The 91,737-nt window shown below is 64.4% G+C and carries 83 protein-coding genes, 2 pseudogenes and 1 riboswitch; of the genes and pseudogenes, 59 read left to right on the top strand and 26 right to left on the bottom strand.

Going from position 1 to position 91,737, the window contains the following annotated elements; all coding sequences use genetic code 11:
- The 4 genes from F9K20_RS12845 to F9K20_RS12830 all read left to right on the top strand — a co-directional run.
- The coding region (locus F9K20_RS12845; protein WP_291002232.1) for an RsmB/NOP family class I SAM-dependent RNA methyltransferase at positions 1–873 on the top strand (873 nt) is incomplete at its 5' end.
- A gap of 183 nt (positions 874–1,056) precedes the next feature.
- Positions 1,057–2,994 carry a methyltransferase domain-containing protein gene (locus F9K20_RS12840; protein ID WP_291002230.1) on the top strand — a complete coding sequence of 646 codons (1,938 nt, stop codon included), beginning with the start codon at positions 1,057–1,059 and terminating at the stop codon, positions 2,992–2,994.
- Positions 2,991–3,443 carry a TspO/MBR family protein gene (locus F9K20_RS12835; protein ID WP_291002228.1) on the top strand — a complete coding sequence of 151 codons (453 nt, stop codon included), beginning with the start codon at positions 2,991–2,993 and terminating at the stop codon, positions 3,441–3,443. The genes F9K20_RS12840 and F9K20_RS12835 overlap by 4 nt, the downstream gene beginning before the upstream one ends.
- A gap of 65 nt (positions 3,444–3,508) precedes the next feature.
- Positions 3,509–4,330, top strand: coding sequence for a zinc ribbon domain-containing protein (locus tag F9K20_RS12830; protein ID WP_291002227.1), 822 nt, complete (start codon positions 3,509–3,511; stop codon positions 4,328–4,330).
- A gap of 15 nt (positions 4,331–4,345) precedes the next feature.
- Here the strand turns inward: F9K20_RS12830 and F9K20_RS12825 are convergent, their stop codons facing one another.
- The 5 genes from F9K20_RS12825 to F9K20_RS12805 all read right to left on the bottom strand — a co-directional run bounded on the left by F9K20_RS12825 (position 4,346) and on the right by F9K20_RS12805 (position 8,305).
- Positions 4,346–5,272, bottom strand: coding sequence for a leucyl/phenylalanyl-tRNA--protein transferase (locus tag F9K20_RS12825; RefSeq protein WP_291002224.1), 927 nt, complete (start codon positions 5,270–5,272; stop codon positions 4,346–4,348).
- A 120-nt stretch (positions 5,273–5,392) separates the two neighbouring features.
- Entirely contained in the window at positions 5,393–6,673 is a 1,281-nt protein-coding gene (locus F9K20_RS12820) for an RNA polymerase sigma factor (RefSeq protein WP_291002221.1), read from the bottom strand.
- A gap of 166 nt (positions 6,674–6,839) precedes the next feature.
- Complete coding sequence (locus F9K20_RS12815) at positions 6,840–7,232, bottom strand: YciI family protein (protein ID WP_291002241.1); 393 nt, start codon at positions 7,230–7,232, stop codon at positions 6,840–6,842.
- A gap of 115 nt (positions 7,233–7,347) precedes the next feature.
- The gene (locus tag F9K20_RS12810; RefSeq protein ID WP_291002218.1) at positions 7,348–7,758 is read right to left on the bottom strand and encodes a YciI family protein; all 411 of its coding nucleotides are present in this window, start codon (positions 7,756–7,758) and stop codon (positions 7,348–7,350) included.
- A gap of 115 nt (positions 7,759–7,873) precedes the next feature.
- Positions 7,874–8,305 (bottom strand): YciI family protein, encoded by a 432-nt coding sequence (locus tag F9K20_RS12805; protein WP_291002215.1) that lies wholly within the window; start codon positions 8,303–8,305, stop codon positions 7,874–7,876.
- A gap of 200 nt (positions 8,306–8,505) precedes the next feature.
- Between F9K20_RS12805 and guaA the strand changes: the two genes are divergently transcribed.
- Positions 8,506–10,071, top strand: coding sequence for a glutamine-hydrolyzing GMP synthase (gene guaA / locus F9K20_RS12800; protein WP_291002213.1), 1,566 nt, complete (start codon positions 8,506–8,508; stop codon positions 10,069–10,071).
- A 56-nt stretch (positions 10,072–10,127) separates the two neighbouring features.
- Here guaA and F9K20_RS12795 read toward each other — a convergent pair whose 3' ends face one another.
- Positions 10,128–10,610 carry a MarR family winged helix-turn-helix transcriptional regulator gene (locus F9K20_RS12795; RefSeq protein WP_291002210.1) on the bottom strand — a complete coding sequence of 161 codons (483 nt, stop codon included), beginning with the start codon at positions 10,608–10,610 and terminating at the stop codon, positions 10,128–10,130.
- A gap of 172 nt (positions 10,611–10,782) precedes the next feature.
- Here F9K20_RS12795 and F9K20_RS12790 point away from each other — a divergent pair, with 172 nt between their 5' ends.
- The 5 genes from F9K20_RS12790 (at position 10,783) to F9K20_RS12775 (ending at position 13,465) form a co-directional block, all read left to right on the top strand.
- The gene (locus F9K20_RS12790) at positions 10,783–11,379 is read left to right on the top strand and encodes a DUF2269 domain-containing protein (RefSeq protein WP_291002209.1); all 597 of its coding nucleotides are present in this window, start codon (positions 10,783–10,785) and stop codon (positions 11,377–11,379) included.
- Between the two features lie 36 nt (positions 11,380–11,415).
- Positions 11,416–11,484 carry a hypothetical protein gene (locus F9K20_RS21330; RefSeq protein ID WP_367115801.1) on the top strand — a complete coding sequence of 23 codons (69 nt, stop codon included), beginning with the start codon at positions 11,416–11,418 and terminating at the stop codon, positions 11,482–11,484.
- Between the two features lie 71 nt (positions 11,485–11,555).
- Positions 11,556–12,011, top strand: a complete 456-nt coding sequence (locus F9K20_RS12785; RefSeq protein WP_291002207.1) for a DoxX family protein — start codon at positions 11,556–11,558, stop codon at positions 12,009–12,011.
- Positions 12,012–12,128: 117 nt separating this feature from the next.
- On the top strand, positions 12,129–12,587 hold the full coding sequence (locus F9K20_RS12780; protein ID WP_291002205.1) for a carboxymuconolactone decarboxylase family protein: 459 nt from the start codon (positions 12,129–12,131) through the stop codon (positions 12,585–12,587).
- Positions 12,587–13,465 carry a sigma-70 family RNA polymerase sigma factor gene (locus F9K20_RS12775; protein ID WP_291002202.1) on the top strand — a complete coding sequence of 293 codons (879 nt, stop codon included), beginning with the start codon at positions 12,587–12,589 and terminating at the stop codon, positions 13,463–13,465. Before F9K20_RS12780 ends, F9K20_RS12775 begins: the two co-directional genes overlap by 1 nt.
- Here the strand turns inward: F9K20_RS12775 and F9K20_RS21325 are convergent.
- Complete coding sequence (locus F9K20_RS21325; protein WP_367115893.1) at positions 13,408–13,698, bottom strand: GNAT family N-acetyltransferase; 291 nt, start codon at positions 13,696–13,698, stop codon at positions 13,408–13,410. The genes F9K20_RS12775 and F9K20_RS21325 overlap by 58 nt on opposite strands.
- A gap of 485 nt (positions 13,699–14,183) precedes the next feature.
- Between F9K20_RS21325 and F9K20_RS12770 the strand changes: the two genes are divergently transcribed.
- The 7 genes from F9K20_RS12770 (at position 14,184) to F9K20_RS12740 (ending at position 23,263) form a co-directional block, all read left to right on the top strand.
- Positions 14,184–14,774, top strand: a complete 591-nt coding sequence (locus F9K20_RS12770; RefSeq protein ID WP_367115890.1) for an isoprenylcysteine carboxylmethyltransferase family protein — start codon at positions 14,184–14,186, stop codon at positions 14,772–14,774.
- A gap of 558 nt (positions 14,775–15,332) precedes the next feature.
- A complete protein-coding gene (locus F9K20_RS12765; protein ID WP_291002193.1) occupies positions 15,333–18,815 on the top strand; it encodes a molybdopterin-dependent oxidoreductase in 3,483 nt (1,160 codons plus the stop codon).
- Between the two features lie 30 nt (positions 18,816–18,845).
- Positions 18,846–19,973, top strand: a complete 1,128-nt coding sequence (locus F9K20_RS12760; RefSeq protein WP_291002191.1) for a 4Fe-4S dicluster domain-containing protein — start codon at positions 18,846–18,848, stop codon at positions 19,971–19,973.
- A gap of 17 nt (positions 19,974–19,990) precedes the next feature.
- Entirely contained in the window at positions 19,991–20,866 is an 876-nt protein-coding gene (locus tag F9K20_RS12755; RefSeq protein ID WP_291002188.1) for an ethylbenzene dehydrogenase-related protein, read from the top strand.
- Positions 20,867–20,889: 23 nt separating this feature from the next.
- Complete coding sequence (locus F9K20_RS12750) at positions 20,890–21,645, top strand: molecular chaperone TorD family protein (protein ID WP_291002185.1); 756 nt, start codon at positions 20,890–20,892, stop codon at positions 21,643–21,645.
- 22 nt (positions 21,646–21,667) lie between these two features.
- A complete protein-coding gene (locus F9K20_RS12745) occupies positions 21,668–22,228 on the top strand; it encodes a DUF2478 domain-containing protein (protein WP_291002183.1) in 561 nt (186 codons plus the stop codon).
- 312 nt (positions 22,229–22,540) lie between these two features.
- Positions 22,541–23,263, top strand: coding sequence for a Crp/Fnr family transcriptional regulator (locus F9K20_RS12740; RefSeq protein WP_291002180.1), 723 nt, complete (start codon positions 22,541–22,543; stop codon positions 23,261–23,263).
- Here the strand turns inward: F9K20_RS12740 and F9K20_RS21320 are convergent.
- The 4 genes and pseudogenes from F9K20_RS21320 to F9K20_RS21315 form a co-directional block, all read right to left on the bottom strand.
- Positions 23,232–23,504, bottom strand: a complete 273-nt coding sequence (locus tag F9K20_RS21320) for an EAL domain-containing protein (protein ID WP_367115891.1) — start codon at positions 23,502–23,504, stop codon at positions 23,232–23,234. The genes F9K20_RS12740 and F9K20_RS21320 overlap by 32 nt on opposite strands.
- Positions 23,505–24,864: 1,360 nt before the next feature.
- Positions 24,865–25,752, bottom strand: a complete 888-nt coding sequence (locus F9K20_RS12735) for a zinc ribbon domain-containing protein (protein ID WP_291002178.1) — start codon at positions 25,750–25,752, stop codon at positions 24,865–24,867.
- Positions 25,753–26,030: 278 nt separating this feature from the next.
- Positions 26,031–30,077, bottom strand: coding sequence for a hypothetical protein (locus F9K20_RS12730; protein WP_291002175.1), 4,047 nt, complete (start codon positions 30,075–30,077; stop codon positions 26,031–26,033).
- A gap of 84 nt (positions 30,078–30,161) precedes the next feature.
- Positions 30,162–30,248, bottom strand: a pseudogene (locus F9K20_RS21315) (zinc-ribbon domain-containing protein); the annotation flags it as partial.
- A gap of 99 nt (positions 30,249–30,347) precedes the next feature.
- Between F9K20_RS21315 and F9K20_RS21310 the strand changes: the two are divergent.
- A pseudogene (locus tag F9K20_RS21310) lies at positions 30,348–30,416 on the top strand (zinc ribbon domain-containing protein); the annotation flags it as partial.
- A gap of 66 nt (positions 30,417–30,482) precedes the next feature.
- A complete protein-coding gene (locus F9K20_RS12725; RefSeq protein WP_291002172.1) occupies positions 30,483–31,037 on the top strand; it encodes a hypothetical protein in 555 nt (184 codons plus the stop codon).
- A 191-nt stretch (positions 31,038–31,228) separates the two neighbouring features.
- Here F9K20_RS12725 and F9K20_RS12720 read toward each other — a convergent pair whose 3' ends face one another.
- Positions 31,229–32,113, bottom strand: a complete 885-nt coding sequence (locus F9K20_RS12720; RefSeq protein WP_291002169.1) for a ferritin family protein — start codon at positions 32,111–32,113, stop codon at positions 31,229–31,231.
- A 147-nt stretch (positions 32,114–32,260) separates the two neighbouring features.
- On the opposite strand from F9K20_RS12720, the gene F9K20_RS12715 reads away from it, so the two are divergent.
- The 8 genes from F9K20_RS12715 to F9K20_RS12680 all read left to right on the top strand — a co-directional run bounded on the left by F9K20_RS12715 (position 32,261) and on the right by F9K20_RS12680 (position 41,912).
- Positions 32,261–34,525: a NosR/NirI family protein gene (locus F9K20_RS12715; RefSeq protein ID WP_291002238.1), complete on the top strand. Its 2,265-nt coding sequence runs from the start codon at positions 32,261–32,263 to the stop codon at positions 34,523–34,525.
- Positions 34,522–36,465 (top strand): TAT-dependent nitrous-oxide reductase, encoded by a 1,944-nt coding sequence (gene nosZ / locus F9K20_RS12710; RefSeq protein WP_291002167.1) that lies wholly within the window; start codon positions 34,522–34,524, stop codon positions 36,463–36,465. The genes F9K20_RS12715 and nosZ overlap by 4 nt, the downstream gene beginning before the upstream one ends.
- Before the next feature lie 35 nt (positions 36,466–36,500).
- Entirely contained in the window at positions 36,501–37,850 is a 1,350-nt protein-coding gene (locus F9K20_RS12705; protein WP_291002165.1) for a nitrous oxide reductase family maturation protein NosD, read from the top strand.
- Entirely contained in the window at positions 37,847–38,764 is a 918-nt protein-coding gene (locus F9K20_RS12700; RefSeq protein WP_291002162.1) for an ABC transporter ATP-binding protein, read from the top strand. Before F9K20_RS12705 ends, F9K20_RS12700 begins: the two co-directional genes overlap by 4 nt.
- Entirely contained in the window at positions 38,761–39,591 is an 831-nt protein-coding gene (locus F9K20_RS12695) for an ABC transporter permease (RefSeq protein ID WP_291002159.1), read from the top strand. The genes F9K20_RS12700 and F9K20_RS12695 overlap by 4 nt, the downstream gene beginning before the upstream one ends.
- A complete protein-coding gene (locus tag F9K20_RS12690; RefSeq protein ID WP_291002156.1) occupies positions 39,588–40,115 on the top strand; it encodes a nitrous oxide reductase accessory protein NosL in 528 nt (175 codons plus the stop codon). The genes F9K20_RS12695 and F9K20_RS12690 overlap by 4 nt, the downstream gene beginning before the upstream one ends.
- 33 nt (positions 40,116–40,148) lie before the next feature.
- Entirely contained in the window at positions 40,149–41,153 is a 1,005-nt protein-coding gene (locus F9K20_RS12685; protein WP_291002153.1) for an FAD:protein FMN transferase, read from the top strand.
- A gap of 312 nt (positions 41,154–41,465) precedes the next feature.
- Positions 41,466–41,912, top strand: coding sequence for a pyridoxamine 5'-phosphate oxidase family protein (locus F9K20_RS12680; RefSeq protein WP_291002150.1), 447 nt, complete (start codon positions 41,466–41,468; stop codon positions 41,910–41,912).
- Between the two features lie 457 nt (positions 41,913–42,369).
- On the opposite strand, the gene F9K20_RS12675 is transcribed toward F9K20_RS12680, so the two are convergent.
- Positions 42,370–42,732 (bottom strand): putative zinc-binding protein, encoded by a 363-nt coding sequence (locus F9K20_RS12675; protein ID WP_291002148.1) that lies wholly within the window; start codon positions 42,730–42,732, stop codon positions 42,370–42,372.
- Between the two features lie 278 nt (positions 42,733–43,010).
- Positions 43,011–43,202, top strand: a riboswitch (cobalamin riboswitch).
- 41 nt (positions 43,203–43,243) lie between these two features.
- On the opposite strand from F9K20_RS12675, the gene bluB reads away from it, so the two are divergent.
- The 5 genes from bluB (at position 43,244) to F9K20_RS12650 (ending at position 47,415) form a co-directional block, all read left to right on the top strand.
- Complete coding sequence (gene bluB, locus F9K20_RS12670) at positions 43,244–43,999, top strand: 5,6-dimethylbenzimidazole synthase (RefSeq protein WP_291002146.1); 756 nt, start codon at positions 43,244–43,246, stop codon at positions 43,997–43,999.
- Between the two features lie 399 nt (positions 44,000–44,398).
- Entirely contained in the window at positions 44,399–45,793 is a 1,395-nt protein-coding gene (hutW, locus tag F9K20_RS12665) for a heme anaerobic degradation radical SAM methyltransferase ChuW/HutW (protein ID WP_291002143.1), read from the top strand.
- A 20-nt stretch (positions 45,794–45,813) separates the two neighbouring features.
- Entirely contained in the window at positions 45,814–46,344 is a 531-nt protein-coding gene (hutX, locus tag F9K20_RS12660; protein WP_291002140.1) for a heme utilization cystosolic carrier protein HutX, read from the top strand.
- Position 46,345: 1 nt separating this feature from the next.
- Complete coding sequence (locus F9K20_RS12655; RefSeq protein WP_291002137.1) at positions 46,346–47,035, top strand: SDR family oxidoreductase; 690 nt, start codon at positions 46,346–46,348, stop codon at positions 47,033–47,035.
- The gene (locus F9K20_RS12650; protein WP_291002134.1) at positions 47,032–47,415 is read left to right on the top strand and encodes a hypothetical protein; all 384 of its coding nucleotides are present in this window, start codon (positions 47,032–47,034) and stop codon (positions 47,413–47,415) included. The genes F9K20_RS12655 and F9K20_RS12650 overlap by 4 nt, the downstream gene beginning before the upstream one ends.
- On the opposite strand, the gene F9K20_RS12645 is transcribed toward F9K20_RS12650, so the two are convergent.
- A complete protein-coding gene (locus tag F9K20_RS12645; RefSeq protein ID WP_291002131.1) occupies positions 47,384–49,210 on the bottom strand; it encodes a methanol/ethanol family PQQ-dependent dehydrogenase in 1,827 nt (608 codons plus the stop codon). The two genes, F9K20_RS12650 and F9K20_RS12645, sit on opposite strands and share 32 nt — an antisense overlap.
- A gap of 382 nt (positions 49,211–49,592) precedes the next feature.
- On the opposite strand from F9K20_RS12645, the gene F9K20_RS12640 reads away from it, so the two are divergent.
- Positions 49,593–51,098 (top strand): PLP-dependent aminotransferase family protein, encoded by a 1,506-nt coding sequence (locus F9K20_RS12640; RefSeq protein WP_291002128.1) that lies wholly within the window; start codon positions 49,593–49,595, stop codon positions 51,096–51,098.
- Here the strand turns inward: F9K20_RS12640 and F9K20_RS12635 are convergent.
- Positions 51,095–52,525 (bottom strand): PLP-dependent aminotransferase family protein, encoded by a 1,431-nt coding sequence (locus tag F9K20_RS12635; protein ID WP_291002125.1) that lies wholly within the window; start codon positions 52,523–52,525, stop codon positions 51,095–51,097. The genes F9K20_RS12640 and F9K20_RS12635 overlap by 4 nt on opposite strands.
- Before the next feature lie 111 nt (positions 52,526–52,636).
- Between F9K20_RS12635 and F9K20_RS12630 the strand changes: the two genes are divergently transcribed.
- Both F9K20_RS12630 and F9K20_RS12625 read left to right on the top strand, forming a co-directional pair.
- Entirely contained in the window at positions 52,637–53,332 is a 696-nt protein-coding gene (locus tag F9K20_RS12630) for a glutamine amidotransferase (protein ID WP_291002122.1), read from the top strand.
- Positions 53,316–54,083, top strand: a complete 768-nt coding sequence (locus F9K20_RS12625; protein ID WP_291002119.1) for a YggS family pyridoxal phosphate-dependent enzyme — start codon at positions 53,316–53,318, stop codon at positions 54,081–54,083. The genes F9K20_RS12630 and F9K20_RS12625 overlap by 17 nt, the downstream gene beginning before the upstream one ends.
- A 197-nt stretch (positions 54,084–54,280) precedes the next feature.
- Here the strand turns inward: F9K20_RS12625 and F9K20_RS12620 are convergent, their stop codons facing one another.
- Complete coding sequence (locus F9K20_RS12620) at positions 54,281–54,643, bottom strand: DUF488 domain-containing protein (protein ID WP_291002115.1); 363 nt, start codon at positions 54,641–54,643, stop codon at positions 54,281–54,283.
- A 196-nt stretch (positions 54,644–54,839) separates the two neighbouring features.
- Here F9K20_RS12620 and metB point away from each other — a divergent pair, with 196 nt between their 5' ends.
- The 3 genes from metB to F9K20_RS12605 all read left to right on the top strand — a co-directional run bounded on the left by metB (position 54,840) and on the right by F9K20_RS12605 (position 57,510).
- A complete protein-coding gene (gene metB / locus F9K20_RS12615; protein WP_291002112.1) occupies positions 54,840–56,063 on the top strand; it encodes a cystathionine gamma-synthase in 1,224 nt (407 codons plus the stop codon).
- Positions 56,064–56,273: 210 nt separating this feature from the next.
- On the top strand, positions 56,274–56,618 hold the full coding sequence (locus F9K20_RS12610) for a hypothetical protein (RefSeq protein ID WP_291002110.1): 345 nt from the start codon (positions 56,274–56,276) through the stop codon (positions 56,616–56,618).
- 430 nt (positions 56,619–57,048) lie between these two features.
- Complete coding sequence (locus tag F9K20_RS12605; protein WP_291002108.1) at positions 57,049–57,510, top strand: hypothetical protein; 462 nt, start codon at positions 57,049–57,051, stop codon at positions 57,508–57,510.
- A gap of 452 nt (positions 57,511–57,962) precedes the next feature.
- Here the strand turns inward: F9K20_RS12605 and F9K20_RS12600 are convergent, their stop codons facing one another.
- The 7 genes from F9K20_RS12600 to F9K20_RS12570 all read right to left on the bottom strand — a co-directional run bounded on the left by F9K20_RS12600 (position 57,963) and on the right by F9K20_RS12570 (position 64,293).
- Entirely contained in the window at positions 57,963–58,190 is a 228-nt protein-coding gene (locus tag F9K20_RS12600; RefSeq protein ID WP_291002105.1) for a hypothetical protein, read from the bottom strand.
- Between the two features lie 161 nt (positions 58,191–58,351).
- On the bottom strand, positions 58,352–59,032 hold the full coding sequence (gene aat / locus F9K20_RS12595) for a leucyl/phenylalanyl-tRNA--protein transferase (RefSeq protein ID WP_291002102.1): 681 nt from the start codon (positions 59,030–59,032) through the stop codon (positions 58,352–58,354).
- Positions 59,033–59,127: 95 nt separating this feature from the next.
- The gene (accC, locus tag F9K20_RS12590) at positions 59,128–60,468 is read right to left on the bottom strand and encodes an acetyl-CoA carboxylase biotin carboxylase subunit (protein ID WP_291002099.1); all 1,341 of its coding nucleotides are present in this window, start codon (positions 60,466–60,468) and stop codon (positions 59,128–59,130) included.
- Positions 60,469–60,551: 83 nt separating this feature from the next.
- Complete coding sequence (accB, locus tag F9K20_RS12585; RefSeq protein ID WP_291002096.1) at positions 60,552–61,019, bottom strand: acetyl-CoA carboxylase biotin carboxyl carrier protein; 468 nt, start codon at positions 61,017–61,019, stop codon at positions 60,552–60,554.
- Positions 61,020–61,240: 221 nt separating this feature from the next.
- Positions 61,241–61,681 carry a type II 3-dehydroquinate dehydratase gene (gene aroQ / locus F9K20_RS12580; protein ID WP_291002093.1) on the bottom strand — a complete coding sequence of 147 codons (441 nt, stop codon included), beginning with the start codon at positions 61,679–61,681 and terminating at the stop codon, positions 61,241–61,243.
- Between the two features lie 187 nt (positions 61,682–61,868).
- Positions 61,869–62,864, bottom strand: a complete 996-nt coding sequence (locus F9K20_RS12575) for a DsbA family protein (protein WP_291002091.1) — start codon at positions 62,862–62,864, stop codon at positions 61,869–61,871.
- A gap of 55 nt (positions 62,865–62,919) precedes the next feature.
- Entirely contained in the window at positions 62,920–64,293 is a 1,374-nt protein-coding gene (locus tag F9K20_RS12570; RefSeq protein ID WP_291002088.1) for a M48 family metalloprotease, read from the bottom strand.
- Between the two features lie 253 nt (positions 64,294–64,546).
- Here F9K20_RS12570 and F9K20_RS12565 point away from each other — a divergent pair, with 253 nt between their 5' ends.
- Positions 64,547–65,767: a pyridoxal phosphate-dependent aminotransferase gene (locus F9K20_RS12565; RefSeq protein ID WP_367115865.1), complete on the top strand. Its 1,221-nt coding sequence runs from the start codon at positions 64,547–64,549 to the stop codon at positions 65,765–65,767.
- Positions 65,768–65,881: 114 nt separating this feature from the next.
- On the top strand, positions 65,882–66,523 hold the full coding sequence (locus F9K20_RS12560; protein WP_291002085.1) for a Spy/CpxP family protein refolding chaperone: 642 nt from the start codon (positions 65,882–65,884) through the stop codon (positions 66,521–66,523).
- Positions 66,524–66,602: 79 nt separating this feature from the next.
- Here F9K20_RS12560 and F9K20_RS12555 read toward each other — a convergent pair whose 3' ends face one another.
- Positions 66,603–69,458 carry a ribonuclease E/G gene (locus F9K20_RS12555; RefSeq protein WP_291002081.1) on the bottom strand — a complete coding sequence of 952 codons (2,856 nt, stop codon included), beginning with the start codon at positions 69,456–69,458 and terminating at the stop codon, positions 66,603–66,605.
- Between the two features lie 846 nt (positions 69,459–70,304).
- On the opposite strand from F9K20_RS12555, the gene F9K20_RS12550 reads away from it, so the two are divergent.
- The 6 genes from F9K20_RS12550 (at position 70,305) to F9K20_RS12525 (ending at position 78,463) form a co-directional block, all read left to right on the top strand.
- The gene (locus tag F9K20_RS12550; RefSeq protein ID WP_291002079.1) at positions 70,305–71,534 is read left to right on the top strand and encodes an N-acetylmuramoyl-L-alanine amidase; all 1,230 of its coding nucleotides are present in this window, start codon (positions 70,305–70,307) and stop codon (positions 71,532–71,534) included.
- A 171-nt stretch (positions 71,535–71,705) separates the two neighbouring features.
- Positions 71,706–74,294 carry a penicillin-binding protein 1A gene (locus F9K20_RS12545; RefSeq protein WP_291002076.1) on the top strand — a complete coding sequence of 863 codons (2,589 nt, stop codon included), beginning with the start codon at positions 71,706–71,708 and terminating at the stop codon, positions 74,292–74,294.
- Between the two features lie 115 nt (positions 74,295–74,409).
- A protein-coding gene (gene prfB, locus F9K20_RS12540) for a peptide chain release factor 2 (RefSeq protein WP_291002073.1) occupies positions 74,410–75,541 on the top strand; the annotation gives its coding sequence in 2 pieces (ribosomal slippage) (positions 74,410–74,478 and positions 74,480–75,541; 1,131 coding nt in all).
- Positions 75,542–75,781: 240 nt separating this feature from the next.
- On the top strand, positions 75,782–76,726 hold the full coding sequence (locus F9K20_RS12535) for a class I SAM-dependent methyltransferase (RefSeq protein WP_291002070.1): 945 nt from the start codon (positions 75,782–75,784) through the stop codon (positions 76,724–76,726).
- Positions 76,723–77,538 (top strand): RNA methyltransferase, encoded by an 816-nt coding sequence (locus F9K20_RS12530; RefSeq protein ID WP_291002067.1) that lies wholly within the window; start codon positions 76,723–76,725, stop codon positions 77,536–77,538. The genes F9K20_RS12535 and F9K20_RS12530 overlap by 4 nt, the downstream gene beginning before the upstream one ends.
- A gap of 4 nt (positions 77,539–77,542) precedes the next feature.
- Positions 77,543–78,463, top strand: a complete 921-nt coding sequence (locus F9K20_RS12525) for a 50S ribosomal protein L11 methyltransferase (RefSeq protein ID WP_291002063.1) — start codon at positions 77,543–77,545, stop codon at positions 78,461–78,463.
- A gap of 3 nt (positions 78,464–78,466) precedes the next feature.
- Here F9K20_RS12525 and F9K20_RS12520 read toward each other — a convergent pair whose 3' ends face one another.
- Entirely contained in the window at positions 78,467–78,886 is a 420-nt protein-coding gene (locus F9K20_RS12520) for a hypothetical protein (RefSeq protein WP_291002060.1), read from the bottom strand.
- 291 nt (positions 78,887–79,177) lie between these two features.
- Here F9K20_RS12520 and F9K20_RS12515 point away from each other — a divergent pair, with 291 nt between their 5' ends.
- Both F9K20_RS12515 and F9K20_RS12510 read left to right on the top strand, forming a co-directional pair.
- The gene (locus F9K20_RS12515; RefSeq protein ID WP_291002057.1) at positions 79,178–79,759 is read left to right on the top strand and encodes an NnrU family protein; all 582 of its coding nucleotides are present in this window, start codon (positions 79,178–79,180) and stop codon (positions 79,757–79,759) included.
- A 153-nt stretch (positions 79,760–79,912) separates the two neighbouring features.
- Positions 79,913–80,404 (top strand): MOSC domain-containing protein, encoded by a 492-nt coding sequence (locus tag F9K20_RS12510; RefSeq protein WP_291002054.1) that lies wholly within the window; start codon positions 79,913–79,915, stop codon positions 80,402–80,404.
- A gap of 68 nt (positions 80,405–80,472) precedes the next feature.
- On the opposite strand, the gene F9K20_RS12505 is transcribed toward F9K20_RS12510, so the two are convergent.
- Positions 80,473–82,215, bottom strand: coding sequence for a L,D-transpeptidase family protein (locus F9K20_RS12505; RefSeq protein ID WP_291002051.1), 1,743 nt, complete (start codon positions 82,213–82,215; stop codon positions 80,473–80,475).
- 207 nt (positions 82,216–82,422) lie between these two features.
- Between F9K20_RS12505 and panB the strand changes: the two genes are divergently transcribed.
- From panB to F9K20_RS12450, 11 genes are all read left to right on the top strand, one after another.
- Positions 82,423–83,337: a 3-methyl-2-oxobutanoate hydroxymethyltransferase gene (gene panB, locus F9K20_RS12500; RefSeq protein WP_291002048.1), complete on the top strand. Its 915-nt coding sequence runs from the start codon at positions 82,423–82,425 to the stop codon at positions 83,335–83,337.
- Between the two features lie 150 nt (positions 83,338–83,487).
- Positions 83,488–84,264, top strand: coding sequence for a tetratricopeptide repeat protein (locus F9K20_RS12495; RefSeq protein ID WP_291002045.1), 777 nt, complete (start codon positions 83,488–83,490; stop codon positions 84,262–84,264).
- Between the two features lie 36 nt (positions 84,265–84,300).
- Positions 84,301–85,647, top strand: a complete 1,347-nt coding sequence (locus tag F9K20_RS12490) for a PQQ-binding-like beta-propeller repeat protein (protein ID WP_291002042.1) — start codon at positions 84,301–84,303, stop codon at positions 85,645–85,647.
- Positions 85,648–85,743: 96 nt separating this feature from the next.
- Complete coding sequence (gene der / locus F9K20_RS12485) at positions 85,744–87,102, top strand: ribosome biogenesis GTPase Der (protein WP_291002039.1); 1,359 nt, start codon at positions 85,744–85,746, stop codon at positions 87,100–87,102.
- 210 nt (positions 87,103–87,312) lie between these two features.
- A complete protein-coding gene (locus F9K20_RS12480; protein WP_291002037.1) occupies positions 87,313–87,534 on the top strand; it encodes a hypothetical protein in 222 nt (73 codons plus the stop codon).
- Positions 87,535–87,769: 235 nt separating this feature from the next.
- Entirely contained in the window at positions 87,770–88,243 is a 474-nt protein-coding gene (locus F9K20_RS12475) for a DNA polymerase III subunit chi (RefSeq protein WP_291002035.1), read from the top strand.
- A gap of 261 nt (positions 88,244–88,504) precedes the next feature.
- Positions 88,505–89,380 (top strand): 23S rRNA (adenine(2030)-N(6))-methyltransferase RlmJ, encoded by an 876-nt coding sequence (locus F9K20_RS12470; RefSeq protein WP_291002032.1) that lies wholly within the window; start codon positions 88,505–88,507, stop codon positions 89,378–89,380.
- 216 nt (positions 89,381–89,596) lie between these two features.
- Complete coding sequence (locus tag F9K20_RS12465) at positions 89,597–89,809, top strand: cold-shock protein (RefSeq protein ID WP_291002029.1); 213 nt, start codon at positions 89,597–89,599, stop codon at positions 89,807–89,809.
- 154 nt (positions 89,810–89,963) lie between these two features.
- Complete coding sequence (locus F9K20_RS12460) at positions 89,964–90,263, top strand: hypothetical protein (RefSeq protein ID WP_291002026.1); 300 nt, start codon at positions 89,964–89,966, stop codon at positions 90,261–90,263.
- A 255-nt stretch (positions 90,264–90,518) separates the two neighbouring features.
- Complete coding sequence (locus tag F9K20_RS12455) at positions 90,519–90,848, top strand: hypothetical protein (protein ID WP_291002022.1); 330 nt, start codon at positions 90,519–90,521, stop codon at positions 90,846–90,848.
- A 129-nt stretch (positions 90,849–90,977) separates the two neighbouring features.
- On the top strand, positions 90,978–91,737 hold a 760-nt coding region (locus F9K20_RS12450; RefSeq protein ID WP_291002019.1), incomplete at its 3' end, for a hypothetical protein.

The following is a 91,737-nucleotide window of genomic DNA, read 5'->3' as shown; positions in this document are numbered from 1 at the left end:
GCCGAGGAGGGCGCGGCGCTGGCCGCTCGCGCCCCCATCGACCTCAGGGTGAACACGCTGAAGGGGACACGGGAGAAGGTCGTCAAAGCGCTCGAGCGCTACGGCGCGGCGCCGACCCCGCTCGCCCCGACCGGCGTGCGCGTCCCCGCGCCGGAGGGCGCCCGAAAGGCCCTGCATCTGGAAGCCGAGGCGGCGCACGGCAAGGGCTGGTTCGAGGTGCAGGACGAGGGCTCGCAGCTCGCCGCGCTGCTGGCCGGTGCCGCTCCGCGCATGCAGGTCCTCGATTTGTGCGCCGGTGCCGGCGGCAAGACGCTCGCGCTCGCCGCGACCATGCAGAACACGGGCCAGATCTACGCCTACGACGCCGACAGGAAGCAGCTGCGCCCCATATTCGAACGCCTGAAGCGCGCCGGCGTGCGCAACGTGCAGGTGCTGGAAGCGGGGAACGAGGAAGCGCTCGCGGCGCTGGGGCCGCGCTTCGACCTGGTGCTGGTCGATGCCCCATGTACGGGCTCGGGCACCTGGCGCCGCAAGCCGGATGCCAAGTGGCGCGTAAGGCCCGCCAACATTCCCGAGCGCCAGGCCGAGCAGGCCCGCGTCCTCGACCTCGGCGCCAGCCTGACCAAGCCGGGCGGCGCGCTGGCCTACGTGACCTGCTCGGTGCTCCCGGAGGAGAACCGCGACCAGGTCGAAGCCTTTCTCGGTCGCCACGGGGAGTTCGCGGTCGAGCCGTTTACCACGGCCTGGGCCGAGCGCATCGGCGCAGTGCCGCCACGTTCCGCCGACGGCCGCGACGACACTCTGCAGCTCACGCCGGCGCGGCACGGCACTGACGGATTCTTCATCGCGCTAATGCGCCGACACCGTCCTTGATCGACGAGCGACGCTGCGGAGGCGGAAAAAGCGAAGTTGCCTCTTGCAAAGTCGCAATTGGCAAATAAGTTCGCCGACTATCGAGGCCAGAGGGGCCTGTAGTTTTGTTCGGCCGATCGCCGGCTGATGGGGGCAGAAGCGGCCCTGAGCCAGAGCGCGGCCCTTTGAGGACGAACGTCCATCATGGCGTCAGTTGCCAAGGCGAAGCGCCCCAGGCGCCCTACGCCGCGCTCGTGCCTCGGCCCCGTTGCGGACCTTGAGGCGCATCTTCCCGCCGAGTGGTGGCGCAAGCTTTTCAACGCTCTCTACGTCAAGACCGACGGCGATGTCGTCGAGAACGTGGAGAACACGCGTCGCGATGTCGACTTCATTCTCGCCGCCGCGCCGGTGCAGCCGCACAGCCAGATCCTCGACCTCTGTTGCGGGCAGGGGCGGCACTGCCTCGAGCTGGCGCGCCGCGGCTTCAAGAACGTCACCGGCGTCGACCGCTCGCGCTACCTCGTGCGCCTGGCCAAGAAGCGCGCGCAATCGGAGCGGCTGCAGGTCGTCTTCAAGGAAGGCGATGCGCGCAATCCGCGCCTGCCCGAGACCAGCTTCGATTGCGTTGCCATCATGGGCAACTCGTTCGGCTACTTCTCCAACAAGCAGGACGACGAGAAGGTGCTGACCGCGGTCGGCAAGATTTTGCGCCCGTCCGGTCAGCTCGTGCTCGACATCACCGACGGCGCCTACATGGCCGATCACTTCGAGCGCCGCTCCTGGGAGTGGATCGACGAGCACCATTTCGTGTGCCGCGAGCGCTCGCTCTCGGGTGATCGCGAACGGCTCATCTCGCGCGAGGTGATCGTCCACGACGAGCTGGGCGTCATTGCCGATCAGTTCTATGCGGAGCGCCTTTACACGCGCGAGAGCATTGCCAGGCTGCTCGAGAAGACCGGCTTTCGTAATGTGCGCCACCACGGCAATGCCGAGGCGCTGTCGGATCGCGACCAGGATCTGGGCATGATGGCGCGGCGCCTGCTGTTGTCGGCCGATGCGCCGGCGCTGCTGCGCAAGCCGCGCGGCAAGGTGCAGCAGATCGACGTGACCGTCGTCATGGGCGATCCGCGCCTTCCCGATACGGTGAAGCGTGGGGGCGCCTTCAACCCCGAGGACCACGACACCATCCGACGCCTGAAGGACGCCCTGTCGGAGCTGCCGGCCTACAAGTTCCGCTACCTCGACAACCACGCAACGCTCGACCGCGATCTTTCCGAGCTGCGCACCGACCTCGTGTTCAATCTGTGCGACGAGGGCTTCAACAACGACCCGTTCAAGGAGCTGCACGTTCCGGCGATGCTCGAGTCGCTCGAGCTGCCGTACACGGGAGCCGGACCGTCGGCGCTCGCCGCCTGCTACGACAAGGGGCTGGTGCGTGCCGTCGCCCTGACGCTCGATGTGCCGGTGCCGCTCGAGACGCACGTTCGGCCCGGCGATCAGGGTGCGACGCTGCCGTCGGTGTTCCCGGCGCTGCTGAAGCCAAACTACGGCGACAGCTCGCAGGGCATCACCAAAGACGCTGTCGTCCGCAACGAGAAGGCGCTGCTCGACTACCTCGAGCGCTTGCGGGTGGCCTTCCCCAAGCGGCCGATCCTGGTGCAGGAGTATCTGACTGGCGCCGAGTACTCGGTGACGCTGGTCGGCAACCCCGACCAGGGCCTGCGCGCGTTGCCGATTCTCGAGGTCGACTTCTCCAAGCTCGATCCGAAGTTGCCGAAGATCCTCGGCTATGAATCGAAGTGGGAGCCCGACAGCCCCTACTGGACGCAGGTATCCTATCACGAGGCCGAGCTGTCCGAGCTGCAGCAGCAGCAGCTGGTCGAGCACTCGGCGCGCCTGTTCGAGCGGCTCGGCTGCCGCGACTATGCGCGCTTCGATTTCCGTGCCGACGCCAAGGGCGAGATCAAGCTGCTCGAGGTCAACCCCAATCCCGGCTGGTGCTGGGACGGCAAGGTCAACCTCATGGCGGGCTTTGCCGGCATGCGGTACTCGGAGCTGCTCGGGCAGATTCTCGGAGCGGCGGTGGAACGCCTGTCGATCGTCGGCAAGAGCGCCGCCCCGCAGGTCGAGGCGGCACAGTGACGAGATACTCGGGGCTGTTGGTATTTCTCGCGCTTGTCGCCGGCGCGGCGTACTTCGGCATGACCTACCTGCCGGGACCCTTCTACGCCGCGCTGCAGAAGCCGGATTGGACTCCCCCTGACACCGTGTTTCCACCCGTGTGGGCGGTGCTCTACGTGATGATCGCCATCGCGGGCTGGATCGCCTGGCGCGCGCAGGGCTTTGGACCGCTATTGTGGCTGTGGCTTCTGCAGCTCTGCCTCAACGGCGCCTGGTCGTACCTGATGTTCGGCGAGAAGCAGATCACCTCGGCGCTCATCGACATGGGCGCGCTGTGGCTGGCGATCCTCGCCTTCATCGTCCTCGCCTGGCCGGTCCGCCGCTCCGCTGCGCTGCTGTTCGTGCCGTATTTTCTGTGGGTTTCTTTCTCGGCGGCGCTGAATTTCGAGCTCTGGCGCCTCAACGGCTGACCCACCCGCGCTGTGCGCCTCGACCCGGCGCTGCTAGAGTTCGCCAGCAGCTTAGGGGGGCGCCTATGATTCTGCACACAGGGAGCTCAGCGTCGACCGGCGCCACGATGAGCGTGTGCGCCGATTGCGGTGCGCCGGCGGGCAGCAATTTCTGCTCTTCCTGCGGTGCCGACCTGCGCGCAAGCTCGCTTGGATTTCTCGGTCAGGCGGCGGCCCCCGTTCGGCGCAGCTTCCCGGCCGTCTATCTCAAGATCCTGCGCGCCCCCGTACGCCAGACGACCGACTTTGCCGAGGACCCAAGCTATCGCGGGTACCTCTCGTTCGCGCTCACCGGCATCGCGCTCTACTGCCTGCTGTTCGTGCCGGTCGTGATGCGCGTCGTCGTCCCCATGAACGGCACGCCGGTCAGCGAGAGCATGCAGACGCTGATGAAGGTGCTGTCGCAGGTCGGCATCTACGTCGGCATGGCTATCACCTTCGCGCTTGCCTACGCGCTGTTCCGCTATTTTGCCGCCGTGAAGCGGCCATTCCATGCCTACTTCAAGCTCTACTGCCTGGCTTTGGGCTTCGTCGCTCCCGTCTATGGCGCTTACGAGTTCCTCGTGCGCGTCATGCTCGGCGGCATCGGCATGTCCTCCTTCGGGGGGCCGATGACGGAAGCCGATTGGCTCACACCGTCGGCGCTCGCCTCGGTCGCGCTGGCGCTGCTGCTATGGGCCTACTTCGTAGCTATTCACCGCCGCTTCTGGAGCATGCCGATTTGGAAGGCGACGGCGCTCTATCTCCTCGCCTCGATCGTATCGAACAAGGTCGGCTTCTGGCTCATGTGGTGGGTCGGGTTCTATACGGCGCGCGTGCTCACCGCCGCGGGCATCGTGACGATCTGACCGCGACTACCGGCATCAGGCGGCGACGGTCGCCAGATCGTCCTCCACCACCCACGGGCGCGAATGCCCGCCCGCGGCGCCGTGCTCGGCAAGAATGGCCTCGAACTCGGCGCGTGGGATGGAACGGAAGCCCATGGCATCGATGGTCGCCGTGAAGTCTTTGCCGTCGTTGAGCACGAAGCCCCACTTGGCGAGATGATAGTTGAGGCAAGCAAAGCCCATCTTCGAGGTGTTGCTCTCGCGGCTGAACTGCGATTCGGTGTAGAATACGCGCCCGACGGCGATGCCGTACCCGCCGCCCACGAGACGCCCGTCGACGCTCCAGACTTCGAACGAGTGGGCGAACCCGAGGTCGTGCAGGGCGGCGTAAAGGCGCATGATCTGCGGCGTGATCCAGGTGAGCTGCGGTCGGCCCTTGCGCGGCTCGGCGCAGGCTTTGATCACCTCGTCGAAGGCTTCATCGAAGGTCACGCGAAGTTGCGTCTTGCGCATCTCGCGACGCAGGCGCTTGCCGATGTGGTGCTCGCCGAGGAACAGCACCATGCGCTCGCTGCGCGTCCACCATTTCAGCGGTCCCACGTGGCACCAGGGAAAGAAGCCGCGCCGTGCCGCGGTGATGATGCGCTCGGGCGTGATATCGCGCGCGACGCCGGCGAAAGTGTCCGGGCGCGCATGCGCGGTCGCGCTGCTGGGCAGCGGCGTCCCGCCGCGGGCCATGTCGACCGCCGTGTGCCAGATCAGGAACGGTAGGTCGGCGATGCGCTTGGGATGGCAGGCATAGGCGGTGCCCATCAGCCAGCGCAAGAGCTTGGCTTTCGGGCTCTCGCGGAACAAGCGCCGGCGGCGCGCGGCCGGGCTCTCCTCGTCTTCCTCGGCGATGATCTCCAGGAACGATGCGGCGACGTTGGCCAACGGCTTTCCTCCCAACAGCGGCCGACGCATTGCCATGCGCGCCGGGCCCGGAAACTGCCCGCCAGGGGCTTACCAAACTCCAAACAAGTCGCGTGCCATCGCCGGCGACGCCGAGGATGGTTGCTCGGTAGGGTTAATGGGGGCGGGGATTCAGCTCATGCAATCGGCGGCGCGCTTGAGCAAGAGGGCGCGCTCGCGCTCGTTTTGCGTCATCGCCGCCGCGCGCTCGAACTCGGCCCGCGCCTCCTCGGCGCGTCCGAGCTTGGCGAGAAGGTCGCCGCGCACGCTCGGCAACAGGTGGTAGTCCTTGAGCAGCGGCTCGGCGGTCAGCGCGTCGACCACCCGCAGCCCGGCGTCGGGGCCGAACAGCATGGCGAGCGCCACGGCGCGGTTGAGTTCCACGATCGGCGACGGCATGACCTCGCCCAGCTCCCCATAGAGCCCGACGATGCGCGCCCAGTCCGTCTCCTCGGCGGTGCGCGCGCGGGCGTGGCAAGCGGCGATAGCGGCCTGCAGTGCATAGGGACCGGGGGCGGAGTGCAGCGCCTGCGAGCGCTCGAGCGCGGCGAGGCCGCGGCGGATCAAGAGCTGGTCCCAGCGGGCGCGGTTCTGATCGAGCAGCAGCACCGGCTCGCCGTCCGGGCCGCGGCGCGCGGCAAGGCGTGAGGCCTGCAGCTCCATGAGCGCGACGAGGCCGTGCACCTCCGCTTCCGCACGCGCCAGCTCGGCGAGGATGCGGCCCAAGCGCAGCGCCTCCTCGCACAGCTGCGGGCGCATCCAATCACCGCCCGCCGTGGCCGCGTAGCCTTCGTTGAAGATAAGGTAGATCACGGACAGCACCGAGGCGAGGCGCTCGCCCAGCTCGGGGCGGCGCGGCACCTCGAATGGAATGCGCTTTTCGGCCAGCGTGCGCTTGGCGCGCACGATGCGCTGGGCGATGGTCGGCTCCGGGACCAGGAAGGCGCGCGCGATCTCCTCGGTCTTGAGGCCGGCGACCAGCCGCAGCGTCAACGCCACCTGCGCCTCCTTGCCGAGCACCGGATGGCAGGCGGTGAACATGAGGCGCAACAGGTCGTCGCCGATGTCGTCGTCCAACGCAGCATCGAGGTCCGGCATCCGACCCTCGCCGTCCGAGGTTAGCTCGTGCTCCAGCTCGGTATGCTTGCGGTCGATGAGCTTGGCGCGCCGGAAGCGGTCGATGGCGCGCCGCTTGGCGGCGGCCATGAGCCAGGCGCCGGGCTTGTCGGGGATGCCGGACCGCGGCCATTGCTCGAGCGCGGATACGAGCGCGTCCTGCGCCAGCTCCTCGGCGAGACCCACGTCATGCACCATGCGGGCGAGACCGGCTATGAGCCTCGCCTGCTCGATCCTGAAGACCGCGTCGATGGCGGATTGTGTATCGGTAGCCGTCACGGCTACCGATACCAGCATCTGCAATCCCTCGGTGCAAGCTAGGGCGAGCTAACGCAACGAGATCTGCATGCCAGCCGGACGCGCGGCTTTCGGCTAGGCCGCCCCTATGGTCTTGCAGCATCGTAGGCGCGTTGAAGCTCGCCAATGTCGTACCTCCTCATCTGAAGGAGGGCCTTGGTCGGTCCTAGCGCTGTGGCATGCAGGGCTGGGAATTCGGATCGCAACCGGCGCCGTCGAACATCTGGCGCACTTCGGCCTCGCCCTCCCACTCGGGCCAGTGCTCCTTGTGGAGATTCATGAAGCGCTTTCCCCACTCCAGCGCCTCCTCTTTCGAGCTGACCTGGAACACCGCATAGCCGCCGATGACCTCCTTGGCCTCGCTGAATGGGCCATCGGTGATGGTCAGCTTGCCGTCTGCGAGGCGAAGGCGAAAGCCGGCCGCGGTCGGCAGCAAGCCGCCCATGTCCACCATCGCGCCGGCTTTAATGGCCTCCTCGCTGAGCCTGCTGATCGCCTCCATGAGCGCCTGCGGCGGAGGACCTTGGCGATAGTCTTCAGCGGATTTCACAATCGACATGAATCGCATGTCATTCTCCCGTCATTCGGTTGAAGAGGCGGAGCGGATCAAGCCCGCCCCGCTATCACGTCGAACGGCGCCTCTTAGAATCGACACGCCGTCCGAATTTCTTTCGTCACGACTTGAGCTGCTGATCGAGGCGGCGATGGTGCTCGATGGCTTCGCTCTCGCCGAAGTCCTCCATCTCGAACAGCTGGCGGATCTCGATCTCGCCGCCCTCGTTGTGCGGATTGGGGCCGCGCTTGATCCATTCGACGCATTCGGCCAGAGACTTGCACTGCAGGATCCAGTAGCCGGCCACCAGCTCCTTGGTCTCCGCGAACGGCCCGTCGACCACCGTCCGCTTGTTGCCGGAGAAGCGCACGCGGGCGCCCTTGGAGCTCGGCTGCAGGCCGTTGCCGTCGAGCATGACGCCGGCCTTGACCATCTCCTCGTTGAACTTCGCCATGGCACCGAGCAGCTCCTCGGAAGGCATCTTGCCGGCTTCGGAATCCTTCGTCGCCTTGACCATCACTATGAATCGCATCGTCGTTCTCCCTTGAGTTCGGTCTATGAGCCTGAGATGTCTGGCTCTGTTGTCACGTCGAACGGCAATCCACGAGATCGACACGGCGCGCGTATTCTTCTCGTGGTGCTTCGGGCTACTTGTGCGCGCCGCCGACGCCCATTTCGCGGAAGCGGTCCAGGCCCTCGGCAGGCTCGAAATCGTCGAGCTCGTACAGCTGGCGCACCTCGATCTCGGCTGGCTTGCCTTCGCCCATGGGGTTGGGGAAGCGCCGCGTCCACGCCAGGGCTTCTTCCCTCGACTTGACCTCGATGACCGTGTAGCCGGCGATGAGCTCCTTGGCCTCGGTGAAGGGCCCGTCGATCACGGTGCGCTTTTCGCCCGAGTATTGGATGCGCCAGCCCTTGGAGCTCGGCTGCAGCCCCGAGGCCTCCCGCAGGATGCCGGCCTTCTGCATCTCCTCGTGGTAGGTCGCCATGTCCGAAAAGAGCTTCTCGTATTCCTCTCCGGTGGGGAAAATGCCCGCTTCGGTGTCCTTCGTGGCCTTCACCATGATCATGAAACGCATGGTCTTTCTCCTTGGCATGGGAGCCGGGGCGATCCCCGCTCTGCAGACACGTCGAACGGGCCCGATTGGAATCGACATGGCGAAGCGAATTTTTTGGGGCGCGCAGTAAATCGCCTGCGAATCGCGGCACCTGTGCGCCTTGACGCTCCTACGGGCGGGTGATCTATGGGGCCGCTCAGGGCATTTACCTTGGAGCTTCCGTGACCAATCCTGTCACCGACACTGACACAGTCCTCATCATCGACTTCGGCAGTCAGGTGACGCAGCTCATCGCGCGCCGCGTGCGCGAGGCGGGCGTCTACTCGGAGATCGTGCCGTTCAGCGAGGCCGAGGCGGCCATGGCGCGCCTGAAGCCGAAGGCGTTGGTGCTGTCCGGCGGCCCCGCTTCGGTGACGGCCGAGGGCTCGCCGCGGGCGCCGCAGAGCGTCTTCTCGAGCGGCCTGCCGATCCTCTCGATTTGCTACGGCCAGCAGACGACCGCCGTGCAGCTCGGCGGCGTGGTGGAAGGTGGCCACCCGGCCGAGTTCGGCCGCGCCGAGGTGGAGATCAAAGAGCCGAGCGCCCTGTTCGACGGCATCTGGCAGGTCGGCAAGCGCTATCCGGTGTGGATGAGCCACGGCGACCGCGTCACGCGCCTGCCCGAAGGCTTCACCGTTAAGGCGACGAGCGAGAATGCGCCGTTCGCGGTGGCGACCGATGAGCAGCGGCGCATCTATACGACCATGTTCCACCCGGAGGTCGTGCACACGCCGGACGGTGCGAAGCTATTGTCGAACTTCGTGCACAAGATCGCCGGCCTCAAGAACGACTGGACGATGGCGCACTTCCGCACCGCCGAGGTGGCGAAGATCCGCGCGCAAGTCGGCAAGGCCCGCGTCATCTCTGGGCTGTCGGGCGGCGTCGACAGCGCCGTCGCCTCGGTGCTGATCCACGAGGCGATCGGCGACCAGCTCACCTGCATCTTCGTCGACCACGGCCTGTTGCGGCAGAACGAGGCCGAGGAGGTCGTGCGCCTGTTCCGCGGGCACTACAACATCCCGCTCGTGCATGTTAACGCGCGCGAGCGCTTTCTTGCCGCGCTTGCCGGCAAGACCGACCCCGAGCAAAAGCGCAAGACCATCGGCGCGCTGTTCATCGACGTGTTCGAGGAGGAGGCGAGGCGGCTCGGCGGCGCCGATTTCTTAGCGCAAGGGACGCTCTATCCCGACGTCATCGAGAGCGTGTCGTTCACCGGCGGTCCGTCGGTGACCATCAAGTCGCACCACAACGTCGGCGGCCTGCCCGAGCGCATGAACTTGAAGCTGGTCGAGCCGCTGCGCGAATTGTTCAAGGACGAGGTGCGGGCGCTCGGGCGCGAGCTGGGATTACCTGAGCATTTTGTCGGCCGGCATCCGTTCCCGGGCCCCGGGCTCGCCATCCGCATTCCCGGCGAGGTGACGGAGGAGAAGCTCAATATCCTGCGCCAGGCGGACGCCATTTACCTCGAGGAAATCCGCAAGGCGGGCCTCTACGATCAGATCTGGCAGGCGTTTGCGGTGCTGCTGCCCGTGCGCACCGTCGGCGTCATGGGGGATGCGCGTACCTACGACTACGTGTGCGCGCTGCGCGCCGTGACCTCGACCGACGGCATGACGGCCGACTATTACGACTTCCCGCACTCCTTCCTCGGCCCGACGGCGACGCGCATCATCAACGAGGTGCGCGGCATCAACCGCGTCGTGTACGACATCACCTCCAAGCCGCCAGGCACCATCGAGTGGGAGTGAGCATATAGCCGGATCACTCGCCAGTTACGGCTCTGCTCAGCGTGGCACGAGACGCACTATCGGTCAGGGTTGACCTCAGGTTCGTCGCTTCCCTCCAGTTTATCTCGCAGCGCCGTGATGACACGGTGGACGGTTTCCAGATCCTTGACCGCGAGCCCGTCCGCGAGGCTGTTGACCCAAGGGGCCTGCAGCTCCATGGCAGCCTCGAAAGTCCGTCTTCCCTTGTCGGTCAGGACAACGAGCTGCGCCCGCCGGTGATGCGGGTTGGCCTCGAACGCGACCAGCTCTTCCTTGTGCAGGTCGTTGATGATCCGCTGCACGTTTTGGCGATTGGCGCCCATGTCGCGCGCGAGCCACGCGACCGGCTGCGGGCGTTCGGCGGCGACGATGGCGCCGAGGATCTGCCAGCGCGCGCTCGTCAGCCCGAGCTGCGCCACCAGCCTATCGCCCGCGGTCAAGAGCAGGCTGTTGAGCCTGAATAGGTCGAGCATGAGGTTGCTCAGGGCATCGCCCGCCAGCGTTCGCTTGGTCTTGCGCATATGTCACCGTGGGACGGTATTGACATCATAATGTCAATCATATATGGCGTCATCATACCAAGTTGACATCACACACCCAATAGGGAACGCGTCATGTCGCTGTTAACATGCGCGACGGACTCAGGATGAAAGGCCGGCTCCGTCGCAACAAGCCTGCAAAAGCGTGACTGCCATGGAGTACGAACTACTGAAGTTCATCCACATCCTCGGCGCGATCCTCATGGGCGCCGGGCTCATCGGTGTGTGGATGGCCGACCTACGTTCGCGCCAGCTGAGCGAGTTGAAGCCCTTCGCTGAGGCCGTGCGCAATATCGCGGTCTTCTACGACGGGCTTGTCGTGCCGGGCGCCCTGCTGCTGCTCGTCTCCGGCACTTGGATGATCGTAGATTTCTATGGCGGGTGGGCGTTCTTGCAGATCCCGTGGCTGACCGGAATGGTCGGTTGGTTCGCCTTCGAGTTCATTGAAGGCAACACGATCACGCGTCTCTATTTCATGCGGCTGCGGCGCCTCACGCGGATCGCTCTTAAGTCCGGTCACGTTACCCCCGAGCTTCAGCGGGCGCGTGGGGAGCTAGTGCCATCGTTCACCCACTTCCTCGACCTGCCGATCTTGTTCCTTATCATCGCGCTCGGGACAATCCGGCCGACCACCTGGGCCATGTTCTTCGTTGGCTCGCTTGCGGCGATTGCGCTTGCCGCTCTGCTGACGATCGTTATTCCGCGGCTTTATCCCTGGGGTTCGGAGGCGTCGCCTGGGCCGTCTGCTTGAGCTTGCCATCAAAGGATATCGTGGCAGCAGTACGAGGTGCGTGGCATTAACCGCGTGGTCTACGACATCGCATCGACCCCCCGGGACACGGTTGAGTGGGCGTAGGGTCGGGTAACAAAGAGCGGCAGCCGCGCGAATGAGGCGCGAAGGGAAACGCCACGCGCGCGAGGGAGCCCATGAAATTCCTCATCGATTTTCTCATCAACGGGCCGGAGCGGCTGTCGGCTTATTTCGCCTGGCTGCCGCCCCTGTTCGCCCGCATCGTCGTCGGCTGGGTGTTCCTGTGGAGCGGCTGGGCGAAACTCAACGCGCTGCCCTTCGTCACCGATAACTTCAGGAATTGGGGCATCCCGTTCCCCGAAATCATGACGCCGTTCGTGTCGGGCGTCGAGTTCTTCGGCGGCCTCCTGTTGCTGCTGGGATTGTTCACGCGCATCGCCGCGGTGCCGCTGGTCATCGTCATGATCGTCGCCATCATCAGCGCCAAATGGGGTGAGGTCGACTCGCTGGCCACGCTCCTGGGCTTCGAGGAGGTTCTGTTCATGGCGCTGTTTGGCTGGCTCGCCGTGGCCGGGCCGGGTCCCGTCTCGCTCGACCGCTTGGCGCAGAATTGGCGCGCCCAGCAGCCCTAGCGCCTTGGCGACGACCGCCCAAATAGGGCGCATCAGGCAAAAATGCCCCCTGCGTGTCACACATTGCCGACCTGCCTCGTCATGTCTGCGGGAACCGACCTGACGAAGGAGAGATGCATGACCCCGCGACTGAACCCGTTTGCCGCCGCGCCCGCCCCGATGCAGGCCTGGCTGGATTTCGGCCAGGGCATCCTCAAGGCTGGTCTCGAGCCGAGTCTGATGGAGCTGGTGAAGATCCGCGCCTCGCAGATCAACGGCTGCGCTTTCTGCCTGCACATGCACACTGCCGAGGCGCGCAAGCAGGGCGAGACGGAAGAGCGCCTTTACCTGCTCGATGCCTGGCGCGAATCCCCGCTCTACAGCGAGCGCGAGTGCGCCGCGCTGGCCTGGACCGAAGCATTGACACTGGTCTCCGAGACGCGCGCACCCGATGATGCATATCAGGAGCTGAAGGCAGAGTTCACCGAGGAGGAGCAGGTGCTGCTGACCTTGCTGATCGTCGCCATCAACGGCTGGAACCGCATCCAAGTCGGCTTCCGCGGGGTGCACCCGGTCGCGAAGCGCCAGGCCGCGTGATGGCGGGGATGTCTAAGGAGGACGCCGCTGCCGCGTTCGATCCGCTGCGTCCGCGGTTGATCCGCATCGCCTACCGGATGCTGGGATCGGTCGCGGACGCGGAGGACGTGGTGCAGGAGTCGTTTCTGCGCTGGCTCGATGCCGATCGCGAGGCGGTGCGCGAGCCGGAGGCCTACCTGCGCCGCGTCGTGACGCGCCTCTGCCTCGACCAGCTGAAGTCCGCTCGGCATCGGCGCGAGACGTATGTCGGCACTTGGCTGCCGGAGCCGGTCGTCGAGGCGTCGGAGGACGCGATCGACGATGTCACGCTGCCGCTGATGCTGGCGCTCGAGCGCCTATCGCCGCTCGAACGCGCCGCCTTTCTCCTCCACGACGTGTTTGGTCTCGACTTCGAAGAGGTCGCCGAAACCATCGAGCGCGAGCCGGCGGCGTGCCGCCAGCTGGCGAGCCGTGCCCGCGGGCATGTCCGCTCGAGCCGGCCGCGCTTCGATATGCCGAAGGAGCGCGGTCTCGAGATCGCCGCGGCGTTCTTCGCGGCGTCCCGCACCGGCGATATGCGCACGCTGCAATCGCTGCTGGCGGCCGACGTCGTCGTGCATGCCGATGGCGGCGGCAAGAGGTCGGCCGTAACGGCGCCGGTCGTCGGCGTCGACGATGTCATGCAGCTGCAAGCGAGGCTGGCGCGCATCTTCGCCGAGCGGATGTCGCGGCTCGTGCGTTATGCGTTCATCAATGGCCTGCCCGGGTTCGTCACCGTCGAAGGCGACGAGGAGCTGCAGACGACGGCGCTGCACATCGAGGATGGCAAGATCGTCGGCATCTATGTCATGCGCAATCCCGACAAGCTGCGACACCTCGATGGCGGCACGGTGCACTGAGGGCATTGGTAGGCGATCACGGCGGTTCCGATGCGGCTTAGATGTTGCGGCCGAAGCAGAGCGTGCCCGGATAGGGGTGGTCGCCATAGGGCGGAACTGGCGCAAAGCCGAAGCCGGCGATAGAGCGCGATCGCCTCCTTGAGCTGCGGCAGGGTGTCGAGTTTGAGTTCGCGATAGCCGCGCTGCGCCGCTGTATCGATGATCGCCGCGACCAGCGCTTTTCCAAGTCCCATGCCGCGCGACACGGGATGCACGTAAGATGCTTCATCTCGCAGGCGCCGTCGCCCAACGGGCGCAAGGCCACGCAGCCGAGCGCAGCACGTTCACCACCCAGGCGGCTCCAATGACAACAGACGCGGCGGAACCTTGATGGTCAGAAAGAAGTTGATCATTCACACGTACAAAGGAGCCAACCGCACGAATGTCCTCGTGTCCGTTCAGCGTTATCGACCATCGCGGGATATCGCAATTCGAACTGCGCGCCCGACGTGCCGACGCTATCGGGCGCATTCTTGGGCTCTGTGCTAGCGCGGGGGCCTTTGTCGCGACGTGGATCTTCTTTACGTGCTTCATCATCTTTGTCGGCAATCTTCCGCGTCGTACCGACCCGTGGATCGCATCCGTCGATGGTGCCCCAACCCTATGGGAGGCACCGATTTGGTCATCCATGGTGGTTAACCTGCTTCTCATCGCACTCTTTGGTCTGCAGCACTCCGGCATGGCTCGGAGTGCTTGCAAGGCTTGGCTGCATCGGCACATCCCGCCGGCACTCGAGCGCACCATCTACGTCTACGCCGCGTGTGCCGCAGGCTTCTTGCTCGTGCTGCTGTGGCAGCCTATCCCGATCGTAGTGTGGAACATCGAGGGCGATGCTCTGCGAACGCTTGTGTGGGCGGGATTTGTTTCGGGATGGCTCATGCTGCTGGCGGCCGCCCTGTCGATCGATATCTTGGACCTGCTGGGGTTGAAGCAAAGCTGGACCTTCTATGCGAGGAGGCCTCCAGCGGCTCTGACCCTCAGGACAGGGGCGCTGTATCGTTGGCTCGAGCACCCAATGTACGTTGGCGTGCTACTTGGCATCTGGTGTGCACCACACATGACCGTCGGGCATCTGCTCCTCGCATCCGGACTTACGGCGTACATAGCCATTGGAATGGTCTTCGAGGAACGAGACTTGGAGCGGAAGTTCGGCGCCGCTTACGAGACATGGAAGCGCCCATCGCTGCTAAGCCCCTTGCCGGCGGCAGCACAGAGGTGGTGGTGGAGCAGGTCGAATGCGCGATTATGGCGATCGGGGCTGATTGAATGAGGCTCTCGTCGGCAGTGAATGCAGCACTCCAGTCACACTGAGTCTACTTCCCTACGCGCGCGGCCGTAGTTCTGCGCCTGCGGTGAACGAAGCCTCAAGGAAAAGGTCCCGAAGTGGGCACCTCGGGACCAGTTCGTAACAGCACCAGCGCTACTTCTAGCCTCACCAATCTCAGAAGCAGATGAGCGGAGGATCTGCGGACCCTTGATAACGGTGAGCAACAGCACAAAGGCGCACATGCAGTCTATTGTTTTCAATGCCCCGGGTCTTGACGAAGATCAAGCGAGGCGGCTGGCATGACTGCGATGCCCGTCCAAAGTCAGGGGCCGAGGTAACCGGATTTGTTGCCCCCGCAATCGACGATTCCGCTACAGCAGCGCCGGGCCCTCTTCAACTTCTAACGCCTGTCGCGACTGCGGCTGCTCTCGCTCGTGCTTGATCTAGATACTGCTTTCCCCGTCGCAGATGACGCACTATCCGCTTGACTTTGGATAATCAGCACTCACCGGCAGCTGACATCCTCCCGCAAACAGAAATAATAAGCGTTGGGGAAACGCCATGGCCGCCGAACGCCACGAGTCCGTCTCGCGCAGACGCTTCCTTGGGTTGGCGGGTGCCGGAATCGGTAGTGTTATCGGGGCCCGCGCCGTGATGGCGGAATACCGCTATCTGGCGCCGGTTTCCGTCGAGAACCCGCTGGCTGCCTACCCCAATCGCGACTGGGAGCGCATCTACCGCGACATCTACCGCACCGATCAGCGCTTCACCTTCCTGTGCTGTCCCAACGATACGCACAACTGCCTTCTCAATGCGCAGGTGAAGAACAACGTCGTCGTGCGCATCGAGCCGACGTACGGCTATTCGAAGGCCCAGGACATTTACGGCAACAAGGCCTCGGCGCGCTGGGATCCGCGCTGCTGCCAAAAAGGCCTCGTTCTCGCGCGCCGCTTCTACGGCGACCGGCGCGTCAATGGCGCCTTTCTGCGCAAGGGTTTCAAGGATTGGGTGGACCAGGGCTTCCCGCGCGATCCAGCAACGGGCGCTGCCCCGCGCGAGCTTATGCGCCGCGGCTGGGATAGCTGGGTCAAGGTCAGTCACGAGGAGGCAGCAGCTTATCACGCCAAGACGCTGCTCAACATCGCGCAGACCTACTCCGGCGATGAAGGTAAGAAGCGTCTGCTGGTGCAGGGCTACGACCCCGACATGGTCGAGGCCGTCGGTGGTGCCGGAACCCGCGTCATGAAGTTCCGCGGCGGCATGGCCAAGCAGGGCGCAATTCGCATCTTTGGTGCCTTCCGCATGGGCAACACCATGGCGCTCCTCGACCAGTTCGTCCGCAAGGTTGCAGACGATGATGCCAAGGGGTCGGGCTGCTGGGATTCCTACTCCTTCCACACCGATCTTCCTCCCGGGCATCCCATGGTCACGGGCGAGCAGACCAACGACTTCGAGCTGTTCGATACCGAGAACGCCAATGTCATCGTCGCCTGGGGCATGAACTGGATCACGACCAAGATGCCCGACTCACACTGGCTGACAGAGGCGCGGCTCAAAGGGGCCAAGACAGTCGCGGTGACGGTTGAGTACTCGGCAACGGCTTCGAAGTGCGACGACGTGATTGTCATCCGCCCCGGCACCGACCCCGCTTTTGCGCTCGGTGTTGCTCAGGTGATGATGGCTGAGAAGCTCTACAACGCCGACTTCGTCAAGCGTTACACCGATATGCCGACGCTCGTACGCATGGACACGCTCGAGCGTCTCAAGGCGAGCGACGTGTTCCCGGGCTACGAGAATAAGGAGCTCACAAACTTCGTCAGCTACGTCGCGAAGGATCAGAAGGCGCCGCCGACAACCAAGCAAAACGGCATGCAGATCCCCGAGGCGCTTTCCTCGGAGTTCGGCGACTTCGTCATGTGGGATAGCGCGAAGAAGGGTCCCGTTGCGGTTTCTCGCGATGCGGTCGGCGAGCGTTTCGCGGCAACTGTCGGGTTCGATCCGGCGCTAGAGGGAACGTTCGAGATCACTCTGGCCGATGGGAAAAAGGTTGAGGCGCGCACCGTCTTCGATCTCACGAAGGAGTATCTCGACGCCAACATGACACCGGCCCAATCGAGCAAAATCTGCTGGGCGCCCAAGGAGGCGATTGTCTCTCTCGCCCGCACGATTGCCGCAAGCGAGGGGCGAACGCTCATCGCCTGCGGCATGGGGCCAAACCAGTTCTGGAACAACGACAACAAGGATCGCGCGCTCTTCCTTGTTTTGGCGCTTGCCGGATCGCTCGGCCGCCATGGCGGCAACATTGGCTCCTACGCCGGCAACTACAAGGCCACGTTGTTCTCAGGCATCGGCAAGTGGACGGTGGAGGATCCTTTCCATCCGCAGCTCGACCCCAAGGGCGAGATCAAGCCGCGCTACACAACGCGCTACGAGTCGATGCACTACTGGGCGAACGGCGAGCGCCTGGTGAAGGCTGGTGACAAGAAGATCACAACCGGCGCTCACGTGCCGACCCCGACCAAGTCGATCTGGCAGGTCAACTCCAACTCCTCGCTTGGCAACCAGAAGGGTCACTACGACGTCGTCAACAACACGCTGCCGAAATGCGAACTCGTCGTTTACAACGAATGGTGGTGGACGGCGTCCTGCGAGTATTCCGACATCGTCTATGGCGTCGATTCCTGGATGGAGTTCAAGTACCAGGACATGACGGCGTCGAATACGAACCCGTTCGTGCAGATTTTCCCTCGCACCCCCGCCAAGCGCGCTTTCAACTCCATCTCAGACAACGAGACTTATCTCGCGGTTGCGCGCGCATTGGCGAAGCTGACGGGTGACAAGCGCTTCGAGGAAATGTGGCACTTCATCGCCGAGAAGCGCGCCGATGTTTACTTGCAGCGCATCATCGACGCCTCGACGCCGCTCAAGGGCTACCGCATCGGCGATCTTGAGGATCTCGCCAAGCGCGGGGTTCCAGCGCTCATGAACACACGCACCTATCCGCGCATCAATTCATGGGAGCAGGTGCAGGAATCGAAGCCCTGGTACACGAAGACCGGACGCTTAGAGTTCTACCGGCCCGAGGTCGAGTTCGTTGAGGCAGGCGAGAACCTCGTCGTTCATCGCGAGCCGTCGGAGGCGACCTTCTACGACCCGTGCTCGATCCTCGCCGCACCCCATCCCGCGATCCGGCCGAAGCGGCCTGCCGATTGGAAGATCGGGGCCGATGACAAGGGCCACATCACGCGCCAGATGCGCAACACGACCTACAGCTCCGATCAGCTCTTGGCCTCCAAGCACCCGCTGAGGGACAAGGGCTTCGACCACGTCTTCCATACGCCAAAATACCGGCACGGTGCCCATACCATGCCGATCGACACGGACTTCATGGCGGCGCTGTTCGGTCCCTTCGGCGACATGTACCGGCGCGACAAGCGCATGCCGGGCACGGGTGAGATGTACGTTGACATCAATCCTGTTGACGCCAAGCAGCTCGGGATCAACGACGGCGATTATATTTGGATCGACGGCGACCCCGCGGATCTTCCGTTCCGCGGCTGGGACGACCCCGCCCGCAAGGAGGAGTACAAGGTCGCCCGCCTCATCGCGCGTGCCCGCTATTATCCCGGCACGCCGAAAGGCATCACGCGCATGTGGTTCAACGGTTACATGGCGACGCCGGGAACCGTGAAGGCGCACGAGGCACGTCCCGACAAACTCGCGAAGAACGCGGAGACCCATTACCAGGCGCTCTTCCGCTATGGCGGCCACCAGTCCCTGACCCGCACGTGGCTGAAGCCCACCCACCAGACGGCGTCGCTCATCACCCGCAAGCTGTTTACGCACGAAGTCGGCAAGGGATTCAGTGCCGACGTCCACTGCGTAACCGGCGCGCCGCGCGAGTCGCTCGCCAAGTTCACCAAGGCGGAGGACGGCGGTCTCGACAGCAAGGGCCTGTGGCGCCCCGTGGCGCTGGGCTTCCGCCCTCTGGCCGAGAACGAGGCCTTCAAACGCTACCTCGCGGCCGGCCTCAAGCGCGGCTGATCATCAAGCTCCTCGCAACGGGAGAAACAAATGCCCGGAGTCTACAATTGGCAGATCGGTCGCGAGATGGAGTACCCATACGAGCCGGCCAGGCCTGCCAAGCAGTTCGCGATGGTGATGGACTTGAACAAGTGCATCGCCTGCCAGACCTGCACGGTTGCCTGCAAGACGAATTGGACGCCCGGCCGCGGCCAGGAATACATGTTCTGGAACAACGTCGAGAGCAAGCCTTACGGCTTCTACCCGCTTGGCTGGGACGTGAAGATCCTGGGGCTGCACGGCGTGCAGGAGATGACGGGTTCCGTCTATGACGGCAAGACGCTGTTTGAGTCCGCACCCGACGGCGAGCGTGTGCTCGGCTATCTCCCCGAGGATCTCGATTACGCCCACCCCAACATCGGCGAGGACGACTCTCTCGGCAACATGCCGCAGGGGCAGTACATCACCATCCCACACATGCAGTGGATGTATTACCTGCCGCGCATCTGCAATCACTGCACCTATCCGGCGTGCCTGGGCTCGTGTCCGCGGCAGTCGATCTACAAGCGGCCTGAGGACGGCATCGTGCTACTCGATCAGGCGCGTTGCCGGGGCTATCGGGAGTGCGTCAGAGGCTGCCCTTACAAGAAGACGTTCTTCAACCCGGTGACCCGGGTCTCGGAAAAGTGCATCGGCTGCTATCCGGCGGTCGAGAACGGCTATCAGACGCAGTGCACGGTCTCCTGCATCGGCAAGATCCGCCTCCAGGGGTTCATCACCACGCCCGACAAGGCGCGCGAGGACAACCCGCTCGATTATCTCGTCCACATCGCCAAGATCGCCAAGCCGCTTTACCCGCAGTTTGGGCTCGAGCCCAATGTCTACTACATCCCGCCCGTGCACGTGCCGCTCGCATTCCTCTCGCAGATGTTCGGCCACGGCGTCCCTGAGGCGATAACCACCTATCGGCATGCCAAGGAGGACGAGAAGCTCTTGGGCGCACTTCTGCTCTTCGGATCGACGCCGCGCATCATCCATCGCTTCAAAGTAGAAGCGGGAACGGCGGTCGGTTTCGACGAGCAGGGCGACGAGGTGAGCCGCGTCCCACTCAAGGAGCCGATCCACGTCCGCGTGGCACACGATGCACGCTACGACGTCTACCGCTCGAACATCACCTGACGCCGCGGAGGAAGCCCATGACGTTGAACCGCTTGGCCATGCTCGCCACCGTCACGGGCACGCTCGTGGCCGTCGCGGCGGTCGCGCCCGTGGCCGCGCAGGAAACCGTCCTTGACGCGATCGCCATCAGCGGAAGCATCGGGCCACTCACCGATCCCGATGCGGCCTATTGGAAGGACGCACCTGCGGTCAATGTCGCCATGCAGCCGCAGATGATCGCCAATCCACAGAATCAGGATCCAGCCGTCAAAGAACTCACGATACGCGCCGTCCACAACGGCCAGTGGTTCGCCTTTCTCATCGAATGGGCGGACCCGACAAAGAACGACCGTCTTGTTGTCGATCGATTCGGCGACCAGGTAGCGGTCGAGATTCCCGCCTCCTACAAGCCGGGCGATATGCCCAATCCCATGATGGGCGGACCCGGCGAGCGCATGCACATCATGCAGTGGCGGGCGGCCTTTCAGAACGACATCGCCACGAAGGGTGAGCCGAAGATCGGCGATCTCTACCCCTACATCCACGTCGACGTCTATCCCGACGAGGTGCTGCGCGCGACCGACGCGAGTGCCTACAGGGGCGCCGTCGGCGTCGACAACCCCATCTCGCGGCCGAGGCGCAGCGCCGTCCTCGATCAGATGGCGGAGGGCTTTGGCACCCTCACGGTCGAGCCCGAGCAGCAGTCGGACGGGCGCGGCGTATGGGCCGACGGGCGCTGGCGGGTTGTCATCACGCACCCGCTGGCGGCGGGCGATCCCAACGATCCCATGCTCGCACCGGGCGATGAGACGCTGGCCGCGTTCGCCGTCTGGGAGGGCGGTGCCCGAGAGGTTGGCTCTCGCAAGGCATGGTCGGACTGGGTGAAGCTCAAACTCGACGCACGGAACCAGTGATGGGGCCCATCGGCGCCTCCAGTATGATCAACAGGCTGCCGCGATCATGCTTGGCGGCGCCGGGCCGCCGTGACCAGCTGCTTGCGCGCGCGGGTCTCTACCACCTGATCGCTCAGGGGATCACCTATCCCGATGCTGGGCACGCCATTCACATACAGAGTGCCACCCGTGATCTTCTGGAGGCTGCCGCTCAAGGTGCACTGCCACGACCAATTGAGCCGGCACTAAGGGAAGTGCTCAGAGCCTGGCGGACCGCAGAGCTGGCGGCGTTGCGCGCCGAGTATTCGCGGCTCTTTTTGGGATCGGGCCTCGTGCCTCTGCGCGAGGGCGGCTATGGTGATGCGATGAGGTTTGCCGGGCAGCCTGCCGATATCGCCGACCTCAACGGCTTTTATCTCGCCTTCGGCTTCGAGCTATCTGGGAGCCCGCCTGACCATCTTGGGACAGAGGCTGAATTCGTAAGTCTTCTGCATCTCAAGGCCCAGTGGGCGCTGGTGCGCGGTCGGCCGCGGGAGGTAAGGCTCGCCGAGCATGCCTTGGGTCGTTTCTTGGAAGCTCACCTCGGCCGCTGGACCACGGCGCTTCAAGGCGCGCTTCAGGATGCACGCGCGATGGCACCCTATGCGACGTTGGCCGCGGTTTTGCGCACAGCGGTGGAGACCGATTGTTTCCGGCTTCGCGTCAAACCCATCGCTCTCGGGCGGGACAACCACTTCGCTTCAATCGCAGACGAGGCGTTGGTCTGCCCCTTCGCGAACGGCGATCACCAGGACCCTTGAGGTCTCCGTCAATGAGCGGCTCATGAAGAAGCGCGATTCCCTGAAGCTTGCTGTGGTTCGGTATGAAGCGGGCGGCAGCCACGCCATGGATGCGCGACTTACGGCGCTCGCTCACCATCTCAGGCGTGCCGACTACAGCCTCGCGGGCGCGGTGCAATCGAATCCGCCCATCGCCGGCCGCAGCCGGTGTGACATGATCCTCGAAGATCTGGCTTCCGGCGCCGTCATGCGCGTCTCCGAGGATCGCGGTGCCCTGGCCCAGGGATGTCGACTCGATACCGCTGCCCTCGAGGAGTTCGCCGGCTACGTGCTCGACTCACTCGGGCCCCACACGGATATCGCCATCGTTAACAGGTTCGGCAAGCGGGAAGCCGAGGGGCGCGGCTTGCGGTCAGTGATTGAGGCCGCGGTCCTCGAGGGAATACCGGTGTTGGTCGGCGTCAGCGCATTTCATTGGCCAGCTTGGCAAGCGTTTGCTGGCAACTGTGCAGCTCTCATTCCCGCGGACGAAGCGGCAATCCTGAATTGGTGCGAGGCCCAGGCCTCGTTGCGGAAGTCCGAACTGAGGCCCGAGCAGCCATGAGGCCGGTTAGCCGCAAGGTGGAGGTCTTTCTCGAAGTCGCGACCACCCGCGAAGAGATTATCCAAGCCCTGCGGCGAGAGGCATGTCCAGGCTGCGAAATTACCATCCGCGATGTGGCCGACCCGAAGAACAAAGCCCGGGCGGCGCACCTCGGCATCGACAAGCTGCCAGCGATCGTCTTGAACGGAAAACCTCTGGCCTATTGCAGAAAGCCATGTCCTGCAGGAAAGGCAGTAAGGGAGGCTGCGACTGAGATGCATCCACGGCAGAAACGATAGCGCCTAAACTGCACGAGCCCCACGAGAGTCCCGAATGCATGCCCAAACTAACAGCACAGGGTTCTGCGACCAGTGCGCCGTCCGCGATCGAGCGCTCTGCAGCACATTGCCGAGTTCGTTGGCGACAGCGGTCACGCGCATTGCGCGAAGTCGGTCATTCCCCGCTGGCCAGGTACTCCAAAACCAGAACACTTGCTTGAGTTGGTTCGCGACGGTGAAGTCAGGCGTCATTAAGCTCGTCAAAATCCAGCAAGACGGGCGCCAGCAGATCGTTGGGCTCCGATTTCCGGCCGACTTCTTCGGTCGTCCCTATGCGGCGAGCCCTGCTCTTGTCGCTCAGGCCGTCACCAATCTGGAGCTGTGCTGCTATTCAAGACGCGCATTTGAGCAGCTGATACAACGGCATCCGCCCCTCACCCGAGTGCTCCTTTGCCGTGCGTTCGACGATCTCGACGAAGCGCGCCAATGGTCGCTGCTCCTGAGCAAGAAGTCCCCGCGAGAAAGGGTGGCAAGCCTCCTGTCATCGATCGCCCGACGTCTCGCACAATCGCCGGACTATGAGCGGGCTTTACTGCAATTCGATCTGCCATTGTCTCGCACTGAAATTGCCGATGTGCTCGGGCTGACAGTCGAGACTGTGAGCAGGCAGATCCGCTGCCTGAGGTCGGAGCAATTGATCGACCTAAAGGGTAGGCGCACCGTGTTTGTCCCATGTCTCGCCGCGCTCAACCGCGTGGCAGACGGCGACGAGCAATAGCAGGCCACTGCCCAACGATCCCCTCCTGCGGAGTCCCGCCTGTGGCAGCGAACCGGCTTTTGTCCGTTGACTGCGCCAGGAGGTCTTTGACCTCGGAGCCTGGGAGCGGCCGGCTGAAGGAGTAGCCTTGGACCTGATCGCAGCCCCTCTCCTTGAGCATCGCCAGCTGCACGGAAGTCTCCACCCCTTCGATCACGCTTCCCAACTCGAGCCGGCGCGGAGCAAGGCTCGAGAGCCGCACGGCTGCGGATACGCTGTAGAAACTGGACCCGCTGACCGCATTGTCGACAGTTGACGGTCACGCCGATTGGCTCGGGCCAACCCGCCGCATCCCGGCACGCCTGCCGCAACGCCCACGTGCCGATGGGCAAATGAACCGCGTCTCCCCGGCGAGCGGAATGAAATTGCCGGGCGCGACCTTCCCCAATTGCGGGTGCTTCCAGCGCAAGAGCGCGCGCACGAAGTCACGTTCCCCGTCTCAGCATCAACGATCGGCTGATAGTGGAGTTCAAGCTGCTCCTCCGCTAGCGCAGCCTTGAGATCCCCCTCAAGTCTTCGCCGCGTGCGCTGCGCATAGCCGCGACCAGCTTCGAAGAACGCATATGTGCCCCGGCCGCGAGACTTCGCCTCATACAGCGCGAGATCGGCCATTTTGAGCAAGTCATCAGCAGTTACCGCAGAGCCGATAAAAAGTTTGCCGTCCTGCTCTGCTTCTGCCGCATGCTCATTGAGCCCGCACAAAAAGGCTTATAGGAACGAGCGCCGACCATCAGCCATTGCGATACCCCGCTAAACTGACGGAGGTCAGCTATTAGTAATAACCTCCGCTGCATGTAGCTAATCGATTTTGATTTCGTCGCTTGACCGAAATCAAGTAGTGCACCCATTTTGCTGGACGATAGTCTCTAGTATTGAGAACTGTCCCGGGCCGAAAAGCACTGCATCGGGTGCTCGCTTGGGGGGAGCGGTCGGTTCCTGCGTCTCATTAGTGGGGTGCAGGAACCGATCCTAAAGCCAAACCCCACCCCGTGCTCGGCGAACCGAGGATTGCGGCAAAGCCCCCCAGTGCCGCAGGTGATTCCTCAACTTTTCTTACAGATTTTCGATCCCCGCTGATCGGCTGGTCACGAGGCAGCGTTGTCTTGCCATTGCGCTTCCAGCACGACGGAAATTCTTTTAGGGCTCAGCGCTTGGTGCCCGGGCTCAAGCTTTTCGATATCAAGTGTGCGTGGTTCAACGAGGAGGAGCACTGCGAGTTCTTCCCGCGCACGCTCATCGTGCGCTGATGATCAGTTGAGCTGTGCGTGCGCGCAAACGTTTCGCCCTTGGCAGGTGGTAAAGAGCAGACAGAAGCGGTTGAATTCTGCAGTTGGTTCGCTTTTACCACTTGCCGCCTAAGCTAATGAATCGGTTGATCCACGCAATCCTGCCGGGATCGCCCAATGATCATCGAAGCAATTGATATGGGATCCTGGACATCGCGATATTTGCGGATCGTGCTGCACGTCGATTTGTCCGGGTGTCGAGACCGGAACTGCCGTCGAGCAAACATGATCTGAAGTCTGCTTGTGACCGATGCTGACCCGTCGCTCATGCCTGCTTCATGGCTGAGCGATTTGCGCCCCGCACATCGTGCAGAAGCGGGCGAGAGGGCGCAGCTCGCGGCCGCAACTGGCGCAAAACTGCTTGGGCGCTGCCGAAGCTTTCGCGGTTCCTGGTGAGCCCGAGGGTGTCCGCTGATCCTGGCGTGGCGCCGCACTCGCGGTGGCCGCTCCGTCGCCAGTAGAGTTACCGACAATTCGCCAAAGCGTACCGGGAGTCAGCTCGCGCAGCTTTAGAGTGGCCGAAGTCGTCTCAGAGCCCATCCACAATCCAACGAGCAAGCCGGCATCCGTGCGCAACAGCAGGAAGCGGTCGAGCACTGGCTCGGTCGCATGACGGTTGATGATCTGCAGCGAGGATCCAGTTCGAACGCGGACGAGATTGCGGCAGAGACCAACGCCGGCGGGCGTGAGCGTGCTGTCCTCGCGCAGGATCCCCTGACCTGCCAGGATTTCCATGCCATCCTTAACTTGTGCATCGATATCGCCCGCTTCGAGCAGCGAGCTGGTCAGCAGGGACAGCAAGGTCACGGCTTGCAGCGTGGTGGGGGCTGCGCGCGCGTGTCCGATTGCGTCGACGAGCTCGTTGGTCGGCACTGGCGCCGTCAGGAACTCGAGAAGCAGCCCCGGCCTACCCAATCGCTCCAGAGCCTCGCACTTCGCGGCTTGGTCGGCGAGGGCGGCGAGTGCAGTAAGGGCGGCGACGCTCAGGTCGAAGCTTATGGGGCTGTCGGTCGATGGGCCCGTGCTGGCGCCGGTGAGTTCATCGAGCAGCGCGAGCAATTGTCCTGTGCCCGTCAGCAGGGCGATGTCCCACTCCTCCTCTTGCGGGCGCGCGATCATCGCAAATTGGCCCGGGGATGCGCCGCCGACGAAACGCGCGGCCATTGTGACGGGGCTCGGCGGCGTCACGGTCTCAAGCGATACGATGGTTTGCGGGTGTGCAAGGATACGGAAGACGGCATTTGCCTCCGCTGACAACGCTCCACTTGCACCATCCGTCAATGCCTTTGGCAATTGCCGGCTGGGTGGCGGCAAGCCGTCATAGAAAGCCGACTTCGGTGGCGTGGTGCCCGCAGCGCGAAATCCGGCCGCCACATCGCCCGGCGAGAGCAAGAACCGCTTGGGGCGCGGCGCCACGCTACCCGATGTTCTGGCGCCCTCGTTCACTGCTTGTCCTCAGTCTGAAAGTCGTCCCTCCATCCACGGAGGGTCGGCACGTTGAGTGTGGTGCCGCTGGACTGCGTGATGCTCGGCCGAGCGCCCTGCAAGCCCTCGATGTACGAGCTCATCTGTCCCGATACCTGCTTGGTGCTCGTGCCCATCCGATTGAGAACCTCCTCGGCCTGTCCGGGCGTCAAGCGTCCGGTCTGCACGCCCTTCAGCACGTTTATGCGTTCGGTCAGCGAGGCGGGGATCGATGATTGCGGGGCATTGCCGAGGGCCTGCATCGCCTCCGTGCGCTTGATCACCATGTTGTCGAACTGCTTGACGAGCTGGCGCTGCGCTTCCTCGTGGTGCGCAGCGGCCTGCTGCATGAGCCTGCTGGCCTCGGCGGGATCTGCGCTCTGGCGCGCTGCCCGTGTGAGATCGTCAGCCTCGTTCATCCAATGATTGACTTTGAACTCTGTGGTCTTGGCGGTGGCCCCGACGTCGATGAGGTCGCGGCCGCGGAAAGCGTCCTTGGTGGCGGCGTCGAGGTCGGGTTGACCGGCGCCGTAAGCTTCCGGATGCATGCGATCGGTCGTTGCCTGGTCCATGCGCTTGGCGAACAGGTCCGCATCGTTGATCTTGACCGGATCGGTTAGATGATCCCTTGGCGACAGATGCGTGTCCTTGAAATCGATGCTCTTGCCCGGAACGCGATGGACAGGGGCCTCGCTGACGCCCCTTGCGGCCTTGTAGAGCTCCTCATTGTAGATCCTCGCCGTGGTGGTCGAAGGTATGTCGCGCCATACTTCCTTGCCGTTGGCGACGGTCCTCACCCGCATCGTCAGATCGCGATCAAATGAGGCCTTGCTCGCGTTGGGGCCGGGCGGCGTCTTCCACGGGCCAGTGCCCTTAGTGTTGAGGTCGGGGCCCGGCGTTGACGCGTGTCCGCGCGATGAGACAACGGTGCCTTCCGGCGTCTTGTGCGATCCGAGGCCGTAATGATCACGCGCGGGAGCCTGGGGATCGACGGAAACCCCGGAGCGGCCTTTCATGTTGGTGATGGTGACGGCCTGGATGTCGTCGGGGCGGACACCCATTTCTTTGGCTAGCCTTTCCTTCAGGTTCTTGTCTGCCTTGCCGTAGATATCGTCCCATTCGCGATTGAACGCGCCGATGGTGCCATTGTTGCCGCGGGCGTCGCGCGGAAGCTTGTTGAGCTCGTTCATGGCGTGCTTGTCGCCCTGCACCCTGATCGACTCGTCCCGAACTCGCCGCTGCAGTCCCTCAATGTCGCTGGCGCTCGCGCCGGCGCGCTTTGCGGCTTCCACGTCATCGACCGCCTTCGTCAGCGCACCGACCTTCTCCCTGCCGGCGGCGCGGCCTTGCTCGAAGGCGGTGTCCAAATCGGCAGTGGCCGGACGCGGGCTGCTCTTCACGTCGCTGATCAGGCCGTCGGTATGCGCCGAGGTTTGGCCCTTGACGAAGCGGTCTCTGGCATCGGCGGGTGACAAGCGATGCGGAGGTAGATCAGGGTCGGCCGACTTGATGCCAATCCTCTCCAGCGCGTCGTTGACCAAGCCCTTCGGCTTGGCCATGGCGCTGCTCAAGGCGTCGTAGCTGCCGGCGTCGAGCGTGTTGCGGGCGAAAGCATCGAGGGCCTTGCCGGGCTTCAATCCGATGTCGCCGGCTGCACCGAGGTCGGCAAACGCGCTCATGCCCAGTTCGGCCAGGGAGACGTCCTCGCCGGCACGCATGCGCCTCAATGCATCGATGGTGTTTACGGGAAGGTTCTCCCTCGCGACATGCTTTGCGGCGGTCAGCATGGCGTCGGCCCGGCTGAAGTCGCGTCCGGAATCGACGGCTGCGTCCACCGCCTTCTTGACGGCCTGCAAGGCTTGTCCGCCCTGGAAGCCGATCTCGCTCAAGCCGCCAGTGAGGACGGCGCTGCCCATCCGGACGACCATGCTTTTGGCTGCTTCGTCGGCCGTGTTGGCAACGGTCTCGGCAACGATGTCGGCCGTGGAGGTCCCCTCGAGCGAGCTATCGGGCACCGCGGTATCGCGACCCAGCCGGTCGCGCAGCGCCTCCTTGAGGCGCTGGACATACTCGGTGTCGAGCGTGCCGTCCTCCTTCATCACGCGGTCGGTCCCACTGCGCGTGTAGATCTCTTCGTAGTCGACGTTGCCGGTGGCTTGCCTGATCCGCGCGAGATCTTCACGGGCTTTGTTCTGCGCGGCGATCCAATCGCGCATCGCGTCGTCGCGGGCGCGGCTTTCCGCCTGCGACCGCTCGACCGCAGCCTCGGTGTCACGCGCAAAGTCGGCGCGCTCACGGTTGCGCGCAGCCTCTTCCCCGCGCAGGGCTGCCGACGCCTCGCGCGCCTCGTCCGCATTCAACCAGCCCCAGTTGCCTTGTTCGTCCGGAGCCCAGTATTGGCCCGCGTCGTTGGTATCAAAGGGCGTTCCGTACTTGTCGTATATAGGCGGCGGCTTGGGCGGCGGAGCCACATTCTGACCTTCGGCTAGCGGCGCATCGGTAGGCTCAGCCGGTTTGGCGCGCGCAAGCCCTTCGGCGATGGCCGCAGAGATCTCCTCGCTCGTCATCTCGACGCCGGACTGAAGCGCGCTGGCGATGGCCGCGGCAATCGCCTGAGCAATGTTGGCGGCAACACCGGCGGCGATGAGAATGGCGGCGACTGCGGCGCTGCCGGCGGCGATGGTCTCGGGGTCAATCGACACCACGCCCTCGTCGCTTGAGGCGTCGGGGCTATCGGCATCACCCGTACGCGCGTCGGGAAGGAGTGGCGTGGGATCCGCGCCTACCCCGGCGCTCGAAAGGGCCTCGGTGTCGAGCGCGGCGTAGTACTCGCCGGCCAGCGCAGGTGTCATGAGCGGCAGGAAGAGTATCGGCCCAAGTTCCTCCATTGCTTCGCCCACGGCTTCGCCGACCGCCCCAGGGATGTCAAAGATTCCTCCTTCCCCCGAATCACTGCTCGAGCTCTCGCGCGGAGGCTGGCCCCGCCCGTAGGCGCGGACGGATATCCGGAATCGATCCTTCGACATGATGGCCGCCACCTCGGCTGTCGGCGGCCTTGCGTTTGTGTCGAAGTTCGCGCCAAAGAGGCAGGGAGCTCCACCCACGTATATCCACTTCGCCCTCGTCGATGCAGCGCCGTGCAAATCGGACATCTGCGGCGTTGCCGCTTCCGGAGAATCCAGCCGCTCAAGGGTGACGGAGATGGAGGAGGAGGCATCCGTCGCGTACGTCGCCGTCGCGACATTCTCGGAGATCCGCTGCAAGGAAGGGGCTGGCAGAGATATCGTCCGGGCGGCTGAATCCTCTGGCGCCGGCCGCTGCCCGACCACCGCTTCGGCGAGATCGGCGTCGAGGACGAGGTGGTGGACCTTGCTTGCCGTCTCCCGCAGGATGTCGACGACCTCCGGTTCGTCGGGAGAAGGCTGGGCCAACGCGGGCGAGAGGCCGATCGCGTGGGAGAGCAGGACGGCGAACGCCAAGGCAGCCATAGCCTGTGCCAGCGCCTTGCGCTTCTGCAGGATGATGATGGACACCGCGGCGAGCATGGCGGTGGTGAAGGCGCCGGTAATGAGACCGGAACGCACGAGCCATACGTTTGCGGCGAGCAGTGCCATCAACTGGGTGACGGCGTAGGCCGCAATCCAGATACCGAGATAGGCAACCGTGCGCTGCGCAAAGACGCCGCCTTCCTTCACATAGAGCTGGTGCGTTTCACCGCGATACCAACCAACGCCGATGCCGAGCGCCACGGCGCCGAGCACGAGCAAGAGCGGGGGCGCTGCATTCGAAAAGAGGGCGAGCTGCACCACGTAGCCGAGTGCGGCAGCCACGGGAGGAATGAGGCAACTAACGAGTCCGAGCCGCCACGGCTTACGGTAAGACCATGCGACCATGCCGAACGAGCCGCCAAACAGCCACAGCATGCCGGGAACCGGTGCGCCGCCGTAAAGCAGCAAGAGGCCAGGCCCGAGCACGGCAGCGCTGAGGGCAAGGCTTTTGCCGGTTGCGCGCACGACGGCCTTCACGAGCGCCTTGCGCGCTTGAAATCTCGATGTGGGCGCAGTTCCCGCGGCGTCTGGTCTGACGTCGTTTGGCCCCGAGGTCAGCCTAGTTCCGCACCGCTCGCAAAAGCGCGCACTCGGCGAAAGTCTATTGCCGCATTCAGTGCAGAACTCTTGTCGACTTGCGGCGCCCATGGTTGACATGGTTCCCCGCCGGGCGATGACAAGAAACAATGGAAGTCATCATCGCACAGACTTAATCTCCCCGCATCGATTTTCGCATCGGAGCGGCCCATGGCGCGGTGTCCATCCTGCGGGGCTTCCATTTCGCCTGATGACCGCTTTTGCGGTGTGTGCGGGCACGCTCTGACGACCGGGCCACTGCCGGGCCCAGGACGAAGCCGTAGCCTCCCCATCATCGGACTCGTCGTGGCCGGGGCGGTGGTGCTCGGCATCGGCGTGTATCAGGTGATTGAGCACAGCGCAGCACCACCACCGCCGCGCCCCGCCGCGCAGGAGCCGAGCGCGATACCGCCACCACCGCCTCGCACCGCCGTGCAGGAGCCGAGCGCGCCAACAGAGTCGCCGCCGGCACCCGCGCCGGCGCCAAGCCGCGAGGCCGAGAGAGCACCGCCACCCGCCGTCGGCTGCGCGAACCTGGTGCCGCCGGGCGCGAAGATCATATGCTCGGCGTCCGAGCCCAACTGGGCGATCGAGTTGATATGTGGCCAGTCCAGTCTCACGTCGAACTTCATCGACGCGTTCTCCGGAGATCGCATGGAGCAGACGCCAGGCCCCGTGAGCTTGTCCCGGGAAGATCCGTGGGTCTTTCGCAGCAAGCAGGGCTTTGAGGGCTCCATTGCATCGACGCCGGGCGCGTGCCGCGACGAGAGCGATCAGGCCTTCGACTTCACGCTGACCCCGATCGAGGTACCGGGCGTCCTCGACCCACAGACGACGACCTGCTGCCGCATCGAACGATGATGCGCGCCCTCCAACCTCGCTTGGAGCATGTCATGTCAGTTCAGTCTTCCCCACGCATCATCACCCACCGCAACTCCTGAGCGGTCATAGCGCCACCACGAGCGGTATTCGGCGATGAGCGGACATTCAGTGTCGTCGCCGGCTGTCATCTGCTGACCCCAAAGCGGCCACCAGATCGGCTCAGCGGCCAGTCAATTTGGCGTCGATTGCGCCGCGCCCAGCCTCAGGGTCGCGAGCCTGCAGATGGCCTTCGCGGCCAAATCCTGCGTAAGGTCGAGCATCTTTGGGTCCGTCGATGCCTCCGCGAAACGCAGATAGGCGTCGACTAGATATTCGGATAGTGCCGTCGCATCATCCTGCTTCTGCTCCGGGATGCTCGCTAGGGTTAGTATCGGACGCTCGGCGGTCGCCGCCTCGGTGATAAGTTGGGCGCTGCGGCGACTTTGCGCCACGACGTTGCGCGTGAATTCCTCGCCGGCCACCATCACCGGATGCAGCTCGATGTAATCGGCCAGCTTTTGCTCAAAAGCTGCGAGCGACCTAAGGGAAACCGAAACGCTTGGAGGTGCTTTGCCGCTCTCCTCGGCGTGGAAGGCCTTGCGGCGCTGGCGGCGCAGGGTAGCCACGTGCTCCAGTTCTTCGAGTGCCATGCGTTCGGCCGCGCTCTTGACTTCCTCATTGGGGGCGTGCGCGGCAACGTAGGTCCAGAACGCGAAGGAGCGCTCCTCATGGCGCACAGCCGAAGCGAGAGCGCCGTAAGGCGTTAGAAGCTTCGAAAGCGCAAGCTCGTCGGGTGGCGCATCGTGCGTGTCGGGAATTGCCCAAGGCAGCGGGCTCTTCGCGGGCGGGGCGGCCTTGGCGTGCTCCGCCCAGGCATTGACTTGGTCGACATGACCACGCTCGGCTTGCGCGAGATCTTCAAAGAGAGCAGCGAGCTCGATGGCTCCTTGTTGTCGCAACAGCTTTGCGGTTTCCCGATAGCGGGCGACCGCGTCGCTTTCCATGGCGTGCGCCAAGGCAAAGAACTCGTTAAGCGAGCGAACGGGCCCGGGCGGTTCCGCTTTCAAGGAGGTCATGTGCTCCACTCCCTTTGACGCCCTCGGAAGATCAGTTGCGCTCGCCGCTTACATGGTTCAACGTGTGGGATAGGAGATCTTCTCACGGTGTGGCGCCATTCGCACCAGAGTAAGCCATCAACGTTGAGACGCTGTGCCGGCGTCCTTCTGATTGTTCTCGCCTCGGCTCTCTGTTCTGGGTTGGCTTCTGCTCAGTCGGGGCTCGCCGAGTTTTCTGCCCGCGTCGCGCCGCAGTATATCTTTCCTGGCGCCACTCGCTATGGGAAGCCCGAGGGCGACCCGCCGATTCTTCCCGTGTATGCTGCGGACGACCTGCTCGGCTACGCCTATCTCAACACGGACTTTTCCGGCGCCGTGGGCTATTCGGGCAAGCCCATCAATATGCTCGTCGGTATTGATACCGAGGGGGTCATCCGAGGCCTCAAGCTCGTTGAACACAAAGAGCCGATCGTGCTCGTCGGCGTGCCCGAGCAACGCGTCGTAGCTGCCGTCAACAAGCTGATCGGTGTGCGGATCGCGCCGATTGCCGCCGGTAAGCAGCGCGCCCCGCAGCCCGATATTGTGAGCGGTGCGACCGTGACCATCCTCGTCATGGCCGACAGCGTCGTGCGTTCGGCGGTGCGCTTGGTGCGCGATGGCCGACTTTCGCCTGGAGAAGTCTCGACCGGCAAAGGCGCGCCGGCCGCTGCGAAGGTCATCGACCTCGAGCAGTCAGAAGTGCGCGACTGGGCCAGCCTCTTGGCTGATGGCTCGGTGCGCCGGCTGCGTCTCACGGTCGGCGAGATCAACGAGGCCTTTGCGCGCTCCGGCAACGCGGCCGCCGCTGCCAATCCGCAACCCGGAGATGCCAATGATACACTCATCGATCTCTATGTGGCACTGCTCAGTGTGCCGACGATCGGCAAGAGCCTGCTGGGTGCTGCCGGCTATGATCAGCTGGTGCGCCGGCTCAAACCGGGGCAACAGGCGGTTCTGGTCGCCGGCGACGGAATCTACTCCTTCAAGGGTTCGGGCTATGTCAGAGGCGGCATCTTCGATCGCATCGAGCTGCTGCAGGACGCCTCTGGCACCCGCTTCCGGGACCGCAATCACGAGCGCCTCGGCGACCTAGCGGCTGCAGGTGCGCCAGACCTGCGCGAGATCGGCATCTTCACGGTGCCCGAGGATTTCGCCTTCGAGCCCACGGAGCCGTGGGAGCTTCAGCTGCTTGTGCAGCGCGCCACGGGGCCGCGCGAGAAGGCGTTTCTGACCTTCGACGTCGGCTACACGTTGCCCGAGCGCTACCTCAAACGCGCGGAGCGGGCAGCCCCAGTTGCGGAAGATGTGCAAGCGCACAATGCCAAGCGTGAGCCCGCAGCTGATGCGCTTGCCTCGCACGAAGAACCCCTCTGGAAGCAGATGTGGCGCCGCAACGCCGTCTCGGTTGCCATCACGAGCATCGCCCTCGCCGTTCTGACGGCGATCTTCTTTTTCCAGAATCAGCTCGTCCGGCGGCCGCCCGCCTACACATGGGTGCGGCGCGGCTTTCTCGTTTTCACCCTCGTTTGGCTCGGCTGGTATGCCAATGCCCAGCTCTCCGTGGTCAACGTGCTCACGTTTTCGAACTCTTTGATCACGGGGTTCAATTGGGAGTTCTTTCTCACCTCGCCACTCATTTTCATCCTCTGGTCATCTGTCGCCGCGGCGCTGCTGTTTTGGGGACGCGGACCCTTCTGCGGCTGGCTTTGTCCCTTCGGCGCCCTGCAAGAGTTGACGAATTCCGCCGCCAAAGCGTTGCGCGTGCCGCAGATCCGCGTGCCCTGGGACCTGCACGAGCGCTTGTGGCCAATCAAGTACATCGTCTTCCTGTTCCTGTTCGGCATGTCGCTCTATTCAATCGCCTTTGCGGAACAGCTCTCCGAGGTCGAGCCCTTCAAGACCGCCATCGTCCTCAAGTTCATCCGCGAGTGGCCGTTTGTTCTCTATGCAGCCGCCCTCCTGGGCGTCGGCCTCTTCATCGAGCGCTTCTTCTGCCGCTATCTCTGCCCGCTGGGCGCGGCACTGGCGATTCCTGGACGGCTCCGCATGTTCGAATGGCTGCGGCGCTGGCCGGAGTGCGGCAAGCCTTGCCAGCGCTGCGCCAACGAATGCCCTGTGCAGTCGATCCACCCCGAGGGCCACATCAACGTAAACGAGTGCATTTACTGCATGCACTGCCAGGAACTTTATTGGGACGATCAGCGCTGTCCGCACATGATCCAGATCCGGCTCAAGCGAGCCAAGCGAGAGGCTCTTTCCTCACCCTCGATGCGGGGCGCGCCGCCCATGCCACAAAGTTCGCGGCTCGGGAGCTTGCTCCAGAGCACATTGCAGAATCTCAGCACGCCTACGCTGAGACAGTTAGCCGACACGCTGCGAAGGAGGTTCCCATGACAGCCCAGGATAACAACGGCGGATTCACGCGACGCACCCTGCTCGGGACGACCGCGGCCATGACGGCGGCTGGTGCCACCGGGATCGTCGGTGGCCTTGGCCTCGGGCGTTTCAGAAACGGCACGGAGGCTCGGGCGCAGCCAGCTCCCGCCCAACCCGTGCCGAGCCCCCACGGCCGGACCGAGGTCGCGCCGGGCGAGCTCGATGAATATTATGTCTTCGCCTCGAGTGGGCAGACGGGCGAGGTGCGTATTCTCGGCCTCCCGTCGATGCGCGAGCTGATGCGCATTCCCGTCTTCAACCGCTGCAGCGCCACCGGCTGGGGGCAGACCAACGAGTCGCTCAAGATCTTGACCGAAGGGCTCACGCCCGCGACCCGCGAGCGGCTCAAGGCGATGGGCGGCGTCTGGCAGAATGGCGATCTGCATCATCCGCATTTGTCCTTTACCGATGGCACGTACGACGGCCGATACGTCTTCGCAAACGACAAGGCGAACACGCGTCTCGCGCGCATCCGCTGCGATATCATGAAGTGCGACAAGATCGTGGAGCTGCCGAACCAGTACACCATCCATGGCATGCGTCCCCAGAAGTACCCGCGGACCGGCTACCTGTTCTGTAATGGCGAGTACGAGGTGCCGCTCCCGAACGACGGATCGGTTCTCGACGATCCGACGAAATATTGGTCCATCTTCTCGGCGGTGGACGGCGACACAATGAGGGTCGCCTGGCAGGTCATCGTCGATGGCAATCTCGACAATACGGATGCAGACTACCAAGGCAAATATGCCTTCTCAACTTGCTACAACTCCGAAAAAGGCATGACGCTCGCCGAAATGATGGCCAAGGAGCAGGACTGGGTCGTCATATTCAACATCAAGCGCATCGAGGAGGCCGTAAAGAAGGGTGATTTCAAAGAAATGAATGGCGTGCCGGTGGTCGACGGTCGCCAAGGATCGCCCTACACGCGCTATGTGCCAGTGCCCAATAGCCCGCACGGCATGCATACCGCGCCGGATGGCATTCACATCTTCGCCAATGGCAAGCTTTCACCGACCGTGACGGTGATGGATGTGCGCCTCTTTGACCAACTGTTCGATGACAAGATCAAACCGCGCGACGTGGTCGTAGCCGAGCCGGAGCTCGGACTGGGGCCGCTGCATACCGAGTGCGACGGAAGGGGCAATGCGTACACCACCCTGTTCCTCGACAGTCAAATCGTCAAGTGGAACATCGATGCCGCGAGGCGCGCTTTCAAGGGTGAGAAGGTGAACCCAATCATCCAGAAGCTCGATGTCCACTACCAGCCGGGCCACAATCACACCTCCATGGGTCAGACAAAGGAGGCAGATGGAAATTGGCTCATCTCGCTCAACAAGTTCTCCAAGGATCGGTTCTTGAACGTCGGGCCGCTCAAGCCAGAGAACGATCAGCTGATCGACATCTCGGGAGATGAGATGGTCTTGGTGCATGATGGCCCCAGTTTCGCCGAGCCGCACGACGTAACCATCGTGCATCGATCGAAGATCAATCCGCTCCACGTATGGAAGCGGGACGACCCGTTCTTCGCCGATGCCGTCAAGCGGGCCAAGGCGGACGGTATAACGCTGGAGAACGACTCCAAGGTGATCCGCGATGGCAATACAGTACGCGTGTACATGACCTCGTCGGCCCCCGCATTTGCCCTGGACAGCTTTGCGGTGAAGCAGGACGACCAGGTGACCGTCTACGTCACCAATGTCGACGACATCGAGGACCTCACGCACGGGTTCTGCATCGTTAACTACGGCATCAACATGGAGATCGGTCCCCAGCAGACATCATCCGTGACCTTCAAGGCGGACAGGCCGGGCGTGTATTGGTACTTTTGCACTTGGTTCTGCCACGCCATGCACATGGAGATGCGCGGTCGCATGTTCGTCGAGCCGCGGAATGTCTGAGGATGCTCGGGCTGCGGATCATATGCCGCCTGCTCTTGACGCTTCTCGCGCTTGGTAGCGGGTGGCCGGCTTCGGCGGCACGCATTTTTGTGACGCCGGGAGAGGTAGATGTTCAGGCGATCCTCGACGGAGCGGCGGACGGGGATACGATCATCTTGCAGGGCGAGCACCGCGGTCCCGTTAGGCTCACCCGCAAGCTGATCCTTGAAGGTGCGCAGAGCGCCGTCGTGCAAGGGCCTGGTGAGGGCAGCGTCATCACCATCGCGAGTCCCGGGGCTGTCGTTCGCGGTCTCACCATCCGCGGTTCAGGGACCGACCTGGAGCGAATGGACGCTGGGGTATTCGTCGAGAAGACGGCCAAAGGGGCGATCGTCGAGAACAACCACATCGAGGGCAATCTTTACGGCGTGTACCTGCACGGGGCCGAGGACTCCGTGGCCCGGAACAACGTCATTATTGGGATCCGGCAGCGGCGCATGAACGAAGCCGGCAACGGCGTGTCGGTATGGAACGCGCCGGGCGCCAAGGTGATCGGTAATGACATCCGGCTTGGCCGCGATGGCATCTTCGCGATCGCCAGCAAGCGCAACGTATTCAAAGGCAACCGCTTCCGCGACCTGCGCTTCGCGATCCACTACATGTACACCAACGACAGCGAGGTCAGCGAAAACCTCTCGACCGGCAATACGATTGGTTTCGCGATTATGTTCTCCCACCGCCTGAAGGTCTTCGGCAACGTCTCCGATGGCGATCGCGACCATGGGTTGCTTTTCAATTTTGCCAATGGATCCGAGATGATCGGCAACGAGGTGCGGGGACGGTTGCAGTCAGCGGAGAGATGGGCGAGTCCCGGCATGCGCGATAAGGAAGCGCGCGAGCACGGTTTGCCCGGCGGAGCGCGGCCCACGCTGGCGAGCGGGGCGCGGAACGGGCCGGAGAAGTGCGTCTTTATCTACAACGCCAATAAGAACCGATTCCGCGACAACAGGTTCGAAGGTTGCGAGATCGGTGTGCACTTCACTGCGGGGTCCGAAGGCAACGAGATCGTTGGCAACGCCTTCGTCAACAACCGCAACCAGGTGAAATACGTGGGGAGCCGCTATCTCGACTGGTCGAGTGACGAGCGCGGAAACTACTGGAGCGACAACCCCGCATTCGATCTCAATGGCGATGGCATTGCCGACGCGGCATACCGGCCCAATGACCTCGTGGACAAAGTCTTATGGTCGGTTCCGCAGGCAAAGGTGCTGGTCAACAGTCCAGCGATCCAGATCATCCGCTGGGCGCAGAGCCAGTTCCCTGCTTTGCGGCCCGGCGGCGTCGTCGACAGTCATCCGCTCATGTCGCCACCCCAGCGAGCTACCGATGGCGGCCACCGGCCATGACGACGACCGTGGAGATCAGGGGTCTGACCAAGCGCTACGGCGCCACCGAGGCCGTCCGCGACGTTTCCTTCGATCTGAATGCGGGTGAGACAATCGCCCTCGTCGGCCATAATGGCGCCGGCAAGACCACCTTGCTCAAGCTCATGCTCGGTCTCGCGCATCCCTCGGCTGGCACGATCCGAGTCCTCGGCGATGATCCCGCTGCGGGTGAGTTCGCGGCGCGCCGCCGTGTTGGCTATTTGCCGGAGAACGTCTCCTTCCACGCCGCGCTCACCGGCCGCGAGGTGCTGTCCTTCTATGCCAGCTTGAAGGAGCGGTCGCTTGCCGAGGCCCTCGAGCTGCTCGATCGCGTCGGCCTTGGGTCGGCTGGCGCGCGGCGCGTCGGCACCTACTCCAAGGGCATGCGCCAGCGGCTTGGATTGGCTCAGGCACTGCTCGGCAATCCGCAGCTGCTTCTCTTGGATGAGCCGACCACCGGGCTCGATCCAGCACTGCGTCTCGACTTCTACGACATCGTGGAAACGTTGCGCCGGGAAGGCGCGACGGTCGTGTTGTCCTCGCATGCGCTGGCCGAGCTCGGTGAGCGGGCGGGACGCGTCATCGTCATGAAGCAAGGGCACATGCTTGCGAACGGCTCGCTCGATGCCCTTCGCCATATCGCTCGTCTTCCTGCAAAGATCCGGCTGACGGTGGCCGATGGCGGTATCGACGCCATTCCTGACCTAGTGGGAACGATGGCGCGCTGGCGCCAGATCAACGGCGAGGTCATCGAGCTCGATGCGGTGCCCGAACACAAGATCGAACTCGTCCGGCGCGTGGCAGGCGCCGGCTCGCCCATCATCGATATCGATGTCATGCCTCCTTCCCTGGACGAGCTTTACGCGCATTTCCTGCGTCAGCAAGGTGCGCCATGAGAAACGTCTACCTGATCGCCGGCAAGGAAATTCAGGAGTGCCTGCGTAATCGCTGGGTGCTGGCGACGACGCTGCTACTGGCGGCGCTCGCGCTCGCGCTCACGCTACTCGGCAGCGCGCCGACGGGCACCGTTGGCGTGCGCGCCCTCGACGTAGTCGTCGTCAGCCTGTCGAGCCTCGGCACCTTCCTGCTGCCGCTCATCGCACTGTTGATCTCTCACGATGCCATCGTGGGCGAGGTGGAGCGTGGCACCATGCTGCTGCTGCTCAGCTACCCGGTTGCCCGCTGGCAGGTCTTGCTCGGCAAGTTTGTGGGGCATCTCGCCATTCTTACCTTCGCGACGATTTTCGGCTACGGGGCTGCCGCCGTCGTCCTCGCTGCGACCGGCGCCGCAATGGATCCTGGCAGCCTGGCCGCCTTCGGCTCGATGATCGGCTCATCGGTGCTGCTCGGCGCCGCATTCATTGCCGTTGGCTATCTGGTCAGCGCACTGGTACGTGAACGGGCCACCGCGGCAGGCGTTGCCATTGGAATTTGGCTCCTCTTCGTCGTCCTCTACGACATGGCGCTGCTCGGTCTGCTCGTCATCGATCAGGGGCGCACCATATCGGGCGGTATCCTCGATGCGCTGCTGTTGGCAAACCCGGCCGACGTCTACCGGATGTTCAATCTCACTGGCTCCGCCGGTGTCGGTCAGTTGTCCGGCATGACAGCTATCGCCGAAGCGTCCGCGCTCGGCTCACTCGTCCTGCTCGCTGCTCTGATCGTGTGGTCCGCGGTGCCCCTAGGACTTGCCACGCTGGCCTTCTCCCGGAGGGAGCTATGACGCGGTTTGCGCTCTTTAGCCTCATCATCGCGATACTGGCTCTTGCTGGATGCGGCGAGGACGCACGTGAAACGCCGCCGCCGTTCCAGCTCACCTCTGATGCAGTCGGGCATTATTGCGGGATGAACCTCAAGGAGCACGCGGGTCCCAAGGCTCACATCATCCTAGCCAGTCGCCGCGAACCCATATGGTTCTCGTCGGCGCGCGATGCGTTCTCCTTCAGCATGCTGCCGGAGGAGGCCAAGGATATCCGTGCCATCTACGTCTCCGACATGGCCAAAGCGCAAGACTGGGACGACCCCGGCGCTGCCCATTGGGTCGAGGCCCGCCAGGCGTTCTTCGTCATCGGCAGCAGCAAGCAGGGAGGCATGGGCGCGCCGGAAACCGTTCCCTTCTCCGATCGCGTCGCGGCCGAGAAATTCGCTGCCGAGCACGGTGGTCGGGTCGTCAGCTTCGATGAAGTGCCGCGGGACTATGTGCTGGGCTCGGAGACCACTCCGGACGGCGCGGATGCCCACCAATAGCTGGAGCCGCTGACTATTGCCGAGGAGGACGGCATGCAAGGAACATTTGATCGACGCAAGTTTATCGCCATCAGCGCCGCCGCGGCCGGGCTGAGCGTGGTGCCCTTCGGCACGTCAAAGAAAGCAGTGGCCGGCCAAGTTGTCGAATGGCGCGGCACCTCGCTCGGCGCCGTCGCAACCATCCGTCTGCACCATCGTGATCGGACCGCCGCCCAGCGGCTGATCAGGCAGGTGGTTGGCGAGGCGCGGCGCCTCGAGCACGTGTTCAGCCTCTACCGCTATGACTCGAGCCTGTGCGAGCTCAATCGGCGCGGTGTGCTACTCGCCCCTCCGGCAGATTTGCTGGAGCTGTTGGCTGCTTGCGATCACGTGTGGCACCTCACAAGTGGCGTATTTGACCCCACCGTACAGGCACTCTGGCGCTGCTATGCGGAGCACTTCGCTGGCCGTCCGGTTACTTCAGAAGGACCGTCGGCAAATGCTAGGCAGAGGGCCTTGGAGCTCGTTGGCTGGGGAAATGTACGCTTCGATCGTGACAAGATCGTATTTGCCCGCAAGGGTATGGCACTCACCCTCAATGGGATCGCGCAAGGGTACATCACCGATCGCGTCGTTGATCGGTTACGGGCGTCGGGGCTCAACAACTGTCTTGTCGATATGGGGGAGCTGCGAGCGCTCGGCCCGCGCCCCGACAATCGGCCCTGGCACGTGGCCGTCGAGGACGCGCAGAGCAATGCAACGCACCCACTTTCCTTGACCGACGGAGCCGTGGCCAGCTCCGGTGCCTACGGCTACCGGTTCGATCCGGAGGGCACCTGCAATCATCTTTTCAATCCGCTCACCGGAGCTTGCGCTCAGACGTCCAGAGGTGTCACGGTCGTTGCCGATACGGCAACCATGGCCGACGCGCTGTCGACCGCCTTCGCGCTTATGGACAATGATGCCGTCCGATCTGCCCTCGCTCAGACATCGCACGCAAAAGCATATGCGGCAGAGGCAGGTCAGCTGCGGGAGATCAGCACCGGCAAAGGAGCATGACTCTGAGCGGTTCCTTCGGGTGTCGCTCCAAAAACTGCCTGGGCCCTCAGGCTCGCTCGAAGTGCGGTCTGAGGCTGGGAGCCGACGGCGGGGACTAGTTCTCCACTTCTGGCTGCAGAGCTCTTCCTGACGTCCGCGACCCGAGTCAAGCGCGCAGTTCAAACCTCAACCATAAGATTCTCGCCACGCGGCTTCGTGAAATTGCGCCCGTCGCCTCGATCCCTAGTTTTGGTTTGCGGAAGGGTGCACGATATTGTCGGCTTCGGGATATTGGGGAGCGGAAGGGGGCACGGCTATGGGAGACGCTGTGCCATGGAGGAAGCCCTCAGAGCCAAAATTCTCGACCTTCTGTCATCGCAACATTTGATGACGCTCGCCACCATTCGTCCCGACGGCTATCCTCAGGCTACGACCGTCAACTACATCAACGACGGTTTGACGGTATACTTTGCGACCGACGCAGCCTCGCAAAAGGTCGCCAACATAACGCTCAACAACAAAGTCTCGATTGCCATCACGAGCCAAACGGAAGATTTCTACAGGCTCTCCGGATTGTCGATGTCGGGCGTCGCAAGGCGCATCCTGGAGAAGCACATCGCAGACGAGATTGTTCTGCGCCTCTTCAGCACGCTCCCACAGTCGAAAAGGTATGTTCCGCACGATCCGGAGAGGCTCGCGGTCTATTTGATCACGCCGGTCGCCATGGCCCTAGTCGACTACGCCTCCGGCTTCGGCAAGCGCTGTTTGGTCGAGCTGTGACCGCTCTGATCAATGAACGCTTCGCCAGACGCTCCCGCATCCTGATTGAAGATGCTATTGGCCCAATCTCACCGCTGAAGGCGGCTGAAGCTTCGTCCGGATGGACCAGATGTGTTTAGGGTCGCAGCGGCGGCTTCGCCTCAATCATCTTACCCTCATCCCAGGGTTGCCGCACCGAACGGACTTCGATCAGATCTCGCGAGCATGATCAGTGGCGCGGCGGCTGATTTACGTCAGCTTCGAAGGAGAATCCGTCGGTCCTCGGTTATACCCAGACCGGGCAGCGGCGCTGTTGACGCGCTGAAGTCAAGGTTGCGGCGCGCGCTGAACTCGCTGCCGTCACGCTTGAAAGGCGCTATGGAATGCCGCATGCGGCTGGTCGCAGCCGCGGGCCAATGACACGCTCAGGTTCGCATGGGAACCACGAACGAGCGCGTTAGCGCGCTCGGCGTAGGGGTTAGCTGGCTGCGGTACTGTCAACCTGCAATTCGCCGACTATCCGGCGAAATACTTCTGCTGCTTCTACCTCGTTGAAATCCGTGTGGTATCGCTTCCTTATTCCGATCTTTGTTAAGGTGAAATGCAGGTCCGGCTTCACGTTATGGCGATCGAGGCAGCGCAATACACAATGAAGCGGACAACCATCGATGGCGATGATCTTCCGGCCAGACTTGGCAATACGCACGAGGGAGGGGACGTCACCGCCGACGCCGGCGATGCAAGACATTTCCGCGTGCCGCTCGCGGTCCAGGCGGATTGCGACACGGTTCGCCATCTGCGCCGCGCTCGAGCAGCCCGAGCACGAGTACACGATAGGCATGTTACGATTGTCAGCAGTCATGAGGCAGCGGCGAGACCGAAGAGAGTGTCACGGATCTCGCGATTCTCCTGGCCGAAGACCTCTGCAAAGTGGTTCGCCGGCACAAGAATTCCCTTCCCTTAAGAGAGGCAGATCTTTTTATCACGCCGTAGATGTCGTGACGTTGACCTTGGTCAAGACGCCAACCATTGCAAGTGCCAAACTATACAAGTGTTCCATCCGAATTCGAGACCTCAAAGCCAATGGCCCGCCGTTGGTCCGTCTCGGCGCATATGATGAGAACACGTTACCTCGTAGGTGCCGGTGCAGGATCTGTCCTGCGTCGGAGAATCGGGAACGCGGTGCAAGTCCGCGACGTGCCCAACGCTGTGAGGGGGACTGGAGGGACAGGTGCCACTGGCGACAGCCGGGAAGGTGTCCCTTCCGGATGAACCCGAGTCAGAAGACCGGCCTATGGGGGATGGCTCGTCCGCGCGGACGGTGAGACGAGCGCGCCATCAAGGGGAATACGATGGACGATTCCGCACTCCTGCCTGCATTGCCTTTGTCGCCCGCCGAGCGCGCGGGTGTCTACCGCGCCATCCTGACAAGACGCGACACGAGAAGCGAATTCCTCCCCGACCCGGTGCCGAATGAGCTCGTCAGCCGTCTTCTCGTCGCCGCCCATCATGCCCCCTCGGTCGGGTTCATGCAGCCATGGAGCTTCATCCTCATTCGGGATGCGGACGTCCGCCGACGGGTGTACGAGGCCTTCGCCAAGGCTCATGCCGAGGCCGCGATGATGTTTCCCGAGCACCTGCGCGACACCTACCGGGCCCTCAAGCTCGAAGGGATCATGGATGCGCCCCTCAATATATGCCTGACCTGCGACCGTGATCGGGCAGGCCCAGCCGTCATCGGGCGCACGCACATTCGGGCGATGGACCTCTACAGCACGGCCTGTGCCGTGCAGAACCTCTGGCTCGCGGCCCGCGCCGAAGGGCTCGGGGTCGGCTGGGTGAGCATCTTCGACAACGGGACAGTGCAGCGAATCCTGAACATCCCCAAGCGCGTCGTTCCTATTGCCTATCTCTGCGTCGGACGGGTGAGCGGCTACCACGCGCAGCCCGAGCTCGAGACGGCGGGCTGGCGGGAGCGCTTGCCGATCGGGCCGCTGGTGCATTTCGACCAGTGGGGCCGGCAGGGCGTCGAAACCGGCCTCCTGGAGCAACTCCACATCGATGAACGTGATGCGCGCGCGAGCCGATTGTCGGTATGCCATCCCTGACGCGCTGCACGGGGTGGCGCATCGGCAGGGGGCGTGGCCAGACGGCCGCGCCCCTGATGGCACCAGTGCGGCAACTACTGAGGAGTCCACCCGGCTTCTGCGCGCGGGACACTGAAGTCGAAGAACTTCAGCGCTGATTTCCGCAATCTCGACCGCTGCGGGCCGCTTGAAGACTGAAGCGTCCGACTTGAGCCATGATCTGGCGACACTCCCGGCCGTAGATGTGCGATAAGCGCCACACGTGTTCGAGGTTTGGCATATTTCTATACTTTTTGTGTCAACTAATTGACCGAGGGCAAGTTGGTCGCTTCCCCTGCTCCCTAATACTCGCTGTCACAAGAGCCAGACCGGCATGCAGAAGCTGTCTCATGCCTCCGCTTGAGAGAAGTGAGCCTTGGTGTGCTGAATCGTCAGATGAGTGCCGCCGATCTTGCCCCGCATTTCGCCCGGCTCGGCGGCGACCCTATTCGCGATGCGTTCGCCGCGCGCCGGGCTGTCCTGCCGTGGAGGAACAAGCGGCCGCTCCCGGATGACGAGCTGCCCGCCACGTGGTCACGCCTGATGAGCAGCTATTGCTCGCCGGAAATGCGCCTTGCGTACATTCACGTGCCGTTCTGCGCCAATCACTGCCTGTTCTGCGGCTTCTACCGCAACGCGTACTCACGAGACACGGCGTCGTCCTACGCAGACCTGATTGTCGAGGAGATCGAGCGCGAGGCAACGGCATCCACGGTTGGGAGCCAGCTTGTCGAAGCGGTTTATCTCGGCGGCGGAACGCCGAGTGCCCTGTCGCCGACCGACCTGTCGCGGGTTCTGGGCATGGTCAAGCGCTGCCTGCCGCTTGCCCCGGACTGCGAGATCACGCTCGAAGGCCGTATCATCCACTTCGATCCCGACAAGATCGACGCTTGCCTCGAAGCAGGCGTCAATCGCATCTCCATCGGCGTGCAGAGCTTTGACACGGCCGTTCGCCAGCGGCAGGGACGGCGTGCGAGCAGAGACGAGGCGGTCCGCTTTCTGGAAGCGATACGCGACCGGGATCGCGCCGCCCTCGTCATAGACCTCCTCTACGGCCTTCCGGGTCAGACTGATGGAATCTGGACCGAGGACTTGCGCATTGCGGCCGACGTTGCACCCGATGGCGTCGACCTCTATGGCCTCAATCTCATTCCGGGAACGCCTTTGCACAAAGCCATCGGGATCGGAAAGTTTCCTGCCGCCGCGACGCTCAAGGATATCGGGGGCATGTACCGCGCCGGTGTCGAGTTTCTCGCGGCCAAGGACTGGACCCAGATCAGCAACAGCCACTGGGCGCGGACACCGCGTGAGCGCAATATTTACAATCTGCGCATCAAGGAAGGTGCCGATTGCCTTGCCTATGGCTCCGGAGCCGGCGGCCTCCTCGGTCGATACAGCTATGGCATTGCGGCAGGTCTTGATTCGTATCGCGATGCCATACTGGCCGGACGAAAGCCGATCGACACCATTCGTGTTTCGGATTCGCTCCAGCCCGTCCGCAACGTGATCACGGCCGGCCTCGAGACCGGGCACCTCGATTTCGATCGCATCGCTCTTCCACATGGGGGCAATCTGAAAACCTGGATTGCACCGCTCCTCGAGCAGTGGCGCTCCGCGGGCCTCGTGTCGATCAACGGAAACGTTATGTCGCTCAGCACAGCCGGGCGCTTCTGGTACGGCAACCTGGTCTCCGCATTCGACGCCATCCTCTCCGAGGCCGGGCCTTCCGCCCGCTCAAACCCCCCGATTGGCGCGCGCGCCAACCTCGAAACATAGAAGAAGGGATCACAACCATCATGACCGAAACTCGCGCGACAGCCGCTCGCGATCTCGTCCGCAAGGAGCTTGCCGACAACCCGGGAGGCATTCTCGAGGCCACCGCGGCGCAATATGGCCTGTCGCTGCAGGACACGATCGAATGTCTGCCGGCCGCCATGTGGAAGCGCGTTTCCGGAGCGCATTTCATTGACATCATGCAAGACCTCTCCGAATGGGGAAGCGTGACGGTGATCTCCCATACCAAGGATGTCATCCTGGAATTCGAAGGCCCGCTTCCGGCAGGAAAGCTTGGCCATGGATTCTACAATCTGTCTGGTGGCAGCCCATTGAGCGGGCATTTGCGCGCGGACAACTGCAAGTCGATCCTGTTTCTGCGCCGTCCCTTCATGGGGATGGAAACACTCTCGATCCAGTTCTTCAACGCCGACGGCGAGGCCATGTTCAAAATCTTCGTCGGCCGCGACGAGAAGAGACATCTCAAGGCCGATCAGGTCGAGAGGTTCACGAAACTGGAAGGCCGCTTCCCAGAGGCTGGGAGGGTTCATTGACATGAGGCCCGTGCTGATCTTCGGAGCAAGCCGGGGCGTCGGCTTTCTTCTGGCGCGCCTGCTGCGCCAGAGTGGCATTCCCGTTTTCGCGATGCTTCGATCCGAGGCCGCGCGCGCGGATCTCGAGGCTGCGGGCGTGCACGTTCTATTTGGAGATGCATTCTCTGTATCTGAGCTGGATCGGGCGTGCGCCCTGCCTCAAGCAGCGTTCGACGTTGTCTCCACGCTGGGAGGGCGTGGTGACGATGGCCGCTTCGTCGACGACGAGGGAAATATCAACGTCATCGACCGCGCCGCAGCGCGCGACGTCAGGCGCTTCATCCTGGTGACATCGATCGGGTGCGGGGACATGGCGCCCTACCGCTCCGAGCGCGCCATTGCCGCCTTCGGCGCCGCGGTGGACGCGAAGACCCGCGCCGAGCAGCATCTGAAGCGGACAATTCCATCGGGAACAGCGATCCGGCCGGGGGGTCTGCGCTCGGAGCCAGCAACCGGGCGCGGGATACTGACAACGGATCCCGAGATGCACGGCTTCATCCATCGCGCGGACGTTGCCGACCTGATCGCCCGCGCACTCCGCGACGATAGAACGGCCGGCCGCGCCTTCGCCGCCGTCGATGCCGATCAGGCGAGAAGCATCAATCTCGTAACTCCGTTTCCACTCGTGGCACGAGGCAATGGGCATGTTTGACGACCGGACGTGGACATTTCACCGCGCCCGACCCGGACGGGGCCGGCATGAAACCCGGTTTTCTGATGATCGTTATGATGCCGCTCGAGAACGGTCAGATGTCGGCGGCGCTCGTGAACACGGAGTCTCTGGAGGACTGCGAGCGCCGCGCCAAAGCTATCCGCACAGTTCTGACCGATCAGGAGATCCCGATCAAAGATTTCGTCTGCCGCAGCTCCGAGCCGTTCTCACACGGCGCAGAGAGCACCCACGCCATAGAGCAAAATGGCCGGCGCGGTTGCCCGCGCCGGCCCAGTCATCCGCTGTCACGCCGTTTGGAGGAAGCGCTTTGCGCAGCGGTCGAAGGCACTACTGCTTGTTGGGCAGAGCGAACACGGTGAGTGTTCCACCGAGGTTGGTGTAGGACTTCAGCCCGGCATAGCCGCCCACCGCACCCAAGCCATCCGTCGGATTCGTGAGGCCCGCGGCAAGACCGATGCCTGCCCATCCGCCGACGCCCGAGAAGACGCCCACGTACTGCGTGCCCTTGTGGCTGTAGGTGAAGGCGTTGCCGATAATTCCGGACGGGGTCTTCGATCTGAACAGCTCCTTGCCCGTCTTCTGGTCGAGCGCCTTGAAGTAGCCTTCCAGCGTCCCGTAGAAAACAACGCCGCCGGCAGTCGTCAGAGCACCGGACCACACCGAGAACTGCTCGGGCATCGACCACACGATCTTGCCCTTGCTTGCATCCCAGGCAATGAAGTTGCCCATGTTGCCCTTGCCCGGTGCGGGGTACATAGACAGGGTCGCGCCGACGTAGGGCTGGCCAGCCGTGTATTGAACCTGGAACGGCTCGTAGTCCATGCAAACGTGGTTGGTCGGGACGTAGAAAAGGCCCGTGAGCTGCGAGTAGGACGCGGGCTGCATATCCTTGCTGCCGAGCGCCGCCGGGCAGATGCCCTTGGTGTTTACGTCTGGACCGTTGGCGAAGGTCGAGTACTTCGACACCACCTCGGGACGGCCGTAGCGCGGGCTCGACTTGTCCATCTCGACTTTCGTGGCCCAGTTCACCGCCGGGTCGTACTTCTCGGCGACAAGCAACTCGCCGGTGTGCCGATTGAGCGTGTAGGCGAAGCCGTTGCGATCGAAGTGCACGAGAGCCGGCGTCTTCTTGCCGCCGATGTCGAGGTCGGCGAGGATGTTCTCGTTGACGCCGTCATAGTCCCACTCGTCGAACGGCGTCATCTGATACGCCCACGCCGCCATGCCGGTGTCTGGATTGCGGGCGATGATCGACATCGTCCACTTCTGGTCGATAGGCTTGCCCTCTGGGCTCGCACGTTGAGCCGGATTCCAGGTCGAAGGATTGGCGGTGCCGTAGTAGGCGAGGTCGGCGTCGGGGTCATAGGACCAGCCGCCCCACATAGTGCCTCCACCGATCTTCCACTGATCGCCCGTCCAGGTGTTGAGCGACGAGTTCTTGCCGACCGGCTTGCCGAGCGACATGGTCTTCTCGGGATCGAACATGATCTCCTCGTCCGGGCCGACCGAGTAGGCACGCCACACAAGCTTGCCCGTGTTGAGATCATAGGCGGTTGCACGCCCGCGCACGCCGAACTCGGCGCCGGAGATGGCGGCGATGACCTTGTCCTTCGCAATCAGGAAGGTGTTGGTGCTCGTCTCGCCGATCTTGGGATCGCCGTTCGTCGCCTTCCAGATCTCTTTTCCGGTCTTGGCGTCGAGTGCGACAATGGTCGTGTCGGCCTGCTGCAGGATGATCTTGCCATCGGCATAGGAGAGGCCGCGATTGACGGTATCACAACACATGACGCCGATCACGGACGGGTCCTGCTTGGGCTCGTAACGCCAGATGATCTTGTTCTCGTCGTTAAGATCCAGCGCGAACACGATGTTGGGAAACGGCGTGTGAAGGTACATCACGTCGCCGATGACCAGCGGCGAGCCCTCATGGCCGCGCAGCACACCTGTCGAGAACGTCCACGCGACCTTGAGGTCACCGACGTTCTTGGTGTTGATCTGATCGAGCTTCGAATAGCGGTGGGCGTTGTAACTACCCGACTGCGACGCCCAATTGTTCGGGTCGTCGTGCAGCTTGATCAGGTCCGAGTTGGCCAGTGCCGGCGACGCCAGTACGGCAGTCGACAAGAGCACCGCCCCCAATGCAAACCTACCCATCTAGTCTCCTCCTTGTATTATTCTTTAGCCACGCACTTGTCTGCCGTGGCATCCCCGAACCGACGGATTGCCCGTGCGGTGGAAACGAGCGACGTGTGTTTTTTGGAAGATCTTCCCATTGACTCACGCCGCTTCACGGCGTCGTGAAACTAGTCGCAGATTTTCGCGACCTCATAGATCCACCGATCTCGATTCTGATGGTGCCAGTCACTGCCGCGGCGATGTGCTGATTGGACCCACTCCATGCAACTAGGCGAATGCCGCGTGCCAACCATTTGCCGAGGGGGGTGGCACTACCGATTTCCAGAATCCGGCTCTCCCGACTAGGCCGCCGTCACGATTGAGTTCTCCCGGAGGAGCTGTGTCTGCGGAGCGCTTGTCGATGCTGATCCGTCTGTCCGCCGGCGAGGGGCTCAGCCTGCAGTGCCAGCTGTTCGAGCAGCTTCGCGGCTTGATTCTCGACGGCACCCTGAAGTGCGGCGAAAGACTGCCGGCTTCGCGGGTGCTGAGCGAGATGCTGCACATCTCCCGCAACACGGTCACCCTCGCCTATGCACGCCTTGTCGATGAGGGTTATGTCGAGATGCGTGAATCGGTGGGGACTTTCGTCTCCGCGCAGATTCCCGATGCTTCGCTGCTCACCAAAGTGAATTCCCGCACGTCTGCACGCACCGCCGGCGGCGAGGAACGGCCACAGCTTGCACCGCACACGGTGCGGGCGCAGACGCTGCTCAATCCGCATCGGCGCCGGTTGATCGCCGACTTCTGGGTGGGGCGGCCGGATGCGCGCAGCTTCCCGACCAAGATGTGGATCAAGCTGATCCATAACCGCTTGCTGTCGGCCGGTGCCGCACTCACCGAATACAAGGACCCGGCCGGGTTCGGCGAGCTGCGACAGGCAATCGTCGATCACCTGCGGCCGGCGCGCGGTATCAAGGCGACTGCCGAGCAGGTCATCATAGTGGGCGGGTGCCAGGACGGCCTCAACCTCGTTGGCCGCATGCTCATGCCGCCGACGACGACCGCGGTGCTGGAGGACCCGTGCTATCAGGGGGCGGCATTTCTGTTCGAGAGCCTCGGCGCGCGCATTCACCCAATCGCTGTCGACGCCAAGGGAATGATCACCGCGCGGCTTCCGGATCAGCGCCGCTGCATCGCTTACGTCACGCCCTCGCACCAGTACCCGCTCGGTGTCACGCTCTCGCTCGACCGACGGCTTGAGCTGATCCGTTGGGCTGCAGCAACAGATTCCTACATTCTGGAGGACGACTACGACAGCGACTTCCGCTTCAACGGACCGCCGATCGCAGCGCTGAAGGGGCTGGATGGGCTTGATCGCGTCATCTATCTCGGAACGTTTTCGAAGTGCCTCGGCGCCGGGCTTCGCCTCGGCCACGCGCTTCTACCGCGTGGCCTCGTGGAGCTGGCGCGGGCGACGAAGACACTGATGAACAATGGGCAGCCGTGGCTCGAGCAGGCGGTGCTGGCCGACTTCATGCGCAGCGGCGCATACCAACGCCATTTGCGCAAGATCCGGCAGCTCTATCTGTCGCGACGCAACGCGCTCATCAAGGCGCTCGAGCGGCATTTCGGCGCCGTGGAAATTCTCGGCGGCGAAGCGGGCATGCACGTCGTGTGGCGCTTGCCCGATCATCTCCCCTGTGCGACTGAACTTGAAGCGATCGCTCTTGCGGCTGGCGTCGGCGTCTATGCCGTGGGCTCCGGTGGGGCGGTTGTTCTCGGTACCGGCTCCAACAATGATCGTCACTTGGTCCTCGGCTTTTCCTCGCTCACCGAGCGCGAGATCGAAGCCGGTATCACAAGGCTCGCCGCGGCACTTAGGGGCGAAGCTCGGTCACTCGCCGTAGCCGCAGAGGCGGTCGGTTAGCCGCTGCGTGGGCGGCTGCGGGCCAGGATGGCCACGGCGCGCGACAGCTCGCTCTCTGATAGAGCGCCGAAGCCGAGGCGAAACGCATTTGGAGCATGGCGTGGCCTGAGGGCGAAGGTCGTCCCCGCAAGCACACCTAGCCCCATACTTTCCGCCGCTGCAGCCCACTGCTCGGCATCCAGGCGCTGTGACAGGCGGAGCCAGATCGCGAGCCCACCCGTTGGAACGTCGAACGTGCAGAAGCTAGCGAGATGCCGCTGCAGAAGCTCGGCGAGCTTGTCGCGGCGGGCTTGGTAGACCTGGCGCGATTTGCGCGCGTGGCGCCTTATCTCGCCGTCCGCGATTAGGGCGGCAACGGCATGTTCCAGCGGCAAATCCCCCTGGCGGTCAATGGCCTGGCGCACCGTCGCCATGCGCTCGATGAGCTTCGGCGAAGCAATGGCGTAGCCAATGCGAAGCTCGGGTGCGAGCAACTTCGAAAGCGAGCCAACATAGACGATGTGCGCCGACTGCGTGCTCGCGGCCAGCGGCAGCACCGGTCGTCCATCGAAGCGGAACTCGTGGTCGTAGTCGTCCTCGATGAGGATCAGATTGCGCCGGTGCATCAGCTCGAGGAGCGCCAGCCGTCGCGCCGCATTGAGGGTGACGGTGGTGGGGTACTGGTGGTGCGGCGTCAGATAGACCGCACGCAGGCTCGGTTCGCGCTCGGCGAGCTTGGCGAGCTGCTCGATCGAGGCGCCATGCTGGTCGACAGGAATACCGACGACGTTCGCTCCAGCCGCGCGGAACGCCGACCAGGCGAGCTGATAGCCAGGGTCCTCGACGGCGATGGCGTCGCCGGGGCGCAGCAGCGCGCGGGCGACGAGGAACAGCGCCATCTGGCTGCCGCGCGTGATGATCACGTCGCCGGGATCGGCGACGAGGCCGCGCTCGCTGCCGAGATATTCGCACAATGCCTCGCGCAATCGCGCGCTGCCGCGCGGTTCTCCATAGGGCGAGCGGCGCAGGAACGACGGCGCGGAGACGGCGCGTCGAAATGCGCGCGCCAGCTCGGCGCGCGGGGCAATGCGCGCATCCGGTGCGCCATCGGAGAAGGCGATGTCGATGCTCTTGCGCGGCGGAGCGGCAACCGTTGGCGCTGGTCTCTCCCTGCTTCTTGGCGGCGGTGTATCGGGAAGATCCTCCGCAACGAAGGTCCCTTGCGAGGGGAGCGTGACGGCCCACCCCTGTTGGATCAACTCCTGGTAGGCCGCGTCGACAGTGTTGCGGTGAATGCCGAGCGCCTTCGACAGTGAGCGCGTGCCGGGGAGCGCGGCACCAGGCTTCAATCGGCCACGCTCAATCTCGCGGATGATTACCGCAGCTAGGTTGAGGAAGATCGGCTTGGCGGAGTCGGGCTCCAGCTGCAGCACGACTTGTCGTGTCATCGACCGGCCTAGTTATAATGATCAAACCGGCCCTATTTGGTGGGCCGGCCAAGGTTTATCGCATAAGGCAGGACAGGGCGCAAATTGCGCCATTTACGCACGGAGATGGCGATGAAGCAGGCGCTGGCGCTTTACCACGTGGCGTTCGAAAATCTCGGCTCCTTCGAATCCGTGCTGAGCGATGAGGGATACGCGATCAGCTATCGCAATGCGGTGCACGGGCTTGCCGGGCTTGACGCTAAAGGACCCGATCTGCTCGTTGTCCTCGGGGGGCCGATTGGTGTCTACGAGACCGACGTCTATCCCTTTCTCGATGAGGAACGCCAGTTCATCGCCGAGCGCCTCGACGCAGGGCTTCCAACGCTCGGCATCTGCCTTGGCGCGCAACTGATGGCAGCGGCGCTCGGCGCAAAGGTCTACCCCTCAGGCATAAAAGAGATTGGATTTTCGCCGTTGGCGCTGACCAACGCCTGCGCGCGCCGCCCACTGGGACATCTCGCGGGCGTGCCAGTGCTGCACTGGCACGGGGACACCTTCGATATCCCCGCGGGAGGCGAGCTGCTTGCCTCGACCGCCGTCTGCCGCAACCAGGCGTTTGCCGTCGGCACGCACGCGCTCGCGCTGCAGTTTCACCCCGAAGCCGACTATCCGGCGCTGGAGGACTGGTTCGTCGGCCATACCTTGGAGCTTGCAGGTGCCAAGGTCGATATTCGTCAGTTGCGCAAGACTGCGACCACGGCGGTGCCGAGGCTGCGCGAGGCCGGCGGCAGGATGCTGAAGGCTTGGCTCGGTGCCCTCCCATCCTGACTTGCAGGGGGCAATCGGCTCCGTCGCGGCCAGTCTCGCGGCCGTCCGGGCGCGCATCACCCGCGCCGCGGAGCAGAGTGGGCGCAGCCCTGATGCGGTGAGGCTTGTCCTGGCGACGAAGACCGTTCCTCCGGAGAGAATTCTTGAGGCCGTCGAGGCAGGACAGGTGCACCTGGCGGAGAACCGCGTGCAGGAGGGGCGCGCGAAAGCGGTCGCCCTTGCCGATCGGCCTATCCGCTGGAGCATGATCGGTCATCTGCAGACGAACAAGGTCAAGGACGCGCTGCGCTTCGTCGATGAGGTTCAGTCACTGGACAGGCTGACCCTTGCCAAGACGCTGGACGGCTACCTGCAGCGGCTCGGGCGCCCGCTCGACGTGCTGGTGCAGGTGAACACTTCTGGCGAGGCGACCAAGTACGGACTGCCGCCCCATGATGTGCTGCCGTTCCTGCGCGAGTTGCGCGCCTTTGCGTCCCTGCGCATCCGCGGGTTCATGACCCTAGGGCGCTTCACGCCGGACGTCGATGAGGTGCGTCGCTGTTTTCGCCTCTTGCGCACGGTGCGCGATGCCGCGCGCGAGGCTATGCCGTGCGGCGAGGCGTTGCAGGAGCTGTCGATGGGCATGTCGGGCGACTTCGAGGCAGCAATCGCCGAAGGCGCTACGATCGTGCGCGTAGGGCAGGCGGTGTTTGGTCGACGCCCGCTGCCGGATTCGTACTTTTGGCCAACGACCGGCACCCCGCACAGGTGATGCGCGTCATGGAGCGCCCCGGATCGTCCTTCCGCCAAGCGCACGACCGGGCAGACCGGCCCGTGTGCAGCGGCTGGCCCGCCATGTAGGCTTCAAGCGAAATGTTGCGGGTGTAAATATCTCGACACCGCGTGCATCGCCAGAAGTCTGCAGGGCCTCCCGGGGCCAATGCCTTGCAAGCGATAGCTCGCCGCTCATCAACCGTCCGCGTCCTTCTTGATGAGAATATCCCTGAGCACGACCGCTTCGTTATGTTCGACGTCCCGCGCCCCGAAGAGGAGTGTCACGGTGCCTTTGCGCGCGCGCGACCGCAGATCATGGAGTTCCGTTGCGTGCTCATGCAACTCCACCCGGTATCGCCTTTGAAACTCCATCCATCGCTTGGGGTCATGACCAAACCAGCGGCGAAGCTCGTTCGAAGGCCCGATCGTTTTCATCCATAGATGGAGGCCAGCGCGTTCCTTACTGATGCCGCGGGGCCATAGCCGGTCCACGAGCACACGGAAACCGTCAGACGGGGTCGGCGGTTCGTAGATCCTTTTTATCTGCACGCGACCCATGCCCGCTCCGGTCAGCTCGCGGATTTTCAAGGCACCCCGGAAGTCTCGCTGACTAAGCGGGTGAGCTATATCCAAATGCCACCTATGTGCGCAATGAGATCGACCGGGACGATAGGCCGATAGGGCATTCCGATGCTCATGTTATGGCATTCCACCATATGATGGTGATGAGGCAAACACGTCCAGGATCGGGAACATGAGCAAGAGACGAGACCCACGAACAATCGCGGTCAATACGGGCATAGCGACGGACAGCGCGTTTGGCGCTGTTACTCCGCCGATCTATCTTTCGAGTACCTTCTCGTTCAGCGGATTCGAGCGCCCGCGTGCCCACGATTATTCGCGCACCGCAAACCCAAGCCGCGACATCCTCGCCAACACCCTGACCGAACTCGAGTGCGGCGCGGGCGCGGTGGTCGTCTCGTCTGGAATGGCCGCGGTCGACCTGGTGCTCAGCCTCCTTGGTCCGGATGATCTCGTCGTCGCGCCGCATGACTGCTACGGGGGTACGCATCGCTTGCTCTCGCTGCGCCGCGATCGGAAGCACTTTGATGTGATCTTCGTAGACCAGAACAATGAGGAAGCGTTGACGGCGGCATTGGAGCAGTTTCCTGCCCTCGTCCTGATTGAGACGCCAAGCAATCCGCTCATGCGGGTCGTGAACATCAGGGCCGTGACAGAGCGCGCCAAAGCTGCAGGGGCGAAGGTCGCGGTGGACAACACATTTTTATCGCCGGCACTGCAGCGTCCGATCCACCTGGGTGCCGACTTCGTTATTCACTCAACAACGAAGTACCTCAATGGCCATTCGGATGTCGTGGGTGGCGCCGTTATAGCGGCGGACAAGACCGATGCCGAGATCCTAGCTGCTTGGGCCAACACCTGCGGGGTCACGGCTCCGGCCTTCGACTGCTACTTGACCCTGCGCGGATTGCGCACTTTGTTCGCTCGCATCGAGCGCCAACAGATCACAGCGATGAAGATCGCTGAATACCTGCAAGGTCATTGCGCCGTCGCCGCCGTGCATTACCCCGGCCTTGCCTCACATCCTGGCCATGCGGTGGCCAGATCGCAGCAGTCGGGGTTTGGCGCCATGCTGAGCTTTGAGCTTGCCGGCGGCGTCAGCGCCGCACGACGTTTCGTCGAGAGCCTGTCGGTGTTCACGCTGGCCGAATCGTTGGGTGGCATCGAGAGCCTCGTTGCGCACCCCGCGACGATGACGCATCTCGGAATGGGCCCTGAGGCACGTCGCGTGGCGGGTATCACCGACGGCCTCTTGAGGCTCTCCATCGGGCTCGAGGCTGAGAGCGACTTGATCGACGACCTCAAGTGCGCATTGGATGCAGCGCACGCCCGCGCTCACGACGTGCATGAAAATTCTCTAATGGACCCGCTCGAACCGTTGGCGTCTCAAAGCTAACCGATGCCGTGGTGAGTTGCCTGGTCCTGACGCACCGGGGAAGGGGAATCGATTTATCGTCTCGTCGCGGACGAACGGTCGGAACCTTTTCCGAGCAGTCGCATCCAATCGGGCGTTAGCTAGTTGGAGCTTGCCATGGTTGACGAACGTCAAATCGTCGGCGTTTGAACTATGCGAGAATGTTCACGAAACCGAGGACGCGGCACGGCCATGACGTTTGTCGAGTACTATTGGCGAGGCGAAGGACCGCTTTGGAAGATCTACTGGCTGTACGGCGTACTCCTCAGCATGGGGCTCGCAGTTGTCATTGCAGCGGCTGGATTAGGACATTGGGTCCCTCTGCCCGGTTTAATCGCAATGCTCGTTGGCCTGGCGATTTATACGGTCTGGATTCTGGTCAGCGTCTGGCGCTGCGCTGAGAACGTTGAGGGGCGTCCATTCGGTTACGATCCCGAATTGTGGACCGCGCTAGCACGCACGGCTACCGTCGCTTGGGCGATCAACGAGGTTGCCCTTTCAATTCTCCTGATTCAGATGAGCGTGGCCAACTGGTAGTGACATTGCGTTCTTGCGCCAGCACCGCTGTTAGGCAAGGCCGCGGGTATCGCCCGATAGGCAGCTTCAATGAACTTCTTACCGGAAACGAACAGAATGTCGCGGAGGTCAAGCAACCTAGGTCATGGGGCAGGCGCGCTTCCAGTGCGCGCTCGCTGGGAGATGCGCATCACCGGTCTCGAGCGCCGCATTGCCGAGCAGAGACAAGATTGGCGCTGCCATTCTCGGCGGCGTTTTTCTTACGCTGATCCTAATAGCCAGCGCGCGACTCCCCAAGTGGCTGGCCAAACGATAAGGTGCGCATCCCCCGCTGATCGTAGTGACGTCGTGAGTGCAGCAGGCCGGCGGCGACCCGCCGGAGGCGGCTCATCACGCACCCACCGACGTGGATGCAGATCCAGTTTTGTGGTGCGGCAGCGGACCAATGGCAATGGATGATTTCACCATCGCCCGGGTCATCCACGTTGTCGCTATCCTCTTCTGGATCGGCGGCGTCGCCTTTGTCACATCGGTGGTGATGCCGTCGATCCGCGAGGGATCTCCGTCGGAGGAGAGGCTCGCTGCCTTTCACCGGATCGAAGGACGGTTCGCCTGGCAAGCCCGGATCTGGGTTGCCCTCGCGGGCGTCAGCGGCTTCTGGATGGTTTACCGAGCCGATCTGTGGAGCCGCTACGCCGATCCCCGTTTCTGGTGGATGCACGCGATGCTGCTCGTTTGGCTATTGTTCGCGATGATGCTCTTCGTGATCGAACCGCTATTCCTCCATCGCCGAATGGCCAGCTCCTCCCGCCCGGCCGATTTCAGGCGGATGGAGTGGGTGCACAGGCTGCTGCTTTTGTTGAGCCTTATCGCGCTGGTCGGTGCCATTGGCGGCAGTCACGGACTTCTCTAACCCCCAGAAGACATCGCGGCACGAGACGAGTTGCCTTACGGGCTGGCGCGCGCTCCGAGAGGCAGCCCACGGTTCTCGAGGGTGTGTGACTTGTCACCACGCAGCCGCGCCTCAAGACGGCACGCTGACACCGCCACGCGCGGCGTTTCTCGATCCAGGTGAGCCCGACCACGGAGGGCTTTTGGGGTGCCGCTTTGGCGAGGGCACGCTTGGGCAATTCGGACGCTTCCTCCAGTGACGGCTCTAGTGACGGTCACTAGGGGGCCGGTCGGGCGAACTCAGCGTGTTTCCTAGTGTCCTTGTAAGCCAAGCCGAAAAAAGGGGTGCCCTCCAGCCGGGGAAAGGCTGGAGGGCGGGGCCGGCCAGAGTGGACGGGGGAGGCAAATCCGGCCGGCAAATGGGTGGTGTGCGTGGCGCGCCTTTATCTTCCTTTCGGTTGCGGCGCTCGTTCGTTACTCCGCTTCGCTGGCAGCATCGAGCAAGGTGTCGACCACGCCCTCGGTGACGACCGCATCGAAGGCTTCCTCGATCGCTTCCTGGGCGTCCGTGGACAGCAGCGCCTGGGCTTGCTGCGCGGTGGTCGACTCTTCATAGGAGCCGGCGTGGGCCGCGGCGGCGCCAAGGGCAACGGCGAGCGCGGCGGTGCCGGCGAGAAGCACGGCTTGCAGGGAAGAGGTCATCGTTAATTCTCCTGTCCCGTTGAGAGGCGCGCCGCGCACAAAAGGACCGCGGCGCGCCTCGGGTGAGCGCGGCCCCAATTGCAGGTCGCCGGCTCGACTGCGATGTGTAGGGGAAGGCGGCGCCCGCCGCTGTTCCCTGCGTTACAGGACGTTGCGAGGCTTCAGCGCCGATCGCGGCTGTTCTCGAGGATGGAGAGAATCTGCTCGGCGTCGGTATCGGTGGGCAGCGCGTGGAAATCGGCCTCGACATCGAGCGCCTTCTCCAGCAGCCGGTGAAACTCCTCGCGATTGAGCTCGACGGTTCCGAACTGACGCAGGTGGTCGGTCACAAATTGCGTGTCGAGCAACCGAAAGCCGCCGTAGGAGAGGCGCGCGGCGAGATAGACGAGCGCGATCTTGGACGCATCGCGCTCGTAAGAGAACATGCTCTCGCCGAAGAAGGCGCCGTTGAGCGCCACGCCGTAGAGGCCGCCGACCAGGCGGCGGCCGTTCCACACCTCGACGGTGTGGCAATGGCCGAGGCTGAACAGATCGCGGTAGAGGCCGCGGATGCGCTCGTTGATCCACGTGGAGCGCCGCCCGGGCCGTGAAGCGGCGCACCCCTCGATCACGCCCTCGATGTCGGTGTCGATCTTAACCGCCAACGAGGTGGCGCGCAGCGTACGCGCCAGCCGCCGCGGTACATGCACCTCGTCCAGGGGGAGGATGCCGCGATGCTGCGGCTCGATCCAATACAGCGCCGGGTCGTCGGCGCTTTCCGCCATGGGAAAGATGCCGCAGGTGTAGGCCTTTAGCAGCACCTGCGGCGTGATCTCGATGACGATGTCGTCGCGCGAAGCCATATGGTCCGTCGGCTAAGGTCCGCCCTTTTTCGTGCGGCGGAGCCTAGCGTGAAAACTTTTCCGGCTGTCGTCAATCGCCTGCGTCGGCGACCAAACTATGACTTGGCCAGATACTTTTCGAGCCAATGGATGTCGTAAAGGCCGTTGGCGATGTCCGGTTGAGCGATGAGCTCGTTGAACAAGGGGATGGTCGTCTCGATGCCGTCGATGACGAATTCCGACAGCGCCCGCTTCAGCCGCATCAGGCATTCGTTGCGCGTCTTGCCGTGCACGATCAGTTTGCCGATGAGGCTGTCGTAGTAGGGCGGGATGCGGTAGCCCTGGTAGACGCCACTATCGACGCGTACGCCTAGCCCGCCCGGCGGATGCCAGTAGCTGATCTGCCCCGGCGAGGGGCGGAAGGTGCGCGGGTTCTCGGCATTGATGCGGCACTCGATGGCGTGCCCGGCGAAGGTGATGTCCTTCTGCTTGTGCGAGAGCTGCGCGCCGGAGGCGACACGGATCTGCTCGAGCACGAGGTCGATGCCGGTGATCGCCTCGGTCACCGGGTGCTCGACCTGCAGGCGCGTGTTCATCTCGATGAAGTAGAACTCGCCGGCCTCGTAGAGGAACTCCACCGTGCCGGCGCCGCGGTACTTCAGTTTGCGCATGGCCTCGGCGACGGTCTCGCCGATCTTGGCGCGCGCCGCCGCGTTGAGGGCGGGCGAGGGCGCCTCTTCGAGAACCTTCTGATGGCGCCGCTGCAGCGAGCAGTCGCGCTCGCCCAAGTGGATGGCGTTGCCCTGCCCGTCGCCGAATACCTGCACCTCGATGTGGCGCGGCTTTGTCAGATACTTCTCGATGTAAACGGCGTCGTTGCCGAAGGCGGCCTTGGCCTCGGCGCGCGCCGTCGACAGGGCAAGGCCGAGGTCGACCGGCGTGTGCGCCACCTTCATGCCGCGTCCACCGCCGCCGGCGGTGGCCTTGATCAGCACCGGAAAGCCCATCGCCTTGGCGATGCGCATCGCCTCCGTCTCGCTGGTCACGGCGCCGTCCGAGCCGGGAACGACGGGAATGCCGAGGCGCTTGGCCGTCTCCTTCGCCTCGATCTTGTCGCCCATGATGCGGATGTGCTCCGACGTTGGGCCGATGAAGGTGATCTGGTGCTCCTCGAGAATCTCGGCGAAGCGGGCGTTCTCGGACAGGAACCCGTAGCCCGGGTGCACGGCGTCGGCGCCGGTGATCTCGCAGGCGGCGAGCAGGCGGGGAATGTTGAGGTAACTTTCCGCGGCGGGCGGCGGGCCGATGCACACGCTTTCATCGGCGAGGCGGACGTGCATGGCATCGGCGTCGGCGGTGGAATGCACGGCGACGGTGGCGATGCCGAGCTCTTTGCACGCGCGCTGGATGCGCAGTGCAATCTCTCCCCGGTTGGCGATCAGAACTTTGTCGAACATCTTTTCCAGGCGAGTAGGGAATAGCGAATAGCGAGTAGTTGGGCAGTGTCGGCTACTCGCTATTGCCTATTCGCCATTCGCTCCTATTCGATGATGACGAGCGGCTCGCCGAACTCGACCGGCTGACCGTTCTCGATCAGGATCGCCGTCACCTTGCCGGCGTGCGGGGCGGGGATCTGGTTCATGGTCTTCATGGCTTCGATGATAAACAGCGTATCGCCCTGCGCTACCTGCGAGCCAACCTCGATGAAGGTAGGGGCGCCCGGCTCGGGCGAGCGGTAGGCGGTGCCCACCATCGGCGACTTGACGACGCCGGGGTGCTTGGCCGGATCGGAAGGGGCCTTGGCGGCGGCGGTAGCTGCGGGCGCGCTCGCGGCAACGGGTGCCGCCGCGACGGTCGACTGGACGTTGAGCGTGCGTGCCACGCGCACTTTGAGCCCGCTCTTCTCGATCTCGATCTCGCTCAACCCGGTCTCGTTGAGGAGTTCGGCGAGCTGCCGGATCAATCGCTGCTCGTCCCCCGAGGTCTCGCCCTGATCCTTGGCCGTCATGCTTCGCTTTTCCTTCTTGTGCGGCTTTGCTTTCCGCTCGCTACCCTTAGCCACGACGCTAGTGTCCCCATTCCGAAGTTCGCCAGAGTTCGCTGCTGGGGCGGGGAGCGAACTTCGGAATGATTAGGGACACTAGAAACATAGACTTGCTAGTGTGATTCAGATCGAGAAATTCGCTCGCTACCGGGCCGCTCATGATGGCGAATTTCTCGATCATCACACTAGGACGCCAGCAGATCGGCCAGGGCTTCGAGAGCCAGCTCGTAGCCCTTGGCCCCGAGGCCGCAGATCACGCCCTTGGCAGCCTGCGATACGTAGGAATGCTGCCGGTACGGCTCGCGGCGAAAGATGTTCGACAGGTGCACCTCGATGACCGGCAGCTCCGCTGCCTGCAAGGCATCGAGCACTGCGATCGAGGTGTGCGAGTAGGCACCGGCGTTGAGAATGATCGCCTGCGCCTTGTCGCGCGCCTCCTGGATCCAGGAGACGAGCTCGCCCTCGTTGTTGGACTGGCGGAAATCGATGGTCAGCGCCAAGGCCGTGGCCCGCGCCTCCGCCTTCTTGCGCACGTCATCGAGGCTATCGGACCCGTAAATGGCAGGCTCGCGCAGCCCCAGCATGTTGAGATTGGGTCCGTTGAGGACGTAGATCGGCTTTGCCATGAGGTCCTTGCTGCAGCCGGGATCGAAGCCGCCTTCTGGCTGGCCCGCGGGCGACGGCCCCCATCTATCAGCTTTCCCGCAGCCGCGGAAGGGAGACCGCCACGTCGGTCGGGGAGAGCCTTAAGAGCGTCGCGCGGCGGCGCAACGACGCGTCGCACCGCCGCAGTTCCGGGCTGCTCGGTGCTGATCAGCAGTAGGAGCAACCCGCCTTGCGCAGCTCCGTGACGTGCTTCTCCAGCTGGTCGTAGAGGTCCTCCGGCGCGCCGGGGATGGCTCGGTCGCCGACCAGGAAGTGCGGCGTGCCGTTGACCCCCATCTTTTTGGCCAGTGCCTCGGACTTCTTGATCTCCGACTCGACCTCGGGCGAAGCCATGTCCTTCTTCAGCTTGTCTATATCGAGGCCGAGCTTGGTGGCGATCTGCAACGCATTGGCCTCGTTCATCACGCCCTTCGCCTCTAGCATGGCGCGGTGCATCTCCCAGTACTTGCCCTGCCTGCCGGCGGCGATGGCGACGCGCGAGGCCTCTTCCGAGCCCTTCGACAGAATCGGCAGCTCCTTGAACACGACGCGCACCTTGGGGTCGGTCTCGACGAGCTTGATGACGTCGCGCAGGCCGCGCTTGCAGTAGCCGCAGTTGTAATCGAAGAACTCGACGACCGTGATGTCGCCCTGAGGGTTGCCGGCGACGTCGGCGACGGGGTCGCGATAGATTTCGCGCGCGTTTTCGGCGATGGCGACCTTCAGCTTCTCGGCCTGCTCCTTCTCCATCTTGGCTTCGAGCGCGGTCTGCGCCTCGAGGAAGATTTCCGGATTGGAGATGAGGTAGTTCTTGATGATGGTCTCGATCGCACCCTTCTGCTCGCTGGTGAAGCTGCTTGGCGACCCATCCTTTACGATCTTCTCCACCTCCTCTTTCTGATCGGTCGTAAGGCCATCGGGCGTCTCGAGCTTCACAATCTTCTCGACCTCTTGCCGTTGGTTGCCAGTGAGGCCGGCAGGGGGCTGGGATGGGGCAGGGGCGACCGCGGACGTCTCACTTGCGGTGACGGGGGTCGATACCTTCACCGCCGAGCCGCCGACGTACACCAGGCCTGCGAGCAGGGCTATGGCGGGGACGGCGAGCCATACGGCGCGGTTCTCGGCGAGAACGCGCAGGAGCGGAGGGCGGGGATTCACGGACATGCACTGGCCTCTTGTGGAGCTGTCGCGGCGCGGCTTCGTCGGCGCGGGGCGGCGATCAGGTTTGCGGTTTGTAGTTGATGATGTCGTCGTTCTTCAGCCATTCGGGGGTGCCCGAGCGCAGCTTGGTCTGTGCTCGCTTGGCGAACAGCTGCGCTTGCTTCAGATCGCCCTCCAGAAAATAGGCTTGGGCGATCATGGCATCGGCCTCGGGTCGCTTGCCCTGCTTATAATAGCTGTTAGCCAGGAGGCGAAAGGCGCGAGAATTTTCGTCGTCGATCAATGATTTGCGCAGAAGCACCACGGATTCGTTCACTGCCGCCTCGCTCTGGTCCTCCTGCAGCGCGCCGGCAAGCTGCACGCGAATAAGGCTCGCCCCCGGATCGAGCTTCAGCGCCTGGCGCAGGAACGGAATGGCCTCGCGCGTACGGCCAGCCCGCATCAAGAGATCACCCTTCACCTCCCAGAAATAGGGATAGTCGGGGCGCGAGGCGAGGAGGCCGTCGACATCGGCAAGCGCAGCCTCGAGCGCCCCCTGTCCACCTTGGAAGAAGCGCGCCAGGGCACGCGCGTAGCGGGCCGGAAGCGTCTGATCGGTGGCCGGGTAGCGATTGAACACGACCGATGGCTTTTCCAGGTAGCCAGACAGCTTGGCGCGCATCAGATCGTGGCGCAGCTGCAGCTCGGGGCTGTCCTTGACGCCAAAGTAGGGGCTGGTCTCGACGAGCTTGCGCAGGCGCGCGAGGCGGTCGGTGGAGAGGGGATGGCTGCGGGCGAAGGCATCCTTCTGCGCATCCGAGATGTATTCCTGCTGGGCAAAGCGCTCGAACGTCGCCAGCATGCCCCGCCCCGACTGCTTGGTGGCATTGAGGAAGCCGAGGCCCGCCTGGTCGGCCGCCGATTCCTGCTGCCGGCGCTCGGCAAGCAGCGAGCGCATGATCACCTCGTTGCCGCCGAACAGCACGCCCTGACCCGCACCGCCGAGGCTGTTGCCGTTGTCGCCGCCGGCGACGCCGCCGGCCACGATCAGGCCGATGCCGAGGATCTGGGCGAGCAGGGCGCGTGTCTGATCTTTGGCGATGCGCGAGCGCAGCGCCGCCATGTGGCCGCCGGTGATGTGACCGGTCTCGTGCGCGATGACGCCGATCACCTCGTTGGGGGAATTGGCCTGCATCAGCGTGCCGGTGTGCACGAAGACGTTCTTGCCATCGAGCACAAAGGCGTTGAAGGCGTCATTCTGCACAATGCGCATCTTGATGCGCCCCGAGCCGAGGCCAGCGGCCCTGAACAGCGGTTTGGCGTAATCGCTGAGGATGTTCTCTATCTCGGTGTCGCGGATGAGCGGCAGGTTCTGCGCCGATGCCGAAGGCGGCGCGCTGAGCATCGCGGTGGCGATGAGCCCGCACAGAGCGGCCCCTTTCGGCCACTTCATCCTCGCAAGTAACGGCATCGACATCGGTAACGGGACCTTGTTCACGACAAGGGGCTTCAGCGTTGAGCTGGACCCTAGTTAGGGGCCTGAAGGCCGTCAACGCAAGCCTGGATGGCGCGCGGCTCCGGGCTTATAAGCCAAGTTCTGACTGGGTTATTTTCACCTTGCGCGCGGCACCATAGGCGCGCCGGCGGGCAGGAATTGGGCGGGTGAGGTCAACAAGCGAACCTTACGCGCGTGTAATGGAAGCCGAATGGCGGATCGACAGACGGAACGGTTGGCGGCGCGCGCTGCAGCAATCGGTGACAACGCGCCGAATTCGGGCTCGGCGCGCAGCGCCATTCCCAGCTTTATCGTGATGGACGTGATGCGTGCGGCCCTGGCCGCCGAGAACGCCGGCCGCAGCATCATGCACATGGAGGTTGGGCAACCGGGAACTCCCGCCCCCAGGGCAGCGCGCGAGGCGGCGGTGCGTGCGCTACAGGGTGAAACGCTCGGCTATACCATGGCGCTCGGCAACGACGCATTGCGCGAGCGCATCGCGCAGCATTATGCCGACTGGTACGCCACGCGCGTGCCTCCCGAGCGGATTGCGATCACGGCCGGCTCGTCAGCGGCATTTGTCCTTGCATTCCTCGCGATGTTCGATGCCGGCGATGCCGTGGCGCTGCCCTCGCCCGGCTATCCCTGCTACCGGCACATCTTGAGTGCGCTTGGCCAGCGCTCCGTGCTGATCGAGACGGGGCCGGCGACGCAGTGGATGCCGACCCCCGAGGACGTCGTGCAGGCCGTGCAGCGCGACGGCATCAAGGGACTGTTGATCGCCAGCCCGGCCAACCCGACCGGCACGATGATCACGTCGGAACGGCTAAGCGCATTGATACGCGTATGCCGCGAGCATGGCGTGCGGCTGATCTCCGACGAGATCTACCACGGCCTCACCTACGCGCGCGCCGCCGAGACGGCGCTGGCGTGCGACGAGGAGGCGGTCGTCATCAACAGCTTCTCGAAGTATTTCTCGATGACGGGCTGGCGCATCGGCTGGATGGTCGTGCCGCCGCAATTCGTCCGCGCCGTCGAGCGGCTGGCGCAGAACCTCTACATCTCGCCGCCGGCAATCGCGCAAGCAGCAGCGCTGGGAGCTTTCGATGGCGCCGAGGAGCTGGAGGCTAATCGGCTGGCCTACGCCAATAACCGCGCGTTGCTGCTCGAGGAGTTGCCGAAGGCCGGCTTTTCCGATTTCGCGCCGCCGGACGGCGCCTTCTATCTTTATTGCGACGTGGGCCACATGACCGACGACGCGGCAGCTCTCGCCAGGGTACTGCTCGACGAGGCCGGTGTGGCCGTCACACCGGGGATCGACTTCGATGCCGAGCGCGGCAACCGCTTCCTGCGCTTCTCGTATGCCGGCACGACCGCCGACATGGCCGAGGCCGCCCGCCACCTCAAAGAGTGGGCAGCGCGTCGCCGGTAACCCTTCCCTTACCGGCTATGAGCGCGGCGACGGATCGCGCGGGGGCGTCCCGTTCTTTGCCCAACAGCGGCGCAAAGCGAGGCGCGGCTGCCGAAACGGATCAGGAGAAACCCAATGAACAATCTGTCACGTGCGCTTGCCGCCACGCTGATGGCTGCCACGATCCCGGCTACCATCGTGCTGGCGCAGCAGGCGCCCTCTGGCGACCAGCCGGCGGTCGAGAAGAGCGAGGCGCGGCGCGGGCCCTCGCCCGAAACGATGGCGCGCCTGCAGGATGGCCGCATCGCTTTTGCCAAGGCGGCGCTCAAGTTGTCGCCTGACCAGGAGAAGCTGTGGGTGCCCGTCGAGGAGAAGATCCGCGCCTCCTTCGAGGACCGCCGCAAGCAGCGTGAAGCTTGGCAAGCCAAGCGCGAGGAGCGCCGCGCGGAAAAGGCCAAGCGCGAGAAGCTCGCTCTGCCCGAGCGCATCGAGCAGCGCAGCCAGCGCCTCACCGAGCGGGCCGCGAAGATGACCGAGCGTGCCGCCAAAGCCAAGGAGTTCGCCGAGGCCCTGAAGCCCCTCTATGCAACCTTCAGCGAGGAGCAGAAGGCCGTTGCCGGGCGGGTGTTGAGCCATTTCGGACAGGATGGCCGCGGCCCGCGCGGCCCGCGCTGGGCAATGCACCGCGGCGGCCATGGCCATGGTCCCCATCACCACGACCGCGGCCCGGGACCCGGGCCTGACCACGGTCCGGATGGCGGCCCCGATAACGACTAGCGCTTGCAGCGCCTAGCGCATGCAGCAAGGGCCGGAGCACAGCTCCGGCCCTTGTGCGTTCCTGCAACGGGCACTCGCCCTATTCGCCGCCGAGCTTGCGCTGCCACCAGCCCTTGCGCGCCGGTGCATTGGACGCCGAGGCATCCTCCGCGACCGGCTCGCCGCCATTCGGCTGGCCGACGACGATGCGCTCCAAACGCGGCTCGCTAGAGCTGGCGCGGCGGCGCGCGGCGCGCGGTTCCTCCGTGGCGACGGCCGCGCTCGGCGCTTCCTTGGCCGGCAGCTCCTCGGCCGCGACATGGTGCGCTTCCTTCGTGGGGCTGCGCTCTGCTTGGCTGTGATGCACCTCCTTGGCGGGAAGCACCTCGTTGCCGTCGGCTGGCAGGTTGGGGAAATCGGCGATGGCCTCGACATGCCCGGGCATGTCGGCGGCGCCGGGTTCATAGTACGGCTGCTCGTCGCCGGCGTAGGGTTCGTCACCGCCACCCTGAGCTGGCGCCTCTCCGGCGCGCTCGCCGTGACCATTGCGGTCGCGGCCGCGGCGCCCACCGCGACGTCCGCGCCTGCGGCTGCGGCCGCCGCGCTCGCGCATACGCTCGCCTTCCTGGCCCTGCTGCTCTCCGCGCTGCTCGTGGTCGGGCGCGTGCGGCTCGTGGTCATCGTGCTCGTGCACGTCTTCGACGGCGTGCTCGTAAGCGCCGGGCGCCTCGTCGTCGGCGCCGAAGCTCTCCTGGCCACCGCGCGCTTCGTCCGCGAAGCGGCTACCATTCTCTTCGCGGTCGCCGCGGCGTCCGCCACGACGGCGACGGCGGCGACGGCGCGACCCACCCTCCTCCGAGCCGCCGCGCTCAGCCTCGCGATCGCCTTGCGCATAGATGTCGCGATCGCCGGAAGGCTGCTCGCGGGCCTCGTACTCGCCGCCCTCGTCTTCGCCCTCGAAGCCCGACTCCATGTTCACGACGTTACGCTCGACGCGCCGCTGCGGCTGCGCCGGCGCAGCGCCCTTCTCGATCGTGAAGTTGGCGCCGGCGAGCTTGTCGGAGCCGGTGACCATGATCGGCAACCCCAGGCGGCCCTCCATGTCATTGATGAAGGGGCGCTTGTTGTTGAGGATGTAGAGCGCCACCGACGGCGTCGTGGTCGCGATGAGCGGCGCGCGCGTGCCGGCCATGATGGAGTCCTCGAGGCCGCGCAGCACGGCGAGTGCCACGGATTCGGTCGAGCGGATGATGCCGGTTCCCTGGCAGTGCGGGCACTGCGAGGTGGAGCCCTCGAGCACGCCGGTGCGCAAGCGCTGGCGCGACATTTCCAAGAGGCCGAAGTGGCTGATGCGCCCGACCTGGATGCGGGCCCGGTCGAAGCGCAGTGCCTCCTTCAAGCGGCGCTCGACGGCGCGGTTGTTGCGCTTCTCCTCCATGTCGATGAAGTCGATGACGATGAGGCCGGCGAGGTCGCGCAGCTTCAACTGACGGGCGATTTCGTCGGCCGCCTCGAGGTTCGTGTGGTGCGCGGTTTCCTCGATGGAGAACTCGCGCGTCGCCTTGCCCGAGTTGACGTCGATGGCGACGAGCGCCTCGGTCTGGTTGATGACGAGATAGCCGCCCGAGCGCAGCGTCACGTACGGGCTGAACATGGCATTCAGCTGCCGCTCGATCTGGAAGCGGGTGAACAGCGGCTCCGGCTCCTGATAGAGCGTGACGTTCTTGGCATGGCTCGGCATGAGCATGCGCATGAAGTCTTTCGCCTCGCGGTGCGCTTCGCCGCCGGCGACGATGACCTCGTCGACGTCCTTGTTATAGAGGTCGCGGATCGACCGCTTGATGAGGTTGCCTTCCTCGTAGACGAGGCTCGGCGCCTGGCTCTGCAGGGTGAGGTCGCGCACGCTCTCCCACAAGCGCAGGAGGTATTCGAAGTCGCGCTTGATCTCCTGCTTGGTGCGCGCAGCGCCGGCGGTGCGGATGATCAGCCCCATGCCCTCGGGCACCTCGAGCTCGGCGGCGATGGCCTTCAGGCGCTTGCGGTCCTGCGGGTTGGTGATCTTGCGGGAGATGCCGCCGCCGCGGGCCGTGTTGGGCATCAACACGGTGTAGCGACCGGCGAGCGACAGATAGGTGGTCAGCGCCGCGCCCTTGTTGCCGCGCTCCTCCTTGACGACCTGCACGAGGATCACCTGCCGGCGCTTGATGACCTCCTGGATCTTGTAGCTGCGCGGGCGGCGTCGTGGACGCGAGGGGAGCTCCTCGAGTGCATCCTCGCCGGTGCTCACCTGCTCGACGCGCTCGACCTCGACCGGGGCGGCGTTGGTCTCGAGCTCCGTCGCAGTGCTCTCCTCGCTGGCAGGTGCCGCTGCCTCTCCCCCAACCTCTTCGGCCGGCGGCGCCGTATCCATCGTGTTCTCGTTGGCGGCGAGCCCAGAGCCATCATCGCCCTCGGGCTCGGCCTGCACCCTATCTTCGCGCGGCATCGTCTCGGCCATCGTCCGATGGGGAGCGTCCTCGCCGTCATCGTCGCCGTCTTCGTGGGGCGGATCGCCTCCCTCGTGCGGCTCGATGACCTCGAACGTATCCTCTTCCTCGGGAGCAGATGCCCGTCGACGGGCGAGCGCCTCTGCGTGCGCGTCGACAGCGGCTTCCTCCGCAGCCTCGGCGGCAGCCTCCTCATCAAGGAGCGCCTGCCGGTCGGCCATGGGGATCTGATAGTAGTCGGGATGAATTTCGTTGAAGGCCAGGAAGCCGTGGCGGTTGCCGCCGTACTCGACGAAGGCAGCCTGAAGCGACGGCTCAACGCGCGTTACCTTGGCGAGATAGATATTGCCCCGCAGCAGTTTGCGGGCCGCAGATTCGAAGTCGAACTCCTCTACCCGGCCATTGCGGAGCACCACAACCCGGGTTTCCTCCGGGTGCGTGGCATCGATAAGCATCTTATTGTTGGACATGTGTGCAGATCCTTGGCGCGCCGGCTGGGCTGCCTGCCGCTCACGGCCGCAGTCCGGATGCGAACTGGGTCAAGGGCGGTGAGGCGCCGGCCTCGGGCGCGCGTCATTGTTTGCGATGGTTGATGGAAAGTGGGGGATTGAGGCGTGGCGCACAGTCGTCCGCCGCCGGGCGAGGCCGGGCGTGCTCCGCGGCGCGGACGGTTGCGCGCTGGAGCCTGCAGATGGCTGGTGCCGAAGTTCAGCATTGCGAGGTCTTTCAATGGTGCGAGGGAGAGCGAGCAATCGCGCTCCCGCCGGGTGTTGCCCACATATCGGCGGGGGCGCCGGGCGGTACTCCGCCTGCTCCGTCCGCCTTCCTTTCCCGGGCGAATGGCGGAGCGTACGAGTGGTGATTGCCACAGTTTCGAGTGGTCTCCGTCGCGCCGGGCGCAAGCTTGGCCCTCAGGCTCAAGGCTCCGCCGTCAGAATGACCCGGAGCGTGTGCTTGCGGGCGCAGGGCGAACCACTCGATCGTCGGTCTGCAGCGGCTCCGTCCCCTGCGGGGAGCGGCGAACCGGCGTGAACGAGGGGACGGTTGCCCGTTCAACTCGTTCTTGCGGCGCACAATGTCCAAGCAAGAGCGCCGCTGCATCAACGAACTAGAAAGTACGGGTTCACCGGTAGGCTTGCAAGCGTGTTATAAGGCACAGCACGCGAACCTTCCGGCCAACTCCCTGCAATTTGAGGGAAATTCGGGAAAGGTTTGGTTAAAATGGGGCGGAATGCCAGCCTTTGCCAGGGCGGAGGGGGATGCAGAAGCATCTGCAACATGAAGTGCGTGAGGCTCGGCGGAGGTGGCGCGCCGCCGTGTGCGCATTTCTAAGCCTTGCGCTGCCCATTGCCGTGATCGCCGCCATGGGCGGCGCAGCGGCAGAGCCGACGAGCATCCACCGCAAGAGCGCTATGGTCGAGGCCAGGCGCGCCGAGCTCACCGGCGATAGGCGGACGACGGCGTTTCGATTGGCGCTCTCGGCCGGGGTGCGCGCCGAGATTTACACCCTGGCCAATCCTTATCGCGTCGTCGTCGACCTTCCCGACGTGGCGTTTCAGCTTCCCGATGGCGTCGGCCAACAAGGCCGGGGGCTGGTCTCGGCCTTCCGCTACGGGCTGCTGGCGGAGGGCAAGGCCCGCGTAGTCATCGATACGGCAGGGCCCGTAGTGATAAAGCGCGCCGACATGGCGGCAACCGGCGCTCGCTCGGTCGAGCTGGTGATCGAGCTGGGGCCGACCTCCGCGCAGTCGTTCGGCACCGGTACGGGCGCGGCGCGCGCCGCGCCGGCGAAGGCGGATCCAGCCCCGCCACCCGCGGCCAGGAAAAGGGACCGCATCAAGCCGGTGATCCTCATCGACGCCGGACATGGCGGCATCGACCCGGGGACCACCAGCGCCGGGAACCTGAGGGAAAAGACCATTGTGCTGGCCGTAGCGCATGCACTGAGGGCGCAATTGTCGGCCAGCGGCCGTTACGACGTGAGGATGACGCGGAAGACCGACGTTTTTGTGTCCCTCGACCAGCGGCTCAAGATGTCCCGCGACCTTGCCGCCGATCTCTTCATCTCGCTGCACGCCGACGCCATCGCGCAGAAGGGGTTCGTCAACACCGTGCGGGGGGCGACGGTCTACACCCTCTCGGAGCGGGCCTCGGACGAGGAGGCACGGCGGATGGCCGAGAAGGAGAACAACTCCGACGCCGTTGCCGGCCTGCAGACGGCGAACTTCGAGGAGGAGGGGGAGGTGCGCAGCATTCTCATCGACCTGTTGAAGCGCGAGACGTCGAATTTCTCCGCCGATTTCTCCAACACGCTCGTGAAGCGCCTGGGTGCGACCATCTCGCTGTCCGGCAATCCGCAGCGCTCGGCGGCGTTCAAGGTGCTGCGTCAGGCGGACACGCCGTCGGTGCTGGTCGAACTGGGCTATATGAGCCACCCCGAGGACGAGAGGTTGCTCAATTCTGCGGCATGGCAGCGGCGCGTCGCCGCGGCGATCGGAACAGCGGTCGATTCTTATTTTTCCAAGCGTACGGCAAAGGCGCGGTGAGGCTCGAACCCCTGCCCCGCGCGTCACGTTATCTAAACTCCGGTGAGCGACGACTTGATGCCACAATCCATGCTAATGTGCCTGCTTCGCGGCGTCGCCTCCTGTAGCCATCAGGCTCGCGCGGAAATGCCAGATCAACCGAACACGCACGATCAACGGAATTAGAGGTTGATGCGCGAGCCCCTATACCCGCCTGAGCCGATATATCCGTCCGAGCCGCCGCCGCGGCGGCGGCGGAAGCGGCGCAAGAGCCTGCTCCTGAGCTTCCTGGGCTTCGGGTTCGCGGCCGGCGTTGTCGTGTTCATCTGCGCCTCGGCAGCGGCCGGCTATCTGCTTTGGAAGGTCTCGCAGGACCTGCCAGACTACGAAAGCCTGGCGAAGTACGAGCCGCCGGTGATGACGCGCATCCACGCGCACAACGGCGCGCTGATCGCCGAGTACGCGCGCGAGCGGCGCATTTTCGTGCCCATCAACACCATCCCGAAACGGGTGATCGCCGCCTTCCTGTCGGCCGAGGACAAGCGCTTCTACGAGCACGGCGGCGTCGACTTCCAGGGCATCGCGCGTGCCGTGTTCAAGGTCGTCGAGGCCAAGATCCAGGGCACCGATCGGCGCGCCGAAGGCGGGTCGACCATCACCCAGCAGGTGGCCAAGAACTTCCTGTTGAGCAGCGAACGCTCCATGGAGCGCAAGATCAAGGAGGCGATCCTTGCCATCCGCATCGAGCGCGCCTACTCGAAGGACAAGATCCTCGAGCTCTACCTCAACGAGATCTATTTCGGCATCGGCGCCTATGGCATCGCCGCTGCGAGCCTCAGCTACTTCAACAAGGAGCTGCAGGACCTGTCGATCGAGGAGGTCGCCTACCTGGCGGCGCTCCCCAAGGGCCCCAACAACTACCATCCGTTCCGGCGCGAGAAGCAGGCGCTGATCCGGCGCAACTGGATCATCGGCCAGATGCACGAGAACGGCTACATCACGGCCGAGGAGGCCGAAGAGGCAAAGGCCAAGCCGCTGGGCGTCAATATCCGCCCGTCGGGCGCGCACATCTTCGCCGCCGAGTTCTTCGCCGAGGAAGTGCGGCGCACGCTGTTGTCTCAGTTCGGCGAGGACAAGCTGTACAACGGCGGCCTGTCGGTGCGCACGACGCTCGACCCGCGCCTGCAGAAGGCGGCGCGCACCTCGCTCATGGATGGCCTCGTGCAGTTTGACCGCAGCAAGGGCTGGCGCGGGCCGGTGGCCAAACTCGATATTGCCGGTGATTGGGGCAAGGCGCTCGATGCGGTCGAAAGCCCGCCCGACATTCAGCCGTGGCGGCTCGGTGTCGTGCTCAAGGCCGACGCCGGCAAGGCAGTTGTCGGGCTGCGTCCGGAGAAGCAACAGGACGGGGCGCTGGTCGGCAAGCGCGAGGCAGTCGAGATCGCCTTCGAGGAGATGAAGTGGGCGAAGTCGGCGAGGAAGAAGGTTGCGCCCAAGGCGGTAACCGACGTAGTCGCGCCGGGGGACGTCATCTATGTGGCGCCGAAGAACCCGGACAACTTGAGCGGCGTGTGGTCGCTCATGCAGATCCCCGAGGCGGGCGGCGGCATCGTCGCGCTCGACCCCAATACGGGGCGCGTGCTGGCGGTGGTCGGTGGCTTCTCGTTCGCCATGAGCCAGTTCGATCGCGCCATTCAGGCGAGGCGCCAGCCCGGCTCGGTGTTTAAGCCGTTCGTCTATGCGGCGGCGCTCGACAACGGCTACAAGCCGACGTCGATCATCCTCGATGCACCAATCGAGATCGAGCAGGGACCCGGGCAGGACATTTGGAGGCCGGAGAACTACGAGAAGGAGCACTCGGCCGGTCCGTCGACGCTGCGCTTCGGCATCGAGCACTCGCGCAACCAGATGACGGTGCGCCTCGCGCAAGATCTCGGCATGCCGCTGATAACCGACTACGCCAAGCGTTTCGGCATCTACGACGATCTTCTGCCGGTGCTGGCGATGTCGCTCGGCGCCGGCGAGACGACGCTGCTGCGGCTTGCCACGGGCTATTGCTCGATCGCCAACGGCGGGCATCAGGTGCGCGCCACCCTGATCGATCGCATTCAGGATCGCTGGGGGCGTACCGTCTGGCGGCACGATCAGCGCGTGTGCGAAGGCTGCAAGTCCGACGCCTGGAACGGGCAGGAGGAGCCGGAGATTCCCGACGACCGGGTGCAGATCATCGACCCGCACACCGCCTATCAGCTGACCTCGATCCTCGAGGGGGTCATTCAGCGCGGCACGGCGACCTCGCTAAAGGCGCTCGAGCGCCCGCTGGCCGGCAAGACGGGCACCACCAACGAGGAAAAAGACGCCTGGTTCGTCGGCTATTCGCCCGACCTGGTGGTCGGCGTGTTCGTCGGCTACGACACGCCGACGCCGATGGGCAAAGGCAACACCGGCGGCAAGGTCGCAGCGCCGGTGTTCGGCAGCTTCATGAAGGAAGCGCTTGCCGATCAGCCGGCCGCCCCCTTCCGCATTCCGCCCGGGGTCAAGCTGGCGCGCGTCAACCTGCGCACCGGCTTGCGCGCCGGCGAGGAGGACCCGCAGAGCATCATGGAGGCATTCAAGCCGGGCGAAGAGCCGGATGATGCCTATTCGGTGATCGGCTTCACGGACCAGGGCACGGGCGCCGTCCCCGGGCGCGACGACGAAAGCTCGGCGGACGATCCTTATTTTCAACCCGGGCCGCGCAGCAGCCCCGGATACGGCTCGGGTCGCGGCGGCCTGTGGTGAGACGCGGCGCCTGAGAAGGTACGCCCGACTGCGGCGCGCCTTCGCGTTTACAGCCGCACGCGCCACGATTATATCACTGCTCCTATCCTGAAATCGCACCGCCTCGGAGGCAACGATGCGTGCCGAACCGCAAAAGCTCGTCGATTCCATCAAGGAGGCCCTCGGCCTCCTGCGGAGGCATCTTTGACTGGGATACGGCCCAGCAGCGTCTTGCCGAGTTGAACAAGCGGGCAGAGGACCCCAGCCTCTGGAATGACCCCAAGGCGGCGCAGAAAGTGATGCGCCAGCGCCAGCAGCTCGAGCGCTCCATCACCGCCTATGAGGAGCTGCAGCGCGGTCTCGACGACGGCGTGACGCTCATCGAGCTCGGCGAAGCGGAGGACGACGACGCCTCGGTCGCCGAAGGTGAAGCCATGCTCAAGAAGCTGGACGAGGAGGCGCAGCGGCGCAGCGTCGAGGCGCTTCTGTCCGGCGAGGCCGACGGCAATGACGCCTATCTGGAGGTACACGCCGGCGCCGGCGGCACGGAAAGCCAGGATTGGGCGTCGATGCTGGCGCGCATGTACATGCGCTGGGCCGAGCAGCGCGGCTACAAGGTGTCGACGCTCGAGGAGAGCCCGGGCGAAGAGGCGGGTATCAAGTCGGTCACCATGGAGATCAAGGGCGACGGCGCCTATGGCTGGCTGAAGACGGAATCGGGCGTGCATCGGCTGGTACGCATCTCGCCCTACGATGCCAACGCCCGCCGCCACACGAGCTTCGCCTCGGTGTGGGTATACCCAGTGATCGACGACGACATCGACATCGAGATCAAGGAGAGCGACTGCCGCGTCGACACCTATCGCTCCTCGGGTGCGGGCGGCCAGCACGTCAACACCACCGATTCGGCCGTGCGCATCACGCACATCCCAACCGGCATCGCCGTCGCCAGCCAGCAGGAGCGCTCGCAGATCAAGAACCGCGCCATCGCCTGGGCGATGCTCAAGTCGCGGCTCTATGAGCTGGAATTGAAGAAGCGCGAGGAGAAGGCCAACGCCGAGGCCGCGAGCAAGACGGACATCGGCTGGGGACACCAGATCCGTTCCTACGTGCTGCAGCCGTATCAGTTGGTGAAGGACCTGCGCACCGGCACGCAGAGTACCAATCCCGCCGCCGTGCTCGACGGCGAGATCGATCCGTTCATCGAGAGCGCGTTGGCGCAGCGCATCAAGGGCGGCGCCCAGGTGGAGGTCGCCGACCTCGACTAAGAAGGCGGTCCAGCGCTGCAGTGTTACCGCTAATACGCTGGACCGCCGTGCGTGGCCGGTCCGGGGATGGCGCGCCGGCCGGCCTGTAATGAGTACGAACGTTGCCATCTACGGGTTTCCGTCGCCCCTCCGCTGAAGCCTGGTGGCGCGTCCAACGAGGCCGGCCGGGCAATCCAGTCCCTCGCTTGAAGCGCATGAAAGTGCTTTGCAGCGGCGGTCCAATGCGCCAAGACGTTGGCCATGGCGCAGGATAATCAACAACGCCGAGATCATGCGGCCCACTCCGCGGCGGCGGCCGGCGATGCGGCGCGCCTGCAACTCATCGAGACGGCCGGCTTCGCCGACTACGCGCTCCTCGACAGTGGCGCCGGGCGCAAGCTCGAGCGCTTCGGCTCCATCGTCGTCGATCGCCCCGAGCCGCAGGCCCTGTGGTCGCCGCGGGCTCCGGAGCGCGAGTGGCGGCACGCGCACGCGGTGTTCTCCGGCGACGACGAAGAGGAGAAGGGGCGCTGGCGCATCGACAGGCCGGTGCCGGAGAGCTGGCCGGTGAAGGTCGGCGCCGCGACGATGCTGTGCCGGCTGGCGAGCTTTCGGCACATGGGTCTCTTCCCCGAGCAGATGCCGCACTGGGAGTGGATGCTGGCGCGGCTCGCCGAGAAGCGCGGCGAGACGCCGCGCGTTTTGAATCTTTTCGCCTATACGGGTGCGGCGACGCTGCTCGCCGCGGCGGCAGGGGCGCATGTCACCCACGTCGATGCGTCGAAGAAGGCGATTGCTTGGGCGAAGGAGAACCAGGCTGCGTCGGGCCTCACCGCGGCGCCGATCCGCTGGATGCTCGATGATGCCGCCAAGTTCGCCGCCCGCGAGGTGCGACGCGGCAAGACATACCACGTCATTCTCGTCGACCCGCCGAAGTTCGGGCGCGGTCCCGATGGCGAGGTGTGGGACCTGTTCACCAGCCTGCCGCCGCTGATGCGCGACTGCGCGGCGCTGCTGGCACCGGGTGCCGCATTGGTGCTGACCGTCTACGCGATCCGCGCCTCGGCGCTGGCCTTCGATCAGCTCTGTCGCGAGGTGCTCTCGGGCCGCGGGGGCTCATACCAGTCGGGCGAGCTCGCCATTCGCGAAGCGAGCGGCGAGCGTGCCGTGCCGACCTCGCTGTTCACGCGCTGGAGCCCGGCATGACGGTTGCGCCGAAGGCCATCACCAGCCTGCAGAACGAGCGCGTGAAGGCGATCCGGGCCCTGGAGATGCGCAAGGAGCGCAAGGAGACGGGTCTGTTCGTCGCCGAGGGCATCTCGCTGCTCGTCACCGCGCGCGACAACGGTTTTGTGCCGCAGACGCTCGTCTATCGCTCCGGCAGTGCCACGAGCGGCATCGCGCAGGGCCTCGTCGCCTGGGCGCTTCAGGCAGGCGTCGAATGCCTCGAGGTCTCCGAAGCCGTGCTCGGCAAGCTTTCCTCGAAAGACAATCCGCAGAGCATGATGGGTGTGTTCAAGCAGCGCTGGGCCGAGTTGCCGCCGGCCGCGCGCGTCGCGCGCGAGGCGGTGTGGCTGGCGCTCGAGGAGGTGCGCGACCCGGGCAATCTCGGCACCATTATCCGCACCGCCCATGCCGTCGGTGCCGCCGGCATTATTCTCGTCGGGGCCAGCTGCGATCCTTATTCGCACGAGTGCGTGCGCGCGACCATGGGCTCGGTGTTCGCCGTGCCGCTGGCGCGACTGCAGCGCGATGCCTTTCTGCGCTGGATCGACGGCTGGCAAGGCGACATCGTCGGCACGCACCTCGATGCCGAGGATGACTTCCGCAAGGTCAAGTACCGCGCTCCGGTGCTGCTGATGATGGGCAGCGAGGGTCCGGGATTGTCGGAGCCGCTCACCGCAGCGTGCACACGCCTCGTCAAGATTCCCATGGCCGGCGGCCTCGACTCGCTCAATCTGGCGGTCGCCACCGCGCTGGTGCTCTACCAGATCCGCGGCCCTTACCTAGCGCTGTGACCCCATGCGCATCGAATATCACCGCACGCTCATCGCCGACCGCGTGCGCAATGCCGCGTTCGAGGCTGCGCTGCGCGGGGTAATCGAGAAGGGGGTCACGACCGTCGCCGATATCGGCACCGGCACCGGGCTATTGGCGCTGATGGCGGCGCGCTTGGGGGCGCGCGAGGTGTTTCTCTATGAGGTGGCCGAGGTCGCCGGTGTCGCGGCGAAGATCTTGAAAACCAACAGCGCGCGCAAATGCCACCTCATTCCGTGCCACTCGATCGAGATGGTCGATCCGCCCAAGGTCGACGTGGTCGTTTCCGAGACGCTCGGCAACTACGCGTTCGAGGAGCACATCATCGAGACGCTGGCCGATGCCAAGAAGCGCTTCTTGAAGTCAGGCGGGGTGATGATCCCGCGACGGTTGGAGCAGTACGTGGCACCGGTCGTCAGCGACCGCATCCAGCGCGAGTTCGCCGCCTGGGACGAGACGGGCTTCGATCTCTCCGTCGCCAAAACGATGAGTCTCAACAACATCTACGTGCGCACCCTGGCGACTGACGAGCTGCTGGAGTCGAGGCAATGGGACAGCATCGACTTCGGCACCGATACCCGCTCGAGCCGCAAGGGTGGGGCAAGCTGGCGAATTAGGTCGGCGACAACCGTCTACGGTTTTGCCGCGTGGTGGAAGGCGGAGCTGGCGCCCGGCATCACGTTATCGACGGCGCCGGATGCGCCGCGTACGCACTGGGAGCAGCTCTATTTTCCGCTGCTAACGCCCATTGCCGCCAAGGCAGGCGATACGGTTGCCGTCACGTTGCGCTCGCGCACGTCAGCCGAAGCGGGGACGAACCTTGCCTGGGTGGCGACGCACCGCGACGCAAAAGGGCGCGAGACCGCGCGCCAGTCGCTCAGCCTCGACAAGGGTTTTCTGCCCTAGGTCTTAGACGCGCAGCATGAGCGAGGCCGAGGCGACGATGGCCCCGGCGATGGCGAGGGTCGTAACCCACGCCATGGCGTGGCGCGCGCGCTCTTTGCGCTGCGCACGGCGCGCCGTGTCTAGCCATTCGGCGCTCGGGGGCGGCGATGCGACATAGCCGAGATCGTCGATCACTTCTTCAATCGAGCGCGGGTCGGAGGGAAGCGGCAGCGCGGGGGGCTCGGCGGCCGTCGGCGCCGAAGGAGCAGGAGAAAGTTCCGTTGCCGATTTGGCGATGACACCGGCAACATCGCCGTGTACCGCTTCGATGCGGGCGAGACGGCTCATCAAGGGCCGGTGGTGCATGACGCGCGCAATGTCGTCGGCGAGCCGTCGATCCTCGGGGCCGTCAAAGTCGGGCTTCACCTGAGCACGGGCAGGCATCGGCAGTTCTCCCTCGAAGTGGAAGGCATCCAACGCATTCCGCAACTGGGAACCGGACACGAGACGCAGGTGAGAACCGCGCGGCTGGAGGAGGGACGTGTTACGCAAGCGAAGGTGGGGGGCATGCATGGCAGGGCACCTCGAAAGATGACGCAGCATGGTCCCCGCGACCATTCGGGCGGACCTGCGGACTAGCCGCCGAAGCGCCCGAACATTAAAAAAGCCTAGCTACATGGCCGCAGCGTGGCAATGATTCGCCCGCGCGGAACAAAAATCCTGGGGGAGAGCGACATGCTGGTGATGGTGCTTGGCCTAGTGCTGTTCTTCGCGATCCACTTGGTGCCGTCCAACGTGGAGCTGAGGAACGGTCTCATCGCGCGCTTTGGCGAGGGCGGCTACAAGGCGGTCTTTGCTGCGTTGTCGTTGGTTGGCCTGACGCTGATCGTGCTCGGCTTCTACAAGCTGCAGCTTCACCCCGGCAAAAACCCGATTCTGTGGGAGCCGCCGATCTGGACGCGGCATCTGGCCCTCGCGCTGATGCTGCCGGCGATGATCGCGCTCGTCGCGACGTACGTCCCCTCGCACATCCACGTCATGCTCAAGCACCCGATGCTGGTGGCGATCAAGATCTGGGCGCTGGCGCACCTGCTCGCCAACGGCGATCTCGCCTCCCTGGTGTTGTTCGGCGGCTTCCTCGCCTTCGCGGTCTATGACCGCATCTCGGTGAAGCGGCGCGGCGATCTTGGACCACTCGGAAAAGGTGCTGGCCCGTGGATCAACGACGTCATCGTCGTGGTGGTGGGTACGGCGCTCTATGCCGCCATCGCCCTCTACCTGCATGAGTTCGTCATCGGCGTCCCGCCGCTAGTGTGATGATCGAGAAGTCCGCCATATCGCATCGGGCTGGGTGGTGCAGCGGACTTCTCGATCTGAATCACACTAGAATAGTTAAGTTGGCTAGTGTCCTTCAGATCGCGAAATTCGTTCCAACCGCGCTGAGACGAATTTCGCGATCAGGACACTAGCATGAGCGGGCGGCTCATCGGCATCGCGCGGCGGGAAGCGCGGCGGGCGCAGATGCAGACGGTCGACAGCGTCGAGATAAGCGTCGAAACCGGGGTCTCTGGCGACCACAAGGGCGCCAAGTTCAAGCGGAGGGCGGTCACGATCCTAGCGCGCGAGGACTGGGAGGCGGCACTCGCCGACCTCGGAGCAAACGGCGAAGCCGTGGCGCTCAATTGGACAGCGCGGCGCGCCAACTTGCTGGTCGAGGGTGTGCGCCTGCCGCGGGCCATCGGGGCGACGCTGCGCATCGGCCCCGTCTTGCTCGAGGTGACATATCCGACGACGCCGTGTGCACGCATGGACGAGGCGCACGCCGGTCTGCGCAAGGTGCTGCATCCCGAATGGCGTGGCGGCGTCACGTGCAAGGTGCTGGAAGGCGGCCGCATCTCGATCGGCGATGACGTCACCGCCGTGCACTCGCCGCCCGAGCGTCAGATCCGTCTGCCGGGTTAAGCCGTGCAAACTGTCATCCCGGAAGCCGAGCGTGAGCGAGGTTATCCGGGATGACAGCATAGTACTTATCAATAGTACCGCGTCTCCGAGGTATCCGATCGGCTGCGCCACGGCTCGACGACGAATTCCGTCCGCGCGCTGGTCTCTCGGCTGAGCCCGTAATCGGAGATGATGAACGAGGAGCCCGGCTTCATCAGCTCGGCGAGCTGGTCGACGGCCTCTTTCGGGATATCGATGCGCTCGAGCGCCGCCGCCGGGTCGGCATCGTGGCCGCCAGCCACGACCGGCACCTCGTCCTCGTGCCGGCGCTTCTTGCGCCGCGCATACTGCACGGTCTGCGACGGCTTCAACGTTACCGAGTGCCAGCGCAGCGCCTTCTCCCCGTCGGTGAAGGTCGTTGCCGTGAGCACGTGCGTGCCGAGCGGTCTGCCGGGCTCGGAGATGGTCACCGGAACGTCCATGACCTGCACGAAACCGAGCTTGGCGACGAGGCGGCCGGTCTTGCCGCTGATGAACACGGAGATGGGATAGTCCTTGCGCGCTTCGAGGGCGTCGGCGGCAGCCAGCGCGTCTTTGGCGCTGGCAACGACGGTCTCGGCCTGCTTCACGTCCTCGACCGCGACCTTGCGTGCCTTTTCCAAGGCGCCGGCGTCGGCGACGGCCTGCTTGGCCTTGGCAGTTTGCGCCTCGGCGGCGCGCTTGGCGGCAGCGGCGGCGTCGGCCGCATCGAGCATTTTCGCCTCTTCGGCGACTTCCTCGGCCGACTGCTTCTCTAGCGTCGCGGCATCGAGCTGCGCCACGTCCACCTTGGCCATCTTAGCCGTCAGAGAGGTGAAACGTGACGCCGCACTGTCAGCCGCCTTTGCGGCCTTGCGCGCCAGCTCGGCAAGGCGCCCTTCCTCATTGCGCTCCTTGCGGATGGTTTCCTTGGCCTCCTGCGCGGCGGCCGTTGCGGCCTTCGCCTGGTCCTCGGCGGCGGCCTTGGCATTCTCCGCCTCGACGATAGCGGTGACCAGGCGGTTGCGCTCGGCGGCGCGCTGCGCGGCGGCCATGCCACGCGTGCGCACTCCCTCGCCAGCCGCGGCGGGGCTCACACCAATGATATTCGAGGCCCCGGTCGCCGCAGCCTGTACGGTCGCCGCATCGTTCTGCACGACGTTGTCGGGCGGCAGCGGCCCGATGAGGTGCGGGCTGTTGAACTCTGCCGGCGTCAGGTCCTCGTTGCTGATGACGACACGGGCGCCGATCTCGGTGATGCCGAACAGGTTGCGCGCAAAGCTATAGGGAAGACGTATGCAACCATGCGAGGCCGGATAGCCTGGCAGGTCACCGGCGTGCATGGCGACCCCAGAGTTGGTGACGCGCTGCATGAACGGCATCGGCGCGCCGCCGTAGAGGTTCGAATAGTGGTAGCGGTTCTTCTCGAGAATGCTGAAAATGCCGGTCGGCGTGGGGTGGCCGCTCATGCCGCTGGAGATCGGCGACTTGGCGATCTGCTTGCCGTCGTCATAGACGGTGACCGTCTGCTTGCTGAGCGAAACGACCAGCACCAGCGGGCCGCTCGGCTTGGGCAGCGCCGTCGCAGGCTTCTCGTCGGTCGGCTCGATGTAGCGCGGTGCAGCGCGGCGGCGGACGCGCGGCTTGGGCTGCCAGGGCCCCGGGTTACCCCACGACCCCCACTGATAGAACTGCGCCTCGGCGCGTTCGGGCGTCGCTGCAACCAGCAATCCACCTGCGAGAAACGCTACGAGAGTGGAAACGCGGAGGCTGCCGACTACGGCGCCAAGGTCGGATTTCGCAATCGTTTGCAAGGAGGGCCCCCGAACGAAATTTGAGAGTGTCTCTGAAGAGATCGATCTATATGATGATTTTAACCCTAAATCTTCGTTAGCAAGGTGCTGAAATCGAACTCCTTTCAAACATCGTCGGTGGGCGCGGCGCCCGCGGCACTGGTTTGCGGGCGTGAGGATCACTAGGTTGCCGCGACGGCGACCCTTTGAAAGAGTATCCTGACCTTCATGTCCGTGCATAGCACCCAAAAGCGACTGATGGCGCCCGATATCGCGGCGATGAAAAAGCGCCGGGAGCCGATCGTGGCCCTCACCGCCTATCATGCGCATACGGCCGCCATTGCTGACCGCTATTGCGACTTCCTGCTCGTCGGCGACAGCCTCGGGATGGTTATGCATGGCTATGAGACAACCATACCGGTACCCCTCGATCTGATGATCATGCACGGGCGCGCTGTGGTGCGCGGCGCCCGGCGCGCGCTCGTTATCGTCGACATGCCGTTCGGCTCCTACGAGGAGAGCCCGGCCGTCGCCTTCAGAAACTGCGCGAAGGTGATGAAAGAGACCGACTGTGGCGCCGTTAAGATTGAAGGCGGCCGGCGCATGGCGGAAACGATCCGCTATCTCGTCGAGCGCGGCATCCCGGTGATGGCCCACATCGGGCTGACGCCGCAGTCGGTGAACGTCATCGGCGGCTTCAAGGCGCAGGGACGCACGCGCGAGGAATGGGCGGCGATCGAGGACGACGCGCGCCTCGTCGCCGAAGCCGGCGCGTTCGCAATCTTGCTCGAGGCGATCACCGAGCCGCTCGCCGCGCGCATCACCGCCTCTGTTCCCATTCCGACCATCGGCATCGGGGCCTCCAATGCCTGCGACGGGCAGATTCTCGTCATGGAAGACATGCTGGGCATCAGTCCGCGGGTGCCGCGCTTCGTCAAGAAGTTCGGCAAGGTCGGCGAGGCCATCGAGGACGCCATCCGCGCCTATGCCGGCGACGTGCGCACGCGCGCCTTCCCGACCCCAGAGCATACCTACGCGATGCAGGATGGGTCCCCCACGGAGGAGCGCCGGGTGGTCGAGCGCATCGGGGCAACGGCCGGAAGAGCCACGAAAAAGTCGAAAACGCCGAGCAGCAAGGCATAAGCGGCGCCTGTGGCCCCGCCCCGGGTTCGGCCTTAAGGCCGATCAATCGCTTGCGCAGGGGATGCCGTCGGCTATGTATGCGGCTTCCAGATGCCCGGCCGGGCCTCTGATAAGAAACGCGCCAAGGTTCAGGGGCTGAAAGAGCGAGCGATGGCACAACAGGACGATGGTCTTCTCCGCGAAGTCGAAGAAGAGCTGAGGCGCGAACGCCTCGAGAAGATCTGGAAGGAGTACGGCACCTATATCATCGCGGCCGCCGCCGCGATTGTGCTGGTCGTGCTGGGCTTCAAGTATTGGGAAAGCTATCGCCTCAGCGCCGCGCAGGAGTCCGGTGCGCGCTATGAAGACGCGCTGCTCCTCCTCAACGACAAGAAGGAGGGCAGCGCCGAGAAGGAATTCGAGAAGATTGCTGCCGACGGAGCCGGCGGCTATCGGGCCTTGGCGCAGCTGCAACTCGCCGGGGCGCAAAGCAAGCAAGGCAAGAAGGCAGAGGCGCTTGCGACTTACGAGGCACTCGCCGGTGACAGCGGCGCCGACGCGATGCTGCGCGAGTTCGCGCGGCTGCAGGCGGCTGGCCTGCGCCTCGGCGAGGCCGACTTTACCGAGATGGAGAATCGGCTCACCCCTCTCATGGCTGACGACAGCCCGTGGCGCTACAGTGCCCGCGAGCTGTTGGGCTTGGCCGCCTACAAGGCCGGTAAGACGACCGAGGCACGCACCATCCTGACGCCGCTGTTCGTCGATAGGTCGACCCCGCAGAGCATCGCCGAACGCGCGCAGATCGTGATGGCCGAGATCGCCGGCGGGGAGATTGCCAAGAAGGCGGCCGAGGCGCCGGCTCCGGGTGCCGCCGCCGCGTCTAGTGGGGGAGCGCCGTCGGCGAACGCGACAACGCCGGGGACAACGCCGCCAGCCAAGAAGGACTGAGGGGGATATATGAGGGGTGGGACGCGGCGGAGCAGTTTGATCGGCGCGGGACTTTGCTCCTTCGTGCTGCTCTCCGGCTGCGCTGGCGACGGACCCTCGCTCCCAAAGCTCGCCAATCTCAACCCCTTCGCCGAAAAGGCCGTGCCGCTGCCCGGCAAGCGCATTCCCGTCATGCAGGCCCAGGGGCCGGTGACGGGCGAACTCGCCGATGCCTTCGCGCCGATCACGCTGCCGGCACCGCGCGCCAACGACAACTGGGCGCAGCCGGGTGGCGAGCCAAACAATTCGCCTGGAAATCTCGCCTTCGGCGGAGCGGCCAACGTCGTTTGGAACGCCGATGCCGGCACCGGCTCGGGGAGTGTCGGACGACTGACGGCAAGGCCGATCGTCTACGACGGCCGCGTCTACACGCTCGATGCCGAAGGTACGGTGAGCGCCTTTTCGACGTCGGGCGGCTCGGCGATCTGGCGCACATCATTAAAGCCACAGCGCGAGAAGAGCGGGAGCTGGTTCTCGCTCGGCGGCGGCAGCAGCGGCGGTGGCTTCGGCGGCGGCCTCGCGGTCGACGGCGGCCGGCTGTACGCGGCGAGCGGCTATGGCAATGTCGTCGCCATCGATCCGCAGAACGGCAAGGCGATCTGGGAGAAGCAGCTCGAGGCACCGGTGCGCTCCTCGCCGACCGCCGTGGGCGACCGCGTGTATGTAATTGCGCTCGATGGGCGCTTCTTCTGCCTGGCCGGAGCCGACGGCGGCGAGCTGTGGTCGGTGCGCGGCCTGCCACAGCAGGCGAGCCTCATCAACAACGCCAGTCCCGCGGTCGACGGCGACATCGTCGTCGTGCCGTATCCCTCCGGCGATCTCGTTGCGCTGAAGGTGGCCGACGGCTCGTCGGCGTGGTCGGAAAATCTCGCACGCACGCGCACGACATCGCAGGTCGCCTCGATGAGCGACGCGGCACGTCCGGCCATCGACGGCGGCACGGTCTTCGCCATCGGCCACGCGGGCCGCATGGTCGCGACGCAGGCGGCGAGCGGGGAGCGGCTGTGGTCGATCAACGTCCCCGGCACGCAGACGCCGTGGGTAGCCGGTGGCAGCGTGTTCGTCGTCGACACGCAGGGTCAGCTCATGGCGCTGTCGCGCCAGGACGGCAAGACGCAATGGACGACCAAGCTTCCAGGAAATGCCGCTTGGGCGGGACCGACGCTGGCGGGCGACCATCTGTGGCTCACATCCACGAGCGGGGCCCTGGTCAGCGTCGAGGCGACGACGGGCCGCATCGCCGCTCAGAAGGAGCTCGGCAGCGCCATCTACATCGCGCCGGTGGTCGCCCAGGGGCGGATGTATGTGCTCACTGACAGCGCCAAGCTCATCGCGCTCAACTAGCTGAGCTTAACCGAACGGTCGGCGCACCTCTCTATCCTCGCAACAGCGAATGCGCGATAAGCGCCGCTCAACGAAGTCGCGTCTGGCCCATCCTGCATGTCCTCTCCGCCCGTCATCGCCATCATCGGCCGGCCCAACGTCGGTAAGTCGACGCTGTTCAACCGGCTGACCGGCAAACGCTCGGCTCTCGTCTCCGACGTGCCCGGACTGACGCGCGACCGGCGCGAGGAGGAAGCCGACCTTGCCGGCCATCCGGTGACGATCGTCGACACCGCTGGCCTGGAGCAGGCCAAACGCGGCTCGATTGCCGAGCGCATGCGCCAGCAGAGCGAGGCGGCAGTTGCCGCCGCCGATCTCATTCTGTTCGTCATCGATGCCCGCGAAGGCATCACGCCCGACGACAAGTCGTTCTCCAGATTGGTGCGCGCCTCCGGCCGTCCCGTCGTGCTCGTCGCCAACAAGAGCGAAGGCCGCGCCGGCGAGGAGGGTTTCTATGCGGCGTTCGAGCTCGGCTTCGGCGAGCCGGTCGCCATCTCGGCCGAGCACGGCGAGGGTCTCGCCGATCTTCTCACCGAGATGATGGCGGCGCTGGGCTTGAAAGAGGCGCGCGAGGCCGATGCTGAGGTGCCGGCCACGGCGCGCCCGATCCGCGTCGCCATCGTCGGCCGCCCCAACGCCGGCAAGTCCACGCTCGTCAATGCGATCCTCGGCGAGGAGCGGATGATCACCGGCCCGGAGCCGGGGCTGACGCGCGATTCGGTGCCCAGCGATGTCGAGTGGTCGGGACGCAAAATTCGCCTGTTCGACACCGCCGGGCTGCGGCGCAAGGCGAAGATCACCGAGACGGCCGAGAAGCTCAGCGCCTCCGACGCCATCCGCGCCATCCGTTTCGCCGAGGTGGTGGTGTTGCTCATCGACGCCGAGCGTCCGTTCGAGCACCAGGATCTGACGATCGGCGATCTCGTCACCGAGGAGGGCCGCGCGCTTGTCGTCGCCGTCAACAAGTGGGACCTCGTCGAGGACAAGCAGGGAAAGCTCAAGCAGCTGCGCGAGACGCTGAGCGAGAGGCTGTCGCAAGTACCCGGCGTGGCGCTGGTGCCGCTATCGGCGCTGAGCGGACGCGGCATCGACAAGCTGGCGAAGGCGGTGCTGGAGGCCTACGACACTTGGAACCGTCGCGTTTCGACACCGGATCTCAACCGTTGGCTCGCGGAGGCGCTGGGGCGGCACGCGCCGCCCGCCGTCAGCGGTCGGCGCATCAAGATCCGCTACATCACGCAGCCGTCGACGCGGCCACCAACGTTCATCGCCTTCTGCTCGCGCCCTGAGGAGTTGCCAAAGTCGTACCTGCGCTATCTCACCAACAGTCTGCGCGAGGCATTCGATCTTCCCGGCGTGCCGCTGCGCATCAATCTGCGCAAGGGCGATAATCCGTTCGCTAAGCATAAGAGCTGAGGGCGTTTTTTCGCCCGCGAGGCGGCGCGGTCACTGGTCTTGGCGGAAGCGCTGAGCTACCTTGGATTCGCGAGCCTGCGGTGGGGGCACGGCTCGGGGGCCGCGAGCCCGAGGGGAAGCTCTAAAGAGAAACTGAGATCAATGCACAGGTGCTCACACGGCCGGGCGCGCCCGGTGATACGTGCAGCCGCGGCGGGTGCGGCTGCGCTCATGATGTTTGCCTGCGGTTCAGCGGCCAACGCCTACTCGGCGCGCGTCAACTCCGCGTGCGAGCGCGATTACTATCGCTTCTGTGCGAAGTACTCGATCGGAACGCCCGAGTTGCGCAGTTGCATGCTCGCCTCGCGCCGCGCGCTGTCGCGCCGCTGCGTTGACGCCTTGGTGGCCGCCGGCGAAGTGCCGAAGCGGTACCTGACGAGCGTCAAGCGCTGAGTAGCGACGACAAGCATTGAGGAAAATGCAGCGGACGGGAGCTGCGGCGAACCCTAAGATGCCGCCAAGCTCACCGCCCGCACGGACGACAGCCGCACGTCTGGCGCCGATCCGGACCCCGATAAGTAGGTAAGGCACCTGCGCGGCGCAAGGGCAAATCGCCTTTGCGCCGCAGCATGTCGTTGCCTAGCTCTGCGTGGAGTGCAACGCGCGCCGGGATGAGTATACTTGCTGCATGGCAGAGCAAGATTCACCGCCGCCGACCGAGGTTCTGTTCTACCACCTCGAGCAGCAGCCCCTTGAGCGCGTGCTCCCTAGCCAGGTGGAGAAGACACTCGAGCGCGGATGGCGCGCCGTGGTGCAGGCGGGCTCGCAGGAGCGCTTGGCGGCCATTGATTTGGCGCTGTGGACGTACAAGGAAGACAGCTTTCTCGCCCACGGTGCCGCGAAGGATGGGTACGCCGCCGAGCAACCCGTCTATCTGACGACGACCGGGGAGACGCCGAACGGCGCCGGCGTGCGCTTTCTCGTCGATGGTGCGGAGGCGGAAGCGTTCTCGGGCTTCGTGCGCATCGTCTACATGTTCGATGGCAACGACGCCGACGCGGTCAAGGCGGCGCGCGGACAATGGACGGCCGCAAAGAGCGCCGGCTGCCCGGTCACCTACTGGCAGCAAAGCGCGGCCGGAAAGTGGGAACGCAAGGCCTGAGGCCGCGCCGGGGCGCGCCGCGCAAAAAGAAGCCCCGCGGGGGGGAGCGCGGGGCTTCAAGTTGAGGAGGAGACGGGGAGCTAACCCGCAAGAGCGCTTCACGAGCGTGGTCCTTCCGGGCTCTCGATGAAGTGATACTGCCAGCCACATAGGCCGCTCGCCGTTCCCTGGGGAACAGGGCCGAAAAATCTCGCCGATCCTCTCGCACCGAGCCGGGCCAGCCGCCTTGACAGGTCGGCATCGCCGCGCTGAAGCGTGCGCATGAACTACCGCCACGCCTACCACGCCGGTAATTTCGCGGACGTCGTCAAGCACGCCGTGCTGGCGCTCGTGATCGAGCACATGAAGCTAAAGCCGGCGCCGTTCCGCGTCATCGACACGCACGCCGGCGTCGGGGTCTATGACCTTGCCTCCGAGCCGGCGCAGAAGACTGGCGAGTGGCGCGAGGGGATCGGCCGCGTGATGGACGCGGCGTTCACCCCACGCGCGGCGGAGCTGCTGGCGCCCTACCTCGGCGTCGTGCGCGCGCTCAATCCGCAAGGGGGGCTGAAGCATTATCCGGGCAGTCCGCTCGTTGCGCGCCGGCTTATGCGCTCAGGGGACCGCCTCATCGTCAACGAGCTGCATCCCGAGGATCAGAGCGAGCTGCAGCGGCTGTTTGCGCGCGACCGGCAAGTCAAGGTCATGGCGCTCGATGCGTGGGTGGCGATCAAGGCATTGTTGCCCCCGCCCGAGCGGCGCGGCGTGACGTTGATCGATCCGGCCTTCGAGGAAGTGGGGGAGCTCGACAGGCTCATCGATGCTCTACGCGAGGCCACACGGCGTTTCGCAACCGGCACGTCTCTGTTGTGGTATCCGATCAAGGAGATGCGGCCCGTGGCCAGCTTCCGCCGCAAGGTGGCTGCGCTCGGCTTGCCGCGGGCGACGGCGATCGAGGTGATGATCCGCGGCGCGGACAACGAGACGCGCCTCAATGGTGCAGGACTGGTCGCCGTCAATGCGCCGTTTACGCTGGCGGCAAATCTCGAGGCCCTGCTGCCCGAGCTGGTGCGCGTGCTGGCACAAGGAAAAGGCGCAGATTTTCGCCTCGAGGAGCTGGGCAGCGAGGCCGCCAAGTGGGGCAAAACGCCTCGCTAACGCTTGCCTCGTGGTTTCTTTTCTCCGATACTTCTGCCGCTCGGGCAGCCGATCGACCCGGCGGAGACCAAGTGTAGCTTTGAGATTGTGGCGCGCATGTCGTTCTCCCGCGCTTTATTTCCCCCGCATTGCGAACAGTTTCCCGAGCCTTCCCCCGGTGCGGTCTCGCTTGAGCCGCGCCGTTTTCGTTGACTGCGCACGTTAGGAGATTTCGCGATGCGCCAGAGCGGCACTGTCAAATTTTACAATGCCCAAAAGGGCTATGGCTTCATCAAGCCCGACGACGGCGGCAAGGACGTGTTCGTGCACGTGACCGCAGTTGAGCGCGCCGGTATCGGCAATCTCGACGAGGGCGCGCGCATTTCGTTCGAGACCGAGCCCGACAAGCGCGGCAAGGGACCCAAAGCGGTCAACCTTCAAGCTTCCTGAAGGCCGTTCGGCGCCATGCAATTGCTTTGCATGGCGTCACCGGGCGGCCACGATCCCCGAGCTTTTTTTGCTGTACGCGCGTCCGCCATGGGCAACGGCGCGCGTCTGCGGCAATCTCCCGTCATCGTTTAAGCGATGTCCGGGGAGCTTACAGATGATCAAGTTGTCCTGCGCGGCCGCGCTGGCCGTTTCCCTCGTTGGCGCCGGCTTTGCCGGCAGCGCCGAAGCCGCCTGCTTCAAGAAGACCGCCTCGGGCACCGCGACGTCCCTCGACGGCGCCAAGTTCCAGGTGAAGGAAGCGATCCTGCAATCGTTCGACTGGGGCGTGTGGGCGGCGTTCATGGCCACCGGCTCGACCCCCGGCTATCGCGTCAGCACCCCGGCCTACAAGTGCTCGCCGGGCGGCCTCGGCTACAACTGCCGCGGCACGTCGACGATCTGCAAGACAGGCTGAGCTCGGGGCGAGCGCGCCGGATCGGGACAATTTTTCCGGTCCCGTTAACCATTCGCTCAATAGCTCGGTAGGATGATGGAAGCTCCAGCGAGGCCCAATTGCCCGGCCGGAGTTCCAGCCTGTGCGTCCGGCGTGGTTACCGGGTGACAGGGGCGCGCAAAAAGCCGGTCGACTTGGAGATTTGCCCTCTGCCGGAGCGTTTTTCGTTACATTCAGCCCCCATATGGGGTGGTTAGAACCAACAAGGACTGGATCATGAGCCTTTATCGGATCTGCACGGGGGTTTTCGTCGCCGCCGGCTTCTTGATGCTTGCCACCCTGGGCGGGGCTGGCGATTACGTCGCTCCGGGCGCCAAGGCGGGCGAATATACGCAGAAGAAGAAGGCCGCACGCCGCCAGAAGGGTCGCGCATACGCCGTCGAGCAGGGTTCCACGCCCGAGGAAATCGCTCGCTATTTCGCGCTGTACGGTGGCTACATCGATCCGTACATCAACAAGCAGTCTCCGGGCGGGCCGTTCGACAGCGGCTTCTTTTTCGATTCGGGCATCGGCCCCAATGGTGGCGATTCACCTTACATGAATTGATCCGCCTTAAGTGCCGCGCTTGCGCTGCATTTGTCCTGCACACCTTTGCGGGCCCAAAGTCTAGGCAGGGGCATGGCGCGCCGCTATAAGGCTTTGGAATCGGACATTTGTCCGTCGGGGGACATTCCAATGCGCGCTAAGCCATCGCTCGCCTTAGCTTCGGTGCTCGTGGGTGCGCTCGCTGCACTGTCGGCGCCGGCGGATGCGGCCTGTAAGAAGTTCGGCTTCACGGTCAACGACTACGGCAAGGAAGGCCCGACCAACGACGCCAAGAACCTGCTCGACAAGCACATTGCCGAGTGGGCGGCACAGAATGGTGTCGCCGAGTATCAGACCGGCAAGAAGAGCGTAAGTTGCGAGCTCTTCCTCGACGTCATCCTGTTCGACGAGCACACCTGCACCGCCTCCGCCACCGTATGTTGGGGCCCAGGTGTGAAGCCAAACAACAAGACCGGCGAGCAGACGGCCGACGCCGCGGCCGACGATGCCGGCGACGCAGCTCCGCCAGCGCCAATGCGCAAGGCCGAGGCGCTGGGGATTGCCCCGCAGCAGACCGCCGCCACTGCTCCGACGCCGACGACGGAAGCGGCCGCTCCACTCGCCGGAGCCGCTGAAGCTGTGGCGCCAGCAGCGCCGACTGCCCCCATAGAGCAGGCTACCGCGCCGGCGGAGTCGCCGGCCGCAACACCGGCGGTGCAAACGACGGCACCTGCCGATCAGGCGCAAACGTCTCCCGCGGCCCCGGCGAGTGGCGCGGCGGTCGAGACCGGTGCGCTGCAGGCGGGTGCCGGGATGGCCGCCGCGCCTGCCGCGGAGAAGCCCAAGGCGGCGCCAGCCATCTCCGAGAAGGATCGCGCAGCCGCCGCTGCCGCGGCCAATGCCGCCAAGG

It is taken from the genome of Hyphomicrobium sp. (assembly GCF_009026145.1).
Taxonomy (GTDB): domain Bacteria; phylum Pseudomonadota; class Alphaproteobacteria; order Rhizobiales; family Hyphomicrobiaceae; genus Hyphomicrobium_A.
Note: the sequence above shows the minus strand (reverse complement) of the source record. Positions and strands in the feature narration are given on the sequence as shown.

Excerpts from the sequence above, each read along its gene's own strand:
- F9K20_RS12840 (WP_291002230.1), top strand. The coding sequence starts at position 1,057 with ATGGCGTCAGTTGCCAAGGCGAAGCGCCCCAGGCGCCCTACGCCGCGC.
- F9K20_RS12830 (WP_291002227.1), top strand. The coding sequence starts at position 3,509 with ATGATTCTGCACACAGGGAGCTCAGCGTCGACCGGCGCCACGATGAGC.
- F9K20_RS12825 (WP_291002224.1), bottom strand. The coding sequence starts at position 5,272 with ATGCGTCGGCCGCTGTTGGGAGGAAAGCCGTTGGCCAACGTCGCCGCA.
- F9K20_RS12820 (WP_291002221.1), bottom strand. The coding sequence starts at position 6,673 with ATGCTGGTATCGGTAGCCGTGACGGCTACCGATACACAATCCGCCATC.
- F9K20_RS12815 (WP_291002241.1), bottom strand. The coding sequence starts at position 7,232 with ATGTCGATTGTGAAATCCGCTGAAGACTATCGCCAAGGTCCTCCGCCG.
- F9K20_RS12810 (WP_291002218.1), bottom strand. The coding sequence starts at position 7,758 with ATGCGATTCATAGTGATGGTCAAGGCGACGAAGGATTCCGAAGCCGGC.
- F9K20_RS12805 (WP_291002215.1), bottom strand. The coding sequence starts at position 8,305 with ATGCGTTTCATGATCATGGTGAAGGCCACGAAGGACACCGAAGCGGGC.
- F9K20_RS12795 (WP_291002210.1), bottom strand. The coding sequence starts at position 10,610 with ATGCGCAAGACCAAGCGAACGCTGGCGGGCGATGCCCTGAGCAACCTC.
- F9K20_RS12790 (WP_291002209.1), top strand. The coding sequence starts at position 10,783 with ATGGAGTACGAACTACTGAAGTTCATCCACATCCTCGGCGCGATCCTC.
- F9K20_RS12785 (WP_291002207.1), top strand. The coding sequence starts at position 11,556 with ATGAAATTCCTCATCGATTTTCTCATCAACGGGCCGGAGCGGCTGTCG.
- F9K20_RS12780 (WP_291002205.1), top strand. The coding sequence starts at position 12,129 with ATGACCCCGCGACTGAACCCGTTTGCCGCCGCGCCCGCCCCGATGCAG.
- F9K20_RS12775 (WP_291002202.1), top strand. The coding sequence starts at position 12,587 with ATGGCGGGGATGTCTAAGGAGGACGCCGCTGCCGCGTTCGATCCGCTG.
- F9K20_RS21325 (WP_367115893.1), bottom strand. The coding sequence starts at position 13,698 with ATGGGACTTGGAAAAGCGCTGGTCGCGGCGATCATCGATACAGCGGCG.
- F9K20_RS12770 (WP_367115890.1), top strand. The coding sequence starts at position 14,184 with ATGGCTCGGAGTGCTTGCAAGGCTTGGCTGCATCGGCACATCCCGCCG.
- F9K20_RS12765 (WP_291002193.1), top strand. The coding sequence starts at position 15,333 with ATGGCCGCCGAACGCCACGAGTCCGTCTCGCGCAGACGCTTCCTTGGG.
- F9K20_RS12760 (WP_291002191.1), top strand. The coding sequence starts at position 18,846 with ATGCCCGGAGTCTACAATTGGCAGATCGGTCGCGAGATGGAGTACCCA.
- F9K20_RS12755 (WP_291002188.1), top strand. The coding sequence starts at position 19,991 with ATGACGTTGAACCGCTTGGCCATGCTCGCCACCGTCACGGGCACGCTC.
- F9K20_RS12750 (WP_291002185.1), top strand. The coding sequence starts at position 20,890 with ATGATCAACAGGCTGCCGCGATCATGCTTGGCGGCGCCGGGCCGCCGT.
- F9K20_RS12745 (WP_291002183.1), top strand. The coding sequence starts at position 21,668 with ATGAAGAAGCGCGATTCCCTGAAGCTTGCTGTGGTTCGGTATGAAGCG.
- F9K20_RS12740 (WP_291002180.1), top strand. The coding sequence starts at position 22,541 with ATGCATGCCCAAACTAACAGCACAGGGTTCTGCGACCAGTGCGCCGTC.
- F9K20_RS12735 (WP_291002178.1), bottom strand. The coding sequence starts at position 25,752 with ATGGCCGCGCGTTTCGTCGGCGGCGCATCCCCGGGCCAATTTGCGATG.
- F9K20_RS12720 (WP_291002169.1), bottom strand. The coding sequence starts at position 32,113 with ATGACCTCCTTGAAAGCGGAACCGCCCGGGCCCGTTCGCTCGCTTAAC.
- nosZ (WP_291002167.1), top strand. The coding sequence starts at position 34,522 with ATGACAGCCCAGGATAACAACGGCGGATTCACGCGACGCACCCTGCTC.
- F9K20_RS12700 (WP_291002162.1), top strand. The coding sequence starts at position 37,847 with ATGACGACGACCGTGGAGATCAGGGGTCTGACCAAGCGCTACGGCGCC.
- F9K20_RS12695 (WP_291002159.1), top strand. The coding sequence starts at position 38,761 with ATGAGAAACGTCTACCTGATCGCCGGCAAGGAAATTCAGGAGTGCCTG.
- F9K20_RS12690 (WP_291002156.1), top strand. The coding sequence starts at position 39,588 with ATGACGCGGTTTGCGCTCTTTAGCCTCATCATCGCGATACTGGCTCTT.
- F9K20_RS12685 (WP_291002153.1), top strand. The coding sequence starts at position 40,149 with ATGCAAGGAACATTTGATCGACGCAAGTTTATCGCCATCAGCGCCGCC.
- F9K20_RS12680 (WP_291002150.1), top strand. The coding sequence starts at position 41,466 with ATGGAGGAAGCCCTCAGAGCCAAAATTCTCGACCTTCTGTCATCGCAA.
- F9K20_RS12675 (WP_291002148.1), bottom strand. The coding sequence starts at position 42,732 with ATGCCTATCGTGTACTCGTGCTCGGGCTGCTCGAGCGCGGCGCAGATG.
- bluB (WP_291002146.1), top strand. The coding sequence starts at position 43,244 with ATGGACGATTCCGCACTCCTGCCTGCATTGCCTTTGTCGCCCGCCGAG.
- hutX (WP_291002140.1), top strand. The coding sequence starts at position 45,814 with ATGACCGAAACTCGCGCGACAGCCGCTCGCGATCTCGTCCGCAAGGAG.
- F9K20_RS12655 (WP_291002137.1), top strand. The coding sequence starts at position 46,346 with ATGAGGCCCGTGCTGATCTTCGGAGCAAGCCGGGGCGTCGGCTTTCTT.
- F9K20_RS12645 (WP_291002131.1), bottom strand. The coding sequence starts at position 49,210 with ATGGGTAGGTTTGCATTGGGGGCGGTGCTCTTGTCGACTGCCGTACTG.
- F9K20_RS12640 (WP_291002128.1), top strand. The coding sequence starts at position 49,593 with ATGCTGATCCGTCTGTCCGCCGGCGAGGGGCTCAGCCTGCAGTGCCAG.
- F9K20_RS12635 (WP_291002125.1), bottom strand. The coding sequence starts at position 52,525 with ATGACACGACAAGTCGTGCTGCAGCTGGAGCCCGACTCCGCCAAGCCG.
- F9K20_RS12630 (WP_291002122.1), top strand. The coding sequence starts at position 52,637 with ATGAAGCAGGCGCTGGCGCTTTACCACGTGGCGTTCGAAAATCTCGGC.
- F9K20_RS12620 (WP_291002115.1), bottom strand. The coding sequence starts at position 54,643 with ATGGGTCGCGTGCAGATAAAAAGGATCTACGAACCGCCGACCCCGTCT.
- metB (WP_291002112.1), top strand. The coding sequence starts at position 54,840 with ATGAGCAAGAGACGAGACCCACGAACAATCGCGGTCAATACGGGCATA.
- F9K20_RS12610 (WP_291002110.1), top strand. The coding sequence starts at position 56,274 with ATGACGTTTGTCGAGTACTATTGGCGAGGCGAAGGACCGCTTTGGAAG.
- F9K20_RS12605 (WP_291002108.1), top strand. The coding sequence starts at position 57,049 with ATGGATGATTTCACCATCGCCCGGGTCATCCACGTTGTCGCTATCCTC.
- F9K20_RS12600 (WP_291002105.1), bottom strand. The coding sequence starts at position 58,190 with ATGACCTCTTCCCTGCAAGCCGTGCTTCTCGCCGGCACCGCCGCGCTC.
- aat (WP_291002102.1), bottom strand. The coding sequence starts at position 59,032 with ATGGCTTCGCGCGACGACATCGTCATCGAGATCACGCCGCAGGTGCTG.
- accC (WP_291002099.1), bottom strand. The coding sequence starts at position 60,468 with ATGTTCGACAAAGTTCTGATCGCCAACCGGGGAGAGATTGCACTGCGC.
- accB (WP_291002096.1), bottom strand. The coding sequence starts at position 61,019 with ATGACGGCCAAGGATCAGGGCGAGACCTCGGGGGACGAGCAGCGATTG.
- aroQ (WP_291002093.1), bottom strand. The coding sequence starts at position 61,681 with ATGGCAAAGCCGATCTACGTCCTCAACGGACCCAATCTCAACATGCTG.
- F9K20_RS12575 (WP_291002091.1), bottom strand. The coding sequence starts at position 62,864 with ATGTCCGTGAATCCCCGCCCTCCGCTCCTGCGCGTTCTCGCCGAGAAC.
- F9K20_RS12570 (WP_291002088.1), bottom strand. The coding sequence starts at position 64,293 with ATGAAGTGGCCGAAAGGGGCCGCTCTGTGCGGGCTCATCGCCACCGCG.
- F9K20_RS12565 (WP_367115865.1), top strand. The coding sequence starts at position 64,547 with ATGGCGGATCGACAGACGGAACGGTTGGCGGCGCGCGCTGCAGCAATC.
- F9K20_RS12560 (WP_291002085.1), top strand. The coding sequence starts at position 65,882 with ATGAACAATCTGTCACGTGCGCTTGCCGCCACGCTGATGGCTGCCACG.
- F9K20_RS12555 (WP_291002081.1), bottom strand. The coding sequence starts at position 69,458 with ATGTCCAACAATAAGATGCTTATCGATGCCACGCACCCGGAGGAAACC.
- F9K20_RS12545 (WP_291002076.1), top strand. The coding sequence starts at position 71,706 with ATGCGCGAGCCCCTATACCCGCCTGAGCCGATATATCCGTCCGAGCCG.
- F9K20_RS12535 (WP_291002070.1), top strand. The coding sequence starts at position 75,782 with ATGGCGCAGGATAATCAACAACGCCGAGATCATGCGGCCCACTCCGCG.
- F9K20_RS12530 (WP_291002067.1), top strand. The coding sequence starts at position 76,723 with ATGACGGTTGCGCCGAAGGCCATCACCAGCCTGCAGAACGAGCGCGTG.
- F9K20_RS12525 (WP_291002063.1), top strand. The coding sequence starts at position 77,543 with ATGCGCATCGAATATCACCGCACGCTCATCGCCGACCGCGTGCGCAAT.
- F9K20_RS12520 (WP_291002060.1), bottom strand. The coding sequence starts at position 78,886 with ATGCCTGCCCGTGCTCAGGTGAAGCCCGACTTTGACGGCCCCGAGGAT.
- F9K20_RS12515 (WP_291002057.1), top strand. The coding sequence starts at position 79,178 with ATGCTGGTGATGGTGCTTGGCCTAGTGCTGTTCTTCGCGATCCACTTG.
- F9K20_RS12510 (WP_291002054.1), top strand. The coding sequence starts at position 79,913 with ATGAGCGGGCGGCTCATCGGCATCGCGCGGCGGGAAGCGCGGCGGGCG.
- panB (WP_291002048.1), top strand. The coding sequence starts at position 82,423 with ATGTCCGTGCATAGCACCCAAAAGCGACTGATGGCGCCCGATATCGCG.
- F9K20_RS12495 (WP_291002045.1), top strand. The coding sequence starts at position 83,488 with ATGGCACAACAGGACGATGGTCTTCTCCGCGAAGTCGAAGAAGAGCTG.
- der (WP_291002039.1), top strand. The coding sequence starts at position 85,744 with ATGTCCTCTCCGCCCGTCATCGCCATCATCGGCCGGCCCAACGTCGGT.
- F9K20_RS12480 (WP_291002037.1), top strand. The coding sequence starts at position 87,313 with ATGATGTTTGCCTGCGGTTCAGCGGCCAACGCCTACTCGGCGCGCGTC.
- F9K20_RS12475 (WP_291002035.1), top strand. The coding sequence starts at position 87,770 with ATGGCAGAGCAAGATTCACCGCCGCCGACCGAGGTTCTGTTCTACCAC.
- F9K20_RS12470 (WP_291002032.1), top strand. The coding sequence starts at position 88,505 with ATGAACTACCGCCACGCCTACCACGCCGGTAATTTCGCGGACGTCGTC.
- F9K20_RS12465 (WP_291002029.1), top strand. The coding sequence starts at position 89,597 with ATGCGCCAGAGCGGCACTGTCAAATTTTACAATGCCCAAAAGGGCTAT.
- F9K20_RS12460 (WP_291002026.1), top strand. The coding sequence starts at position 89,964 with ATGATCAAGTTGTCCTGCGCGGCCGCGCTGGCCGTTTCCCTCGTTGGC.
- F9K20_RS12455 (WP_291002022.1), top strand. The coding sequence starts at position 90,519 with ATGAGCCTTTATCGGATCTGCACGGGGGTTTTCGTCGCCGCCGGCTTC.